The following is a 115,343-nucleotide window of genomic DNA, read 5'->3' as shown; positions in this document are numbered from 1 at the left end:
CATATATATAGTAAAATTTGCATTAAAAAACTCCCAACATGAGTGACGTGTGTCTCTCGTTGGGAGTTAATAATTTAAATTATGCTTTTGGGCTTAATTTAGATGCCCAGTCAGCTGTCGTTTTGATTACTGTGTCAATTGTGTCGTTGTGAACTTCAGCTGGTTTGAATTCTGACATGTTTTCGAAGTCTGTGAATAAGCTGAATGCACCAAATGGTCCTACAGTCGGCATGTTGAAGTTAGAAAGCATGATACGTAATTGTTGAACTGCTGTAACTCCAAGTGTTGAACCGTAACCGACAAGTCCAGCTGCTTTCCCCATCCACTCTGACCCAAGTTGGTCAATGTGGTTTTTAAGAACGCCTGATGGTGCTTTGTTGTATTCTGGTGTTACGAAGATGAAACCATCTAAGCTGTCTACTTTTTGAGACCAAGCAGTAACTTCGTCTGAGTTATAGTTTTTGTTTAACATTGCTGGTGGCATAGAGTCTAACATTGGAACTGGGAAGTCTTTAAGGTCTACTAGTTCAAACTCTACTCCATCTAATCCTAATTTATTAGCGCGGTCGAATACGAACTGTGCAACTTGCTCAGATACGCGTCCTTCACGTGTTGATCCGATAACAATACCGATTTTTGTCATTTTAAAAATTCCTCCAAAGATTGTGATTTGTCTCGCTAATTTAGCGCAATTCTTATAATAAACTAAAACTATTTCGAATTCAAGATATTTAGCTCTAATTCGAGATATAAATGATAGCAACCAGACTAAATTTTTAGTTTTAGGTTTGACTAATAATAAAGTTTAGGGTACTCTAAACTTATTATAAAAAATAAGAGAGGTAGATGGCATGTTTAAAGTGAATGATCTGAGTGTCACGTACAACAATAAAGTGCGTGCTCTTAAAAATGCGAATGCAGAACTCCCACTTGGTAAAATCTACGGAATTATAGGCCCAAATGGGGCAGGTAAGTCTACCTTTATCAAAGGCGTTCTAAATTTAGTTAAACATACTGGAAGCGTGACAGTAGAGGACACGCCAATTAAAAAGATGCAGTGTAACATTTCATACGTTGCACAGCGCAGTGATCTTGATCTGACATTCCCAATTTCAGTGTTACAATGTGTCGTGCTTGGGACAGTGCCGACGTTAGGTCTATTCAGGCGTCCGGGTAAAAAAGAATATAAAGTCGCAGAACAAGCACTCCGAAAAGTTGGTATGCTCGATTTTAAAAATAATCAAATTGGAGAATTGTCTGGTGGACAGTTTCAACGTGTCTTAATCGCACGTGCACTTGCTCAACAAAGTACGCTCGTATTTTTAGATGAGCCATTTGTCGGTATCGACGTTCATAGTGAAGAAATTATTATTAAAGTGATTCGAGACTTACGCAAAGAAGGCGTAACGATTTTTGTCATACATCACGATTTAAGTAAAGTGCATGAATATTTTGACGGATTAATACTCATCAATAAGACGATTCTTGCATTTGGAGAAGTAGATGAAGTTTTCACTGAGGAAAACTTAACATCGGCTTACGGATCTAACATCATAGTGAAAGTAGGGGAAAAATCATGATTAGTTTATTTATTGAAGAAGTCATTCAGTATGGATTTTTCCAGAAGGCGCTACTCACAGGTGTAGCGGTAGGAATTGTCTGCGGTGTCATCGGGTGTTTCATCGTCCTTCGTGGACTCGCACTCATGGGTGATGCGATTTCTCATGCGATTCTGCCTGGAGTTGCTATTTCATATATGCTTGGCATCAACTTTTTCGTAGGTGCGGCAATCGTTGGGCTCCTCGCTGCTTTGGGTATTGGGTTTATCAACAGAAATTCAATCGTGAAGAACGATGCCGCAATTGGAATCGTGTTTAGTCTATTCTTTGCGGTTGGGGTGTTACTCATTGCGAAGGCGAAGACAGCGATTGACTTGACGCAAATCTTATTCGGTAACGTCTTGACGGTATCTGATACGGATCGCACGATGACGCTTATTATTGGCGGACTCGTATTATTACTCGTTTATGTGTTCTACAAAGAACTTGTGCTCACATCGTTTGACCCGGTGATGGCAGAAGCGAGTGGTATGAAAGTTGGAATTATTCACTATCTACTCATGCTCATGTTGACGCTTGTGACTGTTGTGTCACTGCAAACAGTTGGGGTGATTCTCGTAGTCTCATTACTCATTACGCCAGCATCGACGGCGTATTTGCTCACGCACCGCATGTCGACGATGATATTTTTATCAGCAGCGATTGGAGCAATCAGCGCAATTGTTGGACTGTTTTTCAGTTTTAGTTTCAACTTATCGAGTGGACCATCCATCGTTGTTGTTGCGACAGCAATCTTTATTTTAGCGTTTATATTCGCGCCACGCCGCGGACTAATCGCTAAATACTTGTAGGTGATTTCTGTGAAGAAATGGTTAATGTTGATTGCTGTGACGCTCATTTTAGCGGGATGTGCCGAAGTTGATACGGGAGATAAAAACAAGTTACAAATCGCGTCTTCATTTACGATGATTACGGATATCGCCGAAGCAATCGGGGGAGAGCACGTCGAAGTGCACAACCTCGTGCCGAGCGGGATGGACCCACATGAATACGAACCAAAACCGATCGACGTAAGGAAAGTGTCTGAATCAGATATCGTGTTCGCTTTTGGTTTAAATCTAGAGGGGGGTACGCACGGTTGGCTCGCGAAACTTATGCGTTCTGTTGAGCTCGATGAATCGAAATTCCACGAAGTTGGTAAAGCAGTAGAACCGATGTATATCGAAGAAGCAAGCGGGGCGAAAGAACCGAATCCGCACGCATTCACGACACCATCGAACGGAATATTGATGGTTGAAGCGATCCGCGATACGCTGATTATAGAAGACCCAGCGCATGCGGAAGTTTATCTTAAAAATGCGGAAGAATATTTGGAAGAGCTACGAGGAATTAAAGTGGACTATGATGAAAAACTTGCGCAGATTAAACCAGAGAATAGAATTCTCATGACGAGTGAGTTCGCGTTTCAATATTTGACTGCAGAATATGATTTGAAGGATGGCTACCTATTTTCAATTGATACAGAAGAAAGCGGTACGCCAGAACAAATCAAAAACGCGGTGGATTTTATAAATGAAAATAAGCCGCCAGTTATATTTGTTGAGTCCAATGTAGACAGACGCCCAATGCAGACCGTGTCGGAAGAAACAGGCGTACCGATTTTTGAACGCCCGATCTACTCCGACGAAATCGGTGGAGCCGGCGACGAAGTCGACAGCTATCTGCATTATTTAGAATATAACTTAGACATAATATATGAAGGACTCACGGGAAAGTGAGTTCCGGCTGAAGCCACCCGCGGGGGTGGCTTTTTTGATGTGAGGAGTATCTTAGCGCTACCGCCAACAAAACTTCAATTAGCGCAACGATGTGAGGAGTATCTTCGCGCTACCGCCAACCAAACTCCAATTAGCGCAACGATGTAGAGAGTATCTTCGCGCTACCACCTGCGAAACTCCAATTAGCACAACGATGTGAGGAGTATCTTCGCGCTAACGCCTGCGAAACTCCAATTAGCGCAACGATGTGAGGAGTATCTTGGCGCTACTGCCAACAAAACTTCAATTAGCGCAACGATGTGAGGAGTATCTTTGCGCTACCGCCAACAAAACTTCAATTAGCGCAACGATGTGAGGAGTATCTTTGCGCTACCGCCAACCAAACTCCAATTAGCGCAACGATGTGAGGAGTATCTTCGCGCTACCGACAACAAAACTTCAATTAGCGCAACGATGTGAGGAGTATCTTGGCGCTACCGCCAACCAAACTCCAATTAGCACAACGATTCAGGAACGCACTCTGCGCTATTTTCTGTTTTTATCTATTTAGCGCAACGATAAAGACCTGTGCAATGCAATAAGTCGCGCTCTTTCTTACACCCCCCACTCCAAAAACACGAACTTTCCACGCCAGAACACAGCTATTACAAACAAACTTTCATCTTAATATTGTTTTTTCCTTTATAGTTCGCCAAAAGACAAGTAAAATAAGAGATAATTTATAAATTTACAGGTGGTTATATGCATATAGAAGTAGCGAGAGCTAAAATCAATCTCTCTCTCGATGTTCTTGGCAAACGACCGGATGGTTTTCATGAGGTCAGTATGATTATGACGACGATTGATTTGAATGACTATCTTACGTTTAACAAAAGAACTGACAAACGTATTGTACTGACATCTGATTCTAGCTTTATGCCGCTTGGAAGAAAAAATCTGGTCTATCAGGCAGCGGAGCTGATGCAAAGGAAGTACAATACGTCGGGCGTCGAGATTCACATAGAAAAAAATATACCGATCGCGGCGGGGCTCGCGGGAGGTTCGAGTGATGCAGCTGCGGCACTGCGCGGCATGAATGCACTCTTCGAACTGAACGTACCAATTGAAACATTAATGGATTACGGCGCAACACTTGGGTCAGACATCCCGTTCTGTGTCAAAGGGGGCACAGCGCTTGCGACTGGACGTGGCGAAAAAATCGAAACGATAAAAAGCCCGCCTCACGGTTGGGTCATCTTGGCGAAACCGTCCATCTCCGTATCGACTCCAAAAATTTACGGTGGGATCAGAGGTCGCAAATTCACACCAGGTACTGAAAAGATGAAAACAGCACTCGAATCCGGTAACTTCGACGAGATGATCGGTGCACTAAAAAATGACTTACAATCAGTCACGCGCGAACGTTACAAAGAAGTCGATCATCTGATCGACGTGTTCAAAAAATTTGGAGCAGAGGGCGTACTCATGAGCGGATCAGGCCCAACAGTCTTTGCGATTTTCAAAAAAGAACGCCAAGCCTCACAGTTTTACAACGCACTAAAAGGATTCTGTGATGAAGTGTACAATGTGCGTCTTCTTGGGTAGATAAAGACGAACGATAGTTTAAAAGGAGCTTATTATGAAATATAAACGCAGTGAACGTCTTGTGTATATGACTGAGTATTTGACGAGACGTCCAAATGATCTTATCCCACTGACGACGTTTGTGAATAAATTTAATCAGGCGAAATCATCAATTTCTGAAGATATTCGCATTTTGAAAGAAGTGTTCGAATCAGAAGGCATCGGTCTTGTTCAGACGACTGCAGGCGCTTCTGGGGGCGTGACTTTTATCCCAAAAATCACGAAAACTAAAGCAGAAGAAATCGTCGATCACTTCATCGAAGAGTTGTCTAAGAAAAACAGGCTTCTCCCAGGTGGATATCTCTACATGTCAGACCTTGTTGGGAACACGCACGTGATGGACGAGATTTCCGAACTCATCGTTACGATGTATGAAAATAAAGAAATCGACACCGTTGTGACCATCGCAACCAAAGGGATACCACTCGCTCATGCTGTTGCAAGAAAGCTGAACGTACCCGTTGCCGTCATTCGTAAAGACAACAAGATCACAGAAGGCTCAACAGTATCTGTGAACTATGTGTCAGGCTCAACAAGAAAAATCGAAACGATGATTTTAGCAAAACGTACGCTAGAAAACGGCGCGCGCGTCCTTGTTGTGGATGACTTCCTAAGAGCAGGTGGATCCATCAACGGTGTGATTCGACTTATGGAAGAATTCCAGGCAGAAGTGGTCGGTGTATCCGTCTTAGTCGAGTCAAAAGATATCATCGACCGCGTATTCACGGATTACACATCAATTGCGAAAGTAGCGAATATCGATGAATATAACGAAACATTTGATGTAGAACCAGGTAATTGTTTAGAGTTTTTCAATAAAGGATAAATACAAACTAAGAGGTGTTTAATTATGGAACCAATTAATGCAAAAAACGCACCGGCAGCTGTCGGACCATACAGCCATGCTGTGAAGATTAACGACTTATTATATTGCTCTGGACAAATTCCGTTAAATAAAGACGGAGAAGTAGTGAACGGTTCAGTAACTGAACAAGCAGAACAAGTAATGAAAAACATTGGTGTAGTACTTGAAGAAGTCGGTTTAGACTACAGTAATGTCATCAAAACGATGATCTTTATTACAGACATGAACGACTTCCAAGACGTTAATGAAGTTTACGGAAAGTATTTTACGGGTAAATTACCTGCAAGATCATGTGTTGAGGTAAGTAGACTTCCTAAAGATGTCAATGTTGAAATTGAGGTAATTGCAGCATTTTAATCTTGAACTTTTAAATTAAACACATGTCCGATCTACTTAATTATGGGAGGATTTAATATGAAAGTAACAGATGTAAGATTACGCAAAGTAAACAATCCAGATACTCGCATGAAAGCATTGGCATCAATCACTTTTGATGATGCGTTTGTTATTCATGACTTACGAGTAATTGATGGAAATAATGGACTTTTCGTGGCGATGCCTTCGAAACGTACGGTTGATGGAGAGTTTCGTGACGTCGCACACCCAATAAATTCTGAAATGCGTCAGCATATTCAAGAAGCGGTTATGAAAGTGTACGATGAAACGGAAGATCCAGTCGTAGAAGACGAAGAATCTGTCGAAGAAATCGAATCAGAAGAAATTTCTTACGACAAAGACGAAGAGTAATTATATATGAGCTGGGAGACACGTCTTCTGGCTTTTTTTAATGTCTTTAAACCTTGCATGAGTACTATATGTAAAATATAATGGTTAAGAGATAAAACATTGGAGGGTCCTATGGAAAGACAAGCAATCATCGTAGTCGATGAAGACTTTTTAAAAATGAAATCAAGCACCCATCCTGCTCTGCATGACCTAGTTGGAACACCAGTAATTCAACATGTCATCAATAATTTAAGAAATGCTGGTATCAACGACATCTTCTTAAACGTAGAGCCTGCATCTAACTCGGGTGTTGCGGAAGCTTATAGAGGCCTCCCAGTGCTTAAAGACCATAATATTGAAGCGGTAGAGACAGTTCTTATCAGTGCCGTATCTCCACTCTTAAACAGTGAAATGATTGATTCGCTGTTTTCTGAAGATGAAGACAATATTTACGTTGTAGATGCAAACTGCTTGAAAGTATCTAAGGAAAACACGAAATACATCACACACGATTCGATTTCATCAATTGCAAAAAGAGTCGGTGCAGTAGAAGGTGACTTTTCTGTATTTACGATCGAATCTAGAACGGATCTCGCGAATGCAGCGCATATGATGCGTGGGTTTATCAACGAGCGTTTAATGGAGAATGGTGTAACAATTATCGATCCATTTAACACGTATATTGATGCGACTGTACAAATCGGTATGGATAGTGTGATCTACCCAGGAGCGATTATTTCAGGTGAAACATCGATTGGTGAGCGTACAATCATTCGTGCGAACAGTGAAATTACGAATTCGGTCATCGGTAATGATGTCGAAATTAAGCAATCTGTAATTTCAGATTCTGAGGTAGGCGATGGTACTTCAGTTGGTCCGTTTGCTCAATTAAGACCAGGCACAGTGCTTGGTAAAAAAGTAAAAATCGGTAACTTCGTTGAGACGAAAAAAGCAGTGCTTCATGATGAAGCCAAAGTTTCTCACTTAAGCTATGTTGGAGATGCTGAAGTAGGAGAACGCACAAATATCGGTTGTGGTTCAATCACAGTGAACTATGACGGAGTAAACAAGTTTAAGACGACTATAGGTAGCGACGCGTTTATTGGATGTAATTCAAACATGATTGCACCAATCACAATAGGTGATCGAGCAGTCATTGCAGCAGGATCAACTCTGACTAATGATGTGCCAGATGACAGTTTAGCTATTGCAAGAGAAAGACAAACGAATAAAGAAGACTATTATAAAAATTAATTCGGGGGCTATTATGAATACTTCTATCGAAAGTAAAGACAATAATTTAAAGGTATTTACTTTATCTTCAAACGAACCACTTGCAAATGAAATTGCGAATCACTTAGGAGTAGAACTCGGTAAATGTACAGTTAAACATTTCTCAGATAAAGAAATCCAAGTAGACGTTCTAGAAAGTATCCGCGGTAAGGACATCTTCGTAGTACAATCTACTTCTGAACCTGTAAACGAGCACTTAATGGAATTACTTATCATGATCGATGCACTTAAACGTGCGTCAGCAAAACGTATTAACATTGTCATGCCGTATTACGGTTACGCACGTCAAGACAGAAAGAGTCGTCCACGTGAACCAATTACAGCAAAACTAGTTGCGAATCTTTTAGAAGTTGCTGGAGCAGACCGCGTAATCTCAATCGACTTACACGCTGCCCAAATCCAAGGATTCTTTGATATTCCAATTGACCACTTAACCGCGGTACCATTAATTACAGATTACTTCGCGAAAGAGAAAAGTGAACTCAACTACACTGATGACGTTGTAATCGTATCTCCAGACCACGGTGGTGTGGTACGTGCACGTCGTATGGCAGAGCGACTTGGCTCACCAATCGCAATTATCGACAAACGTCGTCCAAGAGCAAACGTTGCTGAAGTAATGAGCATCGTTGGTGATATCAAAGATAAAATCGCAATCGTAATCGATGACATCATCGACACAGGTGGCACGATTTCTCTAGCAGCGGACAAGCTGATAGATGAAGGCGCAAAAGAAGTTTACGTATGTTGTTCACACCCAGTACTTTCTGGACCAGCAATCGAAAACCTAGGCAAGTCAAAAATTAAAGAAGTTATTGTTACAAACTCAATTCAATTACCAGATGAAAAACGCATCGACAAAGTAACTGAAATTTCAGTAGGTAAACTTCTTGCGGAAGCAGTACTTCGCGTTCACCAAGAACGTTCTGTGAGCAGACTTTTTGACGATAAATAAAAAAGACTGATTAAAATGTCACAATACTTTTACAACCATGGGGTATTTGTGGTATTATAACGTATGGCTATTTGATACAATGCGGTAAATATGAACTGCAAATTTTGAAAGGTGGAAATTAGAAATGGCAAAATTAGTTGCTACTGAGAGAACAGGGAACACTCAGTCTTCACGTAACGAGTTACGTAACACTGGTAAAGTACCTGCAATCCTATACGGATACAAAGTAGAAAACACATCTGTTGCTGTTGACGAGAACGAATTCATTAAAGTAATTCGTGAAGTTGGACGTAACGGAGTAATCGAATTAGAACTTGAAAGTAAAACAACTCAAGTAATGGTAAACGACTACCAATTCGATTCACTTAAAAATAAAATCGAACACATCGACTTCATCGCAATCAACATGGATATTGAAAGAACTGTTGACGTAAATGTGATCGTAGTTGGAGAAGCTGTTGGTGCTAACGAAGGCGGAGTTGTTGAACAACCAAACTTCACAGTACAAGTTACAGCACGTCCTGCTGACCTTCCAGAAGAAATCGAAATCGATGTAACTGACCTAGAAGTAGGTTCAGCAATTCACGTTGGAGATATTCGCGACAACTTCAAGTTCACAATCGAAGATGAAGATGATTATGTACTTGCTACTTGCCATATCCCAGCTGAAGAGACAGAAGAAGACGCTGTTGAAGGTGAAGAAGCACCAGAAGCTGAAACTGAAACTGAAGAAGCATCTGAAGACGAAGAATAATATCGAACAACTAGGCGGTGGAGCATCCACCGCCTCTTTTAGTTAGGTGGAATTATTTTGAAAGTATTTATAGGTCTTGGAAATCCAGGGAAAAAGTATGAAAATACAAGGCATAATATTGGGTTTATCGGAATCTTGGACCTTGCGAGAGAATGGAATATCGACATGAGAGAGACGAAGTTCAAATGTATTTACGGTACTGGATTTGTCGGTACTGAAAAAGTGATGCTCGTAATGCCGCAAACATTTATGAACTTATCTGGTGAAGGTGCAAGACCTTTAATTGATTATTATAATGTAGACATAGAAGATGTTGTTGTATTATATGATGATTTAGATTTACCACTTGGTCGCATCAGACTCCGACAAAAAGGGAGTGCCGGTGGACACAATGGAATTAAATCACTCACTCAACACTTTGGTACTGAAAAATATAAGCGTGTGCGCATGGGAATCGGGCGTCCAGATGGTAGAATGCCAATCGTAAACTGGGTACTTGGACGATTTACTGATGAAGAAACACCTGTATTAGATAAGGTCGTTGCACATACTACACGTGCATGTGAGGCAATTTTATCAGAATCATTTATAGATGTGATGAACAAATATAATGGTGATGTCGATGTATAGTGTAGTAAAGTCTCGTATTAAAAATGATGATCGCATTAAAGAGATTGTACAATCGAATCATGATGGAAACATACTCGTCACTGGGATTAGTGACGAGTTTAAAGGCGTGTTCTTTAATGAAATCAGAGAACTGTCTGATGGACAAATCGTCGTATTTGTTGAAAATAACCATAAGATGGAGCGTCTAGAAGTATCTCTATCTGAACATACAGATGATATATATACCTTTCCTGTCGGCGATATTATGATTGAGACGATGGCGACAGAAAGCCCTGAGTTTAGAAAAGCGCGTATGAGTACACTATATGCGTTAATCGAAAAGAAACCAGGGCTCTTTATCGTGCCAACAGAAGCTCTATTAAAGCCACTCATGCCAAAAGATACGTTAAAAGAGTATCAAAAGCATATTGAACTTGGCGACGTAATCGAATATGAATCATTTATTGAATACCTAGTGAGCATTGGCTATAAGCGTATGAAAGAAGCGCAAAACTTCGGTGAGTTCGCTGTGCGTGGGGACATCTTTGATGTGTTCACACCAAACGGTATGGTGCGTATCGAGCTCTTCGATGACGAGGTCGATTCACTTCGTTTAATAGATGAAGAAACGAAACGCTCAAAAGAGAATGTCAATGAACTCACGTTAGAACCTTATGCAGAATATATTTTAAATCAATCAGATAGAGAACGTCTCTTAGAAATCGTTGAAGAATTATATGAAAACACAAAACCGAAATTAAGTGGACAAGAATTAGAAGCGTTAGATGAGTACTATGAAACGCTCATCCAAGAAGACAATACATTCCAATATCTCGTTCAGTTCAGTCATCTGTTACGTGAAGACGAGATTTCGATTCTCGATTATATCGACAGTTCTGCACGTGTTTTTATAGATGAAATCAAGAATATCGAGATGGCGTATGAAACAGAAACAACGGCGATTCATAACTTCTATGATTCTATGCTTGAAGCAGGGAAGTCGCTCGCAGGTGGCGGCAACTATTTAGAGCATCAACTGTCACGACTCATGAACGTGAACGCAACGTATATGACGTTATTTTTAAAAAATATGCCCGTACAGTTCGAAGAAATCATCAAGATTTCAGTAAAACCGACGGAAATCTATTACGGTCAATACGATATATTAGCATCTAACATCAATAAATTTATTGAGGACCTTTATCTTGTGAATATCATCTTACGTGATGAAGATGAAGTGAAGAAAACGAAGCAATTATTCGATGATTTAAATATTCACACGTACTTATATGATATTCCGGAAGATGTTGAAACGGGCGTAGTACTCACAATTGGTGGTATTGAAAAAGGGTTTATTCTCCCTTACATGCACGTGGCTGTTTTATCTTCAAAAGAATTATATAACCGTGTTGCAAAGAGAAAAAAACGTACGAAGAAAATATCGAATGCCGAAAAAATTAAGTCATATCAGGATCTCCATGTCGGAGATTACATCGTGCATATTCACCACGGTGTCGGACGATACCTAGGAATCGAAACACTTGAGGTCGGCGGCATTCACTCGGACTACATGAAGCTTCAGTACAAAGGAACGGACCAATTGTTCATTCCAGTAGACCAGATGCAGCTCGTACAAAAGTATGTCTCATCTGATGACGGCTCGCCGAAGATGCATAAACTCGGGGGTACTGAGTGGAAACGCACGAAAGCGAGAGTTGAGGCCAGTGTAAATGAACTCGCGGACGAACTCTTAAAACTGTATCAAGAACGTGCAGCGTCTGTAGGTTTTAAGTTCAGTAAAGATAACGATATGGTTGAGGCGTTTGAAGCGAAATTCCCATATGAACCAACACCTGACCAGCTCGCGTCAATTCACGAGATTAAAAAAGATATGGAAAGTGTTCAACCGATGGACCGACTACTCTGTGGAGATGTTGGGTATGGTAAAACTGAGGTTGCGATTCGTGCTGCGTTTAAAGCAGTACAAGACGGCAAGCAAGTAGCGCTACTCGTTCCAACTACAATTCTAGCTGCGCAACACTTTGAAACGTTCATCGAGCGTATCGAAGACTTCCCGGTGAATGTTGAGATGATGAGCAGATTCAGAACCAGAAAAGAAATGAATGAAGTGAGACAAGGTCTGAAGGATGGTACGGTTGATATCGTTGTCGGTACACATACGATTTTAGGTAAGTCCGTCGAATTTAAAGATCTCGGACTTTTAATCGTCGATGAAGAACAACGCTTCGGTGTGAAGCACAAAGAAACGATTAAGCAAATTAAGACGAATGTTGACGTGCTCACTTTAACAGCGACACCAATCCCAAGAACACTCCACATGAGTCTAATGGGTGTGCGCGATTTATCTGTAATCGAGACACCACCACTGAACCGTTTCCCGGTTCAAACGTATGTGCTAGAATACAATGCAAACTTCGTAAAAGAAGCGATCGAACGAGAACTCGCAAGAACTGGGCAGGTCTTTTATCTGCATAACAGCACGAGTACGATCTATGAAAAAGCAGCGCACATTGAAATGCTAGTGCCAGATGCGAACGTTGGAGTTATGCACGCGAAAATGACGGAGCGTGAAATCGAAGAAACGATGTACGCTTTTATTGATGGTGAATTTGATGTCCTCGTTACGACTACAATCATCGAAACTGGAGTAGACGTGCCAAATGCGAACACACTCATCATTGAAGATGCGGACAAGTTTGGATTATCTCAGCTCTATCAGTTAAGAGGTCGTGTGGGTCGTAGTAACCGAATTAGTTACGCGTATCTCTTCCATCAACCGAATAAAGTACTGACAGAAGTGGCAGAGAAACGATTATCTGCAATCAAAGAATACACAGAACTGGGTAGTGGGTTCAAGATTGCGATGCGTGATTTAAATATTCGTGGTGCTGGAAACTTACTTGGTAAAGATCAGTCTGGTTTCATCGACTCAGTCGGTTATGAATTATATTCAGATATGCTTGAAGAAGCTGTGAATGAGAAACGCGGTATCGAAAAAGAACCAGCACCAGTGAATCTACCAATAGATATTGAACTCGATGCATACTTGCCTGCAAGTTACATTTCGCACGAGCAGTCTAAGATTGACTTGTACAAACGACTCAGACAAGTAGGTAGTATAGAGTCTCTTCGTGATATTGAAGATGAACTGATTGACCGATTCGGGGATTATCCAGTTGAGGTTGAAAACTTAATTAAGCTTGTGAGAGTGAAGGTATATGCACTCATTCTTGGTGCATATAACGTTAAAGAGGACAAACGTCACTTCTATGTGAACTTAACGAAACAAGCGACGAGCCAAATTGATGGTTCGAAATTATTCATGGATACTGAAGAGTTTAAACGTATCTTAAACATCAAAGTGGTCGATGGTGAAATCAGATTTATTGTACGCACTAAAAAAATCGATCAGTTAATTAGCATCTTAAAAGCAAGTGTAGATGCGAGAATGGAGGAAGTGGCATGAAGGTCACAATTTTAGGACTCGGAAGTTCGGATGTGGACCAAATGTCACTCCGCATTTACCGTGCGCTTAAAAATGCAGCGCATCTGTATTTAAGAACAAGCGATCATCCAGCCGTTCAAATGCTAGATGATGAAGGGATTTCTTACGAGACGTTTGACCACGTCTATGAAGAAAACGATACGTTCACAGATACGTATCAAACGATTGTGGATTTACTTATTGAAGCGGCGCAAGATAAAGACATTACTTACGCAGTGCCAGGTAGTCCGCTTCTTTATGAAACGACGACAGAACTACTCTTACATCATGCGGAAGAAAACGATGACTTTGAAGTTGAGGTTCTTGGAGGACAAAGCTTTATTGATGTGTGTATTGAAGCGGTGAAAATTCCAGTGAATGATGGATTCCAAATCTTAGATGGTTCGAATCTATCTGCTGCTGACTTCAACCACCATCAACATACGCTTATCACGCAAGTGTACGACCTGTTTTCAGTGTCGAACGTAAAACTCGAGCTACTGGAATTTTATCCGCATGATACGATTGTGTATCTCATCGACAAAGCAGGGTCAAAAGATGAAACGCTTATAAAAGCGGAACTGAGTGAGATTGACCACAACGTGCCAACGTCAAACTTGATGACAATGTACGTGCCAAAAGTGGAGTCAAAAGCACTCGATAACCGCTCAATTCATTATATGAACGATCTTTTCAATACGCTTGTCAGTGAGGATGGATGTCCGTGGGACAAAGTGCAGACGCATGAATCACTTGAACGTTTCTTAATTGAAGAGACGTATGAAGTGATTGAAGCAATTGAAACAGAAGACGACGAACTTCTGATTGAAGAACTCGGAGACATCCTGTTACAAGTCGGACTTCATGCAGCGATTGCGAACAAGGACGGATACTTCGACTTTTACGATATACTCAGTCGCTTAAATGAGAAACTCGTTCATCGTCATCCGCATGTCTTTGGTGATATAGAAGCTGCAGAAACATCTGACGTAAACAAAATATGGAATGCTCAAAAAGAAAAAGAAGGCAAAACAGAACGCGTGAAATACGAAAAAGAATATGCTGACAAAATCTTAGCTTGGATGAAAGAAACGATTCACGAAAAAAGAACGCTCAGCGAAATATTGGAGGGTGAACAATGAGACTCGATAAGTACTTAAAAGTATCCCGCATAATAAAACGCCGTACGCTCGCAAAAGAAGTGAGCGACGACGGTCGTGTAGAAGTGAACGACCAAGTAGCGAAAGCTGGAACAGTCGTTAAAGTTGGAGATAAAATTAAGATTCGCTTTGGTACGCGCACTGTCACTTATGAAGTGACAGATCTCCGCGAACACGTACGTAAGGATGAAGCATCACTCATGTATAAAATACTTGAAGAAGAAAAAGTTGAAAGAGATTTCTAATATAGATAGAAACGACCTTTGATTTAGTGTAAAATCAAAAGTACTAAAGTCGAACGTAGAATACTTGAAAAGGGGTGAGGTAATGAGCAATAAAGTGATTAAATTATTAAACAAATATACGTTTAATACAGATAGTAAAAAGAAAAGGCTGAAAGGCGAAGCCCGTGTCGTGCGTAAGCGTATGCTTCTTTTTACGGGAATTTTACTTGCGGCTTGCCTCCTCTTTGTTTCCATGGGTCTTTATCAGAAACATGAAAATGGTGCGTTACAAGCACAGATTGAAAAGACAGAAAAAGTACTCGAAGAAAAAAATCGTACGTATGAAGATTTAGAACGTGAAATCGCGCAGCTGAATGATGATAACTATATCAGGAGAATTGCACGCAGTGAATTCTTCATGTCTGAGAGTGGCGAAATGGTATTCTCATTACCAGAGTCAGACAAAGATGTAGATAAAGAAAAAGATAAGAAATAACATTGGATAATCATTGCCGTCGGTAATGATTATTTTTTTATTTAATGGTATCATTGATTTAATAAAGATATACCTTGGGAGGATTATATTCAACATGTCAGTAGAAGTTGGCGAAAAAGTCATTGGAAAAGTAACAGGTGTTAAACCTTTTGGTGCATTTGTAGAGTTACCTGGAGGGAAAAGTGGACTCGTTCATATTAGTGAGGTTGCAAATAAATTTGTCGAAGACATTAACGAACACCTGAAAGTAAATGACGAAGTCGAAGTAAAAGTACTCTCGATTGGGGACGATGGAAAGATTTCACTTTCTATCAAACAAGCACAAAAACCTAAGAGAGAGCGTAGAGAGAAGAAAGAACAATCTCCTGAAGATTTCGAAAAGAAATTATCAATGTTCTTAAAAGACAGCGAGGAACGCATGTCTACAATAAAAAGACAAGCTGAGTCACGTCGTGGTGGCAAAGGGCGTTAAGTATTATAAAGAGGCGAGAATACACTTCTGGCCTTTTTCTTATTTAGAGGTGTAAAAACGTGAAATTAAAAGTGCGCTGGGCTAAAACAGATCATATCGCAATTGCCTTATCTGGTGGAGTGGACTCAATTGTCTTGTATCACTTATTAAATGAAGAATATAAGAATACATACAAGTCACTCACAGTTATGCACGTTAATCATGGTGTCAGAGAAGAGTCTGACGGTGAGGAACGTATTTTAGAGAAACTTGCGCGCGAGAATGGTCACTTGTTTTTATCGACTAAATTAGATATTGAAAGTTTCACGCAACAAAAAGGACGTACTGCGCGATATCAGTTCTTTCGTGACATGATGGAAAGACATCATATCGATTACTGTTTAACCGCACATCACAAAGATGACGATATCGAAACGGTGCTTTATGAACTGTTGTCCGGTCGTCATTTATATGGGATTGGCATAAAACCCGTTCACGACACATTTTTAAGGCCGATGTTAGGCGTCTATAAAAAAGAAATTAAAAGGTATGCAAATCGTCACAAACTGACTATCCTAGAAGACGCATCAAACGAGAGTGACCATTACACACGAAACTATATCAGACACCATATCGTACCTGAAATTGATGCGCATCCATCGTTACAAAAGGACGCGCTCACCGTGTTTAAAAGAGACTATTTGGAGATGGAATCTCTCGTTAAAAGTCATGTACATGCATTTTTAAAAGATAAACACACGCACTCTCGACAGTCGTTCAATGAATTGAATAAAATTGTGCAACTGCGCGTGTTATCAGCACTGTTTGATGCATATATTGAGCGCTCATTTTTAGAGGAATGCGTGAGTGTGCTCCGAAGTGATACGGCTCAGATAGAACTCATAAAAGACGATAAGACACTCGTCGTATCGTATGACAGTTTCACGGTGATAGAAAAAGTTGAAGAAGAGAGTATAGAAGAACTCGTGATTACGTCACCCGGGAAATATAGCTTTAACGGGTACATGATTGCCGTTGAGTCGTTAGAGACATCCATTACTGCACGCACGAGGCGCCCTGGAGACCGCATCACGATTCCAAATGTAGGCACAAAAAAAGTGAATCGTGTGTTTATCGACGAAAAAGTCCCTAATGATTTGCGAGATAAAATGCCAATTATTGTGATTCCAGATGGTCAAATAATTGCAGTTGGGCCAATTTATAATATAATTAAATCATTCAATCATTTGAAATTTGATATTAATCTAGAAATAAAGGAGTCTTTCCATGACATTAAAAAATGATATAAGTGAAATCATCTTAACTGAAGAGGAGATTGCTTCACTTGCGAAGTCATTAGGAGAACAAATTACAAAAGATTACGAAGGTAAGAAACCAATATTAGTAGCACTTTTAAAAGGATCGATCATGTTTATGACAGATCTTATTAAAAACATCGACACACATATTGAAATCGACTTTATGGATGTTTCAAGCTACGTTGGAACACAGTCTTCAGGAGAAGTTAAAATTTTGAAGGACCTGTCTTCATCTATTGAAGGACGTCACATCATTATTGTTGAAGACATCGTGGAGACCGGAAATACATTAAATTCAATCATCGACTTTTTACAGTACAGAAAAGCAGCGAGTGTTGAAATTTGCACGCTTTTAGACAAACCAGTGCCAAGCCGCACACTCGATGTTGAAGTGAAATACATCGGAACAAAAATTCCAGATGGATTTGTTGTCGGATACGGTCTAGATTTCAATGAATTTTACAGAAATCTACCTTATATCGGACTTTTGAAACCAGAACTTTATAGTTAAGCCATTTCATTAGTATCATTGTATTAATTTGTGTTAATATTTCTTTTAGTGTATTAGAAACGGAGGATTACGGATGCCGAAGAATACTGGCCGAAATATATTACTCCTTGCCGTTCTGACAGTCATTTTGTTTGGAGTTTTCCAACGCTTCAATGATGGAACAGGTCAACAGAAAGATCTTGGTTACCAAGCTTTCATGTCGAACTTAGACAAGGGTAATGTTGAACAAATGACCATTCAACCAGAAAACAGTGTGTATCTTGTTGAAGGTAAATTAAAAGATCAAAAAGAGAATGAATCATTTAAAGCTGTTATCCCGTATAACGCAGGCAAAGACCTTGATTCTATTCTTGATACTGCGAAAGCAGACGAAGATTTAAACTTTACAGTAGAACCTGCTAAGGAACAAAGTCCTTGGACTGGAATGCTGTTTACATTTATTCCATTATTATTAATTCTATTCTTATTCCTTTTCTTGATGTCAAACGCTCAAGGTGGCGGAGGCGGAAATAAAATGATGAACTTTGGTAAGTCTAAAGCTAGACTATATGACCAAAGTAAAAAGAAAGTACGCTTCTCTGATGTCGCTGGTGCGGACGAAGAAAAGGCAGAATTAGTTGAAGTCGTAGACTTCTTAAAAGACCATCGTAAATTCGATCAAATGGGTGCTAGAATTCCAAAAGGGGTACTCTTAACAGGACCTCCTGGAACAGGTAAAACATTAATTGCACGTGCAGTTGCAGGAGAAGCGGGTGTACCGTTCTTCTCAATCTCTGGTTCAGACTTCGTAGAGATGTTTGTCGGTGTCGGTGCCTCACGTGTACGTGATTTATTTGAACAAGCGAAGAAAAATGCACCATGTATCATCTTCATTGACGAGATTGATGCAGTAGGTCGTCAACGTGGTGCTGGTGTCGGTGGCGGACACGATGAGCGTGAACAAACACTGAACCAATTACTTGTAGAGATGGACGGATTCTCAGATAATGAAGGAATCATCATGATCGCTGCGACAAACCGTCCAGACATCTTAGACCCAGCGTTATTACGTCCAGGTCGTTTCGACAGACAAATTCAAGTGGGTCGTCCAGATGTTAAAGGCCGTGAAGCAATTCTTAAAGTTCACTCTAAGAACAAGCCTTTAGATGAAACGGTTGATTTAAAAGCAATTGCACAAAGAACACCAGGATTCTCAGGTGCGGACCTTGAAAACTTACTGAACGAGGCAGCACTTGTTGCAGCACGTCAAGGTAAGACAACGGTAGACATGCGTGACGTAGACGAAGCAACGGACAGAGTAATTGCAGGTCCTGCTAAGAAATCACGTGTGATGAGTGAGAAAGAACGTCGCATCGTTGCGTACCACGAAGCAGGTCACACAGTAATCGGTATGGTACTTGACGAAGCAGAAACAGTTCATAAAGTAACAATTGTTCCACGTGGCCAAGCGGGTGGTTATGCAGTAATGCTTCCTAAAGAAGACCGTTACTTCATGACAAAACCTGAATTATTAGACCGTATTGTTGGTTTACTCGGTGGTCGTGTTGCGGAAGAAGTAACATTCGGTGAAGCTTCTACTGGTGCACATAACGACTTCCAAAGAACAACAAGCCTTGCACGTAGCATGGTGATGGAATACGGTATGAGTGACAAACTGGGTCCAATCCAGTTTGGTGAATCAAACGGACAAGTCTTCTTAGGTAAAGAAATGGGTAGCGAACCAAACTACTCAGACAAATTTGCGTATGAGATTGACTTAGAAGTACAAAAAATTGTTAAGGATTCATATGATCGTTGTACACGAATTCTTACAGAGCATCAAGAGCAGTTAAACTTAATAGCTGAAACACTACTTGTTGAAGAGACATTAGACAGAGAACAAATCGAAGGCCTCTTCCACAAGGGTAAATTACCAGAGCGTGTTTATGATGACTCTCATTTAGAAGAAGAGAAGCAACAGGATGAGGATCACGTGGGTTCATCTTATAAAGAAATCAAAGACAAGTTATCGCATGACGAAGACGTGTCAGAGGATGAAGCACCAAGTGAAGAACCAGATATGACATCTGACGACAATTTTATTGAAGAACAACAAGACCCATACAATCGTGTGGACGATGATAAAGAGAACAAATAAGAGGAAGTCGCCATGATGGCGACTTTTCTTATGAAAAAAAGGAGAAAAATAAGTGAACGATAAATTAATAAGAGGACTTGGAATTAATGACGAAGTCCGTATTTTTGCGTTAAATACAACAGAAACAATAAACGAAGCAGTGAAGCGTCACGGTGCTTATCCAACAGCGGCTGCAGCGCTTGGTCGTGCAATGACAGCAACAGTTGTTCTAGGTGCAATGTTAAAAGGTGAAGAAAAAGTTACGGTAACAATCGAAGGTGGCGGACCAATTGGCGCAATCGTAACAGATGCGAATGCGAAAGGTGAGGTACGTGGATATCTTAAAAATCCTCAAGTACACTTTGAACTGAACGAACATGGAAAGCTTGATGTGAGACGTGCCGTAGGTACGAATGGTTTCTTACGCGTTGCTAAAGACATCGGCTTAAAAGATAACTTTGTAGGTAACGTTGAAATTGTAAGTGGTGAACTTGGAGAAGACTTCTCATACTACTTCTACAGTTCAGAACAGGTGCCTTCAATCGTTGCACTTGGTGTTCTAGTTAACCCAGATAATACAATCAAAGCAGCGGGTGGGTTAATCATCCAAGTCCTTCCAAACGCGACGGACGAAACAGTTGATTACTTAACTGAAGCAGCAGGCAAAATGACGCCAATTTCTAAGTTAATCGATGAAGGTTTGACACCTGAAGAAATCGTAGATGCAGCAATTGGTGCAGATAACTGGAGAAAGCTTGATGAAATGCCAGTGGAATTTAAATGTGCATGTTCGAAAGAACGTTTCTTAAATGCGATGGCATCACTTGAAAAAGATGATATTAAAGAAATGATTGAAGAAGACGGTGGCGCAGAAGCGACATGTAATTTCTGCAGAAATACAATTTGGATTGAAAAAGAAGAACTCGAAGCACTTCTATAATTAGATTCAAAACATTTGAAAGTTTAAGTCACTCAGTGGTATACTATTCATAGTAAATCACTAGGAAATGAGGCTAACAAATGGCAAGCGTATTTAATAATATTTCTGAAGCAATTGGAAATACTCCGCTCGTAAAACTAAACAAATTAGTACCAGAAGGTGCAGCGGATGTATATGTAAAATTAGAATTCATGAACCCAGGTAGTTCTGTTAAAGATAGAATCGCGAAAGCGATGATCGAAAGAGCAGAAGAAGAGGGTAAGTTAAACGAAAACACAACAATTGTAGAACCTACAAGTGGGAACACTGGTATTGGTTTAGCAATGGTTGCAGCAAGTAAAGGTTACAAAGCAGTACTTGTAATGCCTGACACAATGAGTAAAGAGAGAAGAAATCTCTTAAAAGCATATGGAGCAGAACTTGTATTAACTCCAGGTGCTGAAGGTATGAAAGGTGCAATTAAAAAAGCTGAAGAACTTGCAGCAAAAGATGATTACTTCATGCCACAACAATTTGAAAACATGGCGAACCCACGCGTGCATGAATTAACAACAGGTCCTGAACTTGTTGAACAAGCGAAGTCTGCAGGATTCACAATTGATGCATTTATCGCGGGTGTTGGTACAGGCGGTACTGTATCTGGTGCAGGACGCGTACTAAAAGAAGAAAACAAAGACACACAAGTATATGCGTTAGAACCAACCGATTCAGCAGTGCTTTCAGGTGAACAACCTGGGCCACATAAACTTCAAGGACTAGGTGCTGGGTTTATCCCTAAAACATTAGACACTGAAGTATATGATGGTGTCATTAAAGTTGAGAATGATATTGCGTTTGAAACAGCACGTGCACTAGCAAAACATGAAGGTATCTTAGGTGGTATTTCTTCAGGTGCAGCAGTATATGCAGCAATTGAAAAAGCAAAAGAACTTGGCGCAGGGAAAACTGTAGTGACTGTTCTACCATCAAACGGTGAAAGATATCTATCCACACCACTCTTTAACTTTGAAGATTAATAGACAATAATAAGATATATTTTAAAACGACCAGAGCTCTTATGAGTTCTGGTTTTGTTGTTTTATAGAAACTGGGAATATAGGCTTTTACGGTTAAAATCGTTATAGAAAAATGGTATAATACTAATATTCTATGTGTAAGGATGATGGTTCATGAAACAACTTCAAATTATGGGCATTTTGAACGTTACTCCTGATTCATTTAGTGACGGTGGAAAGTATCATGCGATTGACGATGCAATTAATCATGCGAAGAGACTTGTGGATGATGGAGCTAACATCATTGATGTGGGCGGATACTCGACAAGACCGGGGTACACTGAGATTACTATTGAAGAAGAAATCTCTCGTGTCGTGCCAGTTGTTGAGAAAATCGCTGAACTAAATCTCGGAGTTGACATTTCTGTCGATACGTTTAGAGGTGAAGTGGCTGAGGCTGCGCTTCAGGCTGGTGCAACAATGATCAACGACCAATGGCGGGGGACGTTCGATGATACAATTCTTGACGTTGTTAAAAAATATGACGTGCCAATTATTCTTATGCACAATAATACTCATGGGATATATCAAAACGTTGTGGATGACATGATTAGTGAACTCATGGAATCTGTACAACTGTGTAAAGACAGAGGTATTAAAGATGAAAACATCTGGCTCGATCCGGGCGTTGGGTTCCAGAAAACTCGTGACGAAGAAGTTGAAGTCATGAGAAATCTAAATAAGCTTGTAGAAAAAGGGTATAAAGTATTGCTTGCGACAAGTCGAAAGCGTATGGTTAAAGAGCTTATCGGTAAAGAAACAACACCGGAAGAACGTGATCCTGCGACAGCAGCAACGACGATAGTTGGTATCAATCAAGGCGTTCATGCTGTACGTGTACACAACGTACAATTGAATCGCCAATTAGCAGACGTTTACATGAAATTGCAAGGAGATTTATAATGGATAAGATAAGAGTAAATGGCATTAAGCTCTATGCATATCATGGCGTCTTAAATGCTGAACGAGAAATCGGGCAATACTTCATCATAGACTGTGTGATACACACGGACCTGCGTGCTGCAGGAGAGTCGGATGAAGTAAATGACACAATCAACTACGCAGAAGTGTATGATGTTATTGAAGCTATAGTTAAAAGTGAACCTGTGAACTTAATCGAACATTTAGCAGAAACTATAGCTAAAGCAATTTTTAAGGGATTCAACAAAGCAGAAAAACTAGAAGTCAAAGTAACTAAACCGAGTCCACCGATTGACGGGACATACGAAAACGTCAGCGTGGAAATAGTGAGAGAGCGTGAAAATTAATGGCAATTGCTTATTTAGGATTAGGAACAAACATCGGAGAGCGTTACAAAAACTTAAGAGATGCAATCGACTTACTTTCGAAAAACCCAGAAATAACGATAAGAAAAAAATCACAGATTTATGAAACGGCACCATACGGTAAAACTGATCAACCAAACTTTTTAAACATGGTCATCGAAGTGGAGACGCACCTTTCCCCGACGAACTTGCTTTACTACGGACTAAAAGTCGAAGAAATGCTTGGTCGCGTACGTAAAGAGGTGTGGGGTCCGAGAATCATCGATGTGGATGTTTTAATCTATGAAGATTTAGAACTGAATATCGATGACTTAACAGTGCCTCACGTGGAAATGCATAAGCGTGAATTTGTGTTAGAGCCATTTAACGAAATTGCACCAAAAGTGGTGCACCCAACATTTAAGAAAACAATTAACGAATTATATAAAGAGTTAAAGCGTGGCGTAATGGATTATTAAATTTCGAAGCGTTGCTGGAGAAGTAAGATAAAGTATAAAAATCAATATATGAGGAGAAAAAACGAATGACTGAAGAGTTAACAGATCAATTGGCAGTGCGCCGTCAAAAAATGACGGACCTTGCAGACAAAGGTTTAGATCCGTTTGGACAAAAATATGAAACGACAGCGACATCTAAAGAACTAGTAGAAAAATGGGATGAGTTTTCTAAAGAAGAGCTCGCTGAAAAAGAAGCAGAATCAGAAGTAATAATCGCTGGTCGTATCATGACTAAACGCGGTAAAGGTAAAGCTGGTTTCGCACACATCCAAGACGTAGACGGACAGATTCAAATCTACGTTCGTAAAGATTCAATTGGCGAAGACGCATTTGAAATTTGGAACCAATCTGACCTTGGAGACATCGTTGGTATCAAAGGTGTAATGTTTAAAACAAATACTGGAGAACTTTCGGTTAAAGCGACTGAATATACACACTTAACAAAAGCGTTACGTCCACTTCCGGACAAACACGCTGGTCTTCAAGATATTGAAGAGCGTTACAGAAGACGTTACTTAGACTTATTAACAAACGAAGAGTCTAAAGCACGCTTCGTATTACGCAGTAAAATCATCACTGAAATCCGTAAATATTTAGATAAAAAAGGCTTCTTAGAAGTAGAAACACCAATGATGCACCAGATTGCTGGTGGTGCACAAGCACGTCCGTTTATCACACACCATAACGCGTTAGATGCACAGCTTTACATGCGTATTGCTTTAGAACTTCACTTAAAACGCCTTGTTGTTGGTGGAATGGATAAAGTTTATGAAATTGGTCGCGTATTCCGTAACGAAGGGGTATCTACACGTCACAACCCTGAGTTTACAATGCTCGAGTTATACGAAGCATATGCAGACTATGAAGATATCATGGACTTAACTGAAGAGTTAATCGCACACGTTGCACAAGAAATCTTAGGATCAACAACGATTGAATATGAAGGAGAAGAAATTAATCTTGCTCCAAGATGGCGCCGTGTTCATATGGCTGAAATCGTTAAAGAATACACTGGTGTAGACTTCTTCCAAGAACTTTCTGACGAAGAAGCACTTAAGCTTGCGAAAGAACACGGTGTGGAAGTCGACGAATTCCATAGCACATTCGGTCACGTATTAAATGAATTCTTCGAGCAAAAAGTTGAAGAGCACTTAGTACAACCAACATTCGTATACGGTCACCCAGTGGAAGTTTCACCGTTATCTAAGAAGAACCCGGAAGATCCACGCTTCACAGACCGTTTCGAGTTATTCATCGTACGTCGTGAGCATGCAAATGCATTCACTGAGTTAAACGACCCAATCGATCAGAAAGCACGTTTCCAACAACAAGTGGAAGAAGCAGCTGATGGTAATGATGAAGCTCACGAAATGGATGAGGAGTTTATCGAAGCGTTAGAATATGGTTTACCACCAACAGGTGGACTTGGTATTGGTATCGACAGATTAGTGATGCTTTTAACAAACGCATCCTCAATCAGAGACGTACTTCTATTCCCTTACATGAGACACCGCTAAGATGGAGTATCTAGTACTCGGTGCATTGACGCCGAAGAGTGTACTGATCACTGTCGCACTATTTTTTGTACTCATTCTCTCTATCCGCATCTTCGGACAAAAGAGGAAATAATAGAGTCGGAAGTCATTCAATTCGTTGAATGACTTCTTTTTATAATTTTTTGTAAGAAATCATCTTGACGCGTACATTAATATGTAGTACTATGTATATTGTTATTGCTTTGGAGGATTAGCTCAGCTGGGAGAGCACTTGCTCGACAAGCAAGGGGTCGGTGGTTCGAGCCCGCCATTCTCCATTCATATTTATACATAATTTAACAAGCCGGCCTAGCTCAATTGGTAGAGCAACTGACTTGTAATCAGTAGGTTGGGGGTTCAAGTCCTCTGGCCGGCATATTTGCGGAAGTAGTTCAGTGGTAGAACACCACCTTGCCAAGGTGGGGGTCGCGGGTTCGAATCCCGTCTTCCGCTCCATTTTATTTTTAGGGCCTATAGCTCAGTTGGTTAGAGCGCACGCCTGATAAGCGTGAGGTCGGTGGTTCGAGTCCACCTAGGCCCACTTTTAGAGACATCCCGTTCATGGGATGTCTTTTTTGTTTGGACACGGAGAGAGTGTGTTTTTATCTTGAAATGTAGTTAAAGAAGATAAAAACAAGAATGGATTATGAAGTTTAGAAAGATGGACGGCAGTGGGGATTCTTTATGCGTAATGATACATAGAATCTGATTAGTTGGAAGTACAGGTCTTATTAGTGATTGGAATGATACATGAAATCTGGTTAGTTAGAGGGATATGCATAATTTATGATCTTATCGTGGCGTGGTTTCAGTGAACTCTTCGTTCCACGACTTGATTAACCTCTAATCGTGGTGTGGTTTCAGTGAACTCCGCATTCCACGACTTGATTAACCTCTAATCGTGGTGTGGTTTCAGTGAACTCTTCGTTCCACGGCTTGATTAACCTCTAATCGTGGTGTGGTTTCAGTGAACTCCGCATTCCACGACTTGATTAACCTCTAATCGTGGCGTGGTTTCAGAGAACTCCGCATTCCACGACTTGATTAACCTCTAATCGTGGCGTGGTTTCAGTGAACTCTTCGTTCCACGACTTGATTAATCTCTAATCGTGGCTTGGTTTCAGTGAACTCTTCATTCCACGACTTGATTAACCTCTAATCGTCACGTGGTTTCTGTGAATCTAACATTAGGCATGACGATTCTTGTCTAAACGTCACGTGGTTTCAGAGAACTCTTCGTTCCACGACTTGATTAATCTCTAATCGTGGCTTGGTTTCAGTGAACTCTTCATTCCACGACTTGATTAACCTCTAATCGTCATGTAGTTTCCCAGAATCTAACATTAGACGTGACGATTCCGGTCTAAACGTCACGTGGTTTCTGTGAATCTAAAATTAGGCATGATGATCCTTATCTAATCGTCATGTAGTTTCCTAGAATCTAACATTAGACGTGACGATTCCGGTTTAATGCTCACGTGGGTTCTATGAATCTAACATTAGGCATGACGATTCCGGTCTAACCACACCATCCACCCATACAAACAAGATAAAAACCTGCTACTATTCGTGAGTGCACCAAAGCTCTCGTTAAAAATGTGCATGAAAAAAGCACACTCACTAAGAGTGTGCTTCATATTACCAAAAATGTGCCACGCACAAAATTTTCGCGCCACGCGCAACCAACCATCGACCAAAAAATTACTTCAACAATCCCTTGTCTTTCAACTCTTTTCTTAATTCAAGCATTGCTGTGTATGTTGCGATGATTTGAATGTTCTTGTTTTTTGCTTGTGTGATGCGGTTTACGAGTTCTTCTAGTGTTTCGAATTCGTCTATTGTGTGTCGTTCGAATCCTGCTTCCACTAGTGCTTCTGTCATGCGGTCGGCACGGATTCCGCCAGTCAACACTTCTTCGATCTCTATTTTTGCGAGTTTGTCAAAGTGCCCGTCTTTGAGCCAAGATAAATCCACGCCATCTGCTGGTCGGTTGTTTAGGATCGCCACAAAGGTCATCGGTTCTTTATCTTTTTCAATTAAATCGATGACTTGGTTTAACCCGACCGGATTTTTCACCACATTGAGGATTGCTGTTTTTTCACCTAATGGAATGATCTCTTGTCTACCGAAGACGCGTTCTGTTGTCTGTAAGCTATTTTTAATTACTGCTGATTCTACACCGAGTTCTTTGGCCACGGCATAAGCTGCGAGTGCGTTATAGACGTTGTACACGCCAGCGATTGGAATCGTGAATGACTCGTCATCAATCGTGAATGTTGAACTAGTTAAATCTGTCTCTGTAATGTCACTCACGGCGTATTTCAACTCTGGACGCTTCACGCCACATGATGAACACTCGTAATCCCCAAGTTCTGAGTATGTACGTGTATGATAATCCAGTTTACCGCCACATCGCGGACAGGCGATTCTGATCGGTTCGTTTGTTAAGTTTGGAAGTAAACCGAAGTATTCGACTGCGTTCACAAGGTCAACCGAGTTGAAGAGTGGTAAGTCACCATTCGCTAAAATTTTTGCGTTTGGCACTTTGTTTGCTGCTTGAACGAGCAGTTGATATGCCGCTTTCGTATCACCGTAACGATCTGTTTGATCATCGAAAAGATTCGTATGAACAATAAGTTTAGGGTTTAACGCTTCTACTACATTATTAAGGCTGCCTTCATCTACTTCAATAACGGCAAGACCACGCTCTTTAGTGCTTGTTTTCTTTGCATCTAAGAATGCGCCGACGATACCTTGTGACATATTAGAGCCGGCTCTATTTGTAATTACTTTTCCGAATGCTTTAGACAGAATGTTAGATGTAAGTGTCGTTGTTAAAGTCTTTCCATTCGTACCTGTAATGATAATGACATCATAATGTTTTGCGAGATCGCTCAAGATGTTTGGACTGATACGATGCGCCACTTTACCGGGTAGGCTCGAACCGCCACCTGTAGTTAATTTAAGTGCTATTTTAACTGAACGCCCAGCGATTTGTGCCACTTTAGTTCTGATTGACATTGATATACACCTCATTTTTGAATACTGTTTATTATATCATTATTTGAGCATATTATCTTGAAAAATTAGAGTGGCCTGTTATAATTATAAAACGTAATAATTACAATTAAGGAGGATTTATGGCTAAGAAATCTAAAGTAGTTAAAGAGATAAAAAGACAGAAACGAGTTGAAGAGTACCGTGAACTTCGTGCAGAGTTAAAAGCACGTGGTGACTATGAAGCGCTTTCTAAATTACCGAGAGATTCATCACCAACACGTCTAACGAACCGTTGCCAAGTGACGGGAAGACCACGTGGTGTGATGCGTGACTTTGGTTTATCAAGAATTAAATTTAGAGAACTTGCTCATAAAGGGCAGATTCCAGGCGTAAAAAAAGCGAGTTGGTAATTGACCAACTCGTTTTTCTTTTAGAACTCGACCTCTAAAACTTCTAATCCCTCAATACCTTTGATTGCGTGTGTTTCATCGACACTCGTAGGATAGATATAGAGTTCTTTAAGTTCACTAGATGAAGACAACCACGCTTCTCCGTCTTTAAAGAAACATAAATCTTCAGGTAACTCAGGGTGTAGCCAATGGAAGAAACTGTCCGCCTTTTCTTTTAAAACTTGCTTCGCCTCATCCGTCGTTTTGAAGTAATACACAGTCGCCTTGTCATCAAATAAATTTGTAGACGGCCATTCATGTTGTTCGTGCACTTCCGTGAAACTTTCACCAAACCATTCTTTCAAATCAGTAAAACTATCCTGATACTGTAAAATATCTGTTCTCACGACAAGCTGAAACTCCTCACACGTTTGAAACGCATAGTCGAGTAGTGCATGATAGTCTTTACCCGTCGGGTCATTTTGAATCGTTAACAACTCCGAATCCCCCCTATATAAATTTAGTGTACCGTATTACAGCTATTTTAAAAACTAAAAATGAAGATAAAAAAACGTCCCTCTAAAAGAGAGACGTTGAATCATTAGCTTACGAAGAAGCCGATGATTACAGCACTTAGAATAGATACAAGTGTTGCACCATAAACAAGTTTCATTCCGAATTTCGCAATCATGTTACCAGAAGCATCGTGTAGCCCTTTTACAGTACCAACGATGATACCAATAGAACCGAAGTTAGCGAATGATACTAAGAATACAGATACCATTGCTTGAGTTCGTGGTGATAGAACTTCTTTGAACGCTTGGAAGTTTTCCATTGCTACGAATTCGTTTGTTACAAGTTTAGTCGCCATTAAGAGACCTGCTTGTTGAGCTTCCGCCCAAGGAATACCCATTATGAATGCGATTGGCATAAAGATATATCCTAGGATGTCTTGGAATGACATTTCTAAACCAGGGATGAGTAAGAATAAGCTGTTAAGAATCGAGATTAAAGCAATAAATCCGATTAACATTGCAGCTACGATTACTGCGATAATTCCACCCTGAGTGATGTAGTCGCCAAGAATTTGGAAGAATGTTTTACCTTTGTCAGGGTTGTTTTCTTCAGCCGTAAAGTTCTCTTCTGCAGGAACTGTGTACGGGTTGATGATATGTACGATGATGTAAACACTGAATAGGTTAAGTACGATCGCTGCGATTACATATTTTGGTTCAAGAAGCGTCATGTACGCTGCAACCATTGATAATGAAATCGAGCTCATTGCTTGTGCTGATAATGTATAAAGACGTTTTTCACCGAGTAATGGAATTTGGTTTTTCAGTGAGATAAATACCTCAGACTGACCTAAGAACATTGAAGCTGCTCCGTTATATGACTCGATAAATGCCATACCAGTAATCTTAGATAAGATCCATCCAAGACCATGGATAATTAATGGTAAAATTCTTAAGTATTGTAAGATACCAATTATTGCTGAAACTACGATAATTGGAAGTAATACGTTAAAGAAGAAAACAAAAGCAAATCCGCCTTCGTCAATAGATACCATAGGTCCGAATACGAATGCAACACCTTCGCCTGCGTGCTCAAGTAATTTGTCGAATACGAATGCTAGTTTTTCTACAACAGTTTGTCCGATTGTCGTAGCAAAAATTAGCCACGTAAATGCAATCTGTAGGACGATGAGTAGAATGATATTTTTCCACTTATCAAATGCGTGTTTGCGGTCTGATGAAGCAAGCCATGCAAGTGCAAAAGTGACTAAAATACCAATGATACCCCATAAAATATTCATTGATTCACCTCTAAAGGAATTTGATAATACACTTCATTATAATTCTTAGTTATCAATGTGTAAAGTGCTTTCATAAATTTTCATAACGAATTCATACACACTTTAAAACAACTTATTTGATTAAAATTAGTCAAGATTGTACAATAAAGTCAAAGAAGGTCAAAAAGGGGTGTTAGTATGCGAAATATGTCTGATATCATTGAGCAGTATTTAAAGCAAATGATTGCAGAATCAAAAAACGAAGTCGTAGAAATTAAGCGAGCTCAAATTGCTGAGAAATTTGATTGCGTGCCATCGCAGCTCAATTATGTAATCAAGACACGATTTACAAATGAACTCGGTTATATAGTAGAAAGTAAGCGTGGTGGCGGTGGATATATTCGTATCACTAAAATAGAGACGCATAAAAAAGCAGATTATCTTGAGCACTTATTAAACTTAATTGGTGACGGACTCAGTCAAACAAATGCGATGCATATCATTCAATCGATGTATGATGCAGAGGTAATCTCATTTAGAGAAGCGAAAATCATAGATACGGTGATTGCACGTGAAACGCTAATGATCGGGTTACCAAAACGCGATATTGTGCGCGCTCAAATTTTAAGAAATATAATAGAAGTTATTTTATATGAGGAGTGATGATCATGCTCTGTGAAAGATGTCAGGAACGTGAAGCGACATTACATATGTCTGTAAAAACAACGGAAGGCAACAAAGAAATGTTTTTATGTGATGTATGTGCAAATGAAGTGTTCTTAGAAAAAGATCAAGAGCACTTCAATGTAAATCAATTATTAAACAGCATGATGGGACAATTTAAGACAACAGTATCATGCAAGACATGTGGATCACCTCTCACATCAATTGCAGAAAAAGGACTTTTTGGATGCCCAGATTGTTATGATACATTCAAAAACGAAGTCCCAAAAATCGTACGCAGAGTTCAGCATCTTCAACAAGAACATGAAGGGAAAATTCCTGAGTCACATACTGGACGTGTAGAAACGAAAAAGCGGATCGAACAACTCGAACAAAAACTCGCATCACTCATCGAAACGCAAAATTTTGAAGAAGCTGCTGTTGTTAGAGATGAAATCAACGCGCTAAAAGGAGTGTGAAGAGATGGTAGACACATGGCTAGATGAAAAAACAAGTAACAAAATTGTGATGTCTTCAAGAATTAGACTCGCACGTAATATAGAAGGTTTACCTTTTCCGCACATGCTTCAATCAAATGAAGCACTTGAGTCACTCGCTGACAGTGTCAGTGAAACATTCAGTGACTATAAAACACTCGATATGAGAGCGTTCAACATCTTAGACAAGGCACTCATGGTGGAAGAGTTTCTCATTAGTCCACGCTTTTTAAAACAAGGGGTGCGCCTGATTTTATCAGAAGATAAACACGCATCTATCATGATTGGAGAAGAAGATCACATCAGAATCCAAGTCGTTGATACGAGCAAAACGCTCGAAGAACTATATAAAACGGCGAGTGACATTGATGACGCTCTAGAGAAAAACGTGGAATACGCGTTTGATACGAACTACGGTTTTAAGACTGCCTGTCCAACAAACGTTGGTACTGGACTTCGTGCAAGCGTCATGTTACATTTACCGGCACTCTCGAAGAACCGTCGCATTAAGCGAGTCATGGATGCTTTAACACGCATGGGATATACGCTTCGCGGTATTTACGGAGAAGGCAGTGTTCCGCTCGGTGAGATGTATCAACTATCTAACCAAGTGACGCTCGGTGTAGATGAACACACGATTCTAGAAAACTTAGAAGACATCAAGAATCAAATTGTCGCCGAAGAAGAAAAGACGAGACAGTGGTTTTATCATAATAGGGCATTAACTGTCCGTGACTCTGTGTTTCGCTCATATGGACTCTTAACATATGCACAGAAAATGTCATTAGAAGAGGCTGCGGAACATCTATCGAACATCAAATATGGTGTTGACATGGAGATGCTGGAAGTGGAGAACTTCCAGTTCCAGAAATGGATGTGCGTGATTCAACATGCGTTCATTAGAAAACGAATTGAAGATCAGAATTTAGAATATACAAGCTTGGAAGAAGCAGAAAATCGTGAACGTGCGATTTTAATTAAAGAATTACTGGGAGGTAATGAATAATATGTTATTTGGAAAATTAACAGAACGTGCTCAGCGCGTACTTGCATTTGCTCAAGAAGAAGCGATTGCTTTAAAACATTCAAATATTGGAACAGAGCATATCCTACTTGGTCTTGTTAAGGAAGAAGAAGGAATTGCTGCAAAAGTACTTCAATCATTTGATATTACTGAAGAACAAATTAGAGATGGTGTCTTCAAGCTCATTACGGAAGGTACAGAAATGCCAACGAGCTTACACTACACACCACGTGCAAAACGCGTGATTGAATTATCAATGGACGAAGCGCGTAAACTGCACCACAACTTCGTAGGGACAGAGCATATCTTGTTAGGTTTAATAAGAGAATCTGAAGGTGTAGCGTCACGCGTGTTAGCTGCAGCAGGACTAAATATTACTAGAGCGCGTGCGGCTGTAATTCGTATGCTTGGAAACCCTGAAAGCTACAAGCGTCAAGGTGAAAAAGAACAATCTGAAACACCAACACTCGACTCACTTGCACGTGACTTAACAGAAGTAGCACGTAATGGTCAACTTGACCCAGTGATTGGTCGTTCAGAAGAAATCACACGTGTGATTGAGATTTTATCTCGTAGAACAAAAAACAACCCTGTATTAATTGGTGAACCTGGGGTAGGTAAGACGGCAGTCGCAGAAGGATTAGCACAAGCGATTGTGAGAAACGAAGTGCCTTCAACGCTGAAAGACAAACGCGTGATGTCACTCGATATGGGTACAGTCGTTGCTGGTACAAAATACCGCGGTGAGTTCGAAGAGCGCATGAAAAAAGTGATGGATGAGATTAAACAATCTAAAAATGTCATCCTATTTATAGACGAAATGCATACGCTGATTGGTGCAGGTGGGGCTGAAGGTTCAGTAGACGCATCAAATATTTTAAAACCAGCGCTATCACGTGGTGAAGTGCAAGTCATTGGGGCTACTACGTTAGAGGAATACAGAAAACACATCGAAAAAGATGCGGCACTAGAGCGTCGATTCCAACCGATTATTGTGGATGAGCCATCTGTTCAGGACACGATTTTAATCTTACAAGGACTGCGCGACAGATATGAAGCGCACCACGGAATCACAATTAGTGACGAAGCACTTGAAGCGGCAGCGACAATGTCTGCGAGATATGTGCAAGATAGATTCTTACCAGATAAAGCCATTGACCTAATTGACGAGGCATCATCTAAAGTGAGACTTAGAAATTACACATCTCCGCCAGATTTAAAAGATTTAGAAAATCAATTAGAGTCGGTGAAGAAAGAAAAAGATGCAGCGGTTCAAGCACAAGAGTTTGAAGCGGCAGCGAAACATCGTGACGAGCAGTCAAAACTTGAAAAAGAAATCGAAGCGCGTCAAAACGATTGGAAGAATGAACAAACGGGCGCAAAACAAGAAGTGAAGCGTTCGGATATCGAACTTGTGATTTCAAAAATGACAGGTATTCCACTTTCTAAGATTGCGGAAGAAGAATCAGAACGTCTCTTAAACTTAGAAGAAATTCTTCATGAGAGAGTTATTGGACAAAATGAAGCGGTAGAATCCATTTCTAAAGCAGTACGTCGTGCACGTGCTGGACTTAAAAATCCTGAAAAACCAATCGGAAGCTTTATCTTCTTAGGACCAACCGGTGTAGGTAAAACAGAACTTGCAAAAGCATTATCTGAAGCACTCTTTGGTGAAGACGATGCGATGATTCGAGTAGACATGTCTGAGTACATGGAAAAACACAGTGTGTCACGTCTTGTGGGTTCACCTCCAGGATATGTTGGATACGATGAAGGGGGTCAATTGACTGAGCAAGTGAGACGTAAACCCTACTCACTCATCCTATTCGATGAAATTGAAAAAGCGCACCCTGATGTATTCAATATGCTCTTACAAGTGTTAGATGATGGGCGTCTGACTGACGCGACAGGCCGCACAGTAGACTTCAGAAACACAGTGATTGTTATGACTTCAAACGTAGGTGCGACACAACTTCGTGACGATAAATTCGTTGGATTTGGAAGCAATGATGACGAAAAAGAAGATTATGAAAACATCCGTAGCACGATGATGAAAGAGCTGAAAAATACATTCAGACCTGAGTTTATCAACCGTGTAGACGATATTATCGTATTCCACAGCTTAGAAAAATCACACCTAGAAGAAATTGTGACACTGATGATTAATGAATTAGCAGAAAGATTGCATGATCAAAACATTCACTTCACAGTGACAGATGCAGCGAAGAAACAACTCGCCGAAGACGGATATGACAAAGAGTTTGGTGCAAGACCACTCGCTAGAAGTATCCAGAAAAACATCGAAGACAACCTAAGTGAAGCAATTCTCAGAGGAGAAGACTTAAAAGGAAAACTCGTAACTGTGGACTATAAAGACGATGAATTTATCGTGAACACAACAGAACAACCCGTTTTAGAAGAAACAGAAGCTTAAAAAGCTTAAACTATTGTTGCACAAAAAACCGAAGTCCGTTGGTATCGTCACTGCCAACGGGCTTTTTTATTACTTTGCTTTAAATGTAAGCGACAAACTTATATAATTAGTATACAAATCTTTGCTCGGAGGAATATGCGTAAATGGCAAAATCGAAAACGATTTTTGAATGTTTAGCTTGTGGTTTCGAATCCCCAAAGTGGTATGGGAAGTGCCCAAGTTGCGGTGCGTGGAACCAGATGGAAGAGTCGATCGTCCGTAAGGAAACTGCGAAGGTCCGCGGGACGTTAGGTAAAAGTGAAGCCGCACCGACTAAGGCTACGAAGCTTTCTGAAGTGAAAAAGAAAGATACACCTCGTACTAAGACTCACATGGGTGAATTCGACCGTGTACTCGGTGGCGGTATTGTTGACGGATCACTCATCTTAATTGGTGGAGATCCTGGTATCGGTAAATCGACAATTCTTCTTCAAACAGCATTAACACTCGCTAAAGAACACAATGTGCTCTACGTTTCTGGTGAGGAATCATTAGAACAAATCAAGATGCGTGCAGACCGCATCACGAAAGACACATCTAATTTAAGCGTCTTTGCTGAGACGAACTTATTCTACATTCAAGACACAATCAACAAGACAGAACCTGACTTCTTAATCATTGACTCTATTCAAACGATCTATCATCCAGACGTTACAAGTGCTCCAGGCAGCGTCTCTCAAGTCAGAGAGTGTACGCAAAGCCTAATGAACATTGCGAAAGGTCAAAATATCGCAACATTCATCGTCGGCCACGTGACAAAAGACGGACAAATCGCTGGGCCGCGTCTCTTAGAACACATGGTGGACACGGTACTTTATTTTGAAGGGGACCAACATCATACATACCGAATTTTACGTGCGGTTAAAAATAGATTTGGTTCTACAAACGAAATGGGTATTTTCGAGATGAAATCAAGCGGACTCGAAGAAGTCTTAAATCCATCAGAAATTTTCTTAGAAGAAAGGTCAAAAAATGCACCAGGGAGCGCAATCGTTGCTACAATGGAAGGCACACGCGCGATGCTTGTAGAAGTTCAAGCACTCGTCACACCGACACATTTCCATAACCCAAGACGAATGTCTAGTGGAATTGATCACAACAGACTCTCACTTTTAATGGCAGTATTAGAAAAGTCAGAAGGCATGTTGATGCAGCAACACGACGCTTACGTAAAAGTTGCAGGCGGAGTTAAACTTGATGAGCCAGCAGTCGATTTATCTATCATCATGTCAATCGCTTCATCGTTTAAAAGTAAAGAGTTACGCGGTGAGGACTGCTTCATTGGTGAAGTTGGGTTAACAGGTGAAATTAGACGTGTGACGAAGATTGAAAACCGTCTGACTGAAGCAGCAAAGCTTGGCTTTAAACGGGCAATCATCCCAAAATCAAACATGTATGGCATTGAAATTCCAGACGGGCTAGAAGTTATCGGAGTTAAAACACTCAGAGAAACGATGAGAGTCATCAACCAAAACTAATAAAAAGAAGGTGGCAGTATGTTAAGAGCATTGCTCACAGTTGTCTACTTTCTTCTCGGTATGTCTATCGGAATTTGGTTATTCCCAGAAGTCGTTATCATGGCGGATATCGAATTACCTAAAGTCATCGGAAACTTATTTGTATATGGTGCCGTAGGCGGATTGCTATTTTTAGCAGCGACCGCCTGGAGCATCCCATGGCTGAAGACACAAGTGGAGAAATTAGAGAAAATAGTATTAGGACGAAATATAACGGAGATTTTCTTTGCATCAATCGGAATGTTATTTGGCTTATTGGTGGCTGTTTTACTTACTTTATTAATTAATACCTTCAACATTCCTGTGGTCAACGAAATTTTCCCGATTATTTCCGCGGTAATACTTGGTTATTTAGGGTTCCAAGTGGGACTCAAAAAATTTGGCGAAGTGATCGAACTGTTCCAAAAATCACCGAAGAGTACAGAGAGTATATCTGTTAAGAAACTCGTAGATACATCAGCAATTATTGATGGTCGTATTTTAGACGTCTTAAGTACTGGATTTTTAGAAGGGGAAATCATCATTCCACAATTTGTGTTAGATGAACTCCAACTCATCGCAGATTCTACAGATCATGTAAAGCGTGAAAAAGGACAGCGCGGGCTAGATGTATTAAATCAGCTCAGAACTGAAAGTGAGTTTGTGAGTGTCCGACCAGTGAAATACGACAAACTTGATGTCGATCATCAGCTAATTGAATTAGCAAATGAAATTAATGCCGCAATTATTACGACAGACTACAATTTAAATCGTGTCGCACAAGTGCACAACATTAAGGTACTGAACGTCAACGAACTCCAAGACTCATTGAAACTCATGTTAACGCAAGGAGATATCTTCAAGATCCTCATTACGAAGACAGGTAAAGAAAAAGGTCAAGGTGTTGGTTATTTAGAAGACGGCACAATGGTTGTCGTAGATGACGCGGATATGTACATCAATGAATTACAAAAAGTACAAGTCACTTCAATACTCCAGACAAACTCTGGACGCATAATATTTACAAAGTTGGCGAATTAAATGAATTATTCAGTAGTGATTCCAGCTGCAGGCATGGGAAAACGCATGAAGCTCGGATACAACAAGATTCTACACGAGGTACTCGGGAAACCAATCATCCACCACACGGTTTCTATATTTGAAAAAGATCCAGACTGTACAGAGATTCATCTTGCGGCAAGTAAAGATGAAATCAAGGAGCTTGAAGCCATTCTTTCATCTTTTAAAAAAGTGAAAGGCATTTATGAAGGTGGAAAAGAGCGCCAAGACTCAATTTATAACGCACTCGTACATGTAGAAAACCGAGAATTTGTAATGGTGCATGATGGTGCGAGACCACTGTTAGATAGCGCGACATTAAATCGCATAAAGGCATCGTTAAAAGAGAAAGATGCAGTCATCTGTGGTGTTCCTGTGAAGAGTACGCTAAAAACAGTCGTAGACGGTGTGGTCACTGAAACAATTGACAGAAGTTCCACATTCGAAGTTCATACACCTCAAGCTTTTTGTTATAATTTACTAATGGATGCATATAGAAATGCACGTGAGAAAAACTTAGTTGTGACGGATGATTCAATGATGGTAGAAGCACTCGGAGAAAAAGTCCACGTTGTTCTATCGAATTATAATAATATCAAGGTGACAACTAGAGAAGATCTCGCCGTATTAAATATATTATTAGGGAGCGAATGAGATGCGCATTGGACATGGTTATGATGTTCATAAACTCGTAGAAGATAGACCGCTAATCATCGGTGGTATTAAAATCGACTATCCCCTTGGTCTTGCAGGGCACTCAGATGCAGACGTATTACTTCATACAGTTACAGATGCGATTTTAGGCGCTTTAGCACTCGGAGATATCGGGAAATTTTTCCCAGATACAGATGAAAAATATAAAGACATCGATTCAGCAATCCTTTTATCCGAAGTCGTAGAAAAGATGGAGGAGTTAGGATATGAAATCGGCAATATCGACGCAGTCATCATGGCAGAGCGTCCGAAATTTAGACCGATTATCGATAAAATGCGTGAAAATATCGCGCGTTTATTAAACACTGATATCGGTAATGTAAACGTAAAAGCAACAACAACTGAAAAATTAGGATTTACAGGACGACAAGAAGGCATCGCATCAGAAGCTGTCGTGTTGTTAAAAAAGAAAGAAGGCACAAAATGAGTAAAGTAAGAGTAAGATATGCACCAAGTCCAACAGGATTTTTACACATTGGTAATGCGCGTAGTGCACTATTTAACTATCTGTTTGCACGTCACTATGACGGAGATTTTATCATCCGTATTGAAGATACAGACAAAGCACGTCACGTTGAAGAAGGGGAAAGTTCACAACTCGATTATCTTAAATGGCTCGGAATTGACTGGGATGAGTCAGTAGACGTTGGCGGAGAGTATGGTCCATATAGACAGTCAGAACGCCGTCACATCTACGATCCACTCGTTCAACAATTACTCGATGAAGACAAGGCATACCGTTGCTATATGACTTCTGAAGAATTAGAAGCTGAGCGTGAAGAGCAATTATCACGTGGCGAACAACCGATGTATTCTGGTAAACACGCGAACTTAACTAAAGAAGAAGAGGACGCGTTTATTAGAGAAGGACGCGAACCAGCGATTCGTATTCGTGTTCCAAAAGATAAAACATACACATTTAACGACATGGTAAAAGGTGATGTATCATTTGAATCTAACGGAATCGGTGATTGGGTAATCGTTAAGAAAGACGGTACGCCAACATACAACTTCGCGGTTGTAATTGACGACCACTACATGGAAATTTCACACGTATTACGTGGAGACGACCATATTTCAAACACACCACGTCAACAAATGGTGTATGAAGCATTTGGTTGGGAAGAACCAAAATTCGGTCACATGACGTTAATTGTAAACGAAGAACGTAAGAAATTATCTAAGCGTGACAGCGGAATTTTACAGTTCATCGAAGACTACGAAGCACTCGGTTACTTACCAGAAGCACTGTTTAACTTCATTGCGTTACTCGGCTGGACTCCGGGTGGAGAAGAAGAAATTTTCTCTAAGGAAGAGTTCATCAAATTATTCGATGAAGACCGCCTATCAAAAGCGCCAGCGTTCTTTGATAAAGTGAAACTTGAGTGGGTAAACAACCAGTACATGAAACAAAAAGATTCTGAAACAATCTTTGAAATGGCGTTACCATTCTTAATAAAAGAAGGTAAACTTCCTGAGAACCCAACTGAAAACGAGAAAAACTGGGCACGCGAACTTGTGGCGCTTTACCAACCACAAATGAGCTATGCTGCAGAAATCGTAAAACTTTCTGAGCAATTCTTTAATGATGAAATTGAACTCGATGAAGCGGGACAAGAAGTGGTTAAAGGTGAGCAAGTACCTGAATTAATGAATGCACTCTATGGTACATTTGAAGCGCTAGAAGACTTTTCACCAGAAGCAATCAAGAAAGCAATTAAAGATGTTCAAAAAGAGACAGGCATTAAAGGTAAAAATTTATTTATGCCAATCCGTGTAGTCATCACTGGAGAGACGAAGGGTCCAGAGCTTCCAAACGCGATTCACTTAATTGGAAAAGATAAAGTACTTGAACGCATCAAAGCTTTTATTTAAACAGAATTCTTGAATATAACGCTTGAAATAGTGTATAATCACTCTGCAAAGATTTAGTATTTATTTAGTGTGAAATCAGCGATTGTCCGGTTGGTGAGAGGGCAACAAAGCTAAATAGAGAATTGCCCTTTGTACTTAAACTAAATATAAAAGCTAAACTTCAGAGTGGAACCGTGCGAAGCACCTCTGTCCGATAACTACGGGCAGAGGTGCTTTTTCATACCACCATTAAAACGAGTTTTTGAGGGAGGAACAATGTTTAAGCGTATAAATGAAGACCTAAAAATGGTCTGTGAAGTCGATCCAGCAGCAACAAGTAAATGGCTTGTATTTTTAACAAGTTCAGGATTACACGCAGTGTGGATGCACTTAGTCGCACATTGGTTTTATAAAAAGAAATTATTTATAACAGCAAGAGTCATCAGCCAGGTGACACGATTCTTTACAGGAATTGAAATTCATCCTGGTGCAAAAATTGGTCGTAGACTATTCATCGACCACGGCATGGGAATAGTTATCGGAGAAACGACAACCATCGGTGATGACGTAACAATATACCAAGGTGTGACGTTAGGTGGCACAGGTAAAGAATGTGGCAAACGTCACCCTGACATTGAAAACAACGTGCTTATTGCTGCAGGTGCAAAAGTACTTGGAAACATTAGAATAGGAGAAGGGTCAAACGTAGGTGCAAATTCTGTCGTTCTAAAAAACGTACCGGAATATTCGACAGTCGTTGGAATTCCAGGTTATGTCGTGCGACAAAACGGGAAACGAGTACCTAAGCAAGACTTTGAGCATAGAAATCTACCAGACCCAATTTTAGCGAAGATATTAGAAGTAGAACGAGAAATTAGAGAATTAAAACAAGCAGAAAGGAACGAAGTTAACAATGGTTCACATATATAATACGTTAACAAGACAAAAAGAAGAATTTAAGCCATTAGAAGAAGGTAAGGTATCTATGTATGTCTGCGGTCCAACGGTGTATAACTACATTCATATTGGTAACGCGAGACCGGCGATCGCATTTGATACAGTGAGACGTTATCTTGAATACAAAGGATATGAAGTCAACTTTGTTTCTAACTTTACAGATGTCGACGATAAACTTATCAAAGCATCAAAAGAACTCGGTGAAACAGTTCCAGAAATCGCAGAACGCTTTATTGAAGCCTATTTCGAAGATACAGGTGCATTAAACGTGAAGCGCGCAACAGCACATCCACGCGTCATGGACCATATGGATGACATCATTGATTTTGTGAAGGTTTTAATCGATAAAGGTCACGCGTATGAAGCGGACGGCGACGTCTACTTTAAGACGCGCTCATTTAAAGACTATGGTGAACTTTCACATCAATCTATCGACGATTTAAAAGTCGGCGCAAGAATCGCTCATGGTGAGAAAAAGGAAGATCCACTAGACTTCGCATTGTGGAAAGCAGCGAAAGATGGAGAAATTAAATGGGATTCACCATGGGGTGAAGGTCGACCAGGTTGGCATATCGAATGTTCAGTAATGGCGAGACAACATTTAGGTGACACGATTGATATTCACGCGGGTGGTCAGGACTTAACGTTTCCACACCACGAAAACGAGATCGCTCAAAGTGAGTGTCGTACTGATCAGACATTCGCAAATTATTGGATGCATAACGGTTATATCAACATCGATAACGAAAAGATGTCGAAATCACTCGGAAACTTCGTTTTAGTTCATGACATTATCAAAGAAGTGAACCCAAATGTTTTACGTTTCTTCATGCTTTCAGTGCATTATAGAAGTCCAATCAACTACAACTTGGAATTGATTGAGAGTGCAAAACAAGGGCTCTTCAGAATTGAGAATGCTTATAAAGAAGCAATAGAAAGACTAGAAGGTGCACTCTCAACAGAAGTCGATCAGTACGAACTTGATTTTATCGATAAAAACTTACAAGACTTCGAGAAATATATGGATGACGATTTCAACACAGCAAACGCTGTGAGTGCATGGCATGACCTTGCGAGCGGGTTAAACCGTTACATGAGAAAACCAACGACAAATAAAGAAGTGTTACAGCGTTATATTAATGCATATGATGCTTACACAAGAGTATTAGGTATCGAATTAAACACAATCGATGTATTAATTGATGAAGACATCGAACGTCTAATTGAAGAGAGAGAAACAGCACGTAAAGAAAAGAACTTCCAACGTGCGGATGAAATTCGTGATTACCTGACTTCAGAAGGAATCATTTTGGAAGATACGAAAGACGGCGTGAGATTCCGTCGTGGATAATCGAGAAGTGCACGATCTAACAAAGGCATATCTCGGAGATGCGGTGTACGGAATGTACATCCGCAAATACATCGTAGAAGATACACCAAACATTCGTGCAGATGTCGCACATAAAGAAGCCAACTTACTTGTCAGTGCGAAAGCACAGTCACATGCACTATTAACCCTACGAGAATCTGAGTTTATTACTGAAGAAGAGTGGAATATTGCGAGAAAAGCTCGCAATAAATCGAGTGCGACAAGAGCAAAAAATGCTTCTATAAAAGAGTACAGAAATGCAACGGGTATAGAAGCGCTCATTGGAGATTTGTTTTTATCTGACAAACATAAACGTATTGAAGAAATTATGAAAGAAATTTATAAACAGGGGTGATGGATGTGACAGAATCAATCGTAGTTGGTAGAAATGCCGTACGTGAGGCGCTTAAAGGATCTAGAGATATCAATAAAATTCTCATTCAAGACACGGCACAGATGGAACAGCTAAAAGAAATTATGAAACTGGCGAAAAAAGAACGCGTGGTCGTTCAAAAAGTGCCAAAAAATAAATTAGAAGAACATACGAAAGAAAGACATCAAGGGGTTATAGCGCTATTAAGTGCGTATGACTATACGTCACTCGAAACTCTAATTGAAGCGTTTAGTGGCAAGCGCGCGAACTTTATTCTATTAGATGGATTAGAGGATCCACACAACCTAGGTTCTATTCTCAGAACTGCGGATGCGACCGGATTTGATGCAGTGATCATTCCAAATCGTCGCAGTGTGCAAGTGACTGAAACAGTTGCGCGCACGTCAACAGGTGCGATTGAATACGTGCCTGTCGTCCGCGTAACTAACGTTAATCAAACGATTGATAAGCTGAAAGATGCAGGGTTCTGGACTGTTGGCACAAGCCAGCATGCGGACATGGACTATCGCGATTATCCAGCAGATGTGAACACACTCCTCATCATAGGTAGTGAAGGAGAAGGTATCTCTAAGAAAACGTTAGAGAAATGTGATTTCACAGTATCGATCCCAATGGTCGGTAAAATTACGAGCTTAAACGCAAGTGTATCCGCAGCGCTACTCATGTACGAGGTGTATCGTAAGCAACATCCGGTAGGTGAGTAAACTTGCGTAAAAAAAGAAACATACTATTAGTCGACGGTTATAACTTAATTGGTGCGAAAGAGCGTCTGTTTCAAGATAGTTTGATGAGCTTAGAACTTGCGAGAGATGAAATGCTCAGAGTCCTCTCAGAGTTCGCCGCTGTTTCAAAGTATGAAATATTGTGTGTATTCGATGCGTATGAAGTGAAGTCAAAAGAAACAGAGTATGACTTTCATGATGTCAAAGTTATTTTTACAAAAGAAAAAGAAACGGCAGATGAATACATCGAACGCTTTGTGTACAATACGTACCATCCGCACTTAACGGATATTACGGTCGTCACTTCAGACTTACCTGAACAAAACGCGATATTTTCTTATGGAGCATATCGCATGTCATCGAGAGAAATGTGGATTGAACTCGAATATGCAGAAAAAAATATTTCCAAAGAGGTAATGGTCAATAATCGAAAAATTCCTAAGTCAAAACTAGACATTGATGAAGAAACGCTTTTAAAACTTGAAAAACTGCGTCGCGGCTTTAAATGAGCGATTTGTAAAACGCGTGCATCCCACTTATGATGAATGTAAAAACTAGAGGTGGCGCATGTACTTTATCAGAAAAATTGTCTATCTCATCAGAGAGAAGGCGAGATTAAACCAGTATGCACTTGACGTTAAGAATGGCGATTTAGCAAAGTTTGATGAAGTGGATAAGGTCATTCGGCCAAGCGTTCGAAAAATGACTTATAGACACACGCTAGATCCACATACGAGAGAAGATATGGAGCAACAGATGATGGAGTTTGCGATTGAGCTCTGTATGAAGTATGAAGCAGGTATCGGAAACTTTGAAAACTATTGCTTAAGGAGTGTGTATTTTGAACTCATGAATTATTGGAAGAGAATTTTTGATCAGGCTAAAAACGAAGTGTTCCACGAAAGTTTGCTTGAGTCGAGAAGAGATGTAATGGCAGAATACGACACGTATGGTAATCTATTATTAGAAGACTTTAAAGGGAATTTCTATAAATCTGTGCCACTTTCTAAGTTTGAAAATGAAGTGCATAAACAAATAGAAAAAGGCTTTAGCGTTAAAGAAATTGCAGCTGAGTTTAAACGCACAGAAAAGTCGATAAAAAACACGGTATACCGGATAGATCAAAAGAAACTTAAGTCTTGGGTTTATTGACAAATGGCGTTCTAATCGGTATAGTAAATAAGAATTGAAATGAGGCAACAATGTGAAGGTCGCGCTTATTTGCAGTGAATGTGGCAACAGAAATTACAGAGTGGAAGGTTCGCTCTCCACACGATTAGAAGTTAAAAAATATTGTAAGACGTGCAACCGTCATACTACTCATAAGAGTTCTATATGAGGTAGGAGGATAATTTCCCAATGAATAATAACAAAAACTTTTTTGCTAACGTCGTTAGTGAAATGAAAAAAGTAAGTTGGCCAACAGGTAAAGAAGTAGTGAATTACACGACAATCGTAGTCGTTACAGTAATCTTTTTCTTATTCTTTTTTTATGCAATAGACCTAGGCGTTACTTTCTTAATAGACAATGTGTAAAATTAAAGGAGCGATTAGATGTCCGAAGAGAAACAGTGGTATGCAATTCATACGTACTCTGGATATGAAAATAAAGTAAATGAGAACTTGCTTGCAAGACTTGAGTCTATGAACATGCAAGATCAAATATTCCGCGTTGTCGTTCCTGAAGAGGAAGAAACAACGTTTAAAGATGGTAAAAAGAAAGTTCAAAAGAAAAAGACTTTCCCAGGATACGTATTAGTTGAAATGATGATGACAGATGAGTCGTGGTATGTTGTGCGCAACACACCAGGCGTAACTGGTTTCGTTGGTTCACAAGGTGCGGGTTCAAAACCAAACCCACTTTTACCAGACGAAGTGAAGTTCATTTTACGTTCAATGGGTATGAATGAACGTACTGTAGATTTTGATGTTGAACTTGGTGAACACGTGACGATTATCGATGGTCCGTTTAAAAACCAACAAGGTATCATAGACTTTATCGACAAAGAGAAATTTAAACTGACTGTTCTTGTTGAATTATTTGGTCGTGAAACTCCGGTTGAAGTGGAATATGATCAAATTGAAAAACATAACTAAAAAACATTTGAAATTTAAAGTTTAATGTGGTATTATAATATGGTCGTAAATTACGGCCATCTTTTTTATAAAGAATGCGAGTGGGAGGATGAAATATTAACATCCTGTGACCACATCACGATAAAGAGGAGGTTGACATCGTGGCTAAAAAAGTTATCAACGTTGTTAAATTACAAATCCCTGCAGGTAAGGCAACTCCTGCACCACCAGTTGGACCAGCATTAGGTCAAGCAGGTATTAACATCATGGGATTCACAAAAGAATTTAACGCACAAACGCAAGATCAAGCTGGTTTACTTATTCCAGTAGAGATTTCAGTATATGAAGATCGTTCATTCACTTTCATTACTAAAACTCCACCTGCAGCTGTATTACTTAAAAAAGCAGCTAAAGTTGAAAAAGGTTCTGGAGAGCCAAACAAAAACAAAGTGGCTACAGTAACTAGAGATCAAGTTCGTGAAATTGCTGAAACGAAAATGGAAGACTTAAACGCAGCTGATGTAGAAGCGGCTATGCGTATGGTCGAAGGTACAGCACGAAGCATGGGCTTCACTGTAGAAGGATAATAAATTTTAAAATTAGTATTGGTACAATGTGGGAGGTTAACCCGCTATAACCACAAGGAGGAAATATAATGGCTAAGAGAAGTAAAAAGTATCTAGCAGCGCTAGAGAAATTCGATCAAGAATCTACTTACTCAATCGAAGAAGCAGTTAAGCTTGCACAAGAAACAAGCATTGCTAACTTTGATGCATCAGTAGATGTAGCTTTCCGCCTAGGTATTGATACACGTAAAAACGACCAACAAATTCGTGGTGCTATGGTTTTACCTAACGGAACTGGTAAAACACAACGTGTATTAGTATTCGCAAAAGGCGACAAAATTAAAGAAGCAGAAGAAGCAGGAGCAGACTACGTAGGTGAGGCTGAACTTGCGCAAAAAATCAACGGTGGTTGGTTTGACTTTGACGTAATCGTTGCAACACCTGACATGATGGGCGAAGTTGGTAAACTAGGTCGCGTATTAGGGCCTAAAGGTTTAATGCCAAACCCTAAAACGGGTACTGTAACTATGGACGTTAAAAAAGCAGTTGAAGAAATCAAAGCTGGTAAAGTAGAATACCGTGCTGAAAAATCTGGTATTGTTCACGCTACAATCGGTCGTGTATCATTCGGTACTGACAAATTAGTAGAAAACTTCAATGCATTACATGATGCATTAGTTAAAGCAAAACCTGCTTCAGCTAAAGGTACTTACTTCAAGAGCGTAACTGTTTCAAGCACGATGGGTCCTGGAGTAACAGTAGAACCATCTGCAGTAAGAATTGACTAATTTAATTATATATTGACAAGAGTAGGTGTATTTGATATATTTACTCTTGTGAATTTTAATAAACTTACCTAAGACAGTAGGAGTAATTGATGTTTTTATCAATCACTTAAAAGATCATCCTACCGAGGCAATGAAAAATGACTTGTATATACTATATATATTCAAGCACTTTTTGCCGAGGGTAAAAGGTGCTTTTTTTATTGCACCAAGACACAAAATTATGGAGGTGTAACTGAATGTCAAATGTTATCGAAATGAAGAAACAACGCGTTTCTGAAATCGCAGAACAATTCAAAAACTCGGTTTCAACTGTAATCGTAGACTACCAAGGTCTTTCAGTAGCAGAAGCAACTGAATTACGTAAACAACTACGTGAAGCAGGAGTAGACTTCCACGTTTATAAAAACACTATGGTACGTCGTGCTGTAGAAGAAGTTGGAATCGAAGGATTAGATGAACTTCTATCAGGACCAAACGCAATCGCATTCTCTAACGAAGATGTAATCGCGCCTGCAAAAGTACTTCACTCATTTAGTAAAAACAACGAAGCACTAGAAATTAAAGGTGCGGTAGTTGAAGGTGTAGTAACTTCTGTTGAAGACATCAAAAAAATCGCAACATTACCTTCAAAAGAAGGACTTGTATCAATGTTCCTTTCTGTTCTACAAGCGCCAATGCGCAACTTCGCTTATGCGGTTAAAGCTGTTAGCGAACAAAAAGAAGAAGGCACAGAAGAAGCAACTGAAGAAGCGTAATCAAGCTATTTAATTAAATTAAAAAAATGGAGGAAAATTAAAATGGCACTTAAAAAAGAAGATATCATTGAAGCTATCAAAGAAATGTCAGTTTTAGAATTAAATGAATTAGTAGAAGCAATCGAAGAAGAGTTCGGAGTAACAGCAGCAGCTCCTGTAGCAGCAGCTGGAGCAGCAGGCGGAGACGCTGGTGCTGAGGAGAAAACTGAATTCGACGTTGAACTTACAAGCGCTGGTTCTTCTAAGATCAAAGTTATCAAAGTAGTACGTGAGGTAACTGGTTTAGGTCTTAAAGAAGCTAAAGAAATCGTAGACAACGCTCCTAAAGTAATCAAAGAAGGCGTTACACAAGAAGAAGCAGACGAGCTTAAAGCTAAACTTGAAGAAGTTGGCGCAGGCGTAGAAGTTAAATAATTTTGTGTCTAAAATAAAGAGACTCATAAACATTGGTTTATGGGTCTTTTTTCTGCTATCTTTGTAAGTGATAAGGAGGAGATTTATTTGTCTCATTACTATACAAATGACGATACACCACATGCATATCAAAGAATTACTCACAACTTTCGCGGGAAAAATTACGTATTTAAAACAGATCGTGGCGTATTTTCAAAAGACGCAGTAGACTATGGTTCTAATGTTTTAATCGAAACAGTATTAGATACAGTAGATGAACCTTCTGATTTTATCGATATGGGTTCTGGTTATGGTGCGATTTCAGTAATATTAGCTGATCAATTTAAAACGAAACCGTTAATGGTAGATGTTAATAGAGATGCGATGGATGTATCTCTTGAAAATTTAGACATGAATCAGGTCACTGGTACAGTGATGGAACGTGAAGCATATGACTCTATGGATATGAAGGCTGATCTTTATATCACAAATCCTCCGTTTAGAGTTGGTAAGAAAATCGTTATGGAAATTCTCTCTGACGGTTTTAATAGATTAAATGAGGATGGTAGCTTTTATATGGTTGTACAAAAAAAGCAAGGGATGCCGTCATATAAAAAAGAATTAGAGCGTCTTTTTGGCAACGTAGAAATTGCACGAAAAGATAAAGGGTATTACATTTTAAAAGCGGTAAAAGAGAATGAAATTTAAAGATTTATTTTGTCAAATGTCAAAGCAAATAAATTTGACTTGACAAATTACGTATGTTATAGTTATTAAATGAATATTATTATCAATAAGTATGCACATTTTTGTGCCAATATTGATAGTTCCGAACGAATAAGTCAATGTTAAATAGGAAATGGGGTTGTGTAATTCCGTTTTCTTTTTTGTCTTATTAGGTCTATCTGTTGATAATAGTGGGAAATTTTTTTAGGGGTGAATCTGTCGATGAGTCAAGTGATTCAGTATGGAAAACATGCAAAACGTAGAAGCTATGCACGTATCGAAGAAAAGTTGGAGTTACCTAACTTAATTGAGATCCAAACAAATTCGTACGAATGGTTTCTAAATTCTGGCTTAATCGAAATGTTCAAAGATATTTCTCCTGTAGAAGACTTTACAGGAAACATTTCGCTTGAGTTTGTCGACTATAAACTTGGAGAGCCAAAGTATAACGTTGAAGAGGCTAAAAACCACGATGCAACGTACTCTGCGCCACTTCGCGTTAAAGTAAGACTCATTATCAAAGAAACTGGTGAAGTTAAGGAGCAAGAAGTGTTCATGGGTGACTTCCCACTCATGACGGATACTGGTACGTTTATCATCAACGGTGCTGAACGTGTTATCGTATCTCAGCTTGTTAGAAGCCCGTCTGTTTATTATGCAGACAAGGTAGATAAAAATGGAAGAAAAAGTTACACAGCAACGGTGATACCAAACCGTGGTGCATGGCTCGAATACGAGATTGATGCAAGAGATACTGTGTATGTAAAAATCGACCGTACTCGTAAAATGCCAATTACAGTGCTCTTACGTGCGCTTGGATTTACAACGGACCAAGAAATCATTAATCTCCTTGGTGACAGCGAGTACTTACGTAATACTTTAGATAAAGATACAACTGAAACAGTCGATCAAGCACTCTTAGAAATTTACGAGCGTCTACGTCCAGGTGAGCCACCTACAGTAGAAAACGCGAGAAACCTACTATATACACGTTTCTTCGATCCGAAACGTTATGACTTAGCAGCAGTCGGACGTTACAAGATGAACAAAAAGCTTCATCTTAAAAACCGTCTCTTCAACCAAGTGTTAGCAGAGCCGATTGTGGATTCTGAAACAGGTGAAATCGTATTAGAAGCAGGAACTACAATCGACAGACGAACGCTTGATGATGTAATGGAAGTACTTGAAACAAGTGCAAACATGAAAACATTCGAATTTGAACAAGGTATCTTAGATGAGCCTGTTGAAATTCAATCAATAAAAGTAAACTCAAATAACTCTGAATTACCAGATAGCACAACAAATGTTATCGGGAACGCATTCCCTGACAACGAAGTGAAATCTATCACACCTTCAGATATTATTTCGTCTATCAGCTATTTCTTCAACCTATTACATGGTGTTGGAGATACAGATGATATTGACCACCTTGGTAACAGACGTCTACGTTCTGTAGGTGAATTACTGCAAAACCAATTCCGTATTGGTGTTGCGCGTATGGAACGTGTGATTCGTGAAAGAATGTCTATTCAAGACATCGATACAGTTACACCGCAACAATTAATCAATATCCGTCCTGTTATTGCATCTATTAAAGAATTCTTTGGTAGTTCGCAATTATCACAGTTCATGGACCAAACAAACCCACTTGCTGAGCTTACGCATAAGCGTCGTTTATCAGCACTTGGACCTGGTGGTTTAACAAGAGAACGTGCAGGAATGGAGGTACGTGACGTTCACTATTCTCACTACGGACGTATGTGTCCAATTGAAACACCAGAGGGACCGAACATTGGTCTGATCAACTCATTATCAAGTTATGCGCGTGTAAATGAGTTTGGTTTCATTGAAACTCCATACAGAAGAGTAGACAGAGAAACAAATAGAGTAACAGAAGAAATTGATTACCTAACAGCTGACGAGGAGGACAACTATGTTGTCGCTCAGGCGAACGCAGTTCTAGGTGAAGATGGTTCATTCGTAAACGAAGAAATCATCTGTCGTTTCCGTGGTAACAACACTGTAATGCCACGTGAACGCATGGATTACATGGACGTATCTCCTAAGCAGGTTGTATCTGCAGCGACTGCATGTATCCCGTTCTTAGAGAACGACGACGCGAACCGTGCGTTAATGGGTGCGAACATGCAACGTCAAGCAGTGCCACTCTTAATTCCTGAATCACCATTCGTTGGTACAGGTATGGAACACGTAGCAGCAAAAGACTCAGGCGCAGCAGTTGTATCCCGTTACAAAGGTATCGTTGAACACGTTGAATCTCGTGAGATTCATGTACGTCGTTTAGAAGATAAAAAAGGTGACGGCAAATTTGTTGAAACTGAACTGGATAAATATAATCTCGTTAAATTCGTGCGTTCAAACGCAGGAACTTGCTACACTCAAAAACCAATCGTTTCTATTGGTGAAGAAGTAGAAAAAGGCGAAATCCTAGCAGACGGTCCATCAATGGACAACGGAGAAATGGCTTTAGGTCGTAACTTAGTTGTTGGTTTCATGATGTGGGACGGTTATAACTATGAGGATGCTGTAATTATGTCAGAACGTCTTGTAAAAGACGACGTGTACACTTCTATTCACATTGAAGAATACGAATCTGAGTCAAGAGATACAAAACTTGGACCAGAAGAAATCACTAGAGACATTCCAAACGTTGCAGAAAGTGCAATGAAAAAGCTCGATGAACGTGGAATCATTCACATCGGTGCGGAAGTTAAAGACGGAGATATTTTAGTTGGTAAAGTAACACCTAAAGGTGTAACGGAACAAACGCCCGAAGATCGTCTATTACACGCAATCTTTGGTGAAAAAGCACGTGAAGTACGCGATACTTCATTACGTGTACCACACGGTGCTGGTGGTATCGTCTTAGACGTAAAAGTATTTAACAGAGCAGATGGTCACGAACTATCACCTGGTGTTAACCAATTAGTTCGCGTTTACATCGTTCAGAAGAGAAAAATCTCAGTCGGGGATAAAATGGCAGGACGCCACGGTAACAAAGGGGTAATCTCCAAGATCTTACCAGAAGAGGATATGCCTTACTTACCAGATGGTACGCCAATTGATGTCATGTTAAACCCACTTGGGGTACCATCACGTATGAACATCGGTCAGGTGCTTGAATTACACCTTGGTATGGCCGCTCGTGAAATGGGACTTAAGATGGCAACACCTGTATTCGATGGTGCCAACGAAGATGACGTTTGGAACACTATGGAAGAAGCAGGGCTTGCGAGAGACGGTAAGACAGTACTTTATGACGGAAGAACAGGGGAACCATTTGAAAACCGTGTATCTGTCGGAGTAATGTACATGCTTAAACTCTCACACATGGTAGACGATAAACTACACGCAAGAAGTACAGGACCATACTCACTTGTTACTCAACAACCACTCGGAGGTAAAGCACAGTTCGGTGGTCAGCGTTTCGGTGAGATGGAAGTATGGGCGCTTGAAGCATATGGTGCAGCGTACACATTACAAGAGATTCTTACAGTGAAATCAGACGACACAATCGGTCGTGTGAACACGTATGAAGCGATTGTTAAAGGTGAAAACTTACCAGCTCCAAGCATTCCAGAATCATTCCGAGTACTCTTAAAAGAGCTTCAATCACTTGGTCTGGATGTATCAATCATGGACGAAGACGATAAAGAAGTTGAGATGCATGCATCAGAAGATGATTATGCACCGAGTGAACCAAAAGAAGTAGACGAGAAAGCTGAAGCAACGAAAACTGTAACAGAGTAAGCTCCACTTACAAGAAACTTTTAGGGAGGAAAGCTCATTGATAGATGTAAATAGATTTCAATATATGAAGATCGGGCTTGCATCACCTGAGAAAATCCGTTCATGGACGAGCGGAGAAGTTAAAAAACCAGAAACAATTAACTACAGAACACTTAAACCAGAAAAAGATGGTTTATTCTGTGAGAAAATTTTTGGACCAACAAAAGACTGGGAATGTGCATGTGGTAAATACAAACGTGTTCGTTACAAGGGTCATGTGTGTGAAAACTGTGGTGTAGAAATTACGCGTGCAAAAGTACGTCGTGAAAGAATGGGGCACATCGAACTCGCTGCCCCTGTTTCACACATTTGGTATTTCAAAGGAATACCTTCACGTATGGGGCTATTACTCGATATGTCTCCACGTAACTTAGAAGAAATTATCTATTTCGCATCTTACGTAGTGATTGAACCAGGTTCAACTGGACTCGAATCAAAAACGTTATTATCTGAACGTGAATACCGCGAGTATTACATGAAACACGGTAATACGTTTACCGCAAAAATGGGTGCGGAAGCAATCAAAGATCTACTTCAAAAAGTAGACCTAGATGCAGAATTAGATGAGTTAAAAACTGAACTTGAGACTGCGACTGGGCAACGTTTAACACGTGCAATTCGTCGTCTTGAAGTTGTGGAAGCATTCCGTAACTCTGGTAACAAACCAGAGTGGATGGTGCTGGACGCACTTCCAGTAATTCCACCAGATATTAGACCAATGGTACAACTTGATGGTGGACGTTTCGCAACAAGTGATTTAAACGATTTATACCGTCGTGTAATCAACCGTAACAACCGTTTAAAACGACTTCTTGACCTTGGTGCTCCTGGCATCATTGTTCAAAACGAAAAACGTATGTTACAAGAAGCAGTAGATGCTTTAATTGATAACGGTCGTCGTGGCCGCCCAGTGACTGGACCAGGTAACCGACCATTAAAATCGTTATCTCACATGTTAAAAGGTAAACAAGGTCGTTTCAGACAGAACTTACTTGGTAAACGTGTAGACTACTCAGGTCGTTCGGTTATCGTAGTAGGTCCAAGTCTAAAAATGTACCAATGTGGATTACCAAGAGAAATGGCGTTAGAATTATTCAAGCCTTTCGTAATGAGAGAGCTGGTTGCAAGAGATCTTGCGACAAACATTAAAAATGCGAAAAACAAAATTGAGCGTTTAGACGAATCTGTTTGGGACGTACTTGAAGATGTAATCAAAGAGCATCCGGTTCTATTAAACCGTGCTCCAACATTACACAGACTTGGTATCCAAGCTTTCGAACCAACATTAGTAGAAGGACGCGCAATCCGTCTTCATCCACTCGTAACGACTGCATATAATGCGGACTTCGATGGAGACCAAATGGCGGTACACGTTCCTTTATCTAAAGAAGCACAAGCAGAAGCACGCATGCTCATGCTTGCAGCATCTAACATTCTTAACCCTAAAGATGGTAAACCAGTTGTTACACCATCTCAGGATATGGTGCTTGGTAACTACTACCTAACACTCGAAAAAGAAAACACAAAACGTGAAGGACACATATTCAAAGACTATGAAGAGGTAATCATGGCATACCGTTCTGGATATGCATCACTTCACACAAGAATCGGTGTTCATACTGGTAACATGCCTGTTGAAAAAATCGGTGAAGAAAACGCAGATAAAATTCTTATGACTACAGTTGGTAAAGTAATTTTCAACGAAATTATGCCACCAAGCTTCCCGTATATCAACGAGCCAACTCGTGAAAACTTAGAGCGTAAAACGCCGGACCGTTATTTCATCAAAGCAGAAGACTTAGGTGAACAAGGTCTGGTTGGTAAGTTCAAAGATACAGCGCTTGTTAAGCCATTCGACAAAGGATTCTTAGGGCAAATTATTGCTGAAGTCTTCAACAAGTTCCACATCACAGAAACATCTGTAATGCTTGACTTAATGAAAGACTTAGGATTCAAATATTCAACGCGTGCGGGTATCACAGTTGGGGTTTCTGACATCATCGTTCTTCCTAACAAGCAAGAACTCATTCAAGAAACAGAAGAAAAAGTTGAAATCGTTCAAAAACAATACGACCGTGGTTTAATTACAGAAGAGGAACGTTACAACACTGTAATTGAAATGTGGACAAAAGTTAAAGATGTTATCCAAGAACAACTGATGGAGTCGCTTGATAGGTTCAACCCAATCTACATGATGGCGGACTCAGGAGCGCGTGGTAACGCGTCAAACTTCACTCAGCTTGCAGGTATGCGTGGACTCATGGCAAACCCATCAGGACAGATCATCGAGTTACCGATTAAATCTTCATTCCGTGAAGGTTTAACAGTACTCGAGTACTTTATCTCTACACACGGTGCGCGTAAAGGTCTTGCCGACACAGCACTTAAGACTGCAGACTCAGGTTACTTAACGAGACGTCTCGTTGACGTTGCTCAAGACGTAATCGTTAGAGAAGCAGACTGTGGTACTGATAAAGGGCTTAATGTCCGTGAACTCAAAGAAGGTTCTGAAGTTATCGAACCGCTATTTGACCGTCTTGAAGGTCGTTATGTGAAAGAAACAGTGAGACATCCAAATACAGACGAAGTCATCATTGGCGCAAATGAATTAATTACATCAGATATCGCGAAAGACATCGTAAATGCAGGTATTGAAGAAGTTTATATTCGTTCAGCATTTACATGTAACACGCGCTACGGTGTATGTGAAAAATGTTATGGTAAAAACCTTGCTACAGGTGAAAAAGTTGAGGTTGGGGAAGCAGTGGGTACGATTGCAGCGCAATCTATCGGTGAACCAGGGACTCAGCTTACGATGCGTACATTCCACACAGGTGGGGTAGCCGGATCAGACATCACTCAAGGTTTACCACGTATCCAAGAGCTCTTCGAAGCGCGTAACCCGAAAGGTCAAGCAGTGATCTCTGAGATTGAAGGTACAATCCAATCAATCGAACTTATCAAAGATCGCCAGCAAGAAATTAAGGTTAAAGGTCACGAAGAGACAAGAACTTACGTGGCACCAGGAGCAGCACGCGTGATTGTTGAAGAAGGACAAACAGTCATCCCAGGTGAAACTCTTACTGACGGTTCTATTGAGCCTAAAGAGTTACTGAAAGTTGCTGGCCTAAACAGAACGCAAGAATATCTATTAAAAGAAGTTCAAAAAGTATACCGTATGCAAGGGGTAGAAATTGATGACAAGCACGTTGAGGTAATGGTAAGACAGATGTTACGTAAAGTTCGCATTATCGATGCGGGTGAAACATCACTCATCCCAGGTGCATTAGTAGACATTCACACGTTCCAAGAAGCGAACAAAGTTGTATTCCAAGGAAGAAAACGTCCAGCTACGGCGAAACCGGTATTGCTTGGTATTACAAAAGCATCACTTGAAACAGAAAGCTTCCTTTCTGCAGCGTCATTCCAAGAAACTACTCGTGTTCTTACAGATGCAGCAATCAAAGGTAAGCGCGATGACTTACTCGGTCTTAAAGAGAACGTTATTATTGGTAAGCTAATTCCAGCAGGTACTGGTATGCCGAAATACCGTGACGTTGAAATTGAAGTCGAAGGTCAACAGGTTAGAATCGACGCTGAAGAAGAAAGAATTCAAGCGGAGAAAGAAGCAGCTGAAGAAGCAAAGAGTGAAAAATAGGATTTAAAAACTGAATACTTCCGATTAATTTTTGGTTGATCGGAAGTGTTTCTTTTTATGATGTTTTTATCTGATAAAAACACTAGATTTAATTGACATTAACTTATCGCAGGTGTTACAATATTTAAGGTTACTCATATTGGGAGTAACGTACTGATAAAAATGAGTTGTAAGAGCTTTAAATTCTTACGCATTTTTTATTGTTTAAAAATGAACCACCTGGATGTGTGGACTATTTAAATCAAGAGAGGAGGAAACGAAGAATGCCTACAATTAATCAGTTAATCAGAAACCCTCGTAAAACTAAAACGACTAAATCTGAAGCGCCAGCATTAAATAGAGGATTCAACAGCTTGAAGAAAGAAGTTACTCGTAACAACGCTCCACAAAAACGTGGTGTTTGTACACGTGTTGGTACGATGACTCCACGTAAACCGAACTCAGCTTTACGTAAATATGCACGTGTTAGACTTTCAAACAACATGGAAGTTAACGCATATATCCCAGGAATTGGACACAACTTACAAGAACACTCAGTTGTACTTGTGCGTGGTGGACGCGTAAAAGACTTATCTGGGGTACGTTACACAGTAGTTCGCGGTGCTCTTGATACTTCAGGTGTTGATGGACGTAAACAAGGACGTTCTAAATACGGTGCTAAGAGACCTAAATAAATTAAAATAAATTCTTGAAATAATCACTCGATGGAAGGAGGAACTTGCTATGCCACGTAAAGGCCCAGTAGCTAAAAGAGACGTATTACCAGATCCAATTCATAATTCTAAATTAATCACTAAATTAATTAACAAATTAATGATCGACGGTAAACGTGGTACATCTCAAAAAATTCTTTATAGTGCATTTGAACTAGTAGAAGAACGTTCAGGAAGAAATTCTATGGAAGTCTTTGAAGAAGCACTTGAAAACATTATGCCATTACTTGAAGTTAAAGCACGCCGTGTAGGTGGTTCTAACTATCAAGTACCAGTTGAGGTACGTCCAGAAAGACGTACAACTCTAGGACTTCGTTGGTTAGTTAACTATTCACGTCTTCGTGGAGAGAAAACTATGGTTGAAAGACTTGCAAACGAAATTTTAGATGCAGCAAACAACACTGGCGCATCTGTTAAGCGTCGTGAAGAAATGCATAAAATGGCAGAAGCTAACAGAGCATTCGCTCACTACCGTTGGTAATTATTGGCTAGTAGCCTGTTAGTATTTGTAGTCTGTTAATAAAATAGATTAACTCTTGGAAGGAGAAAAAAGTTCTATGACAAGACAATTTTCATTAGAAAATACTCGTAATATCGGTATCATGGCTCACATCGATGCTGGTAAAACGACTACTACAGAACGTATCCTTTATTATACTGGCCGTATCCACAAACTTGGAGAAACTCACGAAGGTGCATCACAGATGGACTGGATGGAGCAAGAACAAGAACGTGGTATCACAATCACTTCAGCAGCAACAACTGCTGAGTGGAAAGGTCACCGTGTAAATATCATTGATACTCCTGGACACGTAGACTTCACTGTTGAAGTTGAACGTTCATTACGTGTACTTGACTCAGCTGTAACAGTATTAGATGCTCAATCAGGTGTTGAGCCACAAACTGAAACAGTATGGCGTCAAGCGACTACTTATGGGGTACCTCGTATTGTATTCGTAAACAAAATGGACAAAATTGGTGCTGACTTCGAATATGCAATCGGCACTGTAAGAGATCGTCTACAAGCAAACGCACACGCGGTTCAATTCCCAATTGGCGCAGAAGACGATTTCAGAGGAATCATCGACTTAGTTCACTGGAAAACTTACCTTTACAACGATGACTTAGGTCAAGACGTTGAAGAAGTAGACGTTCCAGAAGAGTTCCTTGAAAAAGCAACTGAAATGCGTGAAGCGTTAATCGAAGGTTTAGCTGACGTTAACGAAGAAATCATGGAATTATACCTTGGTGGAGAAGAAATCTCTGAAGATGTTCTTAAACAAGCAATTCGCGAAGCGACTTGTGCAGTTGAATTCTACCCAGTATTCTGTGGTACAGCATTCAAAAACAAAGGAGTTCAATTACTCCTAGATGGTATCATTTCTTACTTACCATCACCACTTGACGTAAGACCTATCGTTGGTCATATGGCTGACAACCCAGAAGAAGAATATGTTGCAAAACCAGGCGATGACGAGCCATTCACAGCTTTAGCATTTAAAGTTATGACGGATCCATTCGTTGGTAAATTAACATTCTTCCGTGTTTACTCAGGTAAACTTGAGTCTGGTTCTTACGTTTCAAACACAACTAAAGGTAAACGTGAACGTGTAGGACGTATCCTTCAAATGCACGCGAACTCACGTGAGGAACTTGCAACAGTTTACTCTGGTGATATCGCTGCTGCAGTTGGTCTTAAAGATACAGGTACAGGTGACACATTAACTCAAGAAAAACTTGGTGTTATCTTAGAGTCAATGGAATTCCCTGAGCCAGTAATCCACTTATCTGTTGAGCCTAAATCAAAAGCTGACCAAGATAAAATGACTACTGCTCTTGTTAAATTACAAGAAGAAGACCCAACATTCACTGCTTACACTGACCAAGAAACTGGACAGGTAATCATCGGTGGTATGGGTGAATTACACTTAGACGTACTTGTTGACCGTATGAAACGTGAATTCAAGGTAGAATGTAACGTTGGTGCGCCAATGGTATCTTACCGTGAAACATTCACTGAAGCAGCAGAAGTACAAGGTAAATTCAGCCGTCAGTCTGGTGGACGCGGTCAGTACGGTGACGTACACATCGAATTTATCCCGAACGAACAAGGTGCAGGATTCGAATTCATCGACAACGTTGTTGGTGGTGTAGTTCCACGTGAATACATCCCAGCTGTAGAAGATGGACTTAGAAACGCACTTGAAAACGGTGTTCTTGCTGGTTACCCATTAGTAGACGTTAAAGCGAGACTATTTGACGGATCTTACCACGACGTTGACTCATCTGAGATGGCGTTCAAGATCGCAGCATCACTTGCTTTAAAAGAAGCTGCTAAAAAATGTAAACCAGTTATCTTAGAACCTGTTATGAAAGTTGAAATTGTAATGCCAGAAGAATATCTTGGAGATATCATGGGTGACGTAACTTCACGTCGTGGACGTGTTGAAGGTATGACAGCTCGTGGTAACGCACAAGTAGTTAACGCATTCGTTCCACTTTCAGAAATGTTCGGTTACGCAACTAGCTTGCGTTCAAACACTCAAGGTCGCGGAGTCTACTCAATGGTATTTGACCACTATGAAGAAGTTCCTAAATCGATCTCTGAGGAAATCATCAAGAAAAACACTGGTGCTTAATCAATATACTTGATTTTTCACCGGTAAACATGTATAAATTGTATAGATACACTTCTGCCCAAAATATTTGGGCAGAATTATAATAAATTTTCTTATAATAAGGAGAGGTATTTCAAAATGGCAAAAGAAAAATTTGACCGTTCGAAAACGCATGCCAACATTGGTACAATTGGTCACGTAGACCATGGTAAAACAACATTAACAGCTGCAATCGCAACTGTATTAGCTAAACACTACGGTGGATCTGCTCAGTCTTATGACCAAGTAGACAACGCACCTGAAGAAAAAGAACGTGGAATCACGATCAATACTTCACACATTGAGTATGAAACACCATCACGTCACTATGCACACGTTGACTGCCCAGGACACGCAGACTACGTTAAAAACATGATCACTGGTGCTGCTCAAATGGACGGCGGTATCTTAGTAGTATCTGCTGCAGATGGCCCAATGCCACAAACTCGTGAGCACATCTTACTTTCACGTAACGTAGGTGTACCTGCACTTGTTGTATTCTTAAACAAAGTTGACATGGTAGACGACGAAGAATTACTTGAATTAGTAGAAATGGAAGTTCGTGAACTTCTTTCTGAATACGACTTCCCAGGTGATGACATCCCTGTAATCGCTGGTTCAGCTCTTAAAGCACTTGAAGGTGACGAAGAGTATGAGAAGAAAATCTTAGAACTTATGGAAGCTGTGGATGAGTACATCCCAACTCCAGAACGTGACTCTGACAAACCATTCATGATGCCAGTTGAGGACGTATTCTCAATCACTGGTCGTGGTACTGTTGCTACAGGCCGTGTTGAACGTGGACAAGTTAAAGTTGGTGAAGAAGTTGAGATTATCGGTTTAACTGAAGCTCCTTCTAAGACAACTGTAACTGGAGTAGAAATGTTCCGTAAATTATTAGATTACGCTGAAGCAGGAGACAACATTGGTGCGTTATTACGTGGTGTATCACGTGAAGACATCCAACGTGGTCAAGTATTAGCTGCTCCAGGATCAATCACTCCACACAGTAAATTCAAAGCAGAAGTTTACGTTTTATCAAAAGAAGAAGGTGGACGTCACACTCCATTCTTCACTAACTATCGCCCACAGTTCTACTTCCGTACAACTGACGTAACTGGCGTAGTTAACTTACCAGAAGGTACTGAAATGGTAATGCCTGGAGACAACATCGAAATGGACGTTGAATTAATTTCTCCAATCGCGATTGAAGACGGAACTCGTTTCTCAATCCGTGAAGGTGGACGTACTGTAGGTTCTGGTGTTGTAACTGGAATCGACGCTTAATAAAAACTAAATCATATAGATTTGTAGCACTTCTAGACACTGTCTAGAAGTGTTTTTTGTTATTCAACGAACCAATGGAATTATGTATAAATAAAAAAGACCCGGTAAGGGTCTTTTCATCTTAACTCATTTTATTAACTTCTCTAATTGCTTCTTTATATGCACGACGCTTACTTCCATTGACCATTGGTATGATCAAGAACATGTCTATGAATAGCCAAATGATTGTTGGTATTCCTGCTGTCCACCATGCTGTGAGAGCTGTTAGAATCAGCAACATAATTCCTGTAAACCATCGTCCGAGATAGAATCTGTGAACTCCGAAGTATCCTAGGAAGAACCACAGTAAGTATGCAAGTAGCATACTTTTTTTATTATTTTCTACGTACGATTCTACATACATCTTCTCATCGAGAGAAAGGTTTCTCATTATTTCTTCACCTGATCAAAGTTTAACGCAATCTTAAGGAATACTTCAAGTGCTGACTTCATACCTGATTCATCGATGTTAAAGAGTGGGTTGTGATGGGGAATGTCTATTCCTTCCTCAACGTTTCCAACACCTGTTGAGAAATAGCATCCTGGTACTTTTTGTAGATAGTATGCTGCGTCTTCTCCGCCCATTGATGGCGAAATTTCTACGACATTTTCAACAAAGGACTTATCGTTTGACGCAAGGTCAACCACATAGTCTGTCATCTCAATGTCATTTTTCAGAGAAGGATAGCCCCACTGGATATCAAGGTCAATTTGGACACCAAAGCTCTTCTCAATACCTTCACAAATATCCTTAATACGTTCAAATGCAAGTTCACGTATATCTTGCTCGTACGTTCTCACAGTACCTTTAATTTCAGCTTTGTTTGGAATAACGTTAAACGCGACACCTGAGTTAAATGCTGTTAAAGACACAACTGCTGATTCTAACGGACTAATTGAACGTGACACCACCGTTTGAATTTGTGAGATTAAAGACGCGCTCGCAACAATAGGGTCTTTCGCATTTTCTGGTTCTGCACCGTGACCACCATGACCGTTCACTGTAATCGTAAATGAATCTGCGTTTGCGTACATCGTGCTATAGTTCCAGCCAATTTGATTAACTGGTGCGAGTGATGAGATATGTGTTCCAAAGAAGTAATCTACGCCGTCTAATGCGCCGTCTTCAATCATTGATTTTGCTCCACCTGGTAATAGCTCTTCAGCGTGTTGGTGAATCGCTACAACGTTAACCGGTAGTTTATCTTTATTTTCTACTAAGATCTTTTGAAGCGTAATGAGCATTGCTGTATGAGCGTCGTGTCCGCATGCGTGCATCACACCAGGATTCTTAGATTTGAACGGAACATCCGTCTCTTCTTTGATTGGTAGAGCATCAAAGTCCGCACGGAATGCGATTGTTGGATAGTCGTCGTTTACTTGTAAACGTGTCACAAGTCCGTTACCACCAACATCTCTTCTAATCTCTAAACCAAGATCTTTTAATTCGTCATAAATATATTGTTTTGTGTTCTCTTCTTGGAAAGAAAGTTCAGGATACATATGAAGGTGTCTACGCATTCTAAGCGTATCTTCAAAATGTTCATCTATCACTTTTTTAATATCCATATTATTCGTGCTCCTTATTTAAGTATTCAAGTGCTACACCGAGCATGACTGCAACCCCATTTTTCAACCCGTGCTCATCGATATCAAAGTGAGAGGTATGGTGGGCGTAATCTGTGTTAAGTGCTGTATTTTTTGTACCTGTGTAGAAGAATGCACCGGGTACTTTTTGTAAGTAGTAGGCAAAGTCTTCTCCACCAAGATCTTTTTCAAGTCGATTTTGTTTTGTAACTGTCGAAACATTGCTCATCACGTCACGGACGAGATCTACCATATCATCATCGTTCACAACAGGTGGATAGCCTTTCATGTAATCGAGTTCGTATCTCACGCCGTGAGACGTCTGAATCGCACGTAGCGAGCGGTTGAGCTCGTTTATCAGTCTCTTCTGCGTGTTATACCCAAACGTGCGTAGCGTCCCGCCAATCGTCACCCTGTCGGGTATTACGTTGTGCTGCGTCCCCGCATTAAAAATTGTAATAGATAAAACAGCATTATCCATTGGAGAAATTTTTCTCGTGATTTTAAATTGTAAATCTTGACATAGTTCAATCCCAGCAGCAACGGGGTCAATTGTGGTCTGAGGCTTAGCCGCATGCCCGCCTTCACCAATTAAAGTAATCGTGAAGTCATCTGGCATCCCTGTCGCAACTCCATACTTATAGCCCATTTCACCAACTTGAACACTGCTCGATACGTGCATTCCAAAAATCGCATCCACATTATCAAGGCATCCATCGTTGATCATCTGAATCGCGCCACCTGGGTCTACTTCTTCCGCATGTTGGAAGATAAAAACAACGTTACCATTTAGTGCATCTTTATTTTCAGATAGTATCTTTGCCACTGTGAGTAGAACTGCCGTATGAGCATCGTGTCCACATGCGTGCATCACACCTGGCACTTGAGATTTATACGGAACTTTCTTCTCATCTTGGATTGGCAGTGCATCAAAATCAGCACGAAGCGCGACAGTTTGTTTGTTTTCATCTGTAATGAGTCTTCCAACGACACCGTTAAGACCGACACCAGTCTCGACTTCAATACCAAGGTTTGTGAGATACTCTGCAATGTATTTTGGCGTTTCCACTTCTTTGAATGAAAGCTCTGGATGCATGTGGAAATGACGTCTCAGTCTGACTGTTTCTTTAAAGTTGTCTCGAGAGAGTTTGACTAAGTCTAAGTCCATGAGACAACGTCTTCTAACTCGATGATTTTCATGAACATCTGAAGTGCAGAGTTCATGGCATCTTCGTCTAAATCAAAGTTTTCATGATGATGAGCGAACGTTGAATTTTTATCTTCGTTACCAGAACCCGTGTAGAAGAATGCGCCTGGTCTTTCTTGAACGTAAACAGAGAAGTCTTCACCGATCATTGATGGCGTTGCTTCAACGAACTCTAATCCAAGATCTTTTGCAGCTTGTTCCACAACTTTTGCTTCCTCTTCGTGGTTCACGACCGCAGGATAACCTTCGATATAAGTGAGCGTGCCCACTGCACCGCGTTTTTTTGCAGTGTATTCTACTTCAAGTTCAAAAATTTCTTTAATTTTTTGTTTAACCGCTGGTTCAAACGTACGCACCGTACCTTCAAATTCTACGACATCTGGCATTACGTTAAACGTGCTTCCGCCACTTACTTTACCGATTGTGACAACCGCGTTATCAATCGGGCTAATCTGTCTCGCAACAGCCGTCTGCAAGTTCATAATCATTTCAGCAGCAATAACAATCGCATCGATATTGTTCGCCGGATGCGCTGCGTGGCCACCTTTACCCTTAATTTTTACTAAGAATGTATCTGGAGATGAAATCAAAGCACCACTACGTGTACGAATTTCATTTGTCTTAAATTGACTCCAGTAGTGTTGGCCGTAAACTTTATCTACGTCGTCTAAAATTCCGTCCTCCACCATGAATTTTGCGCCCCCTGGAGCGCGCTCTTCACCGAACTGGAAGATAAACGATACTGAACCCTTAAGTTTATCTTGTACCTTGCTGACTACGTCGACTAAAGCGAGTAGAGTAGACGTGTGTCCATCGTGACCGCATGCGTGCATCGCACCTTCTTTTTGCGATTTATAAGGCACGTCTTTCTGATCGACGATTGGCAGAGCGTCAAAATCTGCACGGAAAGCGATGTGCGGATGACCTTCACCAAAAGTAGCGAATAATCCTTTACCACCAACTACGTCGTTCTTACCGACGTTCTCTCGGATTTTTAAGCCATCATATTGTTTTAATTTCTTTAAAATAAATTCATAAGTTTTCACTTCTTCAAACGACACTTCTGGATTCATATGCATGTAGCGTCTAGTTTCAACCATTGTGTCTTGTTGTTTACTTGCAATATCTTTAATTGACATCGTTATTCCTCCAAACTTGCATTTGTTTAATTCTATCAAACTATTCAATTATTCGGAAGACGAACGATTTTAAATTGAGAGAAAATTACAAATATAAACGTTTGATTGTTTTTGTTTAATGGAATCGATGACTTTTGCTAAAATAGAAGTAACATTATAAGGAGGGCATTTTTCATGTCTCAAATTTTAAAAGATTATTTAAACACACAACTCACAGAGTTAAAGGATAATGGGTTATATAACGAAATTGATGTTGTCGAAGGGGAGAATGGTCCGGTCATTTCAATCGATGGTCAAGAACTCATCAACCTTTCATCAAATAACTACTTAGGTTTAGCGACTGATGAAGACCTAAAACAAGCTGCGAAAGAAGCAGTAGACTCTCACGGAGTAGGTGCGGGAGCAGTGCGTACAATCAATGGTACTTTAGATCTACACAAAGAGTTAGAAGATACTCTTGCTGAATTTAAAGGCACTGAAGCAGTGATTGCGTTCACTTCTGGCTTCAACGCAAACCAAGGTGCGATTCCAGCGATCATGAAAAAAGGAGATGCGATTCTTTCTGACGAATTAAACCATGCATCTATCATTGATGGCTGTCGTTTATCTGGTGCAAAAATTATCCGTGTAAACCACTCAGACATGGATGACTTAAGAAAGAAAGCGAAAGAAGCGACGGAGTCTGGTGAATACAACAAAGTAATGTTTATTACAGACGGTGTATTCTCAATGGATGGAGACGTAGCGTTACTTCCTGAAATCGTGGAAATCGCAAAAGAATTTGACCTCATTACTTATGTCGATGACGCGCACGGATCAGGCGTTATGGGTAAAGGTGCAGGTACAGTTAAACACTTCGGTTTAGAAAAAGAAGTCGATATGCAAATGGGGACTCTTTCTAAAGCAATCGGTGTTGTTGGTGGATATGTTGCAGGTTCACAAGAATTAATTGACTACCTAAAAGTTGCGGGTCGTCCATTCTTATTCTCAACAGCACTTACTCCAGCAGATACAAAAGCAATCACTGAAGCGGTGAGAAAGATTATGGCATCTACTGAACTACACGACAAATTATGGGAAAATGGTGACTACCTAAAAGCAGGTCTGAAAAATCTTGGATTTGATATTGGCCACTCTGAAACACCAATTACACCAGTAATCATTGGTGAAGAGAAACTGACTCAAGAGTTCTCTAAGAGACTTAAAGAAGAAGGCGTATACGCGAAATCAATCGTATTCCCAACAGTACCAAGGGGAACTGGACGCGTACGTAACATGCCGACAGCAGCACATACAAAAGAAATGCTCGATGATGCATTAAAAATCTATGAAAAAGTTGGAAAAGAGCTCGGTATCATTTAGGAGGATATAAGCATTATGAAAAGAATTTTAATTACTGGAGCCCTTGGTCAAATTGGGACCGAGTTAACCGTAAAATTACGTGAAATCTACGGAGAGGAGAATGTGCTCCCTACAGACTTAAGAATTCCTGAATGGGGTAAGATGAAAGACACGCCATTTGAAATACTAGATGTGACTGATAGTGAAGCGGTTATGGAGATGACGAAAAAATTCAAACCAGACACGATCATTCACTTAGCTGCACTGCTCAGTGCCGTGGCTGAAAGAACGCCTAAGCGTGCGTGGGACATCAACATGGGCGGTTTAATGAACACACTTGAAGCTGCTCGTGAAGTAGGTGCACAGTACTTTACCCCGAGTTCAATTGGTTCGTTTGGTCCGTCAACACCAAAAGATAATACACCACAAGAAACAATTCAACGTCCGTCAACAATGTACGGCGTGAATAAGGTCGCAGGAGAACTTCTACTCGATTATTATTACGAACGTTTCGGCGTTGATACGCGCTCAGTCAGATTCCCTGGGTTAATTTCTTATGAACAAGAACCAGGTGGCGGTACAACAGACTACGCGTGCGAGATATATTTTGAGGCTGTGAAGAACGGCACTTATACGAGCTTTATAGATAAAGGTACGTACATGGATATGATGTACATTGACGATGCAATCAACTGTATCATTGATTTACTTCAAGCAGATCCTGAGAAACTCTCTGTGCGTAATGCATTCAACGTGAGTGCAATGAGCATCGATCCAGAGATGGTTGCAGAATCTATTAAAAAGCATATTCCAGAATTTGAACTTAAATATGACGTAGATCCAATGCGTCAAGCAATTGCAGAATCATGGCCAAATAGTTTAGACTGTGATGAAGCGAAAGAACAATGGAACTTTAAATGCGAGTACGATTTAGATAAGATGACTGAAAAGATGCTTTCTGGTATTCGTGAGAAGATGAATACAGCAAAATAAAGTAGGGGTATAAATGAAGAAAGTAATCATATATGACAAGGATGGTACGCTACTCGACTATCATAAAATTTGGCAGCCTTATGCCCATAAATGTATCAATGATTTTGTTGATGAATTTAACTTAGACAAAGATGTAGACGATATAGGAGAGACGCTTGGTCTGAAAGAGGGAGAGATCATGCCGAACTCTGTAATCGCATCGGGTACGGGTGATGATATTCACCGTGCATTTGAAAGTCTTCATGAAGGTGGAGGCAAATGGGCGAAGGCGTATTATGAAGAGAACCTGGATATGTTAGTGGAGAATATGGCGCTCATTGAAGGCGCGGTAGAGGCACTGAAGACTGGCCAGGAACTTGGCTACAAAAATATGATACTGACTTCAGATTCCAGACAAAGTACACTAAATTTCATAAAGAAATTTGAGCTAGAATACTATATTAGCGAGATTGTGTGTGGAGATGACACACCTTACAGCAAGCCGGATATTCGGGTGTTGGACGCTCAAGTAGAAGCGGGTCTTAATCTTAAAGAAGTAGTGATGGTTGGAGACAACAGTGCAGACACGCTTCTTGGGAAAGAAGAAGGCGTGACGACAATCGGTGTATTGTCTGGTACGTGTGAGAATATTCACCTTGTAGGCGCAGATTTAATTGTAGATAGTGTGAAGGATCTTTTTGTAGATGGGAAGTTTATTTTAGATGAGGCATGAGGACTACATGCGAGAAGCCTTGAAAGAGGCGGAACAGGCACGTCTTAAAGATGAAGTCCCAATCGGCGCAGTAGTAGTGAAAGACGGAGAAATCATTGCGCGGGCGCACAACTTGAGAGAGACGACGCAGCAGCCGACGGCACACGCGGAACTCTTAGCAATTGAAGCAGCATGCAGGGCGGTTGGCAGTTTCCGGTTAGAAGACTGCACACTGTACGTCACGCTTGAGCCGTGCGTCATGTGCAGTGGTGCAATTGTAATGAGCCGTGTGCCACTGGTGGTGTATGGTGCGCCGGATCCTAAGGGTGGTACAGTCGATAGTCTCATGCATTTGTTGGATACGACGGAATTCAATCATAGAGCAGAAGTTGTATCTGGTGTGTTGGAAGAAGAATCCAGCCAGATACTTAAAGACTTCTTTAGAGAATTAAGACAGAAGAAAAAGCACGAAAAAAAAGAACGCACTTCCAACTGAGGAAGTGCGTTCTTTGCGTGCGAGACAGGGATTCGCTGAATAAATCCTCTAAATGAAGTTTAATCTTTGAATGACGGAGTCATTCTACGACTAAACCACTACAATTCAAGATTAGTGGTTGAATCAGTGATTTATTTGAACACTCATAGATATTAGAGGTCGAAATAAAAATGATATCTGCCCTTATTTCTCAGAAATTCAATTTATCGTTCATATACAAAGCTGATACGGCTGATAATTTCCAGAAATTCAATTTATCGTTCATATACAAAGCTGATACGGCCGATAATTTCCAGAAATTCAATTTATCGTTCATATACAAAGCTGATACGGCCGATAATTTCCAGAAATCATATTTATCGTTCATATACAAAGCTGATACGGCCGATAATTTTCAGAAATCATATTTATCGTTCATATGTCAAGAAGATACGACTGATATTTCCCAGTTCCCATAATTATCGTCCATATCTCTCCACAAAAGATAAAAACACGCAATCCAACGAGAGTTCTACTCTCATCAAATTGCGTGTCATATATTATTTCGTGTATTTTAATCTACTGAATGCGTCGTGTTGGTGGATACTTTCTTCGTTGCGGCATTCTACTTCAAAGCCTTTAACCCAATCTAGGTCTGCAAGGTCATACGCAACAAGTCGAATGAGGTCTTCTACGAAACGTGGGTTTTCGTACGCACGTTCAGTGACCATTTTTTCATCTGTACGTTTTAAAATCGGATATAACTGACTTGATGCGTTAATTTCTAACGCGTTATATACGACTTCCTTGTAGTCTTCCGGAAGTTCTTTTGTGTCATCAATGTCGAGTAATACTTTGATGTACCCGCGCTGATTGTGCGCCGAATACTCACTGATTTCTTTAGAACATGGGCAAAGTGTTGTAATCATGCCTGTCATACCAAATTGTTTTTTAGTGAGTGTTTCACCATCAAATTCTGCATGGTATTTCACTTCAGCGTTCGCCACAGCATGTAAGTTCGTGCCTGGTGAATATTTACTGAAGAACCAAGTGCCTGTTGCTGTAAGTTCAGAAGTGTTTTGGTCCATGTTTTTTTGAAGTACGTTCAGTACTTTTTCAATCGTGTCAAAATCTAATGAAATCCCTTTGTGGTTTTCTGTTTCAAGAGATTCTAAGATGCGGCTCATGTTAATACCTTTTTCGTCGCGCTCTAAACTCGTCGCAAGTTCAAATGTACCAACTGATTGATAATCTCCAATTACAACTGGATATTTTAAGTTGTTAATTCCAACTGAATCTACACTAAATAGGAAATCCTTTTTCGTGTTTTGAAGATCTACCATATCTTCTTTATTTTTAGGTTTTGTACCTTTAATCGGTTCTACCGAACCAAAGTGTCTATATCGTTCTTCGCGATTAGAAAAATCTATTCCTGTCATATTATTTGTTCCCCTTATTATTAATCCAATCTTCTATATCATAAAGGTAAAAGTTCTCTTTTTCAAACCAACGTTCACGCGCAAGTTCGCCAATTTGTGTATCTTTGCTCAAATCAATCAATAATTGAGCCGTTTGCGACGCGTGTGCAGAGAGGACTTTCATCTTACGATCTGTGTAATCTCGAACTTCTGTTTGAATTTGTGGCTCGCCTAAATCTTCGTACGTACGCTTATCAAATGCAACAAGCGTCAGCGTTGGACGATCTTCCGGAGCAAGTTCAGCCACTGCATCTAACACTGCTTCTGCAGTTGCCTCGTGGTCAGGATGCACACAATATCCAGGATAAAAAGAAATGAGTCTCGTCGGTTTTAACTCATGCAGTAATTCGAGCACATCTCCTTTAATTTTTCCTTTTTCTTCGAATTCCAGGGTTTTATCTCTATAACCGTAGAATTTAAGTTCGGAAAGATTCATTAATCGGCCAGCTTCTTCTTGTTCCGCTTTACGGATTTTCCATAAATCTTCTCTCGTTGACGGAGGGTTACCGATATTTCGTCCCATATCTCCGTACGTCAAGCATGCGTAGGTTACCGGCACGCCCATATCTCTATATTTCATGATTGTTGCACTCACACCAAACGCTTCGTCGTCTGGGTGAGGAAACACAACAAGTACATGTGCTTCTTCTTTTAAAGTCATTATAAAACTCCTACTTTTTAAATTCTTTTCTTGAAATTTCGAGTGCTGCCGCGAGTTTACCAGAGTGATCGATACCGTGTAAAATAAACTCATCGTTCTCATTAACAGTGTAGTGGGATAGACCAGTCACGTAAACCCAACCACCGTTGTCGAGCTTTAAACCGACGCGATGTTCAAAATTATTGCCACCTTTAAGTGTACCCTCTGTATACGTAATAGGTATATTCCTTAGGAAAGTACCTGCATTAAAAACTTCATCGTTGTTATGGCTTGCGTATACGCCATTTGTCACCTCAACATGAATATATACAGGTTCGTTTTTATATTCGTCCAAAAGTGATTGGACTTTTTTCTCATCAAGTGGTTTTAGTTTCATAATAATCCCCAATCTATATTTAAAAAGAGATAGAAGGTTCTATCTCTTTTTTAAAACTCTATAAAGTTTCAGCTTCTACTTTGATTTCTTCAACTGTGTTGTAAGCGCCGTGAGTGACTACTCCTACATGATCGTTCATTTTCCAACCATGTTTAATTGCGCTAGTGACGAATGCTTTTGCGTCACGTACCGCTTCAAGCGGTGATTTACCGTTTGCTAAGTTAGCAGTGACACTTGCTGCGAATGTACAGCCAGCACCGTGGTTATATGAAGCATCTATCTTGTCTGCAGATAATAACGTGAATGTTTCACCGTCATAGAATACGTCGATGGCTTTATCTCCAACGATACCTGTACCACCTTTAACAACGACGTATTTCGCACCTTTGTCGTGGATGATCTTTGCAGTTTCTTTGATTTCATCTAGTGTAGATGGTGTTTTAACCTCTGCAAGTTGACCTGCTTCAAATAGGTTTGGCGTTACAACCGTTGCGTTTGGAATCAAGTCCTTTTGCATTGCTACCACGAGACCTGGGTTTAATACCTCATCGTCGCCTTTACACACCATTACTGGATCGACGACAAAGAATTTTGCGTTGCTATTTAAAAATGCATCTTTCGAAACAGCGATGATTTCTTCACTTGGAAGCATGCCTGTTTTGATTGCATCTGGGTTTAAAGATAGAGCAGTTTCAACTTGTTCTTTCACGACTTCAAGCGGTACTTGTGAAACGCGGTGTGACCATGTTTCAGGCTCCATTGAAACGATAGAAGTGAGCGCACAATACCCATACGTTCCATGTTGTTCAAATGCTTTTAAGTCGGCAGCGTACCCCGCGCCACCAGAACAGTCTGTTCCTGCAATTGTTAAAGTCTTCTTTAATGCCATGTTTAATGCCCCTTAAGTATTAAAATAATATCTATATTTTACTATTAAATCATACAACATTCTACCTTCATGCTCACTTTAAAAATGTTATACTATCTATACGAGTAGGGGTGGTCCTGTGGAATGGCAAGATGTGTTTATAGAGATAAAAAACACGCACGATTTTACGGAGTTAAATGAAATTTTAGATGAGAAATATCGTAACGGGCAAGTGTTCCCGAAACGTGAAGAAATATATACAGCATTTGAACTGACACCGTTTGAATCGGTGAAGGCAGTGATTTTAGGGCAAGATCCATATCACAATATCGATCAGGCATATGGTTTAGCGTTTGCGGTCCGTGACGGAGCGAAGTTTCCGCCGTCACTACGAAATATGTATAAAGAATTAGAGAGTGACTTAGGCATTACGCGGACGAGTGGATCTTTATCGGACTGGGCGAACGAAGGTGTACTGCTCTTGAACACAGTGTTAACTGTAGATGCGCACCAGGCGAACTCGCATAGAGGGATTGGCTGGGAAGTGTTCACGGATGCGGTGATTGAAGCGGTGTCGAAGTATCGCGAGGACGTTGTGTTTATCTTGTGGGGGAAAACAGCGCAGTCGAAAACGAAGTTAATAGATGAGAGTAAGCATAAGATTATTAAGTCGGTTCACCCGAGTCCACTGTCGGCGTATCGCGGTTTTTTTGGATCGAAGCCGTTTAGTGAGACGAATGAATTCTTAAAATCCGTAGGTAAGACGGAGATAGACTGGAGTGAAAAAGATGCGTAAACGCGTGTTGAATGAGATTCGTGAAGAATTAGATAAGTTTGAGAAATCGAATGACGACAAGCACTTGTATGCGGTGGAGCGTCTAGTTGCTGTGTTAAAGGAAGATGAAAACACGGAAACGATTGAGAGACCGAAGGAACGTAAAATTCCAGAACGCAAGAATTTAGACGGGCTGATGCTCGCAGAAGAAAAGACAAATTCAACATCTATTTTTGATTTTTAAAGGAGTAAATTATGAAAGTATTGATTATTGTTGGCGCAATTAACGCGCTGTTAAGCGTTGTATGTGGTGCATTTGGCGCACACGGATTAGAAGGAAAACTATCAGAACACTATTTAGAAGTTTGGGAAACAGCATGTCGCTACCAGATGTATCATGGATTAGGAATCATTTTACTTGGCGTGTTAAAACAAGTGACGGGCATTCAGTTATTTGGAACAGCAGGTTGGGTGATGCTCATCGGTATTATTTTATTTAGCGGAAGCCTGTTTGTACTGGCAACAAGTGGAATTAAAATATTAGGTGCAATCACACCGATCGGCGGTGTATTCTTCATCGCGTCATGGGTGATGGTCATTGTCGCAGCACTTAAAATTCAAGGATAGAAAGATAAAGTCACGCTACTATAAAGAGTGGGGTGGCTTTTTTGTTTGGTGAGATTGTTTGGCGTTGGTCGCACAAACTCATTTTGAGCGACAGACTCGGAGGTTTTTGATGAACTGTGTCGCATAAATAAAAAAAGACTAGCGCGAGCTAGTCTTCAAATTTTTGTAATCCAATTGGTTCTTTGATAGAGAATGAGTAGAACTCATTTGTTAGTGCATGTCCTTCTGGAACATCAGATTTTGCAACTGTTCCTAAATAAATATTTTCATTTTTCTCATGGTGTTCAAAGCTTCTGATTGCGAAGTTAACCGTGTTTTTATCATTATCATCAACAGCCATTATAAGTTCGTTTTTATTGTTTAGTTCGTATGTACCAGAATATTCTTCTCCATAACGAATGACTTTCATTTTACCGTTCTTTTCAAATTTAAAAACAAAATTTTTAGAAGGATTTTCTGGTAAATCAGAATACTCAACAGTAGGGTTAGGCGTGAACACTGAGAAAGACTCGCCCTCTAGTTCATTAGTTTCGTTAGAGCAAGCAGCGAGTGGAATGATAAAAACAAGAAAAAGAAGTGCGGATTTGAGAAACTGTTTCATTGGATGTCCTCCGTATATGATTATATATTAACTATATTGTAAGCGTTTTTTTTCTGGGAGGCAAGCATTATCTGAAAAAGTTTACGTGGCAAACTCTTGATATTTCTCCGTACTTTGGCACGTAAAATTTTCACAATAAAAAAAGACTAGCGCGAGCTAGTCTTCAACTAATCTAAAATCCATATTTCGATTCTTCTTCTATTCTAATCTGTTCGTGTGCTTTCGCAATCGTCAGCGTCTGTTCTGTTAAATTCTCTAATCGCACAATGATATCGTCCTCTACGATTTCACCTCTACTAAATGCTTTTTCTGTGATAAACACAGTCGACTGTACGACGTGTGCTTTCATATAGTTCAGTATCGGTTTTAACGTCATTTCTGCAATTAAGAAGTGCTTTTCTGATCCTGCTGTCGACACAATTCCAACGGTCTTATCCAGTAATGCATTCACTGGAAGTAGGTCGAACAGGTTTTTCAAAACGGCTGGAATCGATGCTTGGAATATCGGGAATCCAATATAAATCACGTCCGCGTTCATCACGGCAGTCGTTACTTCTAAAGTGTCTCCCGTCCATTCTAAATAGTTTCGACCATCAGCAAATTCCATCTTTTTATCTATAAAATCTATAAATGTAATGTCATGTTCTGAGTGTTTTTCTTCTAACGTTTTATGAATATAACTCATCGCTGTTTTCGTTTTCGTGCCGACGTTTGACGCGGCAAGTACTAATACGTTCATTATTTACCTCCTAGATGCTTTGTAACTTCTGGGATGACTTTTGCACCCATGATGTCCACGACTTTCATCAGTTTCTCGTATGGCACGCCACCGAAGTCGATCTGTCCCATGAATCGTTGGTGATCGTACAATTCATGTTGATAGAGAATCTTCTCTATAATTTCATTCGCGCTACCCACCATCAGTGCTTCACGATAATCTGGTGCTTGTGCAAATTGTCCTTTCGGATACCCTTGCCCGCGGATAAAACTCATGCCGACATTTAAGTGAGGGTACATACCAGCTAACGCTTCTTGCGTCGTATCTGCAGCAAAAAGCAATGAACTAGTCGCAACAGGTAATGTTTCTTTAGATGTATCAAAGCCGTGTTCACGTGCTGTTTCTCGGTAAATATCAATTGAATATTTGAACGACGCCGCAGGTCCGCCGAGTGTTGTGATATTCATCGGCACACCTTGACGTCCCGCTTTGATGGCGCTCGCTGGTGGTCCACCAACCGCACGCCAAATTGGAAGTTGGTCATCAATCGGTTGCGGAAGAATTTCTATATTATTAAGTGCTGCACGGTATTTACCGTCCCACGTAATATTATTGCTTTTGTTTAGCTCTAATAATAACTCAAACTTCTCTTCATATAATTCTTCATAGTCACGCACGTCATATCCGAGTAACTCAAATAAACCAACGCGTGACGCACGCCCACCGATGATTTCAGCACGACCGCCACTGATCAGGTCAATCGTCGCAAAGTCTTCATAGAGTCGTACCGGGTCCGTCGTTGATACAATCGATGAAGAGCTCGACACTTTTATTTTATTCGTTGCTTGAGCAATCGCTCCGAGCACCACTGTATGTGCTTGAGTCGTAAAGAATTCTTGGTGGGACTCACCAACCGCAAACACATCAAAGTCCGCTTGTTCCGCATACTTCGCAAGTTCAATGATCTCTTTAATACGCTGTTCCTGAGAAATTCTCTTTCCATCTAATGGGTTTATAATATGATCTCCGAGGGAGTAGAGTCCAAACTCAAGTGGTTTATTTTTATTGATGTCCATTTTTGCCAATGGTTTCACGTCCTTAAATCATTGATTTATATTTCAAAACAATATTATCACGAATTAGAGATATTTTATACACATATGCGTTCGCAAAAAAACCTCTCCGAGTTTAATATTCACTCGAGAGAGGCCTTTTTTATCGACGTTTTTTTCCGTTTTCATACGGATTTTTTGAAGTGTTTTTATTCATAACCTTATCTACCACTTTACCAATCACGATTGGTGCGATAAACACAAGTGCACGTTTAATTAATTTATTCATAAAATTCGTCCTCCCAATTCCTGTGTACTGTTATAATACACAGTTTTGGAAATTACGAAACATAAAAAGACTCAGTTATTTGAAAAAAGTATCTAACTTGTCGTTAGGTAAGTGCACACCAACGTAGAAGTCGCCGAACACACCGTAACGTGCAGATGTCTCATCGAATCTCATTTCATAGATGATTTTCTTGAATTCTAACATGTCGTCAGAAAGGAGAGTTACTCCCCATTCGTACTTATCTAATCCTTGTGAACCTGTGATATATTGTTTAATTTTACCCGCATATGAACGGCCAATCATACCGTGGTCACGCATTAATTTTTGACGGTCTGTCATTGGTAGCATGTACCAGTTATCGTCGCCATCACGCTTTTTATCCATCGGATAAAAACAGATGTACTTAGACTTAGGTAGATCTGGATATAGTCTTGATTTCACATATGGATTCTCGTACGGATCTTCATTAGAATCTTTCGCAAGGTATGAAGACATTTCTACTACTGATACGTATGAATAAGATGGAATTAAGAATTCAGAGATCTGTAGCTTGTTGAATTCTAACTCAAGCGCATTTAGCTCATCTACAGTTGGTCTAAGCAACCATAATAATAAATCTGCTTTTTGACCTGTGATGTTGTAGAATGCATAGCTACCATTCTTCGCGTCTTGTACAGCTTGTTGTTTATTTAAGAATGTTTCAAGTTCAGAAATCAGTGCGTCTTGTTCAGACTCATCTAATACACGAATAGCTGACCAATCCACGTTATATAGAAGGTGTAGACTCCACCAACCATCTAAAGTACTAACTGCCTCACTCATTAAAACCCCTCCATTTTTTCAATTAATTTCATTGTAGCGAAATAAATTTTGAACTTAAACCCGTTATTGTGAAAAATTGTGACGAATTAAGTATAATATAAAAAGTACGAAATTTTGAGGAGTAGCTATGAACGAACAGACTTGGCATTTTTTACCGATAGAATACACGTCACATCCATTTGAATCATTTGCTTACGATGATCTCTTAATGCATATGGTATCAGAGGACCATGTCACGAAAGCAAGAACGTGGGTGCATGATGATTTTGTGATTCTCGGTTTACAAGATATGCGCTTACCCAATTTAGAATCTGGCATTAAGTTTTTAGAAGATAGTGGCATGAATTACATCGTTCGTAACAGCGGTGGACTCGGTGTTGTTTTAGACAAAGATGTCTTAAATCTTTCTATTATTGTACATAAAGATAAAGCCCCGACAATCGAAGTGGGCTATGAGCTCATGTTCAATTTAATGCAAGAAATTTTACCAGAAGTCACAGTCGATGCATATGAAATTGTTGGTAGCTATTGCCCGGGTAATTTCGATTTGTCTATCGACGGCAAAAAATTTGCAGGCATCTCACAGCGCAGAATTCGTGATGGTGTTTCTGTCCAAATCTATTTAGCCGTTTCAGGGAGCGGTGCAGATCGCGCGCGAATTATGCAAGAGTTTTATAAACACTCTGAAGCAGAGCGTTCAGCAAAGTTTGTGTATCCAAGTATAGAACCAAATGTTATGGCGAGCTTAAGAGAACTCATTGGAAAGCCACTCACAGTCGAAATCGTAGAAGGCCGTATCAAAGACGCGTTAACGAAACATTATGGCACGATGCATATGTTACCGCCGTTTAGTTCAGACAACGAAGATTACACAAAATTTTTACACAATATGAAAAAGCGCAATGCACGTTTTGACATATAGAATAACGAAGGGAGTTTTTGCATGAGTGTCAGCAAAGTGCGCTCGAGAATTTTTACTTTAGAATTTATTATTGTTTTTGTTTTTCATTTTATCTTGATGTTTAGTATGTACACGACGCTCGTATCTATCAGTGGTGTGTCTATGGAGAAATACGGAATTGGACCATCACTCGCAGGATTTGTAGCGAGTGTATTTATTTTGGGAATTTTGATAGGGCGCGCAGTGAGCGGTAACTTTATTAATAAAATTGGAATTAAAAACGTCGTGTGGGGCGGAGTCGCGATGTTCTTCCTGACGTACGCACTTTACTTTTTAGACTTTGGTCTTACATTTTTAATTATCGTACGTCTATTAAACGGTTTTGCGACTGGATATATCAGTACCGCACTGAACACGTTAGCGACAATTATTTTACCAGAAGATAGAAGAGGGGAAGGGATCAGCTACTTCAGCTTGAGTCTCGTACTTGCTTCTTCAATTGGACCATTTATGAGCTTCACAATCTTCAAAGATATGCCATTCAATCAGATGTTACTCATCGTTTTTATAATCATGGCAGTGACAACAGTGTCATTCCTTTTCGTGAAGACCAATAACAGTTATAGTAAAGATAGAGAAGTAACATTTAAATTATTAGATAAAAAAGCCGCAGTGATGTCGCCAGGAATTCTGATTCTTGGTTTCACACAGTCGACGATTTTCGCCTTTATTGGAACGTATACATTAATTAATGGATACTATTTAGCAGCATCTCTGTACTTCATTGTATATTCAATCGCAACGATGTTAACACGCCCAATTACAGGACGTATTCTAGACAATAGAGGTCCAGTTGGGCTCATCATCGCAACAATTATTTTCAACGCGATTGGTTACTACATCTTAGGGGGCGCGGTGAATGACTGGATGGTCTTAATCAGTGCTGCGGTGATTGGTCTCGGTATGGGAAACTACCAAAGTATCGCGCAAGCGACATGTGTGTCATTAGGTGATAAGGACAATATCGGTCTTTCAACATCAACGTTCTTCATCAGCTTAGAGACAGGACTTGGATTTGGTCCATTAATTTTAGGCGCGGTGGCAGCATACGTTGGATATGGTTCGATGTATCAATTAATGGTCATTCCAATTGCGGTTGCTTTAATTCATTTTATTTTCTTTGTAAAACCAAAATTAACACGTCCTGTATAGGAGGGACGCTATGATTCCATATAAAAATCAAAAATTAAAAGATGAGAAAGTGTTCAAGGATCCCGTTCATAGTTACGCCCATGTCACGGACCAAGTGATTTGGGATCTTATTAAGACGCGTGAGTTTCAGAGGCTCAGACGTATCAGACAACTCGGTACGTTATACATGGCCTTTCATTCAGCAGAACATTCGAGATTTAACCACTCGCTTGGTGTTTATGAAATTGTGCGCATCATGATTCGTAACTTTAGAAAGTATGACGTGTGGGATGACGATGACAGAGTGCTCGCGTTATCTGCAGCACTCCTTCATGACCTTGGCCATGGCCCGTTCTCACATAGTTTTGAAAAAATCTTTAACACAGATCATGAAGACTACACGAGAAAAATCATCTTAGGAGACACGGAAGTAAACAAAGTGTTGAGACGCGTATCAGACACATTTCCTGAAGAAGTCGCAAGTGTCATCGACCATACGCATCCAAACAAACTCATCGTGAGTATGATTTCAAGTCAAATTGACGCGGATCGTATGGACTATCTTCAGAGAGATGCATATTTCACAGGAGTCGAGTACGGAAAGTTTGATATAGATAGACTGCTTCGTGTGATGATTCCAACACAAGATGAAATTCTAATCAAAGAAACGGGGATGCATGCGGTCGAAGATTATTTGATGAGTCGATATCAGATGTATTGGCAAGTCTATTTCCATCCTGTATCTCGCGGTGGTGAAGTGCTGCTCACGTTGATTTTTCGACGCGCAAAGGAGTTGTATAAGGCGGGTTACACGTTCTTACAAGAACCAAAATATTTAAAGCCATTTTTTGATGAGAACGTGACAGTCGAAGATTATCTGAAACTCGACGAAATGGTCGTGAACTTTTATCTCCAAGAGTGGATGTATGAAAGTGACGATGTACTTTCTGAGTTAGCCGACCGATTTGTGAATCGTGAACTCTTTAAATACATTCCGTTTGATGGCTCATTTATTACGATGAGTGAGTTAGAAGCGCTGTTTACTGAAGCGGGTCTTGATCCGAAGTATAATCTGTTCTCGGATAGCTATTCCGATATGCCGTACGATTATGATCGTCCAGGCAGCAAAGATACGAGACGACCGATCCATCTACTTAAGAAAAATGGTGACGTGAGAGAGATCAGTTCACAGTCTATCATCATTAATTCGATTACAGGAATTCATAGATACGACTCAAAGTTGTACTTTCCTAAGGAAAAGGTCAATAATATAGAGGACGAGAATTTAAAAGCGCGTATTTTAAATTTGCTTGATGAATTGTCATAGGAGGAGATTTTGTTGTCAGATAAAAAACCAGGATTCCAATTTAACATTATTAAAAATGATCCGCTAGATGGGCACCGTGGTGTAAATATTGGAGCAATATCTTTAGAGAACGTAGCCCCTGTGTATATTGATTTAGACACATATGAAGTGTGGATTGATATGGGTGGCTTACACGCACGTGCAGAAGTAGAAAAGCGTGTGAAATGGGTGACAGATAAGACTGAAGCAGAAGGCGAAGGTCAAAAGGAGTACTTTCTCGTTTGGGTAGCAGTTGAACGACTGGAACAAGGGCCAGCATACAGTGGCGTGACAGCATGCTATGAGATGGTGAACAAAGAAAAGCGCCGTGGATATAAGATGATGCACGAGCACGTAAATTCACTTGACCATGCTCTAAAAGGACGCATCGATTTAAGTATTTTAGACGAGAAAGCAAAGTCTGCATTAAAAGAATTTCTTATGAATCACAACAGTGAAATGTGGACAAATTCTAAAGAATTACACAAAGTGCTTTAAAATCGTGTGGTTTTCTAAATAACCATTTGATATATGAGTGAAATAAAGATACAATAAAATATAGTTATATAGTATAACTAAGACACTAAAGGTGGAGCACATGCTCTGCCTTTTTTAGTACCTTTTTATGCTATAATATACAAATCATGGTGGTGAGAAAAACGTATAAATTAACACAAGTTGTGAGAGCGAAAAGTGAAACAAAACGCTTTGAACAGATGCTTGATGCCATAGTTCAAAGTAAGAATGGCAGTACGTATTATCAGTACACTGAACAGCTCGACGCGCACACATTAAAATGCGTATTGAAAGTTCAGGACGATATTGTCAGGATTCAAAGACGCGGAGTCATTAATATGAACTTTATATTTATGGAAGGTGCACGTACAGATACGTTTTATGAATCACTGGCAGGCAGACACCACTTTTTTGTACACACAAATAAAATCGAAATAACAAATGACGATATAGAGATCGATTACGATTTATATGAAGGCGACGAAAAACTTGGTAACTACACGTACACTTTAAAGAAAGAGGATTAGCGTATGGATATTAAACAACAACTACAAGACGCTTTAAAAGAAGCAGTTTCAAGTACTCAAGATATTGAAACAATTCCGGATATAAAAATTGAAATCCCTAAAGATAAAAACAATGGAGACTTCTCAACAAACCTTGCGATGGTGTTAACAAAACTCGCACGTAAAAATCCAAGAGTCATCGCAGAAGAACTTGTTGGTGCACTAGACAAAGATGCACTCAGCATTGAATCTGTAGATATCGCGGGTCCTGGGTTTATCAACTTTAAAATGAAGAGTGCATCACTTACAAACATTATCGACCGTGTGTTAGATGAAAAAGAAAACTACGGTCGCATGGTTCGTGATGACAAAGAGTCGATTCTAATCGAGTTTGTTTCAGCGAACCCAACAGGAGCACTCCATATCGGTCACGCAAGAAACGCAGCAGTCGGTGAGACACTCGCAAATATCTTAGATTTCGCTGGTTATGACGTAAGTCGTGAGTACTATATAAACGATGCGGGTAACCAAATCAACAACTTAGCGTACTCAATCGATGCAAGATTTTTCCAAGCGCTCGGTGAAGACGTGTCTCTTCCTGATGACGGCTATCACGGAAAAGACATTGAAAAAATCGGTAAAGAGTTAGCTCTAAAGCATCCCGAATACAAAGATTTAGATGATGAGTTACGTATCAAGAAATTCCGTGAACTCGGTGTTGAGTACGAGATGAGAAACTTAAAACAAGACTTATCAGACTTTGGTGTACATTTCGATAACTGGTTCAGTGAAATGTCACTCTATGAGAAAAAAGAAGTAGAAGCAGCATTAGAAGCAATCAAAGAAAACGGCTATACGTATGAAAAGGACGGTGCGTTATGGTTACGTACGACAGACTTTAAGGATGACAAAGACCGCGTGCTCATTAAGTCAGACGGTTCTTATACATACTTAATGCCGGACATTGCGTATCACTACGACAAACTACAACGTGGTTTCGATACCCTCATCAACTTATTTGGTGCGGATCACCACGGGTACATCAACCGACTAAAAGGGGCGATTGGTGCGTTAGGTCAAAATCCAGATCGTTTAGAAATTGAAATCATGCAGATGGTGCGTTTAATTGAAGATGGTAAAGAAGTGAAGATGAGTAAACGTACGGGTAATGCGGTAACGCTCCGTGACCTCATGGACTTAATTGGTGTAGACGCAGCGCGTTACTTCTTAGCGATGAGAAGTGCAGACACGCCGTTTGATTTTGACTTAAGCTTAGCGAAATCTGAAAGAAGCGAAAATCCTGTGTACTATGTTCAATATGCACACGCTCGTATTTGTTCGATTCTGCGTCAAGCAAAAGAACAAGGATTTGAACTGGACACAACTAAAGATCACACCATCATCGAGCATCCACAAGCGTTAGAATTACTGAAAAAAATCGGTAGCTTCCCTGAAATCGTTCAAAATGCAGCGAAAAATCGTGCAAACCAAAGAATTACAAACTACGTTCAAGAACTCGCAAGTGAGTTCCATAAATTCTATAACCAAGAAAAAGTACTTGGTGAAAATGAAAACAAAACATATGCCTACTTAGCTATGATTGAAGCTACGCGTCAAACCATTGAGAATGCCTTACGACTCGTTGGTGTATCAGCGCCAGAAAAAATGTAAGACAAAGCCAAGCGTGCTGTATGAGTACGCTTGGCTTTTTACATATCCACATTATAACTGTAATTAAGAGGTGAATTTATGAAGCGTATTTATTTAATCATAATGATGGTCGCGACACTTACACTCGTCGCATGTCAAAACGAATCAGGCAGTGAGATGAAAATCATTTCTTTAATGCCGTCTAACACGGAGATTATTTCAGAGATTGGACTCTTAGAAGCACTTGTTATGGTGACAGTCTCAGACGATTATCCAGAAGCTGTAAAATCAGATAAAATATCAAAAATCGATACATTTAACTTTGATGCTGAAAAGCTAATTGCAGAAAATCCAACGCATATTGTATCTCACGAGAGCGTCAATCGAGGGATTGAATCTGAAATAGAACGCGTCAAGAAAGCGACCGGTGCGAAAGTACTTGTTGTAAAAGATGCGACGAGTATTGAAGATGTCTTTAGTGATATTGAATCGATTGGTAACTTCTTAGGTAAATCTAGAGAGGCAAATAATCTTGTTGAACGACTAGATAATAAATATACAGAGCTAAAGTCAAGTATCCAGCCGAAAGAAAATCAAAGGGCGATCGTTTTTTTATCTCCAACACCGGAAGTATACACGGTTGGTAGAGACACGTTTATTACAAACACTCTGAAAGTAGCAGGGATGGATAACGTGTTTGATGATTTAGAAGGATATCCGGTTGTATCGAATGAATCACTCATTAAACATAAGCCGGACGTTGCCATTAACTTGACAGGAATGAGCGCATCAGATTTCAGAGAAATGCTTGAAAAGACACCGGGACTTGAGAATTTAGAGATTACACAGTTCGAAAATCAATGCACGCCAGACGTAAACACAGTGTCTCGTCCAGGTCCGAGAATCTTAGAAGGCGTGAAATCATTAGCGTCGTGTATTGAATGATGAAGACAAGACACATCGTCACTCTTTTGATTGTCGTTTCAGCACTGTCGATGATTGTTGGTCCAATCAATATTTTTAGTGATTTAAGTAACAACTTTTTTGTGTTGACAGAAATTCGAATTCCAAGAACAATGCTCGCAGCACTTGGAGGTGCCACACTATCTATGGGTGGGGCTGTGTATCAAGTCGTCCTTCAAAATAGAATGGCAGATAGCTTCACGCTCGGTATGGCAAACGGTGCAACGCTCGGTGCGTTTTTCGCGATTTCACTGGGGCTACCGCTTGTTTTTATCTCACTCTTTGGGATAACAACAGGATTACTCACTTTGCTCATTGTCCTCTTCATTGCGAGACGACTGGATCATAAATACACGCCAGCCACACTGATCATCACAGGGATTTTACTCGGGTCTCTCTTTAGTGGACTTCTGTATATATTTATTCTGTTTCAGCCGGACAAGACGAATCATTTGTTGTCGTTCATGTTTGGGTCATTCGGAAACGCGAATATTTACCACTGTTTAATTGTTGGCATATTATTTTTCAGTTCACTGATTTACGCACTGAAAAATGCCCGCCAGCTAGACTTTTTACTTCTCGGGGAGTTGCGTGCACATAGCTTAGGAGTCAATGTACGGAGACTGCGCTTCATGATGCTTATCGCATTAAGCCTTGCACCTCTCGCACTGATTAGTTTTACAGGAATCATTGGACTCGTCGGAATTATCGTGCCGCAAGTCCTTCAATATTTTAAACCAATGAAAACAAGAGAACTTATAAAAAAATCAGCACTATTCGGAAGTATATTTTTAGTGACAGCAGACACACTCGGACGCGTCGTTTTAATGCCGTATACAGTACCAACTGGAATCATCGTCATGCTATCTAGTGTGCCAATTATATTCATATTACTTTATAAACGCATGATAAGAATGACATAATTATATCTGTTAGAATAAAATTAAAGAGAAGTTTAGGAGAATGTGCATGAACAAGAATACAGTAAAAATCAACGACATTTTTAACATCAAATCAGTAGCAACTCCAAAAGTAGTTCCAAACTCTGACCGTGTCACATATTATGTCACGCGAATTGACGAAGAAGACAACGCGTATTACACAAATTTACATCAGTACAGTGGCAATGGAAACATGCAACTCACGTACAGTAAAGAACGTGTGAGTAACTTGGTACATAGTCCTGACGGTGGCCTCACGCTATTCATTGCGAAGGGTGATAACGATAAGCCACAGGTATTTATCTTACGTGAAAGAGGGGGCGAGCGCGAGCAGCTGACGAACGAGAAATACGGTGTGTCAGGTGCGACGTTCTGTAACGGTGGTAGTAAAGTGTACTACCATGTCACGGTGCCTGTTGACGAAAAAGACGAAGAAGATAAAGACATGGACAACAGTAAGAAGCGCCCTGAACCTGTTGTTGTCGATCGCATGAAATACAAATCTGATGGCCGCCCGGGTCCATTTGGTTCAGTCGAACCTGCATTTAGACAAATTAAGATGATTCGACTAGATTCACGTGAAGTCACGACTGTGAAAAGTGGAGAAGAGAACTTCACGCTATATGAAACAGTGCGTGGTGGATTCGTCTATGCGACAGATAAAAGTGACAATCCAGATTTCAATTTTTCACAAAAATTATACATTCGTTTAAACGGTGAAGATACTGAAATCATTAGACCAGACGGTAACATCATCAGTGTGGTGAAAAACAAAGCGAATACGCATCTCCTTATTACGGCGATGGACCGTAAATATGAAAACGCAACGCATGTAAATCTTGAACTCTATGAAATGAGTTCAGGGAAGCGCGTTGACCTGACTGGAAAACTCGACAAACCTGTTGGGGATAGCGTTGTGCAGGATGTACAACAATCAACAGAAGGCAGTCCTGCAACTTGGGTGAACGACGAAGAATTCGTATTCCTTTTATCAGACGACGGTTCAGTAAACCTATGGAAAGGAAATATCGATGGTGCGATCGAACCGTTACTTGAAGGACGTCACAACATCTTTGGAATGGACGCAAATAGTGATGCAGTCTACATGACGATTTCGACACCAGTTTCACCGAGCGAGCTATACAAGTTCGACCTCAAATCGGAGACGCTTATTCAACTTACAGAGATCAACAAAGAATATATCGATAAGACAGAACTCGTTGACCCAGAAGACATTTCGTTCGAAAGCTTCGACGGCACTGAAGTGCACGGTTGGTTCATGAAACCAGCAAATAATGATACAGGAAAAACGCCAATGGTCGTAAACATTCACGGAGGTCCACACACATTTTATGCGAACACATTCTTCCATGAGATGCAGGTATTCGCGTCGCTTGGATACGCGGTACTGTACGTGAACCCACGTGGATCTCACAGTTACTCACAAGAATTCGTAGACGCTGTTCGTGGGGATTACGGTAACGGGGATTACAAAGACATCATGGCTGCGGTTGATTTTATCTTAGAAAAACATGACTTTATAGATGAAGACAATCTATTTGTGACAGGCGGTTCGTACGGTGGATTCATGACGAACTGGATTGTTGGTCACACAAATCGCTTCAAAGCTGCAGTGACACAGCGTTCGATTTCGAACTGGATCAGCTTTAGAGGCGTATCAGATATCGGGTACTACTTCACAGACTGGCAAATCAAGGCTGGTATCGATGATTTAGATACGTTATGGAAGCATTCACCACTGAAATACGTAGATGATGTGGAAACACCACTACTTATCTTGCACAGTGAATATGACTTCAGATGTCCAATTGAACAAGCAGAACAGCTGTACACTGAATTAAAATATCGCGAGAAGGAGACGCAGTTTGTGAGATTCAAAGAGGCAGATCATAACCTTTCACGTACGGGTGCACCGCACTTACGTGTGGCACGCCTTGAACACATGACAAACTGGTTTAACAAATATTTAGAACAATAAGGAGTGTATTTATGGAAAATAAAATTAAGTTACTTACAGAACACATGGAAATGGAAGCTGTAATCATCACTGATCCAATGAACGTTTTTTATTTCACAGGTATGTATTCAGATCCACATGAGCGTTTACTGGCATTAATCGTTAATAAAGACGGAAGTACGTCACTCGTATATCCAGCTTTAGACGACGAAGCAGTAAGAGGAACTGCAAAAGTAGATACTTTCTTACCCCACAAAGATGGCGAAGATGCGTTCAAAGAGGTATTCAAAGCACTAGAAGGTGCAACTACAGTAGGTGTTGAAGGGGATCACTTCACATTTAATCGTTATAAACGCCTGTTAGAAGTATGTGATGGTAAAGACATCGTTTCTGTTCAAGAAACAGTGAATGCACTGCGTGGTGTTAAGGATGAGTCGGACAAAGAAAAATTACAGGAAGCTGTAGACATTACTGAAAAAGCACTCCATACGCTATACGATATGAAAATTGAAGGTATGACTGAGCAGCAAGTTTCTGATCACTTAGTGGAAACTTTCAAATCGTTAGGTGCAGTTGGTCCATCATTCGGTCCAATCGTCCTTGCAGGTAAAAATGCAGCAAAACCACACGGTGACACGGGAGATACAGTCATTAAAAATGGAGACTTCCTCTTGATTGACTTCGGTATCGTAACAAAAGATAACTACGTTTCTGACATGACGCGTACGTTTATCATCGGTGAAGCAGATGAAGAACAAAAAGCGATTTACGAATCAGTCTTAAAAGCGAACTTAGCAGGGATTGAAGCGACAAAAGTGGGTACAAAATTCAGTGACGTAGACAAGGCTTCACGTGATTCTATTGAAGCGGACGGCTACGGTGAATTCTTTACACACAGAATCGGACATGGACTTGGACATGATTTACACGAAAGTCCTTCTGTTGACAGCAACAATCATGATATAATAGGAACTGGAAACGTTATCACGATTGAGCCAGGAATTTATAAAGCGGGAGTCGCTGGTGTTCGCATAGAAGATGCACTCTATGTTGAAGAAGATGGGGCTTACGTATTCAATAAATTCCCTAAAAAACTTGATGACATGAAATTAAAATAAATAAAGTGAGGAATAGTTAGAATGTCAGTTAAGACAAGAATTGAATCAGATTTTATTGGTGAGAAAGAAATACCAGATGGTGCATATTATGGGGTACAAACAGTTCGTGCATTAGAGAACTTCCCTATTACAGGACTTAAAATTAATAATGATCTTATTCGTGCACTTGCTATGGTAAAAAAAGCGGCAGCAATTGCGAACTTTGAAATCGGTGAACTCGAAGAAGAAAAGAAAGACGCGATCGTTAAAGCATCAGAAGAAATCATTGAAGGTGAATTACACGATCAATTTATTGTAGACCCAATTCAAGGTGGTGCAGGAACTTCTATTAATATGAACGGTAACGAAGTGATTGCGAACCGTGCATTAGAAATCCTTGGACGTGAAAAAGGCGATTATGAGTTTATCAGCCCAAACAACCACGTAAATATGGCTCAATCAACAAATGACTCAGTACCAACAGCAATTCACATTGCGGTAATCATGCGTGCTGAAAAGCTTCTTGAAGTTATGAGAGATATGCAAGCAGCGTTCAGCCAAAAAGCTGAGGAATTTGACGACGTAATTAAAATGGGACGTACACACTTACAAGATGCAGTGCCAATTCGTCTTGGACAAGAATTTGGTGCACACGCACGTGTAATTGGAAGAGATATCGCTAGAATCGAACTTTCATTAGAACACTTAAAAGAAATCAACATCGGTGCAACAGCAGTAGGTACAGGACTTAACGCTCAACCTGAGTACATCGAGCACGTTGTTAAAATTCTTTCTGAGGTTTCAGGTTACGAACTCGTATCTGCTGAAAACTTAGTAGACGCAACACAATTCACTGATGGTTACGTAGAAGTTTCTGCTAATCTTAAAATCGCAATGGTCAACATGTCTAAGATTGCGAACGACATCCGTATGATGGCTTCAGGTCCAAAAGCTGGACTTGCAGAAATCGTATTACCAGCACGTCAACCAGGATCTTCAATCATGCCAGGTAAAGTTAACCCAGTTATGCCTGAAATGATCAACCAAGTGGCATTCCAAGTACAAGGAAACGACCTTACAGTGACACTTGCGTCTGAAGCGGGACAATTCGAATTAAACGTAATGGGCCCAGTACTACAATACAACCTATTACAATCTATCGACATCATGACAAACGCATTCCGATCATTCACAGACTTCTGCTTAGTAGGCATCGAAGCAAACAGAGACGTCATGCAAGCATACGTGGACCGTTCACTCGGAGTCATCACAGCACTTGTACCACACATCGGTTACAAAGCATCATCAGACATCGTTAAAGATGCGATGAAGACAGGCAAAGGCGTTCGTGAGTTAATCTTAGAAAAAGGTATCTTAACAGAAAACCAAATTAACCACGTATTAAATGCGTTCGAAATGACAAACATCGGAATTTCAGAACTTCCAGAAGAATAAAGATATAATTTCCAAAAGGGTCGGGGACATAAGTCTAGCCTAAAATATAAAAGCGCACAAGATTCACTGGGGTGTCGCGTGAGCCTGTAGTCTCACGCAGACACTACTCCTGAAGAAATCGCGTGCGCTTTTTTATATTGAATTAAATACATTATTAGTACAAATAATAAGACCCTCAGATACAATGTAAGTAACGACACAAACACGAAAAGAGCAATCTTATGTATAAAAATTATAATCACACTGCCAATGCCAAAACGCTGTGAGAAATGAGTTAGGCATCGCCTTAATGGCGGTAAACTTAAGGAAGTTTACATTGTCTGTCGGTAAATTTTAAAATCAAAACTAAAAAAGCAGCCTAGAAATCTTTAACGCAAGATTTCTAGGCTGCTTTTAACTAAGGAGCGGAATCTTTTATCCCAGCCCCTTTCCTCTTTAAACAAAATTGTTATTCTTTACTATTCAGTAACCTTAAACTGTTTAATGTTACAAGTAATGTTGCTCCCATATCGGAAAATATCGCTATCCATAGCGTTAACCAACCAGGTATAACTAACAGCAATGCCATTAATTTAATTACCAATGAGAAGGTAATATTTTGTTTTATAATCATCAAAGCCTTACGGCTTAAATTAATGGTATATGGTAATTGTCTTAAATCATCTGACATTAAAGCAATATCAGCTGTTTCTAGGGCTGTATCAGTCCCAACACCACCCATTGCCACACCAACAGTGGCAGCTGCAAGAGCAGGTGCATCATTCACGCCATCTCCAACCATTCCCACACTTTTATGCTTTCCACGAAGTTCTTTAATGAAATTCAATTTATCTTCTGGAAGCAAATCTGCTTTAATATCTGAAACACCGACTTGTTTTCCAATCTCTACTGCTGTCCTTTGGTTATCACCTGTCAGCATCACTGTTTCAATTCCAATGCTGTTCAATTTACTGATGACATCTTTTGATGTTTCTCTTATTTCATCTGCCACTGCAATAAGAGAAAGGATTTCTTGTTCCGTTCCTAACACCATGACTGTTTTTCCCTGCGTCTGCATTTCAATAATCTGTCGTTCTTGATTCCTTTCAATGCTTCCATGTACTTCTTCAAAAAGATTTGGACTACCTACATAATATAATTCATTATTTACTTTTGCTTTTACGCCTTTACCTGTAATCGATTGAAAATCTTCAACCAATACTCCATTAAAGTCCAAACTGTTTTCTTCTGCTTTTCTCATAATTGCTGAAGCAAGTGGGTGCTGTGATCCCTTTTCAATAGCTGCTGTAATAGTCATTAATTCATTTTCATTTCCACTATACGTTATAATGTCCGTTACGGCTGGAACACCATTTGTTAATGTCCCAGTTTTATCGAAAGCAATTGCTTTTAAAGCTCCTGCTTCTTCCAGGTGGATGCCACCTTTAATTAAAACACCATTTTTAGCTGCATTTCCTATTGCAGTAACTACAGCAACAGGTGTTGAAACAACCAGAGCACAAGGACAACCAACTACTAACACAGCCAAGCCTTGATAGACCCATATGCTCCAATCAGCTCCAAACAGTAAAGGGGGAACAACAGCGATTAAAAGAGCCAAGACTACAATAGCTGGTGTATAGTATTGTGCAAATCTATCGACAAACGCTTGAGAAGGTGCTCGTTCTGCTTGTGCTTCTTCAACCAAATGAATGATTTTTGATATCGTGGTATCTTCGACCTTTTTCGTTACTTTTACTTCTAGTAATCCTTCCTCATTCAATGTTCCTGCAAAGACTTCATCACCAACAGTTTTGGTTACTGGAACACTTTCTCCTGTAATGGCGGCCTGATTTAATGTCGATATACCTTGAATAACGGTTCCGTCCATCGCTAACTTTTGACCAGGTTTTACGATCATAATATCGCCCACTAGAATATCTTCAACATGTACTTGCATTTCTTTATTTTCACGACGAATTAGTGCTTCCTTTGGAGCGATATCCATTAACGATTCAATGGATTGCCTAGCCTTGTCTACTGAATAGCGCTCTAACGCTTCACTTATAGCGAACAGGATAACAACCATTGCCCCTTCTCCCCATTGACCAATCACCGCGGCTCCTAGAATGGCAATAGTCATTAGCGTATTCATATCGAACTTAAATCTGCTTAAATTTTTAAAACCTTTAATAAATAATGAATATCCACCAATTAAGATGGCTGCTGCAAAACCAATCGTTGGAAGTATATGACCTTCTCCATATTGCTCGCCTAACAACCAACTCATAACGAGCAATATAGCTGAGATATAAACTTTAATATTTGCTTTCTTTTTCCAAAACGATTCACGTTCTATTTTTTGTTCTTTTTCATCTCGAATCTTTAAATTTTCAAAAGCACCTGCTTTTTCTAATTCCTCAATCGTTGTACTTCCATGAACATAGATTTTAGATGCCCCAAAGTTTACTTTAGCATCTTCAACTCCCTGTAATTTTTTTACGTTATTTTCAAAGATATTTGCACAGTTTGTACAGGTAAATCCCTGAACTCGATAAGTTTTCATTTTTTGTTCTGATAATTTTGCTTGTTGATCAGACATTTACTTTTCCTTCTTTCTCATGTTTTAATGCATTAACAAATAACTGTTCAACATGGTCATCATCCAGTGAATAAAACGCTAATCTTCCTTCTTTTCTAAATTTAACAACACCTTCTCTATGAAGCGTGCGTAAGTGGTGAGAAGCATTTGCGACCGTGACATCAATAATATTTGCTATATCACAAACACATAACTCTTCACCTTTTAATAAGGCAAAGGTAATTTTCGCCCTATTTTCTTCCGCAATAGCTTTAAATAATTGGGCAACACTAGAAATATCTTCTTTCTCTAATTCACTTTGTATTCGATTCACTTTTTCTTCGTCATAACAATAAATTTCACACGCATCTTTATTATTCATTTTCTCACTCCATTTTCATTCAAGTGTTCACTTGGTTATATTGTACCATTCTACAAATCATATTCAAGTGAATATTTGAATGAAAGAGAGTTAGATTTCCAATTACGGACAAATAAGAAGTATAGTCTAGGTTAAAGCAACTTCCTATATAATTTTTGAACTTGATCATTTAATTGTTCAAGTACATATTCATCCATATAACGTGGGTGTGCTTTCGGCACTTTAGGATAATCTTCTTGAAAGTTAAGGATCTTAGAAGGAGAATCATTTCATTCAAACCTTTGAATAGTAGAGGAAAAAACATCTAAAGTAGATACTCGTCCAGTTACCGTAATTGGTTTTAACCCTTTAAATTAATATCATTTAAATGTTGCTCAACTTCTTTTTGTATAAAATATTAATATATATAAATTCCACTTATTTATAACGATATCTTAAATAAATAGATAAGCGTTTATTAACAAGTTATATATGTATAAATACCTAATAAGTGTATTTGTATAATTATCCGTTATTGAAAAGGTTTTCATAATCATATATATTAGAACAACAATGAATAATATTTAATTATTCTGAAAATGGGGTGTGATTAACATGTTAGAAACAATTGTAGGTGTTTTAAACGATGTTGTTTGGAGTAAGCCGTTAGTTTATGGACTATTAGCAACGGGGATTATTTTTTCGTTAATGCTAAGATTTTTCCAAGTAAGACACATCAAAGAGATGGTTCGACTAATGTTCCATGGTGAAAAATCACCAAAAGGGATATCTTCCTTCCAAGCAATTGCATTGTCACTTGCTGGGCGTGTAGGTACAGGTAACATCGTCGGAGTATCGACAGCAATATTCATTGGGGGGCCAGGGGCTTTATTCTGGATGTGGGCAACTGCATTCTTAGGTGCATCAACAGCATTTATTGAATCCTCACTCGGTCAGATTTACAAGCGCGAAGAAAAAGGTGAATACCGTGGGGGACCTGCGTACTATATGGAATATGGTATCAAAGGCGGACTCGGTAAGGTTTTAGGTATTGCATTCGCAATTATTACGATTATTTCAATGGGGCTACTATTACCTGGGGTCCAAGCCAACGCGATTGCGTCTGGGTTCCATAACGCATGGGGAATTCCGTACTGGATTATTGGGGTAGTTCTTGCTATATTACTTGCACTAATTGTATTTGGTGGACTACGTTCTATCGCAAACGTTGCGACAGCGATCGTTCCATTTATGGCTATTTTATACATACTCATGGCAGTTGTTGTTATCGCTATGAATATTAAAGAAGTGCCGGATCTTTTTGTTTTAATCTTTAAATCTGCATTTAACTTAGAAGCATCGTTTGGTGGTATTTTAGGTGCAATGATTGAAATTGGTGTTAAACGTGGACTGTATTCAAACGAAGCAGGTCAAGGTACGGGTCCACACGCAGCGGCTGCAGCAGAAGTGTCTCATCCTGCGAAACAGGGACTTGTTCAGTCGTTCTCAGTTTATATCGATACATTATTTGTATGTACTGCGACTGGGCTCATCATTCTTTTATCCGGAACGTATAACACAACAAACGGCGAGACCGATGGAAACGGCATGCCAAGCTTACTGTATAATGGGGACGTATATGTACAAAGTGTAGACGGTACAAAAGACTACTCAGGTACAGCAATGTACGTTCAAGCAGGTATCGACAAAGCATTTGCAGGCGCGGATTATGTATTTGATCCATCGTACTCTGGCTTTGGTTCATACTTTGTTGCGATTGCATTATTCTTCTTTGCATTCACAACAATTTTAGCGTATTCTTACATGGGAGAGACGAACGTCGCATATCTAACGCGTAACATGTCTGAAAAGACGAGTAAATTCGCCATGAATATCATGCGTACAATGTTAATTTTCGCGACAGTATTCGGTACGATTCGTACAGCAGAACTAGCATGGGACCTAGGGGACCTTGGTGTAGGTGCGATGGCGTGGCTAAATATCATCGGTATTTGGATTTTATTCAAGCCAGCTGTTAACTCACTTAGAGACTACGAGAAGCAGATGAAAGAGAAAGGCTCTGGGAAATATGCACTGTATACTCCAGATCCAGCAAAATTACCAGAAGCAAAATTCTGGCTAGAAGATTATCCTGAACGTCTTAGAGAATCAGGGGAAATCGACTCATTCAATCCAAAATTAGACAAGAAATAAACAATAGAACCGGACCACAACATTTCGTGTGGACCGGTCTATTTTTTTTAAGGAGAGTATTCATGCGTAACAAAATTATAGAAGGCGACGGGCGTAGAGGAGGCCAACTATTTTTAGCCAACCTCGTCAGAATTGTTGTGTTTGTCGTACTATGGAATTTATTTTTAAACGCTGAAATTTTACAACACACTTCGACGATAGTGAAGATATTTGGTGTAATCGTATTCGTAATCGTTTTAGAAATAAGTGTTCGGTTGATATATCGAATTTTTAGAGATAAAAACAAGTATAATAATTGAAATTCTACGTGCTGAATATCATATTCAGCGCGTGTTTTTATCTAAATATTAACTTTGTGAAATCGAGTAGATTTCCTTTGAATTGCAAGGCATAACAGACTATTCTTTGTGAAAAGGAGGTCTTTAAAATAAAACTTTTAGATCGAAATGATGTCCCGGTAGATGCGCGACAAAAATTAGAGAAACATCAACTTTTATTGCAACTCGAAGTTTTGAAACGTCGTATGAATTTTTCGGATTTTCATCAAGAGATGTTATATAAAAATAAAGTTGGATTTTTGGGTGAAAAGAAATTTCATGAGCGATTGAAGAGAGAGTTGAACAGTGATGTGATTCAGTTATACGACGTGAAGTTACGTGCTGGCGAGAGTGAGTGCCAGATTGATTGCTTATTAATTTTTCAATATGAATGTGTGATTTTGGAGTTGAAAAATTATGGTGGAAATTTTGTTATGAGGAATAATGATTGGTTTTTGATTTCAGGAAAGCAAATTGATAATCCGGTTAATCAGCTGCAACGGCAGAGGGTACGACTCGAAAAGTTCTTCGAAGAAAACAAAATCAATTTAAAAATCAATCAGAAGCTTGTTTTTATCAATCCAAAATTTGTATTGTACGAAGCGAAGAGAGATTTTAATGTCATCATGCCCGGGCAAATCGATTGGCTGATTGAAGAGTTGAACAGAATCCCTTGTCGCGTTTATGAACATCAGCAGAAAATAGTGGACACGATTCAAACGAAAAGTTTGAAGAAATCTAGGTACGAGACGGATTTGGATTATGAATACGATCGTTTGTTCAAAGGCATCACTTGCGTGACCTGCGAATCTTTCGTTGAGTTCGATTTTGATGTGTCGCGAAAGAAGGTGCAGTGCCCAAAATGCGGTGAGTCAGAGTTGGTAGATGCTGCCGTTTTACGTAATATTAAAGATTATATAATATTGTTTCCGGAAGAGCAGTTGACGGTAGGTCGAATGTTAGATTGGATGGGGTTTATCTTATCAAAACAGCAAATTAGAAGGATTTTGAACAAATATGGAGCGAAACAAGGTAGTGGCCGGAAGACCTACTATGTAATAGATAACAATAAACTAAATTAGTTAGTATCCTCGCGCTAATGCTCTCGTAAACATGATTAGCGCAACGAAGAAGGAAGTATCTTCGCGCTAATACTCTCATAAATAAGATTAGCGCAACGAAGAAGGAAGTATCTTCGCGCTAATACTCTCATAAACAAGATTAGCGCAACGAAGAAGGAAGTATCTTCGCGCTAATACTCTCGTAAACAAAATTAGCGCAACGAAGAAGAGAGTATCCTCGCGCTAATGCTCTCGTGAACAAGATTAGCGCAACGAAGAAGAGAGTATCCTCGCGCTAATGCTCTCGTGAACAAGATTAGCGCAACGAAGAAGAGAGTATCCTCGTGGTAATGCTCTCGTGAACAAGATTAGCGCAACGAAGAAGTAAGTATCTTCGCGCTAATACTCTCATAAACAAAATTAGCGCAACGAAGAAGGAAGTATCTTCGCGCTAATACTCTCATAAACAAGATTAGCGCAACGAAGAAGAGAGTATCCTCGCGCTAATACTCTCGTAAACAAAATTAGCGCAACGAAGAAGTAAGTATCTTCGCGCTAATACTCTCATAAACAAGATTAGCGCAACGAAGAAGGAAGTATCTTCGCGCTAATACTCTCGTAAACTTGATTAGCGCAACAATGCTACTCCCAGAACCATCCAAACCCCCTAAAAAGAAGAAATCCCCGCAGGGATTTCTTTTCATCTTTAAAAATCAGTTTCGTACGTCTGAGTAGTTGTGGGAGTGGATTAAGAGTTTGCCTTCTTCTTCATAAAACCCTGCTTCTTTAGCGTATTTTACTAAATCCATATCTTTGTCTTTATTTTTTAAGATTAAGACATGTGCCTCGGTGTGCTTGAATGCGTGCGATTCTGCTAACTCCAGTGCTTCGACGTAATACTCTTCATTGTGCGTGTTTTTATCGGCAGTGATATCAAAAGCTAACTCACAAACTGAATCGCCAACATCTTTAACTTCAATAGTACCAAGAGACTCGCCCTTCAAGTGCTTCACCGCGAACACAGAATCCTCACGATCTTCCTCGCCAACGAGCTTCACGTATCGTCCAACATGTGCTTCATTCATCATCTATCACTCCTATTCATATGAATATTATTCCCTTTACTAGTGAAATTAATCATAAACAAGTAAAATAGAAGTAAGAATTACTCGGGGGAGTTTTATGGAACTAAGAGACTTTTATTCGATATATATGGGAGAGGATGCGCTACTACGCGCTACCTTAATTCATTCACGCGATTTTTCCACAATTGACGAATTTATTGATTTTAAGTTAGACGAGCTTGAGGATGAAGACAAATTCAACAAGATGGTTGACGTCTTGTCGATGGCGGAGGCCAAGCGTATTCATGATTTAGTAGATGAAGATCCGGAAAACAATGTGTATCACGTCCAAAATAAAGAGCACTTTAGCACGTTATATGACTTCCAATACATGCTTGAAGAAGACATGAATAGCTATGTAATCCACAGAGATATTGTGCATGCGATTGACCAAACGCTACTGAATAGAGGCATCATGAGTCCGTACAAAATGCGTGTCTCGCACGACGAAGCGCTAGAGCCAGAGGAAATCTCAAAGCTCAGCAACATGTACACGGGACCGATTTACTGGCTATACGATAACCTCACGTCACTGCAACTGAAAAAAATCATCCGCACACTGCAAATCACGCATTACGGAAAGTATAAGGATGACTTCCTAAAAGCAGTGATATCATATATCACATCGCCCGGCCACTTGCCGCAAGTGCTCGAACACCTAAGTTACACGGACCTCACGCACATCGAAGAAATGGTGCACGACAACTATAACGTGTTCGAACGAAAGCCGCGCTGGAGCGTCGCAGAAAAAATCGGGTTGCTCGTCAAAGTGCATCCGGATTATTTAGTCATGCATCAAGACGTCTTAGAAGCACTTCGCTCAATCGATTTTAAAAAGATAAAAACACGCCAACAAGAAGATGAGAACTATAACGCGTATCACATCCACGCCACTTTAGAAGGGAAAAAGGAAATCAAGAGAGATATCGTGATTCCCGTTCGACTCAATTTTTACGAACTCATGTACATTTTAAAAGAGTCATTTTTATGGACGAACGACTCTAACTCTAAAATCAAAATCGGCAACTACGAGATACACGAAAAAGAAGGACTACTACACGCGAATATCGTGCAAATCGACCATTTGTTCAAAACGCATCAGTCATTTAAATTTTTCTATGACAGTGAAGACGATTACGTCGTAAACGTGTCACTCATCAGTACACGCATCGTTGACCGTGAAGTACCAAAAATCACAGATTATAAAGGTCCGATTCCAATCGAAAACATTGGTGGACTCGACAAATTAAATGCTGCACTAGATATACTAGAATACGAATCGCATCCAGAGTATGCGCGCATATACAACAAAGTACGTGCTTTAAACTATCGTGCCCGTTTCCCAATCACGGCAATCAACAAACATTTAGCACGCACATTTTTAACGAGACGACCAATGACAGAATAAGTAGAAATAAAAATAAGACTTGAGAGACACGCCAATCATCAGGCTACACCTTCAAGTCTTATTTTTTCATTTTATACACACATTGGTTAAAGAACGCCGATTTGTCGAGCGTCTTAAATAAATCAGTCGTATACGTGTCTTTCGCTCGGATATTTAAAAATACTTCCTCAATTTCTCCGCGCATCGCCCTAAGCGACGCAAGTAGCGACGAAACCACACGCTCCTTTGACTCCAAACTATCATAATAGACGTGACCAATATCCACTTCGTACATCACTTTATATAAAAATGCGTACCCGCGAATCGTCTTTGTCGGATAAAGACAGACAGAACTCATCATATCCAGGTCATTTGATAACTGTGCCTCCCAGTATGAATAGGGGAGCTTGTTTTTATCATCAATATTAAAGTTGTTCTCGTACACTTCCATGGCTTTTTTAATTAACGGTTCTTTATTATACGCCGTCACAGGATAGTAGTTCTTCAATGCATGCGTTTTCACTTGTCCTTCTAAATAATGAATCAGAGGGTCAATATCAATCGAACCAAAGTAGTTCGTGTACGCGAGTTCAAAGTTAAAGTCTGATAAAATACGGACAAACCGTGGATCATATGTGTCAATCAAATAAATATCTTCTGTAATATTATTTTTGAGCAATTCCTGCATTAACTTGCTAATCATGAAATATGGCACCGGCCATTCGGTACGAACGGTAGACAGATCAGTCATGGGCGTCGTGTCGATGAGTCGCAATATGTATGAGTTCCCGTACTCACGCTCACGATGCGCACGAAGCAACAGAACAATCTTGTTGTCTTTTTTTAACTGATAGGTGTAATAGCCGTTCTTTTCGTTGCTTAAATCGACAATAGCGTACATCGCTCTCGCCTCCTTTAGATTTAGAATATACTACATTACGAAACCCGTAAATAGAAACAAGTGCTCATTCTACGATTAATTCCTGTTTTGACTAGAATTGGAATTTTACATAAGATTATGGAACGGACTATTAAACTGAAAGCCATATACTGAACACATGAATTTCGTCTCCAAATATCTAGTAGATATTTTATTTATAATGAAAACTTTCCTATCTACTTGAATACGGGTATTTTTATTGTAATTAAGGTACCCTCATTTTCTTTAGACCACACGTCAATTACTCCACCATGCAGATCGACGATTTCTTTTACAATCGACATGCCGAGTCCGTTCGACGGGATGTGGTCTTCTTTATGGTTGGCTTTGTAGAAGCGCTCAAATAGGTGAGTGCGCATGTCTTCTGACATACCCTTACCGTGGTCGCGGATTTTTATCTCTACAAAATTTCTGGCACGCTGAACCGAAATCGTCACTTCTCCCTCATCATGTGAGAATTTAATAGCGTTGTTTACGATGTTTGACACTGCCTGAAATAGTAGTTTTTCATTCGCAAAAATCTCAATGTTATCCACATTCGTCATTAAGAAAATATTTTTCTGATCCAGCATGTAGCTGTATGTCTGGACGAGGTCTTTCACGAATGCCTTCGCGCTGAATGACTCCTTATCGAGCACTTGCTCCGACTGTTCTATGCTCGCGAGTAACAACAACTGCTTCGTCAAGTTCGACAGCCGCATCGACTGATGTTCCATATCGTCGATGTACGATAGGTCGCCTGACGCTTTCATCTTTTCTAACAGTAATAACAGGTTCGAAATCGGTGACTGAATTTCGTGTGACACATTCGCCACGAAGCGCTCGTTCATTTCTTGGTGGTGTTTGATGGACTCGCTCATCGCTTGCATTTCGCGGGCCAGCGTTCCGATTTCGTCGCGTCGCACGACCGATTGGCTCACGTCGTAGTTCCCTTTTTGGATTTCACGCGTCTGCTCCGATAATCTAACAACTGGTAACGTCACAAGTTTTGAAGATAAAAACACGAGTACGATTGAGAAGACAACGACCAGAACTAAGAGCACCGCTAGAAACATTCTGAACTCGCCCATCGAATTGCCTACATCCGGTCTCAAGTACACGTCATATGTTTCACCGTTAATCGTCATTTTCGTACCAACCGTGTTCTTCGTCTCGTTATCGAAAAATCCAGTAATAAATAAACTGAACTCGCGATTCTTAATGCCGTGGTAAATTGCCTCATCAGAGTTTAGCGTATCTAGCGGCACATTATCTTTCCTAAACGGCGTTCCATAAAACTTTTTCTCTCCATCTTTCACTGCAAGAACCTGGAAATTCAGATTTGCCATCTCAGCAAACATTTCATCTGCATCAATCTGATGCGTTTCAGCAAACGTCTTCTGTTTAAGTAAAATTTCTGTCACGCGCGCGTCATTCTTCGGTTTTTCTGTGAAGTGATAATACACATTCGTTAAAACAAACCCAAGAAAACTGCTGATTAACATCATGAGAAGTGTCGCGACAATAAATCGTGTGGATAGCTTCTTAAACATCGGACACCTTATATCCGACACCGCGCACCGTGTCAATTTCAATGCAAGAGTTCACCTGTTTTAATCTTTTACGAATGCGTTTAACGTGCACATCCACCGTGCGTTCATCTCCGTCAAAATCATATCCCCAAACCGTTTCAATCAGCTGATCGCGCGTCAACACGTTCGGATAATTTTTAACGAGCGTGTTCAACAACTCAAATTCTTTTCTCGGGAAATACATATCTTGACCATCAACTTCTACCGCGTATTCCGACTCAATCACCGTAACATTTCCGAGTTCTAGAACGTCTCGTGAGCCGTACCTCGCGAGCACGGCATTGATTCTAAACAACAATTCTTCCATTTCAAACGGCTTCGTTACATAGTCGTCCGTTCCCGCTTGGAATGCCTGTCTTTTATCATTTAAAGCACTGCGTGCCGTCAGCATGATGACAGGTATTTCATACTCTTCTTTGATGCGAGCACAAAGTTCAAACCCGTTCATTCCGGGCATCGTCACATCGACAATCGCAAGGTCAATCGTGTTTTCTTCTAACACATCAATCGCTTCCATCGCATCCACCGCCGTATGAGTCTCGTAAAACGTGCCTGTACCTTCCGCCACCATCTCACGAAGTGCCTTCTCGTCATCCACAATTAATAAATGTCGCATACTTTCCCCCATTCATATTCTGTTCACATTAAATTTTTATACTACATATAGTTAATAAGTTAAAGGAGACATTTTTATGAATATTGCATTTAAAGAACTCAAATATTATAAATTTAAATATCTACTCATCGGACTCATTTTGTTTCTTTTAGCGTTCTTAGTCATGTTTGTTTCTAGTTTAGCACAAGGCCTAGGTAAAGATAACATTTCAATGATTGAGAACTTGAATGGTGACAAGATTATGATTCACGAAGAAGCCGACAATCAAATCAATCAATCCGTTTTAGAAGATAAAGACCTGGAACAAGCAACAGATAACGGCTACTACCCAGTCAGCATGAAGATGTTACGCATCCAAGATGGGGACGGCATTCAGCTGCTTTACAGTGACGACGCTGTGAACTATACAGTAGTCGAGGGTCACGAACCAACCAGCAAAAATGAAATTTTACTCGATGAAACACTGTCAGAAACATATAAATTCGGCGACACAATTGAAGCACGTGACTACGACGGAGTGACGTACACAGTCAGTGGATTTGTAGACAAAACGATGTACGCACATACGTCTGTTGGGTTTGTCACTAAAGACGGATTCAAAAAAATCGACGAAGAGGTAACACCAACATTTGCGGTTGGAGATAAAACACACGATACCCAAAGTCACATCAACTTGATAACAAAAGAGAATGCCATGAATGGTATACCAAGCTTCCAAGCTGAGCAGTTACCACTAAACTTAATGGTGATATTCTTATTCGTTATCTCAGCAATAGTAATCAGCGCGTTCTTCTACGTCATCACAATACAGAAGACGAAAGAATACGGCATACTAAAAGCCATTGGTACTACGAGTGGGAAGATGATTGTTTCAATCATTGTAGAAGTCATGACAATTGTGATTTTATCTACAGTAATTGCAATTGGACTGACATTTTTACTCGCGAATTTCTTACCAGTTTCAATGCCATTCTTTGTTAACAACAATCTCGTATTACTTTTATTTGGATCATTTATTGGAGTATCACTGATTGGAGCTTTACTGTCAGTCGTAAAAGTCATCAGAATCGACCCATTAAGTGCAATTGGAGGAGAATAATATGTTAGAACTTAAAAGTATTAATAAAGGTTTTGGAAAAGACGAAAACAGAACTGAAATTTTAGAAGATGTGAATTTACAGGTGAACAAGGGGGAACTTGTAGTGCTTTATGGTCCATCTGGTTCTGGTAAGAGTACACTTCTCTCAATTATCGGTGCGCTACTGGAACCGTCAAATGGTGAAATTATGATGGATGATGAAAACTGGACGCATCTCTCAAATAGCGAGATGACGATGTTACGTCAGAAGGAGATTGGGTTTATATTCCAACAATCGCATCTGTTACCGTACTTGAAAGTAGTGGACCAATTGGTGTATGTGGGGACGATTGCGGGCATGAAGAAAAAAGAAGCGAAGAAACGTGCAAAGGAATTACTGACAACGTTTGGGCTAGAACACCGCTTAAATAATTATCCGAAATCACTGTCAGGTGGGGAACAGCAACGTGTGGCGATTGCGCGTGCGTTTATGAACCATCCATCACTGATTTTAGCGGACGAACCGACAGCGAGTTTAGACTTTGAGCGCGCCATTCAAGTAGTTGAAAAAATTCAAGACACTGTAAAAGAGATGAATATCACATGCATTATGATTACACACGACACGAGAATATTTAAATATGCAGATAAAGTATATGAATTAAAAGGTGGACGCTTAGAAGCGGCGTAAAGTGCTAGGAAATCAGATTAGCTTAAAGATGTAGAGAGTATCCTCGCGCTACTGCTCTCGTAAACAAGATTAGCGCAACGAAGCAGGAAGTATCCTCGCGCTAATGATCTCGTAAACAAGATTAGCGCAACGAAGAAGGAAGTATCTTCGCGCTAATGCTCTCGTAAACAAGATTAGCGCAACGAAGAAGAGAGTATCTTTGCGCTAATACTCTCGTAAACAAGATTAGCGCAACGATGAAGGAAGTATCCTCGCGCTAATGCTCTCGTAAACAAGATTAGCGCAACGAAGAAGGAAGTATCCTCGCGCTAATGATCTCGTAAACAAGATTAGCGCAACGAAGCAGGAAGTATCCTCGCGCTAATACTCTCGTAAACAAGATTAGCGCAACGAAGAAGGAAGTATCTTCGCGCTAATGATCTCGTAAACAAGATTAGCGCAACGAAGCAGGAAGTATCCTCGCGCTAATGATCTCGTAAACAAGATTAGCGCAACGAAGCAGGAAGTATCTTCGCGCTAATGCTCTCGTAAACAAGATTAGCGCAACGAAGAAGAGAGTATCTTTGCGCTAATACTCTCGTAAACAAGATTAGCGCAACGAAGCAGGAAGTATCTTCGCGCTAATGCTCTCGTAAACAAGATTAGCGCAACGAAGAAGAGAGTATCTTTGCGCTAATACTCTCGTAAACAAGATTAGCGCAACGATGAAGGAAGTATCCTTGCGCTAATACTCTCGTGAACAAGATTAGCGCAACGAAGAAGGAAGTATCCTCGCGCTAATGATCTCGTAAATAAGATTAGCGCAACGAAGCAGGAAGTATCTTCGCGCTAATGCTCTTATAAACAAGATTAGCGCAACGAAGAAGGAAGTATCCTCGCGCTAATGATCTCGTAAATAAGATTAGCGCAACGAAGCAGGAAGTATCTTCGCGCTAATGCTCTTATAAACAAGATTAGCGCAACGAAGCAGGAAGTATTCTCGCGCTAGTGCTCTCGTAAACAAGATTAGCGCAATAATATGAGTAAAAACAAAGACCCAAAGGCCTAAAATCGGTCTTTGGGTCTTTCGTTATTGATATAGAAGCGTTTTGTAACTTTTCCGTCATGGATGTAATCGTCTGCTTCAACGCCACGGGCATTTAAAATTACCTTCTTAGAAGCGAAATTGTCTTCATCGCACGTAAGTAATACTTCAAAAACGTTATGGGTATTTAAAACCTTCAATGCTTCTCTTAGCATATAATTTCCGTATCCATTGCTACGATATTTCGGACTGATGCCATAGCCAATATGTCCACCAATTTTCTCAAGGTGATCATTTAGCTTTAGTCTAATATTGACGGATCCGAGAATTTCATCATCGTGGAATAAAAACAACGTCATTGATGGCACCCAATCGTCATCGTTCGTGGTTTTATCGAGCGCTAAAATCGTCACCATTTCTTCAAAGGATTGATATCTCGACGGGTCATTATTGCTCGGAACAATTTTTTCATCACCCCAAGCTTCGATATACTTGTTAAACCTGTCTGCGTCTAAAATTGTGAGTTCTCTTAAAATCATAGAATTCAACTCCTCTTATCTTTATTATAAAGGAAATTTTGGGACAACCGAATAAATTTAAGATAAAAACACGAAAACCTGAAATCGAATCAATGATTTCAGGTTTTTTTATCTTATGACATCCACACAAATAGGTGAGCAATTGTTACAAAGATTGCACCGAGCGTGTATTGAATTAACAGTAATGGCAGAATGAATCTTGCCCATTTAATCCATGGAATTCTCGCAATCGCAAGACTCGCCATCAGTACGCCTGACGTCGGTGTCACTGCGTTTGAAATCCCGTCACCGAGTTGATACGCAAGTACAGCTGTTTGTCTTGACACACCAGTTAAGTCCGCGATCGGCGTCATAATCGGCATCGAAAGTGCTGCTTGTCCACTGCCTGACGGTACTAAGAAGTTGATGAGACTCTGCACAATAAACATACCCATCGCAGATAATAGTGACGGCAGTTGGTTAATAGCATTAGCTAAAAAGTTTAGAATCGTATCAATCGTCATACTTTCTTCTAACACAACAAGCACACCGTACGCGAAACCAACAATTAACGCACCAGTTGCAAGATCTTTACACCCGTCAATGAATCCATCAGAAATCTCGTTTACAGATAAGTTACCGATAAACCCAATCACAATCCCTGATAGTAGGAATAATGATGCAATATCCATGATGTACCAATCAAATCTCGTCACACCAACTGCAAGTCCAACAATCGTCAGTATGAACACAGCAATAATCAGTTTCTGACGTAACGTAAATTCTTTTTTCTCAGACTGTTCTAAGTCACTCTCATATTGTTTAAGATGTTTTTTATCGATTAAATCAAGCTCAGCGTCAGAATTCTTCTGCATTTTATTTGCTTGGTACATGACCCAAAGAATCGTCACACTGACCATGACCACCCACATGATGATACGGTATCCCTTTCCACTGAAGAGCGGAAGTTCGGCAATACCTTGCGCGACACCAACCGTGAATGGGTTAAAAAAAGCTGCTGTAAAGCCTGAAGTCGAACCGAGAATAACAATCGCAGCACCAATCATCGAGTTGTACCCGATACGAATTGCAAGTGGAACGATAATGAATAGAAAAGGAATCGTTTCTTCACTCATTCCGAACGTCGCACCACCAAGCGCGAAGAATAACATGATGATCGGAATCAGTAACCACTTACGGTTTTCCATCTTGTACACTAACGCTTCAAGACCGTTTTCAATCGCTTCAGTCTTCGCTAAGATACCAAACGCACCACCAACAATAAATATGAAGAAGATAATCGGTGCACCGGCCTCCATACCTTTAAACACTGCTTCAAAAATGTTAAAGAAAGATAGATGCGAGCCTTCAACCGTTTGATATGTACCTTCTACAACTAACGTACGCGTTGTACCGTTGATGACTTTTTCTACACGTTCAAACGAACCAGAGGGGATAAAGTAACTCAGAATCGTGGTGAGAACGATGAGTCCGAACAATAGGGCAAATACGTTCGGGAACTCCCACTTCTTCTTTTTTGGTTGAATATTTGTATCACTACTCATTTGACTTCGCCTCCTTGAATGCCTGCACTACTGCATCAAACACCTCTTTATTTTCTAACAGTTCATATCCAGTATTTGCGAGCGCTAGCACCGCATCCTGAAGTGCCTGGAATCCGTCAGGTGTAATCGTTTGTTCTCTAAATTCATTGGTGTGGAATTTGACTCCTGGACAATTCATCCCAACATACGGATGTAGAGCAGGAACCACTTGAGAAACGTCGCCGATATCTGCGCTTCCTGTCGATTTCGTTTTTGGTTTAACAGGATGAGGACTCACCTTTTTCAGATGTTTTGTGAAGAGTTGCGATAGGGGTTCATTATGAACCATATTGTCATAAGAAAGCTCGTAGTTAGAAATTTCAACAGTTGCACCAGTCATCAGTGCTGCACCTTTAGCGATATTCTCTATCTTTTCTACAACTGTGTCTAAGTACTCACGCTCACTCGCACGAATGTAAAACTGAGCCGTAGCATGATCTGGAGTGACGTTCGCAGCATCTCCACCATTAGTGATGATCCCGTGAATACGCACATCATCCTTTAGATGCTCTCGAATAGCGTTTATACCGTTGAAGAGTTGTAACACACCGTCAAGTGCGTTAATTCCTTCATCTGGTGCGCCTGCAGCGTGACTCGCTTTACCGTAAAAGTCATACTGAATTGCGTCCATAGCAAGCATCGGACCACTTTCAGACGACTCGTCTGCCGGGTGTACCATGAGTGCCACGTCGACATCGTCAAAGACACCTTCCTTTGCCATTGGCACTTTCGCTCCATTCGTTTCTTCAGCAGGAGTTCCAAGCACCATGACGCGACCACCGAGAGTCTCGAGATGTTCACTTAGTAGAATCGCAGCACCGACGGCCATATTACCGATTAAGTTATGCCCGCACGCGTGACCAAGACCTAGAAGCGCGTCGTACTCTGCAAGATATGCAATTGTTGGACCTGGTTTGTTACTGTCGTATACTGCTTTGAACGCAGTCGGGCGACCAACGATATTCGTCTCAACGTCAAAGTTATGTTTCTCAAGCTCAGAAACGAGCATCTTCATTGATTCGAACTCTTCATCACCAAGTTCGGGGTTGTTATACATATCTATCGCATTTTGTTCTAAATTATTTTTGATTTTGTTATAGTCATCTATTTTCAACATGTGTATGCACTCCTGTGAATATTAATAAATATAAATAATACTGTATTTTTTATCATGCGTCAATATTATAAAAAATTGTCTTACTTTATTTCCCTTAAGATATTATAATGAAACACTGGAGGATGAGTCTTTTGCTATTAACTTTATTTGGAATACTCGTTGGTGCTTTTTTAGCGACACAAACCGCTGTAAATTCGCACTTGAAGAGTTACTTATCGTCAACATTCTTAGCGTCATTTATTTCGTTTACGATAGGGACATTATTTTTATTTGTGATCATGATTGTGACAGGACAGAGTGTCTTTATCAGTCTAGACACATTTACCGATTATCCGTTTTGGATTTGGATCGGAGGAATTTTAGGCGTCGTCACGCTCACAGTTAACATATTTTTATTTAAAGAACTAGGGAGCGTTGAAGCGGCGATACTACCGATATTTGGTAACATCATCATGGGTATGATGATTGACCATTTTGGTTGGTATTACACAGATCTCCATCCGTTTGATTGGATGAGACTGTTTGGAGTTATTTTCTTAATCTTAGGTATATTGGTTGCGGTTGTGCTTAGAAACTACATCTATAATAGAAACAATATTGTTTTACAAGATAAAGAACAAAATGAAGCGAAGAAGTGGATGTGGCGTTTGATTGGAATCGCTGCAGGAATGGGTACAGCGACGCAAGTAGCGGTGAATGGCTACCTCGGAATTGTGCTTGAATCAAAAACACACTCCGCGTTTATCTCATTTTTAGTAGGGATGATTACACTACTGATTATAGTCGTCGTGAGACAGGATAATATAAAAGAAATCGTGAATCCAGTGAAGGCGAAAGCACCGCTGTTTGTATGGATCGGTGGACTGCTCGGTGCAGGATTCGTGCTCGGAAACGTACTATTAGCAAACACGATAGGAACAGGACAGACGGTGGTTCTGACACTATTCGGAATGATGATAGGAAGCACGATAATCCAGCAATTTGGATTATTCAAATCAATAAAAGTAAACACATCCGTGGTGCAGATAGCGGGACTCGTGTTGATGCTCGTCGGCGTAGTGTTAATAAAACTGTTGTAGGTAAATGGTGGATTGCTGCTGTATTTAATCATGAAGTGGTAAAAGTACAAGTTAGTGATTAAATGAAGTGAACAAATTTTATAAATAACTATAATGAGGCTGATTTCTTAAGAAATCAGCTTCTTTTTTGTAGATAGTACTTTGAAACAATTATATAATACTAATCGGAGGGAAACTGTGTCATGACTAAGAAAGAGATATTATACATAGTTGGACTAGTTGCGCTATACATACTTATTGATATTTTTTTATTTGGACTTTTACCCGATAATACACTTTGGCAGATACTCGTGAGTCTACTAACCATACTTTTAGTTGGAGGAGTAGGTCTTTACTTACTAATGAAGTTGAAAGATACAAAGTAGCCATTACACAAAGTTTAAAAATATTTAAAGGGAGGCTGATTTCTTAAGAAATCAGCTTCTTTTTTGATTTTAAACCATATTACTGACAACTAGGTCAGGAATCATACATGATTGTCAGTATTAAAAATCAATTCGGACAACCGCAGCAATTTCTACCCGCGATTGTCCAAATAGGAGGGTAATTCGGACAACCGCAGCAATTTCTACCTACGATTGTCCAAATAAAAGAGTAATTCGGACAACCGCAGCAATTTCTACCCACGATTGTCCAAATCAAAGAGCAATTCGGACAACCACGCCAACTTCTACCCACGATTGTCCAAATAAAAGAGTAATTCGGACAACCGCAGCAATTTATACCTGTAATTGTCCAAATAGGAGAGTAATTCGGACAATCACAGCAATTTCTACCCGCGATTGTCCAAATTAAATAGTAATTCGGACAACCGCGCCAATTTCCACCCGCGATTGTCCAAATTAAATAGTAATTCGGACAACTGCGCCAATTTCTACCCACGATTGTCCAAATCAAAGTGTAATTCGGACAACCAAGCCAGCTTCTCCAGATTTATCCATCAGCTTCATAGTATCTAGTGCGCGGATGAGCTTGTCTTTCATCACTGTTTTATTTAGTAAAGTCATGAAGCATAGCGGCATCACTTTTTACCGGGAGTTTTGGGCTAAATGTTTTTCCGTACTCAACCAATGCGTCCTTCAACAACTTCGGCTTTTCTCGTCCCGTCACCACATATGTTTTCAGACCTGTTTCTCCTCTATCGAATGCCTCAACCATATCGTCTACCTTATCTTCTAGTTTTATAATTTTTACTTAATAGCGCCTCGCACACCGCACTCCGAGTTTAATTTGACATAGAGTTTCCGATGATTAAGACTCTTTTTCAATGTTTCAATATAGTCTTCAATTTCTCTCGAAAATTGGCGCGCATGGATTTCAAACGCGTCATCTATTAAGGGAAACTCTTTTTTGAATGTCGCTTTCATGAACCGAACTCCTTTCTATGTTTAGTAAAACATGTGGATAAAAACAACTCTACACAGTTTGTTTAAGTGGTCGATATTCAACATTAAGTGGTTAAAAAAGAAAAAAAGCTCACGTAAATTAAGAATTTCTCATTACGTAAGCCATGCAAGTTATTCTGTTTCGTAAAAGTGTGTAATTATCTCTTTTGATTTATGCACTAATATAGCCACACCGTCTCCGCGGTACATAGTTCCTCTCGCGATTTCACCAATCGCATAAAAGTGGGGGAGTACCCCGTGTCTCGGACTGATGATTTCAAAATTACGACTGACGGGAATGCCACCAAATTCACTATCCGTAATGAGCATTCGATTGAGTAGATTTTTAAATATTGGTCTTGAATCTTCTTTAATGTTTTGTGTAGGACCTGTGGCGTTAATGAGCTTGTCGACTTCATAGGTTTCACCGTCTTGTGTTTTTATTATAAACTTATTATCGGTTTCAACTGAATCCATTTCATCAACAAAAATAAGACGTCCTTCTAGAGTCCATTCTAAAATGCCTTTTGCGACGTGAAGCGGCATTGGTGAATGATACTGTTCGATGAGCGGGTGATAGAGTTTCAAATATCGAGTTTTATCTTTTTGATTTAAGTACATGTAAATATACGTAAATAGGTTCTCAGTTTTTAAAATGAGTAACTCAATTTTAGTGACCGCTTCAATATTTTTTATATTAAACTCAATTTGATCTTTTGGATGAGAAAATTCGACTCCAAATAAGTCTGTATCGATATTCTGATATCTCAGTTCTTTATTAAATAACCGTGTGACAGCTCCGAGGCTAATATGATCATTTTTAATATACTTTTCGATATTTTCTTTAATAAAGTATTTTAATTCAAGGTCATTTTCGCCACTACGCACGGCTGGTAACTCGCCGTGACGTGAAAAAACATATAATTTCTTTATGTCTTTTTCTAAAACTAAATATCGAATAATATCAATCGACGACAAACCAGAACCGATGATACCGATTGTACCTTTCGTATCCTCGAGTTTCACAGGAACAGGATAAGGATTGTGAATAAAGTTTTTAGTGCCTTTCAAATCATAAGGGTCACTATATTCTAGAGTACCTGGCACGAAAAATACCGTATCATATGTTCGAGTAACTCCTGCACTTTTTAGAGAGTAAGTCGTATTTTGGGGATCGTAAATGATATCATCTACAAAATCACCAAACGCATGAATATTTTTGTGGTTACTTAAAATATCTCTAAAAATATGGTGTACATACTCACCGAATAAATCACGACTTGTATGAGTACTCGGTTCTATACCTTTTGAATTCAACCATTTTGAGTAGTCATTTAAATCTTCTTTCAATGACGTTTCTTTAGTAATCGTGTTGATAAGTAAATGTTTGGAGTCGTGTTTAAACGCAAACCCGCGGCCGAGTAAGGCTTCTTTATCATATATATCAACAGAGTATTCAGTATTAAATTTTTCATGTTCAACGAGCCTACGGAGAATAGACGTCCCTCCGATACCGGCCCCAATAATTGCAATTCTTTTTTTCATAAAACGGTCACCTCAGCTTTTATGGTTACTATACCCTAAAATTTAAACAAAATAAGCCAGAGCAAAACACACTCTGGCTGATCAAATTATTTTTTCAAGAACAGGGCACCTACGGTGAGGGCTGCTGCACCTGCAAAACCTAAATATTTAATTGTATTGTTAGAAGAAGGCGCTTCTTTAGGATAATTGCGTTCTTCTTCAAGAACTTCAGATACTGTTTGAACAGGATCAATGACACCTTGTTCTTCTTTTAACTGAGATAATGGTGTACCAAACCCTTTTACGAATTTCAGTAGGTAATTTAATCCATCAATAAACTCTTTACTCGTTAACGTCTTAAATATACCAAGGATACCACCTTCACCGGGTTCATTAGAAAAACCTTTATTGACTTTAAGAATCACTGGTTCTATGTCATCAAAGTCAAACTTTCCAAGGCCTTCAACAAGGAGTAGTGCATTACGAATTGACTTATCTGTATCCGTTTCGACAAGTGCTTTTAACACGCGATTCAAGACTTGGTCACTTTGCGCGAGCCCTGCATTTGCTAAGTTAAATACCTCGTGTTCTTCTAATTGGTCAAGTAATCTAAACAAGTTCTTCAACGTGTCTTTGTGCGCAATCAATTGATCTTCAAGTTCACGTAACTCTTTTCTACGAACTTCTTCAGGGTCAATTTCCATGCGTCTAATCTTAGTCGTTGCTTTTGCCATTACTTGTCACCTCTTTTTTGTTTAACTATATCTCCTGGGAACACATAATCCTCACGTGCCCATTTCGCTTCAACGTTTACGCCCATTTGTGGTACAGGTGTACCATAACGGAAGTTATGCGCTGGAAGTGGTGACTTACCACCGCGTTCTAGAACGATCATCTTCGCTTTTGTTTCTTTGTAAGCTGGCGTTGACGTGTCTTTATCGGCAATTGAACTTGAGAGTAAGTTAATTGCAGCGTCACCTGAGTCGTTCATTGGTAAGTATACTTCTTTACCATAGACGCGATCAGTGACAACTGTGCGTACTTCAACTTTACCGTAAGGTGATTGAAGTCTGACGAGTGTACCGTCTTTAAGCTTTCGTTCTTCAGCAAGTTCTTGTGATACTTCTAAGAATGCCTCAGGAGTTTCACGTGTAAGTCCTTTTGATTTATAAGTCATGTTACCCTCGTGGAAGTGCTCTAAGAGACGTCCGTTGTTCACGTGAATATCATACTCTTCACCATATTCAGTTGGTTCAGTCCAGTCAACAGTGTAGAAGCGTGCTTTCTTATCCTCAAATGGGAAACCATCTGTGAATAATAGTGGGCTATCTGTACCGTCTTCATGTACAGGCCATTGTAAGCTGTTATATCCTTCAAGTCTGTCATAACTCACGCCTGCGTAAAGTGGAGTTAAGTCAGCCACTTCATCCATGATTTCGCTTGGGTGCGTGTAGTTCCAGTTTGCGCCCATTAAGTTCGCAATTTCTTGAATGATGACCCAGTCTGGTTTTGTACCTTCTAAAGGTTCCATTACTTGGTAAAGTCTTTGGATACGACGCTCAGTGTTTGTGAATGTACCTGTTTTCTCGAAGCTTGGTGCTGCAGGTAATACAACATCAGCATATTCACATGTTTTCGAGAAGAAAATGTCTTGAACAACCATGAATTTCAGTTTTTCGAATCCTTCACGTACATAGTTCACGTTCGAGTCTACGATACCCATGTCTTCACCTTTTAGATAAAGAACATCCAATTCACCTGCGTGCATTGCATCTACCATTTCGTGGTTATTTTGTCCTTTTTTAGGATTCAGTTCAGTACCCCAGTACTTTTCAAACTTCGCACGTGTCTCATCGTCAGCTACGAATTGGTATCCAGTAAATCTATCTGGCATACTACCCATATCAGAAGCCCCTTGTACGTTGTTGTGTCCACGTAATGGATACGATCCAGCGTTAGGTTTCATGTAGTTACCAGTCGCAAGAAGCAGGTTAGAAATAGCTGTAGATGAATCAGAACCACCGCGTTGTTGCGTAATCCCCATCGCCCACATGATGACTGTAGACTCAGCTTCTTTAATCATAGTTGCTACTTGGATCATTTCTTCTTTAGATAGACCAGTATGTTTTTCAGCATAGTCTAATGTATATTTCTCTAGACCTTTAACAAAGGCATCAAAGTTATTTACATGTTTTTCAATGAATGCTTTGTCGTGCCAGTCGTTATCGATAATGTATTTTGTTACTGCGTTTAACCAAACAAGGTCAGAACTTGGATTTGGACGAATGAACAAGTCTGCACGATCTGCTAATTCGTGTTTACGTAAGTCAGAAACGATAACTTTAGAACCACGTAACTTCTGAGCACTCTTCACGCGAGTTGCGATTACAGGGTGTGCTTCAGCTGTGTTTGTACCAATACCGATAATCAGCTCTGCGTTCGCAATGTCAGTGATAGAACCAGAGTCACCACCGTAACCAACTGTTCTCCAAAGTCCCATAGTTGCAGGAGACTGACAGTATCTAGAACAGTTATCTACGTTGTTAGTACCAACAACCGCACGTGCCAACTTCTGCATTAAGAATGACTCTTCATTTGTACATTTCGATGAAGAAATGAATGCAAGACGATCTGCACCGCGTTTTTCTTTCGTTTCATTGAACTTTCTAACGATCAGTTCGTACGCTTCTTCCCATGTAGATTCTCTAAACTCGTTACCTTCACGAATTAATGGTTTAGTTAAGCGATCTCCAGAGTTAACGAAGTCCCAACCGAACTTACCTTTAACACATGTAGAGATTTGGTTAGCAGGCGCATCAGAGCTTGGCTCGACTTTAAGAACATCACGGCCTTTTGTCCATACGTCGAATGAACATCCGACACCACAATATGTACATACCGTTTTTGTTTTCTTGATGCGATCTTCGCGCATTTCAGCCTCAACGTCAGAAATCGCCATTAATGGCGTATATCCTGTTTCAACAGATTTAGTTAATTCAACAGCAGGGCGGAAAGCATCTCTTAACATACCAGTTAAGAAACCAGCTTCACCTTCCATGTTTACTTCCATCATTGCGTTACATGGACAAACAGTAGAACAGTGACCACAGTTAACACAAGAAGACTCGTCGATTAGAGTAGACCCGTCGCCATCCCAAATGACACGTGGACGCTCTAAAGTCCAGTCAATTAATAACGTTTCGTTCACTTGTACGTTTTGACACGCTTGAACACAGCGACCACAAAGAATACATTGGTCTGGATCATAACGGTAGAACGTACCACGGTTAACAGGCGCCCCCTTCGGCGTTTGAGCCGTCGCCTGATGATCGATTTGTAACTCCTTCACAGTGTTGTGAATCGTACAATTTCCGTTGTTGAAATCACAGACTGTACAATACAGTTCGTGGTTTTCTAGCACACGGTCCATAGCGATCATTTGCGCTTCGAAAACTTCGCTTCCCCCAGTTTTTACAACATCACCATCTTTGAGTGTCGTAGAACACGATCTAACGAGTTCGCCGTTAACCTCGACGATACACGCATCACATGTTTCAATGGCACCTAAGTCAGGATGGTAGCATAATGCAGGCACTTGGATCCCTTTCCATTTAAGGTAATCTAAAAGATTTCCCTTACTTGGCACTTCCATAGGCTGACCATTTAAGGTGATATTTACACTTGTTAATACATTAGACATATTTACAAGACCCCTTTCAAGAGTTCTAAAACTTCATACTTACTTATCATTATCGAGTTTTTGTGTAATAAAATCAATGGAAAGAGGATAGAATAGCA

Annotated in this window: 110 protein-coding genes, 4 tRNA genes and 1 other annotated feature; of the genes, 84 read left to right on the top strand and 30 right to left on the bottom strand. The window is 40.0% G+C overall.

The genetic code is table 11. From position 1 onward, the window contains the following. Nucleotides 1-79: 79 nt before the first annotated feature. Nucleotides 80-643, bottom strand: coding sequence for an NADPH-dependent FMN reductase (locus tag IEU51_RS07755; RefSeq protein WP_186084298.1), 564 nt, complete (start codon nucleotides 641-643; stop codon nucleotides 80-82). Nucleotides 644-851: 208 nt separating this feature from the next. Here IEU51_RS07755 and IEU51_RS07750 point away from each other — a divergent pair, with 208 nt between their 5' ends. The 29 genes from IEU51_RS07750 (at nucleotide 852) to IEU51_RS07610 (ending at nucleotide 25,798) form a co-directional block, all read left to right on the top strand. Next, entirely contained in the window at nucleotides 852-1,580 is a 729-nt protein-coding gene (locus IEU51_RS07750) for a metal ABC transporter ATP-binding protein (RefSeq protein WP_186084300.1), read from the top strand. Further along, nucleotides 1,577-2,410, top strand: a complete 834-nt coding sequence (locus IEU51_RS07745; protein WP_186084302.1) for a metal ABC transporter permease — start codon at nucleotides 1,577-1,579, stop codon at nucleotides 2,408-2,410. The genes IEU51_RS07750 and IEU51_RS07745 overlap by 4 nt, the downstream gene beginning before the upstream one ends. Nucleotides 2,411-2,419: 9 nt before the next feature. Beyond that, nucleotides 2,420-3,337 carry a metal ABC transporter substrate-binding protein gene (locus IEU51_RS07740; protein ID WP_186084310.1) on the top strand — a complete coding sequence of 306 codons (918 nt, stop codon included), beginning with the start codon at nucleotides 2,420-2,422 and terminating at the stop codon, nucleotides 3,335-3,337. Nucleotides 3,338-4,078: 741 nt separating this feature from the next. Next, entirely contained in the window at nucleotides 4,079-4,921 is an 843-nt protein-coding gene (gene ispE / locus IEU51_RS07735; protein ID WP_186084312.1) for a 4-(cytidine 5'-diphospho)-2-C-methyl-D-erythritol kinase, read from the top strand. Between the two features lie 34 nt (nucleotides 4,922-4,955). Continuing rightward, nucleotides 4,956-5,786, top strand: coding sequence for a pur operon repressor (purR, locus tag IEU51_RS07730; protein WP_186084314.1), 831 nt, complete (start codon nucleotides 4,956-4,958; stop codon nucleotides 5,784-5,786). A 24-nt stretch (nucleotides 5,787-5,810) separates the two neighbouring features. Continuing rightward, complete coding sequence (locus IEU51_RS07725) at nucleotides 5,811-6,182, top strand: RidA family protein (protein WP_186084316.1); 372 nt, start codon at nucleotides 5,811-5,813, stop codon at nucleotides 6,180-6,182. A gap of 57 nt (nucleotides 6,183-6,239) precedes the next feature. Beyond that, the gene (gene spoVG / locus IEU51_RS07720; protein WP_186084324.1) at nucleotides 6,240-6,572 is read left to right on the top strand and encodes a septation regulator SpoVG; all 333 of its coding nucleotides are present in this window, start codon (nucleotides 6,240-6,242) and stop codon (nucleotides 6,570-6,572) included. 111 nt (nucleotides 6,573-6,683) lie between these two features. Next, nucleotides 6,684-7,805 carry a DapH/DapD/GlmU-related protein gene (locus IEU51_RS09415; RefSeq protein ID WP_186084326.1) on the top strand — a complete coding sequence of 374 codons (1,122 nt, stop codon included), beginning with the start codon at nucleotides 6,684-6,686 and terminating at the stop codon, nucleotides 7,803-7,805. A gap of 13 nt (nucleotides 7,806-7,818) precedes the next feature. Next, a complete protein-coding gene (locus IEU51_RS07710) occupies nucleotides 7,819-8,799 on the top strand; it encodes a ribose-phosphate diphosphokinase (RefSeq protein WP_186084328.1) in 981 nt (326 codons plus the stop codon). A gap of 124 nt (nucleotides 8,800-8,923) precedes the next feature. Continuing rightward, the gene (locus IEU51_RS07705; RefSeq protein ID WP_186084330.1) at nucleotides 8,924-9,553 is read left to right on the top strand and encodes a 50S ribosomal protein L25/general stress protein Ctc; all 630 of its coding nucleotides are present in this window, start codon (nucleotides 8,924-8,926) and stop codon (nucleotides 9,551-9,553) included. Between the two features lie 57 nt (nucleotides 9,554-9,610). Then, on the top strand, nucleotides 9,611-10,183 hold the full coding sequence (gene pth, locus IEU51_RS07700; RefSeq protein WP_186084332.1) for an aminoacyl-tRNA hydrolase: 573 nt from the start codon (nucleotides 9,611-9,613) through the stop codon (nucleotides 10,181-10,183). After that, nucleotides 10,176-13,649, top strand: a complete 3,474-nt coding sequence (gene mfd, locus IEU51_RS07695; RefSeq protein ID WP_186084334.1) for a transcription-repair coupling factor — start codon at nucleotides 10,176-10,178, stop codon at nucleotides 13,647-13,649. The genes pth and mfd overlap by 8 nt, the downstream gene beginning before the upstream one ends. After that, a complete protein-coding gene (locus IEU51_RS07690; RefSeq protein WP_186084336.1) occupies nucleotides 13,646-14,809 on the top strand; it encodes a MazG nucleotide pyrophosphohydrolase domain-containing protein in 1,164 nt (387 codons plus the stop codon). Before mfd ends, IEU51_RS07690 begins: the two co-directional genes overlap by 4 nt. After that, nucleotides 14,806-15,072 (top strand): RNA-binding S4 domain-containing protein, encoded by a 267-nt coding sequence (locus IEU51_RS07685; RefSeq protein ID WP_186084338.1) that lies wholly within the window; start codon nucleotides 14,806-14,808, stop codon nucleotides 15,070-15,072. Before IEU51_RS07690 ends, IEU51_RS07685 begins: the two co-directional genes overlap by 4 nt. 82 nt (nucleotides 15,073-15,154) lie before the next feature. Beyond that, nucleotides 15,155-15,547, top strand: coding sequence for an FtsB family cell division protein (locus IEU51_RS07680; RefSeq protein ID WP_186084340.1), 393 nt, complete (start codon nucleotides 15,155-15,157; stop codon nucleotides 15,545-15,547). A 94-nt stretch (nucleotides 15,548-15,641) separates the two neighbouring features. Beyond that, a complete protein-coding gene (locus tag IEU51_RS07675) occupies nucleotides 15,642-16,019 on the top strand; it encodes a S1 domain-containing RNA-binding protein (protein ID WP_186084342.1) in 378 nt (125 codons plus the stop codon). Between the two features lie 59 nt (nucleotides 16,020-16,078). Continuing rightward, complete coding sequence (tilS, locus tag IEU51_RS07670) at nucleotides 16,079-17,302, top strand: tRNA lysidine(34) synthetase TilS (RefSeq protein ID WP_186084343.1); 1,224 nt, start codon at nucleotides 16,079-16,081, stop codon at nucleotides 17,300-17,302. Continuing rightward, complete coding sequence (gene hpt / locus IEU51_RS07665; protein WP_186084345.1) at nucleotides 17,286-17,828, top strand: hypoxanthine phosphoribosyltransferase; 543 nt, start codon at nucleotides 17,286-17,288, stop codon at nucleotides 17,826-17,828. The genes tilS and hpt overlap by 17 nt, the downstream gene beginning before the upstream one ends. 73 nt (nucleotides 17,829-17,901) lie before the next feature. Continuing rightward, nucleotides 17,902-19,965 carry an ATP-dependent zinc metalloprotease FtsH gene (gene ftsH, locus IEU51_RS07660; protein ID WP_186084347.1) on the top strand — a complete coding sequence of 688 codons (2,064 nt, stop codon included), beginning with the start codon at nucleotides 17,902-17,904 and terminating at the stop codon, nucleotides 19,963-19,965. A gap of 52 nt (nucleotides 19,966-20,017) precedes the next feature. Then, nucleotides 20,018-20,884: an Hsp33 family molecular chaperone HslO gene (gene hslO, locus IEU51_RS07655; protein WP_186084348.1), complete on the top strand. Its 867-nt coding sequence runs from the start codon at nucleotides 20,018-20,020 to the stop codon at nucleotides 20,882-20,884. An 80-nt stretch (nucleotides 20,885-20,964) separates the two neighbouring features. Beyond that, a complete protein-coding gene (gene cysK, locus IEU51_RS07650) occupies nucleotides 20,965-21,900 on the top strand; it encodes a cysteine synthase A (protein ID WP_186084350.1) in 936 nt (311 codons plus the stop codon). A gap of 153 nt (nucleotides 21,901-22,053) precedes the next feature. After that, nucleotides 22,054-22,842 (top strand): dihydropteroate synthase, encoded by a 789-nt coding sequence (gene folP / locus IEU51_RS07645; RefSeq protein WP_186084352.1) that lies wholly within the window; start codon nucleotides 22,054-22,056, stop codon nucleotides 22,840-22,842. Beyond that, nucleotides 22,842-23,207 (top strand): dihydroneopterin aldolase, encoded by a 366-nt coding sequence (folB, locus tag IEU51_RS07640; RefSeq protein ID WP_308808180.1) that lies wholly within the window; start codon nucleotides 22,842-22,844, stop codon nucleotides 23,205-23,207. The genes folP and folB overlap by 1 nt, the downstream gene beginning before the upstream one ends. Then, entirely contained in the window at nucleotides 23,207-23,683 is a 477-nt protein-coding gene (gene folK, locus IEU51_RS07635) for a 2-amino-4-hydroxy-6-hydroxymethyldihydropteridine diphosphokinase (protein ID WP_186084354.1), read from the top strand. Before folB ends, folK begins: the two co-directional genes overlap by 1 nt. 65 nt (nucleotides 23,684-23,748) lie before the next feature. Next, nucleotides 23,749-25,239: a lysine--tRNA ligase gene (gene lysS / locus IEU51_RS07630; protein WP_186084356.1), complete on the top strand. Its 1,491-nt coding sequence runs from the start codon at nucleotides 23,749-23,751 to the stop codon at nucleotides 25,237-25,239. Between the two features lie 223 nt (nucleotides 25,240-25,462). Next, nucleotides 25,463-25,535, top strand: a tRNA-Val gene (locus IEU51_RS07625). A 25-nt stretch (nucleotides 25,536-25,560) separates the two neighbouring features. Continuing rightward, a tRNA-Thr gene (locus IEU51_RS07620) sits at nucleotides 25,561-25,633 on the top strand. Nucleotides 25,634-25,638: 5 nt separating this feature from the next. Continuing rightward, nucleotides 25,639-25,713: transfer RNA gene (locus tag IEU51_RS07615), tRNA-Gly, on the top strand. Nucleotides 25,714-25,724: 11 nt separating this feature from the next. After that, nucleotides 25,725-25,798, top strand: a tRNA-Ile gene (locus tag IEU51_RS07610). 1,160 nt (nucleotides 25,799-26,958) lie between these two features. Here IEU51_RS07610 and IEU51_RS07605 read toward each other — a convergent pair. Then, nucleotides 26,959-28,278 carry a Mur ligase family protein gene (locus IEU51_RS07605; RefSeq protein WP_186084358.1) on the bottom strand — a complete coding sequence of 440 codons (1,320 nt, stop codon included), beginning with the start codon at nucleotides 28,276-28,278 and terminating at the stop codon, nucleotides 26,959-26,961. 119 nt (nucleotides 28,279-28,397) lie between these two features. Between IEU51_RS07605 and rpsN the strand changes: the two genes are divergently transcribed. Next, entirely contained in the window at nucleotides 28,398-28,667 is a 270-nt protein-coding gene (gene rpsN / locus IEU51_RS07600; protein WP_186084359.1) for a 30S ribosomal protein S14, read from the top strand. 20 nt (nucleotides 28,668-28,687) lie between these two features. On the opposite strand, the gene IEU51_RS07595 is transcribed toward rpsN, so the two are convergent. Next, on the bottom strand, nucleotides 28,688-29,143 hold the full coding sequence (locus IEU51_RS07595; RefSeq protein ID WP_186084361.1) for a stage III sporulation protein AH: 456 nt from the start codon (nucleotides 29,141-29,143) through the stop codon (nucleotides 28,688-28,690). Between the two features lie 104 nt (nucleotides 29,144-29,247). Continuing rightward, the gene (locus IEU51_RS07590) at nucleotides 29,248-30,462 is read right to left on the bottom strand and encodes a NupC/NupG family nucleoside CNT transporter (RefSeq protein WP_186084363.1); all 1,215 of its coding nucleotides are present in this window, start codon (nucleotides 30,460-30,462) and stop codon (nucleotides 29,248-29,250) included. Between the two features lie 177 nt (nucleotides 30,463-30,639). Here IEU51_RS07590 and IEU51_RS07585 point away from each other — a divergent pair, with 177 nt between their 5' ends. The 29 genes from IEU51_RS07585 (at nucleotide 30,640) to tuf (ending at nucleotide 61,092) form a co-directional block, all read left to right on the top strand. Then, nucleotides 30,640-31,104: a CtsR family transcriptional regulator gene (locus IEU51_RS07585; RefSeq protein ID WP_186084365.1), complete on the top strand. Its 465-nt coding sequence runs from the start codon at nucleotides 30,640-30,642 to the stop codon at nucleotides 31,102-31,104. Nucleotides 31,105-31,109: 5 nt separating this feature from the next. Further along, nucleotides 31,110-31,583: a UvrB/UvrC motif-containing protein gene (locus IEU51_RS07580; RefSeq protein WP_186084367.1), complete on the top strand. Its 474-nt coding sequence runs from the start codon at nucleotides 31,110-31,112 to the stop codon at nucleotides 31,581-31,583. Nucleotides 31,584-31,587: 4 nt separating this feature from the next. Then, nucleotides 31,588-32,607, top strand: coding sequence for a hypothetical protein (locus IEU51_RS07575; protein WP_186084369.1), 1,020 nt, complete (start codon nucleotides 31,588-31,590; stop codon nucleotides 32,605-32,607). A gap of 1 nt (nucleotide 32,608) precedes the next feature. After that, complete coding sequence (locus IEU51_RS07570; protein ID WP_186084371.1) at nucleotides 32,609-35,059, top strand: ATP-dependent Clp protease ATP-binding subunit; 2,451 nt, start codon at nucleotides 32,609-32,611, stop codon at nucleotides 35,057-35,059. Between the two features lie 143 nt (nucleotides 35,060-35,202). Then, the gene (gene radA, locus IEU51_RS07565) at nucleotides 35,203-36,576 is read left to right on the top strand and encodes a DNA repair protein RadA (RefSeq protein ID WP_186084372.1); all 1,374 of its coding nucleotides are present in this window, start codon (nucleotides 35,203-35,205) and stop codon (nucleotides 36,574-36,576) included. 18 nt (nucleotides 36,577-36,594) lie between these two features. Beyond that, complete coding sequence (locus IEU51_RS07560; RefSeq protein WP_186084373.1) at nucleotides 36,595-37,635, top strand: PIN/TRAM domain-containing protein; 1,041 nt, start codon at nucleotides 36,595-36,597, stop codon at nucleotides 37,633-37,635. Next, nucleotides 37,636-38,307, top strand: a complete 672-nt coding sequence (gene ispD, locus IEU51_RS07555; RefSeq protein WP_186084374.1) for a 2-C-methyl-D-erythritol 4-phosphate cytidylyltransferase — start codon at nucleotides 37,636-37,638, stop codon at nucleotides 38,305-38,307. A 1-nt stretch (nucleotide 38,308) separates the two neighbouring features. Further along, complete coding sequence (gene ispF / locus IEU51_RS07550; protein WP_186084375.1) at nucleotides 38,309-38,794, top strand: 2-C-methyl-D-erythritol 2,4-cyclodiphosphate synthase; 486 nt, start codon at nucleotides 38,309-38,311, stop codon at nucleotides 38,792-38,794. Continuing rightward, the gene (gene gltX, locus IEU51_RS07545) at nucleotides 38,791-40,242 is read left to right on the top strand and encodes a glutamate--tRNA ligase (protein ID WP_186084377.1); all 1,452 of its coding nucleotides are present in this window, start codon (nucleotides 38,791-38,793) and stop codon (nucleotides 40,240-40,242) included. The genes ispF and gltX overlap by 4 nt, the downstream gene beginning before the upstream one ends. A gap of 255 nt (nucleotides 40,243-40,497) precedes the next feature. Beyond that, the gene (gene cysE, locus IEU51_RS07540; protein ID WP_186084379.1) at nucleotides 40,498-41,151 is read left to right on the top strand and encodes a serine O-acetyltransferase; all 654 of its coding nucleotides are present in this window, start codon (nucleotides 40,498-40,500) and stop codon (nucleotides 41,149-41,151) included. After that, nucleotides 41,135-42,529, top strand: coding sequence for a cysteine--tRNA ligase (cysS, locus tag IEU51_RS07535; protein ID WP_186084381.1), 1,395 nt, complete (start codon nucleotides 41,135-41,137; stop codon nucleotides 42,527-42,529). The genes cysE and cysS overlap by 17 nt, the downstream gene beginning before the upstream one ends. After that, complete coding sequence (locus IEU51_RS07530) at nucleotides 42,522-42,902, top strand: Mini-ribonuclease 3 (protein ID WP_229713911.1); 381 nt, start codon at nucleotides 42,522-42,524, stop codon at nucleotides 42,900-42,902. Before cysS ends, IEU51_RS07530 begins: the two co-directional genes overlap by 8 nt. Before the next feature lie 5 nt (nucleotides 42,903-42,907). Then, on the top strand, nucleotides 42,908-43,645 hold the full coding sequence (rlmB, locus tag IEU51_RS07525) for a 23S rRNA (guanosine(2251)-2'-O)-methyltransferase RlmB (protein WP_186084383.1): 738 nt from the start codon (nucleotides 42,908-42,910) through the stop codon (nucleotides 43,643-43,645). Nucleotides 43,646-43,647: 2 nt separating this feature from the next. Further along, nucleotides 43,648-44,172: an NYN domain-containing protein gene (locus IEU51_RS07520; RefSeq protein ID WP_186084385.1), complete on the top strand. Its 525-nt coding sequence runs from the start codon at nucleotides 43,648-43,650 to the stop codon at nucleotides 44,170-44,172. 58 nt (nucleotides 44,173-44,230) lie between these two features. Next, nucleotides 44,231-44,815 (top strand): sigma-70 RNA polymerase sigma factor region 4 domain-containing protein, encoded by a 585-nt coding sequence (locus tag IEU51_RS07515; protein WP_186084387.1) that lies wholly within the window; start codon nucleotides 44,231-44,233, stop codon nucleotides 44,813-44,815. Nucleotides 44,816-44,867: 52 nt separating this feature from the next. Further along, the gene (gene rpmG, locus IEU51_RS07510; RefSeq protein WP_186084389.1) at nucleotides 44,868-45,002 is read left to right on the top strand and encodes a 50S ribosomal protein L33; all 135 of its coding nucleotides are present in this window, start codon (nucleotides 44,868-44,870) and stop codon (nucleotides 45,000-45,002) included. A gap of 20 nt (nucleotides 45,003-45,022) precedes the next feature. Further along, entirely contained in the window at nucleotides 45,023-45,199 is a 177-nt protein-coding gene (gene secE / locus IEU51_RS07505) for a preprotein translocase subunit SecE (RefSeq protein WP_186084391.1), read from the top strand. An 18-nt stretch (nucleotides 45,200-45,217) separates the two neighbouring features. Beyond that, nucleotides 45,218-45,760, top strand: coding sequence for a transcription termination/antitermination protein NusG (gene nusG / locus IEU51_RS07500; protein WP_186084393.1), 543 nt, complete (start codon nucleotides 45,218-45,220; stop codon nucleotides 45,758-45,760). A 140-nt stretch (nucleotides 45,761-45,900) separates the two neighbouring features. Then, nucleotides 45,901-46,326 carry a 50S ribosomal protein L11 gene (gene rplK, locus IEU51_RS07495; RefSeq protein ID WP_186084395.1) on the top strand — a complete coding sequence of 142 codons (426 nt, stop codon included), beginning with the start codon at nucleotides 45,901-45,903 and terminating at the stop codon, nucleotides 46,324-46,326. A gap of 68 nt (nucleotides 46,327-46,394) precedes the next feature. Further along, nucleotides 46,395-47,093: a 50S ribosomal protein L1 gene (gene rplA, locus IEU51_RS07490; protein ID WP_186084397.1), complete on the top strand. Its 699-nt coding sequence runs from the start codon at nucleotides 46,395-46,397 to the stop codon at nucleotides 47,091-47,093. A gap of 49 nt (nucleotides 47,094-47,142) precedes the next feature. Beyond that, nucleotides 47,143-47,300, top strand: a sequence feature (ribosomal protein L10 leader region). 29 nt (nucleotides 47,301-47,329) lie between these two features. Next, nucleotides 47,330-47,848 carry a 50S ribosomal protein L10 gene (rplJ, locus tag IEU51_RS07485; protein ID WP_186084399.1) on the top strand — a complete coding sequence of 173 codons (519 nt, stop codon included), beginning with the start codon at nucleotides 47,330-47,332 and terminating at the stop codon, nucleotides 47,846-47,848. Nucleotides 47,849-47,890: 42 nt separating this feature from the next. Beyond that, on the top strand, nucleotides 47,891-48,262 hold the full coding sequence (rplL, locus tag IEU51_RS07480) for a 50S ribosomal protein L7/L12 (protein WP_186084401.1): 372 nt from the start codon (nucleotides 47,891-47,893) through the stop codon (nucleotides 48,260-48,262). An 87-nt stretch (nucleotides 48,263-48,349) separates the two neighbouring features. Then, complete coding sequence (locus IEU51_RS07475) at nucleotides 48,350-48,949, top strand: class I SAM-dependent methyltransferase (RefSeq protein WP_186084403.1); 600 nt, start codon at nucleotides 48,350-48,352, stop codon at nucleotides 48,947-48,949. 240 nt (nucleotides 48,950-49,189) lie between these two features. Beyond that, entirely contained in the window at nucleotides 49,190-52,738 is a 3,549-nt protein-coding gene (rpoB, locus tag IEU51_RS07470; protein WP_186084405.1) for a DNA-directed RNA polymerase subunit beta, read from the top strand. A gap of 37 nt (nucleotides 52,739-52,775) precedes the next feature. Then, the gene (gene rpoC / locus IEU51_RS07465; protein ID WP_186084407.1) at nucleotides 52,776-56,435 is read left to right on the top strand and encodes a DNA-directed RNA polymerase subunit beta'; all 3,660 of its coding nucleotides are present in this window, start codon (nucleotides 52,776-52,778) and stop codon (nucleotides 56,433-56,435) included. A gap of 263 nt (nucleotides 56,436-56,698) precedes the next feature. Continuing rightward, complete coding sequence (gene rpsL / locus IEU51_RS07460; RefSeq protein ID WP_186084409.1) at nucleotides 56,699-57,109, top strand: 30S ribosomal protein S12; 411 nt, start codon at nucleotides 56,699-56,701, stop codon at nucleotides 57,107-57,109. Nucleotides 57,110-57,158: 49 nt separating this feature from the next. Next, complete coding sequence (gene rpsG / locus IEU51_RS07455; RefSeq protein WP_186084420.1) at nucleotides 57,159-57,629, top strand: 30S ribosomal protein S7; 471 nt, start codon at nucleotides 57,159-57,161, stop codon at nucleotides 57,627-57,629. Nucleotides 57,630-57,705: 76 nt separating this feature from the next. After that, on the top strand, nucleotides 57,706-59,787 hold the full coding sequence (gene fusA, locus IEU51_RS07450) for an elongation factor G (protein ID WP_186084422.1): 2,082 nt from the start codon (nucleotides 57,706-57,708) through the stop codon (nucleotides 59,785-59,787). 117 nt (nucleotides 59,788-59,904) lie between these two features. After that, on the top strand, nucleotides 59,905-61,092 hold the full coding sequence (tuf, locus tag IEU51_RS07445; RefSeq protein ID WP_186084424.1) for an elongation factor Tu: 1,188 nt from the start codon (nucleotides 59,905-59,907) through the stop codon (nucleotides 61,090-61,092). A 121-nt stretch (nucleotides 61,093-61,213) separates the two neighbouring features. Here tuf and IEU51_RS07440 read toward each other — a convergent pair whose 3' ends face one another. The 4 genes from IEU51_RS07440 to IEU51_RS07425 are packed head-to-tail and all read right to left on the bottom strand — an operon-like array spanning nucleotide 61,214 to nucleotide 65,064. Further along, nucleotides 61,214-61,522, bottom strand: coding sequence for a TM2 domain-containing protein (locus tag IEU51_RS07440; RefSeq protein ID WP_186084426.1), 309 nt, complete (start codon nucleotides 61,520-61,522; stop codon nucleotides 61,214-61,216). Further along, the gene (locus IEU51_RS07435; protein ID WP_186084428.1) at nucleotides 61,522-62,700 is read right to left on the bottom strand and encodes a M20 metallopeptidase family protein; all 1,179 of its coding nucleotides are present in this window, start codon (nucleotides 62,698-62,700) and stop codon (nucleotides 61,522-61,524) included. Before IEU51_RS07435 ends, IEU51_RS07440 begins: the two co-directional genes overlap by 1 nt. A gap of 1 nt (nucleotide 62,701) precedes the next feature. Continuing rightward, complete coding sequence (locus IEU51_RS07430) at nucleotides 62,702-63,886, bottom strand: M20 metallopeptidase family protein (protein ID WP_186084430.1); 1,185 nt, start codon at nucleotides 63,884-63,886, stop codon at nucleotides 62,702-62,704. Continuing rightward, complete coding sequence (locus IEU51_RS07425; protein ID WP_186084432.1) at nucleotides 63,877-65,064, bottom strand: M20 metallopeptidase family protein; 1,188 nt, start codon at nucleotides 65,062-65,064, stop codon at nucleotides 63,877-63,879. The genes IEU51_RS07430 and IEU51_RS07425 overlap by 10 nt, the downstream gene beginning before the upstream one ends. Nucleotides 65,065-65,238: 174 nt before the next feature. Here IEU51_RS07425 and IEU51_RS07420 point away from each other — a divergent pair, with 174 nt between their 5' ends. From IEU51_RS07420 to tadA, 4 genes are read left to right on the top strand one after another with little or no spacing between them, the layout of a single operon-like run. Then, complete coding sequence (locus tag IEU51_RS07420) at nucleotides 65,239-66,426, top strand: glycine C-acetyltransferase (RefSeq protein ID WP_186084434.1); 1,188 nt, start codon at nucleotides 65,239-65,241, stop codon at nucleotides 66,424-66,426. 15 nt (nucleotides 66,427-66,441) lie between these two features. Continuing rightward, nucleotides 66,442-67,398, top strand: a complete 957-nt coding sequence (locus tag IEU51_RS07415) for an NAD-dependent epimerase/dehydratase family protein (protein WP_186084436.1) — start codon at nucleotides 66,442-66,444, stop codon at nucleotides 67,396-67,398. 13 nt (nucleotides 67,399-67,411) lie between these two features. Beyond that, nucleotides 67,412-68,110 carry an HAD family hydrolase gene (locus tag IEU51_RS07410; protein WP_186084438.1) on the top strand — a complete coding sequence of 233 codons (699 nt, stop codon included), beginning with the start codon at nucleotides 67,412-67,414 and terminating at the stop codon, nucleotides 68,108-68,110. Beyond that, nucleotides 68,100-68,585, top strand: a complete 486-nt coding sequence (gene tadA, locus IEU51_RS07405) for a tRNA adenosine(34) deaminase TadA (protein ID WP_186084440.1) — start codon at nucleotides 68,100-68,102, stop codon at nucleotides 68,583-68,585. Before IEU51_RS07410 ends, tadA begins: the two co-directional genes overlap by 11 nt. Nucleotides 68,586-69,124: 539 nt before the next feature. Here the strand turns inward: tadA and folE2 are convergent. The 4 genes from folE2 to thiD are packed head-to-tail and all read right to left on the bottom strand — an operon-like array spanning nucleotide 69,125 to nucleotide 71,968. Then, complete coding sequence (gene folE2 / locus IEU51_RS07400) at nucleotides 69,125-70,003, bottom strand: GTP cyclohydrolase FolE2 (protein ID WP_186084442.1); 879 nt, start codon at nucleotides 70,001-70,003, stop codon at nucleotides 69,125-69,127. 1 nt (nucleotide 70,004) lies between these two features. Then, nucleotides 70,005-70,703, bottom strand: a complete 699-nt coding sequence (bshB2, locus tag IEU51_RS07395; RefSeq protein WP_186084444.1) for a bacillithiol biosynthesis deacetylase BshB2 — start codon at nucleotides 70,701-70,703, stop codon at nucleotides 70,005-70,007. Between the two features lie 10 nt (nucleotides 70,704-70,713). After that, a complete protein-coding gene (locus tag IEU51_RS07390; RefSeq protein ID WP_186084446.1) occupies nucleotides 70,714-71,079 on the bottom strand; it encodes a DUF1806 family protein in 366 nt (121 codons plus the stop codon). A 58-nt stretch (nucleotides 71,080-71,137) separates the two neighbouring features. Further along, a complete protein-coding gene (gene thiD / locus IEU51_RS07385) occupies nucleotides 71,138-71,968 on the bottom strand; it encodes a bifunctional hydroxymethylpyrimidine kinase/phosphomethylpyrimidine kinase (RefSeq protein WP_188349296.1) in 831 nt (276 codons plus the stop codon). Between the two features lie 118 nt (nucleotides 71,969-72,086). Here thiD and IEU51_RS07380 point away from each other — a divergent pair, with 118 nt between their 5' ends. The 3 genes from IEU51_RS07380 to IEU51_RS07370 are packed head-to-tail and all read left to right on the top strand — an operon-like array spanning nucleotide 72,087 to nucleotide 73,349. After that, complete coding sequence (locus tag IEU51_RS07380; RefSeq protein ID WP_186084450.1) at nucleotides 72,087-72,743, top strand: uracil-DNA glycosylase; 657 nt, start codon at nucleotides 72,087-72,089, stop codon at nucleotides 72,741-72,743. Then, the gene (locus IEU51_RS07375) at nucleotides 72,727-72,966 is read left to right on the top strand and encodes a hypothetical protein (protein ID WP_186084452.1); all 240 of its coding nucleotides are present in this window, start codon (nucleotides 72,727-72,729) and stop codon (nucleotides 72,964-72,966) included. Before IEU51_RS07380 ends, IEU51_RS07375 begins: the two co-directional genes overlap by 17 nt. A gap of 11 nt (nucleotides 72,967-72,977) precedes the next feature. After that, the gene (locus tag IEU51_RS07370; protein ID WP_186084454.1) at nucleotides 72,978-73,349 is read left to right on the top strand and encodes a DUF423 domain-containing protein; all 372 of its coding nucleotides are present in this window, start codon (nucleotides 72,978-72,980) and stop codon (nucleotides 73,347-73,349) included. A gap of 148 nt (nucleotides 73,350-73,497) precedes the next feature. Here the strand turns inward: IEU51_RS07370 and IEU51_RS07365 are convergent, their stop codons facing one another. The 5 genes from IEU51_RS07365 to hemQ form a co-directional block, all read right to left on the bottom strand. Then, the gene (locus IEU51_RS07365) at nucleotides 73,498-73,950 is read right to left on the bottom strand and encodes a hypothetical protein (RefSeq protein WP_186084456.1); all 453 of its coding nucleotides are present in this window, start codon (nucleotides 73,948-73,950) and stop codon (nucleotides 73,498-73,500) included. Nucleotides 73,951-74,122: 172 nt separating this feature from the next. After that, nucleotides 74,123-74,689 (bottom strand): NADPH-dependent FMN reductase, encoded by a 567-nt coding sequence (locus IEU51_RS07360; protein WP_186084458.1) that lies wholly within the window; start codon nucleotides 74,687-74,689, stop codon nucleotides 74,123-74,125. After that, a complete protein-coding gene (locus IEU51_RS07355) occupies nucleotides 74,689-75,753 on the bottom strand; it encodes an LLM class flavin-dependent oxidoreductase (RefSeq protein WP_186084460.1) in 1,065 nt (354 codons plus the stop codon). Before IEU51_RS07355 ends, IEU51_RS07360 begins: the two co-directional genes overlap by 1 nt. Nucleotides 75,754-75,883: 130 nt before the next feature. Then, complete coding sequence (locus tag IEU51_RS09375; RefSeq protein WP_268234193.1) at nucleotides 75,884-76,009, bottom strand: hypothetical protein; 126 nt, start codon at nucleotides 76,007-76,009, stop codon at nucleotides 75,884-75,886. A 75-nt stretch (nucleotides 76,010-76,084) separates the two neighbouring features. After that, the gene (hemQ, locus tag IEU51_RS07350) at nucleotides 76,085-76,831 is read right to left on the bottom strand and encodes a hydrogen peroxide-dependent heme synthase (protein ID WP_186084462.1); all 747 of its coding nucleotides are present in this window, start codon (nucleotides 76,829-76,831) and stop codon (nucleotides 76,085-76,087) included. 127 nt (nucleotides 76,832-76,958) lie between these two features. Here hemQ and IEU51_RS07345 point away from each other — a divergent pair, with 127 nt between their 5' ends. The 11 genes from IEU51_RS07345 to aspA all read left to right on the top strand — a co-directional run bounded on the left by IEU51_RS07345 (nucleotide 76,959) and on the right by aspA (nucleotide 89,374). Then, complete coding sequence (locus tag IEU51_RS07345) at nucleotides 76,959-77,753, top strand: lipoate--protein ligase family protein (protein ID WP_186084464.1); 795 nt, start codon at nucleotides 76,959-76,961, stop codon at nucleotides 77,751-77,753. Between the two features lie 21 nt (nucleotides 77,754-77,774). Next, nucleotides 77,775-78,944, top strand: coding sequence for an MFS transporter (locus IEU51_RS07340; RefSeq protein ID WP_186084466.1), 1,170 nt, complete (start codon nucleotides 77,775-77,777; stop codon nucleotides 78,942-78,944). A 10-nt stretch (nucleotides 78,945-78,954) separates the two neighbouring features. Then, nucleotides 78,955-80,250, top strand: coding sequence for an HD domain-containing protein (locus IEU51_RS07335; protein ID WP_186084468.1), 1,296 nt, complete (start codon nucleotides 78,955-78,957; stop codon nucleotides 80,248-80,250). A 12-nt stretch (nucleotides 80,251-80,262) separates the two neighbouring features. Then, on the top strand, nucleotides 80,263-80,766 hold the full coding sequence (locus IEU51_RS07330) for a YwhD family protein (RefSeq protein WP_186084470.1): 504 nt from the start codon (nucleotides 80,263-80,265) through the stop codon (nucleotides 80,764-80,766). Nucleotides 80,767-80,948: 182 nt separating this feature from the next. Beyond that, nucleotides 80,949-81,311, top strand: a complete 363-nt coding sequence (locus tag IEU51_RS07325; RefSeq protein ID WP_188349295.1) for a DUF1934 domain-containing protein — start codon at nucleotides 80,949-80,951, stop codon at nucleotides 81,309-81,311. A gap of 3 nt (nucleotides 81,312-81,314) precedes the next feature. After that, entirely contained in the window at nucleotides 81,315-82,961 is a 1,647-nt protein-coding gene (gene argS / locus IEU51_RS07320) for an arginine--tRNA ligase (protein ID WP_186084474.1), read from the top strand. 78 nt (nucleotides 82,962-83,039) lie between these two features. After that, a complete protein-coding gene (locus IEU51_RS07315) occupies nucleotides 83,040-83,885 on the top strand; it encodes a helical backbone metal receptor (RefSeq protein ID WP_186084476.1) in 846 nt (281 codons plus the stop codon). Next, a complete protein-coding gene (locus tag IEU51_RS07310; protein WP_186084478.1) occupies nucleotides 83,882-84,826 on the top strand; it encodes a FecCD family ABC transporter permease in 945 nt (314 codons plus the stop codon). The genes IEU51_RS07315 and IEU51_RS07310 overlap by 4 nt, the downstream gene beginning before the upstream one ends. A 46-nt stretch (nucleotides 84,827-84,872) precedes the next feature. After that, nucleotides 84,873-86,843, top strand: a complete 1,971-nt coding sequence (locus tag IEU51_RS07305) for an alpha/beta hydrolase family protein (RefSeq protein WP_186084480.1) — start codon at nucleotides 84,873-84,875, stop codon at nucleotides 86,841-86,843. An 11-nt stretch (nucleotides 86,844-86,854) separates the two neighbouring features. Next, on the top strand, nucleotides 86,855-87,940 hold the full coding sequence (locus tag IEU51_RS07300) for a M24 family metallopeptidase (protein ID WP_186084482.1): 1,086 nt from the start codon (nucleotides 86,855-86,857) through the stop codon (nucleotides 87,938-87,940). Between the two features lie 21 nt (nucleotides 87,941-87,961). After that, nucleotides 87,962-89,374 carry an aspartate ammonia-lyase gene (aspA, locus tag IEU51_RS07295; RefSeq protein WP_186084484.1) on the top strand — a complete coding sequence of 471 codons (1,413 nt, stop codon included), beginning with the start codon at nucleotides 87,962-87,964 and terminating at the stop codon, nucleotides 89,372-89,374. A 448-nt stretch (nucleotides 89,375-89,822) separates the two neighbouring features. On the opposite strand, the gene IEU51_RS07290 is transcribed toward aspA, so the two are convergent. Continuing rightward, a complete protein-coding gene (locus IEU51_RS07290; RefSeq protein WP_186084486.1) occupies nucleotides 89,823-91,955 on the bottom strand; it encodes a heavy metal translocating P-type ATPase in 2,133 nt (710 codons plus the stop codon). After that, nucleotides 91,948-92,316, bottom strand: coding sequence for an ArsR/SmtB family transcription factor (locus IEU51_RS07285; RefSeq protein WP_186084488.1), 369 nt, complete (start codon nucleotides 92,314-92,316; stop codon nucleotides 91,948-91,950). Before IEU51_RS07285 ends, IEU51_RS07290 begins: the two co-directional genes overlap by 8 nt. Nucleotides 92,317-92,910: 594 nt before the next feature. On the opposite strand from IEU51_RS07285, the gene IEU51_RS07280 reads away from it, so the two are divergent. From IEU51_RS07280 to IEU51_RS07270, 3 genes are all read left to right on the top strand, one after another. Continuing rightward, nucleotides 92,911-94,509 carry an alanine/glycine:cation symporter family protein gene (locus IEU51_RS07280; protein WP_186084490.1) on the top strand — a complete coding sequence of 533 codons (1,599 nt, stop codon included), beginning with the start codon at nucleotides 92,911-92,913 and terminating at the stop codon, nucleotides 94,507-94,509. 62 nt (nucleotides 94,510-94,571) lie between these two features. Then, nucleotides 94,572-94,808: a hypothetical protein gene (locus tag IEU51_RS07275; protein ID WP_186084492.1), complete on the top strand. Its 237-nt coding sequence runs from the start codon at nucleotides 94,572-94,574 to the stop codon at nucleotides 94,806-94,808. Nucleotides 94,809-95,005: 197 nt separating this feature from the next. Beyond that, entirely contained in the window at nucleotides 95,006-95,908 is a 903-nt protein-coding gene (locus tag IEU51_RS07270; RefSeq protein WP_188349294.1) for a nuclease-related domain-containing protein, read from the top strand. Nucleotides 95,909-96,600: 692 nt separating this feature from the next. Here IEU51_RS07270 and IEU51_RS07265 read toward each other — a convergent pair. Further along, nucleotides 96,601-96,975, bottom strand: coding sequence for a hypothetical protein (locus IEU51_RS07265; protein WP_186084495.1), 375 nt, complete (start codon nucleotides 96,973-96,975; stop codon nucleotides 96,601-96,603). 94 nt (nucleotides 96,976-97,069) lie between these two features. On the opposite strand from IEU51_RS07265, the gene IEU51_RS07260 reads away from it, so the two are divergent. Further along, nucleotides 97,070-98,419 carry an IS1096 element passenger TnpR family protein gene (locus IEU51_RS07260; protein ID WP_186084496.1) on the top strand — a complete coding sequence of 450 codons (1,350 nt, stop codon included), beginning with the start codon at nucleotides 97,070-97,072 and terminating at the stop codon, nucleotides 98,417-98,419. A gap of 58 nt (nucleotides 98,420-98,477) precedes the next feature. On the opposite strand, the gene IEU51_RS07255 is transcribed toward IEU51_RS07260, so the two are convergent. The 3 genes from IEU51_RS07255 to IEU51_RS07245 form a co-directional block, all read right to left on the bottom strand. Then, nucleotides 98,478-99,299 (bottom strand): hypothetical protein, encoded by an 822-nt coding sequence (locus tag IEU51_RS07255; protein ID WP_186084498.1) that lies wholly within the window; start codon nucleotides 99,297-99,299, stop codon nucleotides 98,478-98,480. Between the two features lie 215 nt (nucleotides 99,300-99,514). Continuing rightward, on the bottom strand, nucleotides 99,515-100,870 hold the full coding sequence (locus IEU51_RS07250; protein ID WP_186084500.1) for a sensor histidine kinase: 1,356 nt from the start codon (nucleotides 100,868-100,870) through the stop codon (nucleotides 99,515-99,517). Beyond that, entirely contained in the window at nucleotides 100,863-101,525 is a 663-nt protein-coding gene (locus IEU51_RS07245; protein WP_186084502.1) for a response regulator transcription factor, read from the bottom strand. Before IEU51_RS07245 ends, IEU51_RS07250 begins: the two co-directional genes overlap by 8 nt. Before the next feature lie 76 nt (nucleotides 101,526-101,601). Here IEU51_RS07245 and IEU51_RS07240 point away from each other — a divergent pair, with 76 nt between their 5' ends. Further along, nucleotides 101,602-102,624 carry an ABC transporter permease gene (locus tag IEU51_RS07240; RefSeq protein ID WP_186084504.1) on the top strand — a complete coding sequence of 341 codons (1,023 nt, stop codon included), beginning with the start codon at nucleotides 101,602-101,604 and terminating at the stop codon, nucleotides 102,622-102,624. Between the two features lies 1 nt (nucleotide 102,625). Next, the gene (locus IEU51_RS07235) at nucleotides 102,626-103,294 is read left to right on the top strand and encodes an ABC transporter ATP-binding protein (protein ID WP_186084506.1); all 669 of its coding nucleotides are present in this window, start codon (nucleotides 102,626-102,628) and stop codon (nucleotides 103,292-103,294) included. Nucleotides 103,295-104,338: 1,044 nt separating this feature from the next. Here the strand turns inward: IEU51_RS07235 and IEU51_RS07230 are convergent. From IEU51_RS07230 to IEU51_RS07220, 3 genes are all read right to left on the bottom strand, one after another. Continuing rightward, nucleotides 104,339-104,857, bottom strand: coding sequence for a GNAT family N-acetyltransferase (locus IEU51_RS07230; protein ID WP_186084508.1), 519 nt, complete (start codon nucleotides 104,855-104,857; stop codon nucleotides 104,339-104,341). Between the two features lie 113 nt (nucleotides 104,858-104,970). Next, complete coding sequence (locus IEU51_RS07225) at nucleotides 104,971-106,401, bottom strand: YfcC family protein (RefSeq protein WP_186084510.1); 1,431 nt, start codon at nucleotides 106,399-106,401, stop codon at nucleotides 104,971-104,973. Then, nucleotides 106,394-107,557: a M20 family metallopeptidase gene (locus tag IEU51_RS07220; RefSeq protein WP_186084512.1), complete on the bottom strand. Its 1,164-nt coding sequence runs from the start codon at nucleotides 107,555-107,557 to the stop codon at nucleotides 106,394-106,396. The genes IEU51_RS07225 and IEU51_RS07220 overlap by 8 nt, the downstream gene beginning before the upstream one ends. 131 nt (nucleotides 107,558-107,688) lie before the next feature. Between IEU51_RS07220 and IEU51_RS07215 the strand changes: the two genes are divergently transcribed. Then, nucleotides 107,689-108,636 (top strand): DMT family transporter, encoded by a 948-nt coding sequence (locus IEU51_RS07215; RefSeq protein WP_229713910.1) that lies wholly within the window; start codon nucleotides 107,689-107,691, stop codon nucleotides 108,634-108,636. A 1,190-nt stretch (nucleotides 108,637-109,826) separates the two neighbouring features. Here the strand turns inward: IEU51_RS07215 and IEU51_RS07210 are convergent. The 4 genes from IEU51_RS07210 to fdhF all read right to left on the bottom strand — a co-directional run bounded on the left by IEU51_RS07210 (nucleotide 109,827) and on the right by fdhF (nucleotide 115,245). Beyond that, nucleotides 109,827-110,003 carry a hypothetical protein gene (locus IEU51_RS07210; protein ID WP_186084516.1) on the bottom strand — a complete coding sequence of 59 codons (177 nt, stop codon included), beginning with the start codon at nucleotides 110,001-110,003 and terminating at the stop codon, nucleotides 109,827-109,829. Nucleotides 110,004-110,153: 150 nt separating this feature from the next. Beyond that, the gene (locus IEU51_RS07205) at nucleotides 110,154-111,566 is read right to left on the bottom strand and encodes an FAD/NAD(P)-binding protein (RefSeq protein WP_186084518.1); all 1,413 of its coding nucleotides are present in this window, start codon (nucleotides 111,564-111,566) and stop codon (nucleotides 110,154-110,156) included. Nucleotides 111,567-111,652: 86 nt separating this feature from the next. Further along, a complete protein-coding gene (locus tag IEU51_RS07200) occupies nucleotides 111,653-112,279 on the bottom strand; it encodes a DUF1641 domain-containing protein (protein WP_186084520.1) in 627 nt (208 codons plus the stop codon). Then, a complete protein-coding gene (fdhF, locus tag IEU51_RS07195) occupies nucleotides 112,279-115,245 on the bottom strand; it encodes a formate dehydrogenase subunit alpha (RefSeq protein WP_186084522.1) in 2,967 nt (988 codons plus the stop codon). Before fdhF ends, IEU51_RS07200 begins: the two co-directional genes overlap by 1 nt. Nucleotides 115,246-115,343: the final 98 nt, after the last annotated feature.

The organism is Phocicoccus schoeneichii (genome assembly GCF_014635565.1).
GTDB classification, from domain to species: Bacteria; Bacillota; Bacilli; order Staphylococcales; family Salinicoccaceae; genus Phocicoccus; species Phocicoccus schoeneichii.
Note: the sequence above shows the minus strand (reverse complement) of the source record. Positions and strands in the feature narration are given on the sequence as shown.

What these genes read in the sequence shown, in the direction of transcription:
- IEU51_RS07755 (WP_186084298.1), bottom strand. Translation starts at nt 643, where the DNA reads ATGACAAAAATCGGTATTGTTATCGGATCAACACGTGAAGGACGCGTA.
- IEU51_RS07750 (WP_186084300.1), top strand. Translation starts at nt 852, where the DNA reads ATGTTTAAAGTGAATGATCTGAGTGTCACGTACAACAATAAAGTGCGT.
- IEU51_RS07745 (WP_186084302.1), top strand. Translation starts at nt 1,577, where the DNA reads ATGATTAGTTTATTTATTGAAGAAGTCATTCAGTATGGATTTTTCCAG.
- ispE (WP_186084312.1), top strand. Translation starts at nt 4,079, where the DNA reads ATGCATATAGAAGTAGCGAGAGCTAAAATCAATCTCTCTCTCGATGTT.
- purR (WP_186084314.1), top strand. Translation starts at nt 4,956, where the DNA reads ATGAAATATAAACGCAGTGAACGTCTTGTGTATATGACTGAGTATTTG.
- IEU51_RS07725 (WP_186084316.1), top strand. Translation starts at nt 5,811, where the DNA reads ATGGAACCAATTAATGCAAAAAACGCACCGGCAGCTGTCGGACCATAC.
- spoVG (WP_186084324.1), top strand. Translation starts at nt 6,240, where the DNA reads ATGAAAGTAACAGATGTAAGATTACGCAAAGTAAACAATCCAGATACT.
- IEU51_RS09415 (WP_186084326.1), top strand. Translation starts at nt 6,684, where the DNA reads ATGGAAAGACAAGCAATCATCGTAGTCGATGAAGACTTTTTAAAAATG.
- IEU51_RS07710 (WP_186084328.1), top strand. Translation starts at nt 7,819, where the DNA reads ATGAATACTTCTATCGAAAGTAAAGACAATAATTTAAAGGTATTTACT.
- IEU51_RS07705 (WP_186084330.1), top strand. Translation starts at nt 8,924, where the DNA reads ATGGCAAAATTAGTTGCTACTGAGAGAACAGGGAACACTCAGTCTTCA.
- mfd (WP_186084334.1), top strand. Translation starts at nt 10,176, where the DNA reads ATGTATAGTGTAGTAAAGTCTCGTATTAAAAATGATGATCGCATTAAA.
- IEU51_RS07690 (WP_186084336.1), top strand. Translation starts at nt 13,646, where the DNA reads ATGAAGGTCACAATTTTAGGACTCGGAAGTTCGGATGTGGACCAAATG.
- IEU51_RS07685 (WP_186084338.1), top strand. Translation starts at nt 14,806, where the DNA reads ATGAGACTCGATAAGTACTTAAAAGTATCCCGCATAATAAAACGCCGT.
- IEU51_RS07680 (WP_186084340.1), top strand. Translation starts at nt 15,155, where the DNA reads ATGAGCAATAAAGTGATTAAATTATTAAACAAATATACGTTTAATACA.
- IEU51_RS07675 (WP_186084342.1), top strand. Translation starts at nt 15,642, where the DNA reads ATGTCAGTAGAAGTTGGCGAAAAAGTCATTGGAAAAGTAACAGGTGTT.
- hpt (WP_186084345.1), top strand. Translation starts at nt 17,286, where the DNA reads ATGACATTAAAAAATGATATAAGTGAAATCATCTTAACTGAAGAGGAG.
- ftsH (WP_186084347.1), top strand. Translation starts at nt 17,902, where the DNA reads ATGCCGAAGAATACTGGCCGAAATATATTACTCCTTGCCGTTCTGACA.
- cysK (WP_186084350.1), top strand. Translation starts at nt 20,965, where the DNA reads ATGGCAAGCGTATTTAATAATATTTCTGAAGCAATTGGAAATACTCCG.
- folP (WP_186084352.1), top strand. Translation starts at nt 22,054, where the DNA reads ATGAAACAACTTCAAATTATGGGCATTTTGAACGTTACTCCTGATTCA.
- folB (WP_308808180.1), top strand. Translation starts at nt 22,842, where the DNA reads ATGGATAAGATAAGAGTAAATGGCATTAAGCTCTATGCATATCATGGC.
- folK (WP_186084354.1), top strand. Translation starts at nt 23,207, where the DNA reads ATGGCAATTGCTTATTTAGGATTAGGAACAAACATCGGAGAGCGTTAC.
- lysS (WP_186084356.1), top strand. Translation starts at nt 23,749, where the DNA reads ATGACTGAAGAGTTAACAGATCAATTGGCAGTGCGCCGTCAAAAAATG.
- IEU51_RS07605 (WP_186084358.1), bottom strand. Translation starts at nt 28,278, where the DNA reads ATGTCAATCAGAACTAAAGTGGCACAAATCGCTGGGCGTTCAGTTAAA.
- rpsN (WP_186084359.1), top strand. Translation starts at nt 28,398, where the DNA reads ATGGCTAAGAAATCTAAAGTAGTTAAAGAGATAAAAAGACAGAAACGA.
- IEU51_RS07590 (WP_186084363.1), bottom strand. Translation starts at nt 30,462, where the DNA reads ATGAATATTTTATGGGGTATCATTGGTATTTTAGTCACTTTTGCACTT.
- IEU51_RS07585 (WP_186084365.1), top strand. Translation starts at nt 30,640, where the DNA reads ATGCGAAATATGTCTGATATCATTGAGCAGTATTTAAAGCAAATGATT.
- IEU51_RS07580 (WP_186084367.1), top strand. Translation starts at nt 31,110, where the DNA reads ATGCTCTGTGAAAGATGTCAGGAACGTGAAGCGACATTACATATGTCT.
- IEU51_RS07575 (WP_186084369.1), top strand. Translation starts at nt 31,588, where the DNA reads ATGGTAGACACATGGCTAGATGAAAAAACAAGTAACAAAATTGTGATG.
- IEU51_RS07570 (WP_186084371.1), top strand. Translation starts at nt 32,609, where the DNA reads ATGTTATTTGGAAAATTAACAGAACGTGCTCAGCGCGTACTTGCATTT.
- radA (WP_186084372.1), top strand. Translation starts at nt 35,203, where the DNA reads ATGGCAAAATCGAAAACGATTTTTGAATGTTTAGCTTGTGGTTTCGAA.
- IEU51_RS07560 (WP_186084373.1), top strand. Translation starts at nt 36,595, where the DNA reads ATGTTAAGAGCATTGCTCACAGTTGTCTACTTTCTTCTCGGTATGTCT.
- ispD (WP_186084374.1), top strand. Translation starts at nt 37,636, where the DNA reads ATGAATTATTCAGTAGTGATTCCAGCTGCAGGCATGGGAAAACGCATG.
- ispF (WP_186084375.1), top strand. Translation starts at nt 38,309, where the DNA reads ATGCGCATTGGACATGGTTATGATGTTCATAAACTCGTAGAAGATAGA.
- gltX (WP_186084377.1), top strand. Translation starts at nt 38,791, where the DNA reads ATGAGTAAAGTAAGAGTAAGATATGCACCAAGTCCAACAGGATTTTTA.
- cysE (WP_186084379.1), top strand. Translation starts at nt 40,498, where the DNA reads ATGTTTAAGCGTATAAATGAAGACCTAAAAATGGTCTGTGAAGTCGAT.
- cysS (WP_186084381.1), top strand. Translation starts at nt 41,135, where the DNA reads ATGGTTCACATATATAATACGTTAACAAGACAAAAAGAAGAATTTAAG.
- IEU51_RS07515 (WP_186084387.1), top strand. Translation starts at nt 44,231, where the DNA reads ATGTACTTTATCAGAAAAATTGTCTATCTCATCAGAGAGAAGGCGAGA.
- secE (WP_186084391.1), top strand. Translation starts at nt 45,023, where the DNA reads ATGAATAATAACAAAAACTTTTTTGCTAACGTCGTTAGTGAAATGAAA.
- nusG (WP_186084393.1), top strand. Translation starts at nt 45,218, where the DNA reads ATGTCCGAAGAGAAACAGTGGTATGCAATTCATACGTACTCTGGATAT.
- rplA (WP_186084397.1), top strand. Translation starts at nt 46,395, where the DNA reads ATGGCTAAGAGAAGTAAAAAGTATCTAGCAGCGCTAGAGAAATTCGAT.
- rplJ (WP_186084399.1), top strand. Translation starts at nt 47,330, where the DNA reads ATGTCAAATGTTATCGAAATGAAGAAACAACGCGTTTCTGAAATCGCA.
- rplL (WP_186084401.1), top strand. Translation starts at nt 47,891, where the DNA reads ATGGCACTTAAAAAAGAAGATATCATTGAAGCTATCAAAGAAATGTCA.
- rpoB (WP_186084405.1), top strand. Translation starts at nt 49,190, where the DNA reads ATGAGTCAAGTGATTCAGTATGGAAAACATGCAAAACGTAGAAGCTAT.
- rpsL (WP_186084409.1), top strand. Translation starts at nt 56,699, where the DNA reads ATGCCTACAATTAATCAGTTAATCAGAAACCCTCGTAAAACTAAAACG.
- rpsG (WP_186084420.1), top strand. Translation starts at nt 57,159, where the DNA reads ATGCCACGTAAAGGCCCAGTAGCTAAAAGAGACGTATTACCAGATCCA.
- fusA (WP_186084422.1), top strand. Translation starts at nt 57,706, where the DNA reads ATGACAAGACAATTTTCATTAGAAAATACTCGTAATATCGGTATCATG.
- tuf (WP_186084424.1), top strand. Translation starts at nt 59,905, where the DNA reads ATGGCAAAAGAAAAATTTGACCGTTCGAAAACGCATGCCAACATTGGT.
- IEU51_RS07440 (WP_186084426.1), bottom strand. Translation starts at nt 61,522, where the DNA reads ATGAGAAACCTTTCTCTCGATGAGAAGATGTATGTAGAATCGTACGTA.
- IEU51_RS07435 (WP_186084428.1), bottom strand. Translation starts at nt 62,700, where the DNA reads ATGGATATTAAAAAAGTGATAGATGAACATTTTGAAGATACGCTTAGA.
- IEU51_RS07430 (WP_186084430.1), bottom strand. Translation starts at nt 63,886, where the DNA reads ATGGACTTAGACTTAGTCAAACTCTCTCGAGACAACTTTAAAGAAACA.
- IEU51_RS07425 (WP_186084432.1), bottom strand. Translation starts at nt 65,064, where the DNA reads ATGTCAATTAAAGATATTGCAAGTAAACAACAAGACACAATGGTTGAA.
- IEU51_RS07420 (WP_186084434.1), top strand. Translation starts at nt 65,239, where the DNA reads ATGTCTCAAATTTTAAAAGATTATTTAAACACACAACTCACAGAGTTA.
- IEU51_RS07415 (WP_186084436.1), top strand. Translation starts at nt 66,442, where the DNA reads ATGAAAAGAATTTTAATTACTGGAGCCCTTGGTCAAATTGGGACCGAG.
- IEU51_RS07410 (WP_186084438.1), top strand. Translation starts at nt 67,412, where the DNA reads ATGAAGAAAGTAATCATATATGACAAGGATGGTACGCTACTCGACTAT.
- tadA (WP_186084440.1), top strand. Translation starts at nt 68,100, where the DNA reads ATGAGGCATGAGGACTACATGCGAGAAGCCTTGAAAGAGGCGGAACAG.
- folE2 (WP_186084442.1), bottom strand. Translation starts at nt 70,003, where the DNA reads ATGACAGGAATAGATTTTTCTAATCGCGAAGAACGATATAGACACTTT.
- bshB2 (WP_186084444.1), bottom strand. Translation starts at nt 70,703, where the DNA reads ATGACTTTAAAAGAAGAAGCACATGTACTTGTTGTGTTTCCTCACCCA.
- IEU51_RS07390 (WP_186084446.1), bottom strand. Translation starts at nt 71,079, where the DNA reads ATGAAACTAAAACCACTTGATGAGAAAAAAGTCCAATCACTTTTGGAC.
- thiD (WP_188349296.1), bottom strand. Translation starts at nt 71,968, where the DNA reads ATGGCATTAAAGAAGACTTTAACAATTGCAGGAACAGACTGTTCTGGT.
- IEU51_RS07370 (WP_186084454.1), top strand. Translation starts at nt 72,978, where the DNA reads ATGAAAGTATTGATTATTGTTGGCGCAATTAACGCGCTGTTAAGCGTT.
- IEU51_RS07365 (WP_186084456.1), bottom strand. Translation starts at nt 73,950, where the DNA reads ATGAAACAGTTTCTCAAATCCGCACTTCTTTTTCTTGTTTTTATCATT.
- IEU51_RS07360 (WP_186084458.1), bottom strand. Translation starts at nt 74,689, where the DNA reads ATGAACGTATTAGTACTTGCCGCGTCAAACGTCGGCACGAAAACGAAA.
- IEU51_RS09375 (WP_268234193.1), bottom strand. Translation starts at nt 76,009, where the DNA reads ATGAATAAATTAATTAAACGTGCACTTGTGTTTATCGCACCAATCGTG.
- hemQ (WP_186084462.1), bottom strand. Translation starts at nt 76,831, where the DNA reads ATGAGTGAGGCAGTTAGTACTTTAGATGGTTGGTGGAGTCTACACCTT.
- IEU51_RS07345 (WP_186084464.1), top strand. Translation starts at nt 76,959, where the DNA reads ATGAACGAACAGACTTGGCATTTTTTACCGATAGAATACACGTCACAT.
- IEU51_RS07340 (WP_186084466.1), top strand. Translation starts at nt 77,775, where the DNA reads ATGAGTGTCAGCAAAGTGCGCTCGAGAATTTTTACTTTAGAATTTATT.
- IEU51_RS07335 (WP_186084468.1), top strand. Translation starts at nt 78,955, where the DNA reads ATGATTCCATATAAAAATCAAAAATTAAAAGATGAGAAAGTGTTCAAG.
- argS (WP_186084474.1), top strand. Translation starts at nt 81,315, where the DNA reads ATGGATATTAAACAACAACTACAAGACGCTTTAAAAGAAGCAGTTTCA.
- IEU51_RS07315 (WP_186084476.1), top strand. Translation starts at nt 83,040, where the DNA reads ATGAAGCGTATTTATTTAATCATAATGATGGTCGCGACACTTACACTC.
- IEU51_RS07310 (WP_186084478.1), top strand. Translation starts at nt 83,882, where the DNA reads ATGATGAAGACAAGACACATCGTCACTCTTTTGATTGTCGTTTCAGCA.
- IEU51_RS07305 (WP_186084480.1), top strand. Translation starts at nt 84,873, where the DNA reads ATGAACAAGAATACAGTAAAAATCAACGACATTTTTAACATCAAATCA.
- IEU51_RS07300 (WP_186084482.1), top strand. Translation starts at nt 86,855, where the DNA reads ATGGAAAATAAAATTAAGTTACTTACAGAACACATGGAAATGGAAGCT.
- aspA (WP_186084484.1), top strand. Translation starts at nt 87,962, where the DNA reads ATGTCAGTTAAGACAAGAATTGAATCAGATTTTATTGGTGAGAAAGAA.
- IEU51_RS07290 (WP_186084486.1), bottom strand. Translation starts at nt 91,955, where the DNA reads ATGTCTGATCAACAAGCAAAATTATCAGAACAAAAAATGAAAACTTAT.
- IEU51_RS07285 (WP_186084488.1), bottom strand. Translation starts at nt 92,316, where the DNA reads ATGAATAATAAAGATGCGTGTGAAATTTATTGTTATGACGAAGAAAAA.
- IEU51_RS07280 (WP_186084490.1), top strand. Translation starts at nt 92,911, where the DNA reads ATGTTAGAAACAATTGTAGGTGTTTTAAACGATGTTGTTTGGAGTAAG.
- IEU51_RS07275 (WP_186084492.1), top strand. Translation starts at nt 94,572, where the DNA reads ATGCGTAACAAAATTATAGAAGGCGACGGGCGTAGAGGAGGCCAACTA.
- IEU51_RS07265 (WP_186084495.1), bottom strand. Translation starts at nt 96,975, where the DNA reads ATGATGAATGAAGCACATGTTGGACGATACGTGAAGCTCGTTGGCGAG.
- IEU51_RS07260 (WP_186084496.1), top strand. Translation starts at nt 97,070, where the DNA reads ATGGAACTAAGAGACTTTTATTCGATATATATGGGAGAGGATGCGCTA.
- IEU51_RS07255 (WP_186084498.1), bottom strand. Translation starts at nt 99,299, where the DNA reads ATGTACGCTATTGTCGATTTAAGCAACGAAAAGAACGGCTATTACACC.
- IEU51_RS07250 (WP_186084500.1), bottom strand. Translation starts at nt 100,870, where the DNA reads ATGTTTAAGAAGCTATCCACACGATTTATTGTCGCGACACTTCTCATG.
- IEU51_RS07245 (WP_186084502.1), bottom strand. Translation starts at nt 101,525, where the DNA reads ATGCGACATTTATTAATTGTGGATGACGAGAAGGCACTTCGTGAGATG.
- IEU51_RS07240 (WP_186084504.1), top strand. Translation starts at nt 101,602, where the DNA reads ATGAATATTGCATTTAAAGAACTCAAATATTATAAATTTAAATATCTA.
- IEU51_RS07235 (WP_186084506.1), top strand. Translation starts at nt 102,626, where the DNA reads ATGTTAGAACTTAAAAGTATTAATAAAGGTTTTGGAAAAGACGAAAAC.
- IEU51_RS07230 (WP_186084508.1), bottom strand. Translation starts at nt 104,857, where the DNA reads ATGATTTTAAGAGAACTCACAATTTTAGACGCAGACAGGTTTAACAAG.
- IEU51_RS07225 (WP_186084510.1), bottom strand. Translation starts at nt 106,401, where the DNA reads ATGAGTAGTGATACAAATATTCAACCAAAAAAGAAGAAGTGGGAGTTC.
- IEU51_RS07220 (WP_186084512.1), bottom strand. Translation starts at nt 107,557, where the DNA reads ATGTTGAAAATAGATGACTATAACAAAATCAAAAATAATTTAGAACAA.
- IEU51_RS07210 (WP_186084516.1), bottom strand. Translation starts at nt 110,003, where the DNA reads ATGAAAGCGACATTCAAAAAAGAGTTTCCCTTAATAGATGACGCGTTT.
- IEU51_RS07205 (WP_186084518.1), bottom strand. Translation starts at nt 111,566, where the DNA reads ATGAAAAAAAGAATTGCAATTATTGGGGCCGGTATCGGAGGGACGTCT.
- IEU51_RS07200 (WP_186084520.1), bottom strand. Translation starts at nt 112,279, where the DNA reads ATGGCAAAAGCAACGACTAAGATTAGACGCATGGAAATTGACCCTGAA.
- fdhF (WP_186084522.1), bottom strand. Translation starts at nt 115,245, where the DNA reads ATGTCTAATGTATTAACAAGTGTAAATATCACCTTAAATGGTCAGCCT.